The organism is Tardiphaga sp. 866_E4_N1_4 (genome assembly GCF_052076075.1).
GTDB classification, from domain to species: Bacteria; Pseudomonadota; Alphaproteobacteria; order Rhizobiales; family Xanthobacteraceae; genus Tardiphaga; species Tardiphaga robiniae.
This window is the reverse complement of sequence record NZ_CP197242.1, coordinates 1,292,846-1,406,803: the sequence shown is the minus strand read 5'-3', so window position 1 is coordinate 1,406,803 and position 113,958 is coordinate 1,292,846. Positions and strand designations below refer to the sequence as shown.

107 protein-coding genes and 2 pseudogenes (2 of these 109 only partly in view) are annotated in these 113,958 nt (G+C 62.3%); 71 read left to right on the top strand and 38 right to left on the bottom strand.

Annotated features, from left to right (window positions below):
- Both AB8B20_RS07000 and AB8B20_RS06995 read left to right on the top strand, forming a co-directional pair.
- Positions 1-2,278 carry the 3' portion of an efflux RND transporter permease subunit gene (locus tag AB8B20_RS07000; protein WP_439072109.1) on the top strand. Its footprint begins 890 nt before the window's first position, so the window shows 2,278 of its 3,168 coding nt (coding positions 891-3,168); its start codon lies beyond the left edge, outside the window; the stop codon is at positions 2,276-2,278.
- Between the two features lie 51 nt (positions 2,279-2,329).
- Positions 2,330-3,592 (top strand): adenylate/guanylate cyclase domain-containing protein, encoded by a 1,263-nt coding sequence (locus tag AB8B20_RS06995; RefSeq protein WP_439072108.1) that lies wholly within the window; start codon positions 2,330-2,332, stop codon positions 3,590-3,592.
- Here AB8B20_RS06995 and AB8B20_RS06990 read toward each other — a convergent pair.
- The 5 genes from AB8B20_RS06990 to AB8B20_RS06970 all read right to left on the bottom strand — a co-directional run bounded on the left by AB8B20_RS06990 (position 3,589) and on the right by AB8B20_RS06970 (position 10,176).
- Entirely contained in the window at positions 3,589-4,815 is a 1,227-nt protein-coding gene (locus AB8B20_RS06990; protein WP_439072107.1) for a multidrug effflux MFS transporter, read from the bottom strand. The two genes, AB8B20_RS06995 and AB8B20_RS06990, sit on opposite strands and share 4 nt — an antisense overlap.
- A 129-nt stretch (positions 4,816-4,944) precedes the next feature.
- A complete protein-coding gene (locus AB8B20_RS06985) occupies positions 4,945-6,801 on the bottom strand; it encodes a TRAP transporter large permease (protein ID WP_439072106.1) in 1,857 nt (618 codons plus the stop codon).
- Positions 6,798-7,466, bottom strand: coding sequence for a TRAP transporter small permease subunit (locus AB8B20_RS06980; RefSeq protein WP_120292142.1), 669 nt, complete (start codon positions 7,464-7,466; stop codon positions 6,798-6,800). The genes AB8B20_RS06985 and AB8B20_RS06980 overlap by 4 nt, the downstream gene beginning before the upstream one ends.
- Positions 7,467-7,584: 118 nt before the next feature.
- Positions 7,585-8,718: a TRAP transporter substrate-binding protein gene (locus AB8B20_RS06975; protein WP_089263837.1), complete on the bottom strand. Its 1,134-nt coding sequence runs from the start codon at positions 8,716-8,718 to the stop codon at positions 7,585-7,587.
- Positions 8,719-8,916: 198 nt separating this feature from the next.
- Complete coding sequence (locus tag AB8B20_RS06970; RefSeq protein WP_439072105.1) at positions 8,917-10,176, bottom strand: MFS transporter; 1,260 nt, start codon at positions 10,174-10,176, stop codon at positions 8,917-8,919.
- 154 nt (positions 10,177-10,330) lie between these two features.
- Between AB8B20_RS06970 and AB8B20_RS06965 the strand changes: the two genes are divergently transcribed.
- The gene (locus tag AB8B20_RS06965) at positions 10,331-11,725 is read left to right on the top strand and encodes an Nramp family divalent metal transporter (protein ID WP_439072104.1); all 1,395 of its coding nucleotides are present in this window, start codon (positions 10,331-10,333) and stop codon (positions 11,723-11,725) included.
- A gap of 348 nt (positions 11,726-12,073) precedes the next feature.
- On the opposite strand, the gene AB8B20_RS06960 is transcribed toward AB8B20_RS06965, so the two are convergent.
- The gene (locus AB8B20_RS06960) at positions 12,074-12,754 is read right to left on the bottom strand and encodes a peroxiredoxin-like family protein (protein WP_439072103.1); all 681 of its coding nucleotides are present in this window, start codon (positions 12,752-12,754) and stop codon (positions 12,074-12,076) included.
- Between the two features lie 19 nt (positions 12,755-12,773).
- Positions 12,774-16,100: an adenylate/guanylate cyclase domain-containing protein gene (locus AB8B20_RS06955; protein ID WP_439072102.1), complete on the bottom strand. Its 3,327-nt coding sequence runs from the start codon at positions 16,098-16,100 to the stop codon at positions 12,774-12,776.
- A 341-nt stretch (positions 16,101-16,441) separates the two neighbouring features.
- Here AB8B20_RS06955 and AB8B20_RS06950 point away from each other — a divergent pair.
- Positions 16,442-16,930 (top strand): annotated as a pseudogene (locus AB8B20_RS06950) (divalent metal cation transporter); the annotation flags it as partial.
- Positions 16,931-16,989: 59 nt separating this feature from the next.
- Here the strand turns inward: AB8B20_RS06950 and AB8B20_RS06945 are convergent.
- From AB8B20_RS06945 to hemB, 3 genes are all read right to left on the bottom strand, one after another.
- Complete coding sequence (locus tag AB8B20_RS06945) at positions 16,990-17,766, bottom strand: arginyltransferase (RefSeq protein ID WP_089263842.1); 777 nt, start codon at positions 17,764-17,766, stop codon at positions 16,990-16,992.
- 99 nt (positions 17,767-17,865) lie between these two features.
- Positions 17,866-18,447 carry an RDD family protein gene (locus AB8B20_RS06940; RefSeq protein ID WP_439072101.1) on the bottom strand — a complete coding sequence of 194 codons (582 nt, stop codon included), beginning with the start codon at positions 18,445-18,447 and terminating at the stop codon, positions 17,866-17,868.
- A gap of 143 nt (positions 18,448-18,590) precedes the next feature.
- Positions 18,591-19,652 (bottom strand): porphobilinogen synthase, encoded by a 1,062-nt coding sequence (gene hemB, locus AB8B20_RS06935; RefSeq protein ID WP_439072100.1) that lies wholly within the window; start codon positions 19,650-19,652, stop codon positions 18,591-18,593.
- A gap of 230 nt (positions 19,653-19,882) precedes the next feature.
- On the opposite strand from hemB, the gene AB8B20_RS06930 reads away from it, so the two are divergent.
- The 6 genes from AB8B20_RS06930 to AB8B20_RS06905 all read left to right on the top strand — a co-directional run bounded on the left by AB8B20_RS06930 (position 19,883) and on the right by AB8B20_RS06905 (position 24,081).
- Complete coding sequence (locus AB8B20_RS06930) at positions 19,883-20,362, top strand: DUF6163 family protein (protein WP_089263845.1); 480 nt, start codon at positions 19,883-19,885, stop codon at positions 20,360-20,362.
- A 55-nt stretch (positions 20,363-20,417) separates the two neighbouring features.
- On the top strand, positions 20,418-21,983 hold the full coding sequence (locus AB8B20_RS06925) for an AMP-binding protein (RefSeq protein ID WP_439072099.1): 1,566 nt from the start codon (positions 20,418-20,420) through the stop codon (positions 21,981-21,983).
- A gap of 339 nt (positions 21,984-22,322) precedes the next feature.
- Entirely contained in the window at positions 22,323-22,835 is a 513-nt protein-coding gene (gene ldtR, locus AB8B20_RS06920; protein WP_068732529.1) for a transcriptional regulator LdtR, read from the top strand.
- A gap of 201 nt (positions 22,836-23,036) precedes the next feature.
- The gene (locus AB8B20_RS06915) at positions 23,037-23,393 is read left to right on the top strand and encodes a hypothetical protein (RefSeq protein WP_439072098.1); all 357 of its coding nucleotides are present in this window, start codon (positions 23,037-23,039) and stop codon (positions 23,391-23,393) included.
- 200 nt (positions 23,394-23,593) lie between these two features.
- Positions 23,594-23,824 carry a hypothetical protein gene (locus AB8B20_RS06910; protein ID WP_093761448.1) on the top strand — a complete coding sequence of 77 codons (231 nt, stop codon included), beginning with the start codon at positions 23,594-23,596 and terminating at the stop codon, positions 23,822-23,824.
- A gap of 35 nt (positions 23,825-23,859) precedes the next feature.
- Positions 23,860-24,081 (top strand): hypothetical protein, encoded by a 222-nt coding sequence (locus AB8B20_RS06905; RefSeq protein WP_068732570.1) that lies wholly within the window; start codon positions 23,860-23,862, stop codon positions 24,079-24,081.
- Positions 24,082-25,003: 922 nt separating this feature from the next.
- Here the strand turns inward: AB8B20_RS06905 and AB8B20_RS06900 are convergent.
- The gene (locus AB8B20_RS06900; RefSeq protein WP_309945383.1) at positions 25,004-25,372 is read right to left on the bottom strand and encodes a nuclear transport factor 2 family protein; all 369 of its coding nucleotides are present in this window, start codon (positions 25,370-25,372) and stop codon (positions 25,004-25,006) included.
- A 222-nt stretch (positions 25,373-25,594) separates the two neighbouring features.
- Here AB8B20_RS06900 and AB8B20_RS06895 point away from each other — a divergent pair, with 222 nt between their 5' ends.
- The 11 genes from AB8B20_RS06895 (at position 25,595) to AB8B20_RS06845 (ending at position 35,381) form a co-directional block, all read left to right on the top strand.
- Positions 25,595-26,221 carry a glutathione S-transferase family protein gene (locus tag AB8B20_RS06895; RefSeq protein ID WP_439072097.1) on the top strand — a complete coding sequence of 209 codons (627 nt, stop codon included), beginning with the start codon at positions 25,595-25,597 and terminating at the stop codon, positions 26,219-26,221.
- Positions 26,222-26,275: 54 nt separating this feature from the next.
- Positions 26,276-26,536 (top strand): BrnT family toxin, encoded by a 261-nt coding sequence (locus AB8B20_RS06890; protein ID WP_093761454.1) that lies wholly within the window; start codon positions 26,276-26,278, stop codon positions 26,534-26,536.
- Positions 26,526-26,810, top strand: coding sequence for a BrnA antitoxin family protein (locus tag AB8B20_RS06885; RefSeq protein ID WP_120292169.1), 285 nt, complete (start codon positions 26,526-26,528; stop codon positions 26,808-26,810). Before AB8B20_RS06890 ends, AB8B20_RS06885 begins: the two co-directional genes overlap by 11 nt.
- Positions 26,811-27,012: 202 nt before the next feature.
- Entirely contained in the window at positions 27,013-28,314 is a 1,302-nt protein-coding gene (gene glyA / locus AB8B20_RS06880) for a serine hydroxymethyltransferase (RefSeq protein WP_089263852.1), read from the top strand.
- Positions 28,315-28,386: 72 nt separating this feature from the next.
- Positions 28,387-28,869 (top strand): transcriptional regulator NrdR, encoded by a 483-nt coding sequence (gene nrdR, locus AB8B20_RS06875; RefSeq protein ID WP_068732542.1) that lies wholly within the window; start codon positions 28,387-28,389, stop codon positions 28,867-28,869.
- Complete coding sequence (gene ribD / locus AB8B20_RS06870) at positions 28,866-30,020, top strand: bifunctional diaminohydroxyphosphoribosylaminopyrimidine deaminase/5-amino-6-(5-phosphoribosylamino)uracil reductase RibD (RefSeq protein WP_439072096.1); 1,155 nt, start codon at positions 28,866-28,868, stop codon at positions 30,018-30,020. The genes nrdR and ribD overlap by 4 nt, the downstream gene beginning before the upstream one ends.
- Entirely contained in the window at positions 30,020-30,634 is a 615-nt protein-coding gene (locus AB8B20_RS06865; protein WP_231080395.1) for a riboflavin synthase, read from the top strand. Before ribD ends, AB8B20_RS06865 begins: the two co-directional genes overlap by 1 nt.
- A gap of 212 nt (positions 30,635-30,846) precedes the next feature.
- Complete coding sequence (ribH, locus tag AB8B20_RS06860; protein WP_089263855.1) at positions 30,847-31,338, top strand: 6,7-dimethyl-8-ribityllumazine synthase; 492 nt, start codon at positions 30,847-30,849, stop codon at positions 31,336-31,338.
- Positions 31,339-31,341: 3 nt separating this feature from the next.
- Positions 31,342-31,854: a transcription antitermination factor NusB gene (nusB, locus tag AB8B20_RS06855; protein ID WP_089263856.1), complete on the top strand. Its 513-nt coding sequence runs from the start codon at positions 31,342-31,344 to the stop codon at positions 31,852-31,854.
- Positions 31,855-31,856: 2 nt separating this feature from the next.
- Positions 31,857-32,855: a thiamine-phosphate kinase gene (gene thiL, locus AB8B20_RS06850; protein WP_089263857.1), complete on the top strand. Its 999-nt coding sequence runs from the start codon at positions 31,857-31,859 to the stop codon at positions 32,853-32,855.
- Positions 32,856-33,260: 405 nt separating this feature from the next.
- Entirely contained in the window at positions 33,261-35,381 is a 2,121-nt protein-coding gene (locus tag AB8B20_RS06845; RefSeq protein ID WP_089263858.1) for a sodium-translocating pyrophosphatase, read from the top strand.
- Here AB8B20_RS06845 and AB8B20_RS06840 read toward each other — a convergent pair.
- The gene (locus AB8B20_RS06840) at positions 35,378-35,638 is read right to left on the bottom strand and encodes a hypothetical protein (protein WP_244558270.1); all 261 of its coding nucleotides are present in this window, start codon (positions 35,636-35,638) and stop codon (positions 35,378-35,380) included. The genes AB8B20_RS06845 and AB8B20_RS06840 overlap by 4 nt on opposite strands.
- Here AB8B20_RS06840 and AB8B20_RS06835 point away from each other — a divergent pair.
- A complete protein-coding gene (locus AB8B20_RS06835) occupies positions 35,637-35,879 on the top strand; it encodes a hypothetical protein (protein ID WP_244558271.1) in 243 nt (80 codons plus the stop codon). The two genes, AB8B20_RS06840 and AB8B20_RS06835, sit on opposite strands and share 2 nt — an antisense overlap.
- An 85-nt stretch (positions 35,880-35,964) precedes the next feature.
- On the opposite strand, the gene AB8B20_RS06830 is transcribed toward AB8B20_RS06835, so the two are convergent.
- Entirely contained in the window at positions 35,965-38,337 is a 2,373-nt protein-coding gene (locus tag AB8B20_RS06830) for a xanthine dehydrogenase family protein molybdopterin-binding subunit (protein WP_439072095.1), read from the bottom strand.
- Positions 38,338-38,554: 217 nt separating this feature from the next.
- Here AB8B20_RS06830 and AB8B20_RS06825 point away from each other — a divergent pair, with 217 nt between their 5' ends.
- Together AB8B20_RS06825 and AB8B20_RS06820 are read left to right on the top strand one after the other, a co-directional pair.
- Positions 38,555-39,619, top strand: coding sequence for a Ppx/GppA phosphatase family protein (locus AB8B20_RS06825; protein WP_439072094.1), 1,065 nt, complete (start codon positions 38,555-38,557; stop codon positions 39,617-39,619).
- A gap of 90 nt (positions 39,620-39,709) precedes the next feature.
- Complete coding sequence (locus tag AB8B20_RS06820; protein WP_068730972.1) at positions 39,710-40,420, top strand: RlmE family RNA methyltransferase; 711 nt, start codon at positions 39,710-39,712, stop codon at positions 40,418-40,420.
- A gap of 21 nt (positions 40,421-40,441) precedes the next feature.
- Here AB8B20_RS06820 and AB8B20_RS06815 read toward each other — a convergent pair whose 3' ends face one another.
- From AB8B20_RS06815 to AB8B20_RS06800, 4 genes are all read right to left on the bottom strand, one after another.
- Complete coding sequence (locus AB8B20_RS06815) at positions 40,442-41,308, bottom strand: DMT family transporter (protein ID WP_439072093.1); 867 nt, start codon at positions 41,306-41,308, stop codon at positions 40,442-40,444.
- Between the two features lie 66 nt (positions 41,309-41,374).
- Positions 41,375-41,911: a TetR/AcrR family transcriptional regulator gene (locus AB8B20_RS06810; protein WP_439072092.1), complete on the bottom strand. Its 537-nt coding sequence runs from the start codon at positions 41,909-41,911 to the stop codon at positions 41,375-41,377.
- Between the two features lie 201 nt (positions 41,912-42,112).
- Positions 42,113-42,370 carry a hypothetical protein gene (locus AB8B20_RS06805; RefSeq protein ID WP_439072091.1) on the bottom strand — a complete coding sequence of 86 codons (258 nt, stop codon included), beginning with the start codon at positions 42,368-42,370 and terminating at the stop codon, positions 42,113-42,115.
- 3 nt (positions 42,371-42,373) lie between these two features.
- Entirely contained in the window at positions 42,374-43,849 is a 1,476-nt protein-coding gene (locus AB8B20_RS06800) for an MFS transporter (RefSeq protein ID WP_115029190.1), read from the bottom strand.
- A gap of 310 nt (positions 43,850-44,159) precedes the next feature.
- On the opposite strand from AB8B20_RS06800, the gene guaB reads away from it, so the two are divergent.
- From guaB to AB8B20_RS06785, 3 genes are all read left to right on the top strand, one after another.
- A complete protein-coding gene (gene guaB, locus AB8B20_RS06795) occupies positions 44,160-45,647 on the top strand; it encodes an IMP dehydrogenase (RefSeq protein WP_089263865.1) in 1,488 nt (495 codons plus the stop codon).
- A 246-nt stretch (positions 45,648-45,893) separates the two neighbouring features.
- Positions 45,894-46,520: a hypothetical protein gene (locus tag AB8B20_RS06790; RefSeq protein WP_439072090.1), complete on the top strand. Its 627-nt coding sequence runs from the start codon at positions 45,894-45,896 to the stop codon at positions 46,518-46,520.
- 87 nt (positions 46,521-46,607) lie between these two features.
- Positions 46,608-47,630, top strand: coding sequence for an NADP-dependent oxidoreductase (locus AB8B20_RS06785; RefSeq protein ID WP_439072089.1), 1,023 nt, complete (start codon positions 46,608-46,610; stop codon positions 47,628-47,630).
- Positions 47,631-47,654: 24 nt separating this feature from the next.
- Here the strand turns inward: AB8B20_RS06785 and AB8B20_RS06780 are convergent, their stop codons facing one another.
- The gene (locus AB8B20_RS06780) at positions 47,655-48,506 is read right to left on the bottom strand and encodes a metallophosphoesterase family protein (protein WP_439072088.1); all 852 of its coding nucleotides are present in this window, start codon (positions 48,504-48,506) and stop codon (positions 47,655-47,657) included.
- A 70-nt stretch (positions 48,507-48,576) separates the two neighbouring features.
- A complete protein-coding gene (locus AB8B20_RS06775) occupies positions 48,577-49,218 on the bottom strand; it encodes an acriflavin resistance protein (protein WP_286144250.1) in 642 nt (213 codons plus the stop codon).
- Between the two features lie 235 nt (positions 49,219-49,453).
- On the opposite strand from AB8B20_RS06775, the gene AB8B20_RS06770 reads away from it, so the two are divergent.
- The 4 genes from AB8B20_RS06770 to AB8B20_RS06755 all read left to right on the top strand — a co-directional run bounded on the left by AB8B20_RS06770 (position 49,454) and on the right by AB8B20_RS06755 (position 54,186).
- Positions 49,454-49,804 (top strand): hypothetical protein, encoded by a 351-nt coding sequence (locus AB8B20_RS06770; protein ID WP_439072087.1) that lies wholly within the window; start codon positions 49,454-49,456, stop codon positions 49,802-49,804.
- A gap of 40 nt (positions 49,805-49,844) precedes the next feature.
- Positions 49,845-51,152, top strand: a complete 1,308-nt coding sequence (locus AB8B20_RS06765; RefSeq protein WP_439072086.1) for an RsmB/NOP family class I SAM-dependent RNA methyltransferase — start codon at positions 49,845-49,847, stop codon at positions 51,150-51,152.
- Between the two features lie 172 nt (positions 51,153-51,324).
- Positions 51,325-52,932 (top strand): glutamine-hydrolyzing GMP synthase, encoded by a 1,608-nt coding sequence (guaA, locus tag AB8B20_RS06760; protein WP_439072085.1) that lies wholly within the window; start codon positions 51,325-51,327, stop codon positions 52,930-52,932.
- A 117-nt stretch (positions 52,933-53,049) separates the two neighbouring features.
- On the top strand, positions 53,050-54,186 hold the full coding sequence (locus AB8B20_RS06755) for a lipase family protein (RefSeq protein ID WP_439072084.1): 1,137 nt from the start codon (positions 53,050-53,052) through the stop codon (positions 54,184-54,186).
- Between the two features lie 440 nt (positions 54,187-54,626).
- Here the strand turns inward: AB8B20_RS06755 and AB8B20_RS06750 are convergent, their stop codons facing one another.
- Together AB8B20_RS06750 and AB8B20_RS06745 are read right to left on the bottom strand one after the other, a co-directional pair.
- Positions 54,627-55,226 (bottom strand): NADPH-dependent F420 reductase, encoded by a 600-nt coding sequence (locus AB8B20_RS06750; protein ID WP_439072083.1) that lies wholly within the window; start codon positions 55,224-55,226, stop codon positions 54,627-54,629.
- A gap of 108 nt (positions 55,227-55,334) precedes the next feature.
- Complete coding sequence (locus AB8B20_RS06745) at positions 55,335-56,069, bottom strand: SDR family NAD(P)-dependent oxidoreductase (RefSeq protein ID WP_439072082.1); 735 nt, start codon at positions 56,067-56,069, stop codon at positions 55,335-55,337.
- 260 nt (positions 56,070-56,329) lie between these two features.
- On the opposite strand from AB8B20_RS06745, the gene AB8B20_RS06740 reads away from it, so the two are divergent.
- The 5 genes and pseudogenes from AB8B20_RS06740 to AB8B20_RS06720 all read left to right on the top strand — a co-directional run bounded on the left by AB8B20_RS06740 (position 56,330) and on the right by AB8B20_RS06720 (position 70,603).
- The gene (locus AB8B20_RS06740; protein ID WP_439072081.1) at positions 56,330-57,226 is read left to right on the top strand and encodes a LysR family transcriptional regulator; all 897 of its coding nucleotides are present in this window, start codon (positions 56,330-56,332) and stop codon (positions 57,224-57,226) included.
- A gap of 312 nt (positions 57,227-57,538) precedes the next feature.
- On the top strand, positions 57,539-60,325 hold the full coding sequence (locus AB8B20_RS06735; protein ID WP_439072080.1) for a bifunctional aconitate hydratase 2/2-methylisocitrate dehydratase: 2,787 nt from the start codon (positions 57,539-57,541) through the stop codon (positions 60,323-60,325).
- Positions 60,326-60,630: 305 nt separating this feature from the next.
- A complete protein-coding gene (locus AB8B20_RS06730; RefSeq protein ID WP_441253322.1) occupies positions 60,631-61,545 on the top strand; it encodes an OmpA family protein in 915 nt (304 codons plus the stop codon).
- 17 nt (positions 61,546-61,562) lie between these two features.
- Positions 61,563-61,796, top strand: a pseudogene (locus AB8B20_RS06725) (GMP synthase (glutamine-hydrolyzing)); the annotation flags it as partial.
- A 425-nt stretch (positions 61,797-62,221) separates the two neighbouring features.
- A complete protein-coding gene (locus tag AB8B20_RS06720; RefSeq protein ID WP_439072078.1) occupies positions 62,222-70,603 on the top strand; it encodes a DUF4347 domain-containing protein in 8,382 nt (2,793 codons plus the stop codon).
- Between the two features lie 190 nt (positions 70,604-70,793).
- On the opposite strand, the gene AB8B20_RS06715 is transcribed toward AB8B20_RS06720, so the two are convergent.
- The gene (locus AB8B20_RS06715; protein ID WP_439072077.1) at positions 70,794-71,438 is read right to left on the bottom strand and encodes a glutathione S-transferase family protein; all 645 of its coding nucleotides are present in this window, start codon (positions 71,436-71,438) and stop codon (positions 70,794-70,796) included.
- Positions 71,439-71,809: 371 nt separating this feature from the next.
- On the opposite strand from AB8B20_RS06715, the gene AB8B20_RS06710 reads away from it, so the two are divergent.
- The 9 genes from AB8B20_RS06710 to AB8B20_RS06670 all read left to right on the top strand — a co-directional run bounded on the left by AB8B20_RS06710 (position 71,810) and on the right by AB8B20_RS06670 (position 77,971).
- A complete protein-coding gene (locus AB8B20_RS06710) occupies positions 71,810-73,063 on the top strand; it encodes a serine hydrolase domain-containing protein (protein WP_439072076.1) in 1,254 nt (417 codons plus the stop codon).
- A 166-nt stretch (positions 73,064-73,229) separates the two neighbouring features.
- Positions 73,230-73,829 carry a hypothetical protein gene (locus AB8B20_RS06705; RefSeq protein WP_439072075.1) on the top strand — a complete coding sequence of 200 codons (600 nt, stop codon included), beginning with the start codon at positions 73,230-73,232 and terminating at the stop codon, positions 73,827-73,829.
- A 107-nt stretch (positions 73,830-73,936) separates the two neighbouring features.
- On the top strand, positions 73,937-75,094 hold the full coding sequence (locus AB8B20_RS06700; protein ID WP_439072074.1) for a substrate-binding protein: 1,158 nt from the start codon (positions 73,937-73,939) through the stop codon (positions 75,092-75,094).
- Between the two features lie 91 nt (positions 75,095-75,185).
- On the top strand, positions 75,186-75,530 hold the full coding sequence (locus tag AB8B20_RS06695) for a Lin0512 family protein (protein WP_439072073.1): 345 nt from the start codon (positions 75,186-75,188) through the stop codon (positions 75,528-75,530).
- A 130-nt stretch (positions 75,531-75,660) separates the two neighbouring features.
- Positions 75,661-75,984, top strand: coding sequence for an ArsR/SmtB family transcription factor (locus AB8B20_RS06690; RefSeq protein ID WP_093761570.1), 324 nt, complete (start codon positions 75,661-75,663; stop codon positions 75,982-75,984).
- Positions 75,981-76,391 (top strand): SRPBCC family protein, encoded by a 411-nt coding sequence (locus tag AB8B20_RS06685; RefSeq protein ID WP_439072072.1) that lies wholly within the window; start codon positions 75,981-75,983, stop codon positions 76,389-76,391. Before AB8B20_RS06690 ends, AB8B20_RS06685 begins: the two co-directional genes overlap by 4 nt.
- A 56-nt stretch (positions 76,392-76,447) precedes the next feature.
- Entirely contained in the window at positions 76,448-76,675 is a 228-nt protein-coding gene (locus AB8B20_RS06680) for a hypothetical protein (RefSeq protein WP_439072071.1), read from the top strand.
- Positions 76,676-76,687: 12 nt separating this feature from the next.
- Positions 76,688-77,347 (top strand): TenA family protein, encoded by a 660-nt coding sequence (locus AB8B20_RS06675; protein ID WP_439072070.1) that lies wholly within the window; start codon positions 76,688-76,690, stop codon positions 77,345-77,347.
- 27 nt (positions 77,348-77,374) lie between these two features.
- Positions 77,375-77,971: a YdeI/OmpD-associated family protein gene (locus AB8B20_RS06670; protein WP_439072069.1), complete on the top strand. Its 597-nt coding sequence runs from the start codon at positions 77,375-77,377 to the stop codon at positions 77,969-77,971.
- 30 nt (positions 77,972-78,001) lie between these two features.
- On the opposite strand, the gene AB8B20_RS06665 is transcribed toward AB8B20_RS06670, so the two are convergent.
- Together AB8B20_RS06665 and AB8B20_RS06660 are read right to left on the bottom strand one after the other, a co-directional pair.
- A complete protein-coding gene (locus AB8B20_RS06665; protein ID WP_439072068.1) occupies positions 78,002-78,640 on the bottom strand; it encodes a Vgb family protein in 639 nt (212 codons plus the stop codon).
- A 31-nt stretch (positions 78,641-78,671) separates the two neighbouring features.
- The gene (locus AB8B20_RS06660) at positions 78,672-79,892 is read right to left on the bottom strand and encodes a helix-turn-helix domain-containing protein (RefSeq protein ID WP_439072067.1); all 1,221 of its coding nucleotides are present in this window, start codon (positions 79,890-79,892) and stop codon (positions 78,672-78,674) included.
- 122 nt (positions 79,893-80,014) lie between these two features.
- On the opposite strand from AB8B20_RS06660, the gene AB8B20_RS06655 reads away from it, so the two are divergent.
- The gene (locus tag AB8B20_RS06655; protein WP_439072066.1) at positions 80,015-80,764 is read left to right on the top strand and encodes a DUF899 domain-containing protein; all 750 of its coding nucleotides are present in this window, start codon (positions 80,015-80,017) and stop codon (positions 80,762-80,764) included.
- Complete coding sequence (locus AB8B20_RS06650; RefSeq protein ID WP_439072065.1) at positions 80,757-81,047, top strand: hypothetical protein; 291 nt, start codon at positions 80,757-80,759, stop codon at positions 81,045-81,047. Before AB8B20_RS06655 ends, AB8B20_RS06650 begins: the two co-directional genes overlap by 8 nt.
- 15 nt (positions 81,048-81,062) lie before the next feature.
- On the opposite strand, the gene AB8B20_RS06645 is transcribed toward AB8B20_RS06650, so the two are convergent.
- Positions 81,063-81,560 (bottom strand): peptide deformylase, encoded by a 498-nt coding sequence (locus tag AB8B20_RS06645; protein WP_439072064.1) that lies wholly within the window; start codon positions 81,558-81,560, stop codon positions 81,063-81,065.
- Positions 81,557-83,137: a winged helix-turn-helix domain-containing tetratricopeptide repeat protein gene (locus tag AB8B20_RS06640; protein WP_439072063.1), complete on the bottom strand. Its 1,581-nt coding sequence runs from the start codon at positions 83,135-83,137 to the stop codon at positions 81,557-81,559. Before AB8B20_RS06640 ends, AB8B20_RS06645 begins: the two co-directional genes overlap by 4 nt.
- A 192-nt stretch (positions 83,138-83,329) precedes the next feature.
- Between AB8B20_RS06640 and AB8B20_RS06635 the strand changes: the two genes are divergently transcribed.
- Complete coding sequence (locus AB8B20_RS06635) at positions 83,330-84,397, top strand: alpha/beta fold hydrolase (RefSeq protein WP_439072062.1); 1,068 nt, start codon at positions 83,330-83,332, stop codon at positions 84,395-84,397.
- Between the two features lie 12 nt (positions 84,398-84,409).
- Entirely contained in the window at positions 84,410-84,916 is a 507-nt protein-coding gene (locus tag AB8B20_RS06630; RefSeq protein WP_439072061.1) for a cytochrome P460 family protein, read from the top strand.
- Between the two features lie 9 nt (positions 84,917-84,925).
- On the opposite strand, the gene AB8B20_RS06625 is transcribed toward AB8B20_RS06630, so the two are convergent.
- Positions 84,926-85,588, bottom strand: coding sequence for an HD domain-containing protein (locus AB8B20_RS06625; RefSeq protein ID WP_439072060.1), 663 nt, complete (start codon positions 85,586-85,588; stop codon positions 84,926-84,928).
- A 140-nt stretch (positions 85,589-85,728) separates the two neighbouring features.
- Between AB8B20_RS06625 and AB8B20_RS06620 the strand changes: the two genes are divergently transcribed.
- A complete protein-coding gene (locus tag AB8B20_RS06620) occupies positions 85,729-86,643 on the top strand; it encodes a hypothetical protein (protein ID WP_439072059.1) in 915 nt (304 codons plus the stop codon).
- A gap of 54 nt (positions 86,644-86,697) precedes the next feature.
- Here AB8B20_RS06620 and AB8B20_RS06615 read toward each other — a convergent pair whose 3' ends face one another.
- From AB8B20_RS06615 to AB8B20_RS06605, 3 genes are all read right to left on the bottom strand, one after another.
- Entirely contained in the window at positions 86,698-87,246 is a 549-nt protein-coding gene (locus AB8B20_RS06615; RefSeq protein WP_439072058.1) for a disulfide bond formation protein B, read from the bottom strand.
- Positions 87,247-87,253: 7 nt separating this feature from the next.
- A complete protein-coding gene (locus AB8B20_RS06610; RefSeq protein ID WP_439072057.1) occupies positions 87,254-87,412 on the bottom strand; it encodes a DUF5993 family protein in 159 nt (52 codons plus the stop codon).
- A gap of 72 nt (positions 87,413-87,484) precedes the next feature.
- Positions 87,485-87,958: a MarR family winged helix-turn-helix transcriptional regulator gene (locus AB8B20_RS06605; RefSeq protein WP_439072056.1), complete on the bottom strand. Its 474-nt coding sequence runs from the start codon at positions 87,956-87,958 to the stop codon at positions 87,485-87,487.
- Between the two features lie 180 nt (positions 87,959-88,138).
- On the opposite strand from AB8B20_RS06605, the gene AB8B20_RS06600 reads away from it, so the two are divergent.
- Both AB8B20_RS06600 and AB8B20_RS06595 read left to right on the top strand, forming a co-directional pair.
- Positions 88,139-88,714: a DUF308 domain-containing protein gene (locus AB8B20_RS06600; protein ID WP_439072055.1), complete on the top strand. Its 576-nt coding sequence runs from the start codon at positions 88,139-88,141 to the stop codon at positions 88,712-88,714.
- A gap of 143 nt (positions 88,715-88,857) precedes the next feature.
- On the top strand, positions 88,858-89,205 hold the full coding sequence (locus AB8B20_RS06595) for an ArsC family reductase (protein WP_120292243.1): 348 nt from the start codon (positions 88,858-88,860) through the stop codon (positions 89,203-89,205).
- A gap of 3 nt (positions 89,206-89,208) precedes the next feature.
- On the opposite strand, the gene AB8B20_RS06590 is transcribed toward AB8B20_RS06595, so the two are convergent.
- Positions 89,209-89,811, bottom strand: a complete 603-nt coding sequence (locus tag AB8B20_RS06590; RefSeq protein WP_120292245.1) for a hypothetical protein — start codon at positions 89,809-89,811, stop codon at positions 89,209-89,211.
- Between the two features lie 404 nt (positions 89,812-90,215).
- Here AB8B20_RS06590 and AB8B20_RS06585 point away from each other — a divergent pair, with 404 nt between their 5' ends.
- The 8 genes from AB8B20_RS06585 (at position 90,216) to AB8B20_RS06550 (ending at position 98,048) form a co-directional block, all read left to right on the top strand.
- Complete coding sequence (locus tag AB8B20_RS06585) at positions 90,216-90,971, top strand: ABC transporter ATP-binding protein (protein ID WP_089263895.1); 756 nt, start codon at positions 90,216-90,218, stop codon at positions 90,969-90,971.
- The gene (locus AB8B20_RS06580; protein WP_089263896.1) at positions 90,964-91,710 is read left to right on the top strand and encodes an ABC transporter ATP-binding protein; all 747 of its coding nucleotides are present in this window, start codon (positions 90,964-90,966) and stop codon (positions 91,708-91,710) included. Before AB8B20_RS06585 ends, AB8B20_RS06580 begins: the two co-directional genes overlap by 8 nt.
- 69 nt (positions 91,711-91,779) lie before the next feature.
- Complete coding sequence (locus tag AB8B20_RS06575) at positions 91,780-93,003, top strand: ABC transporter substrate-binding protein (RefSeq protein WP_089263897.1); 1,224 nt, start codon at positions 91,780-91,782, stop codon at positions 93,001-93,003.
- Positions 93,004-93,040: 37 nt separating this feature from the next.
- Positions 93,041-94,261 (top strand): ABC transporter substrate-binding protein, encoded by a 1,221-nt coding sequence (locus AB8B20_RS06570; protein ID WP_089263898.1) that lies wholly within the window; start codon positions 93,041-93,043, stop codon positions 94,259-94,261.
- Positions 94,262-94,327: 66 nt separating this feature from the next.
- Positions 94,328-95,203, top strand: coding sequence for a branched-chain amino acid ABC transporter permease (locus tag AB8B20_RS06565; RefSeq protein WP_089263899.1), 876 nt, complete (start codon positions 94,328-94,330; stop codon positions 95,201-95,203).
- Between the two features lies 1 nt (position 95,204).
- A complete protein-coding gene (locus AB8B20_RS06560) occupies positions 95,205-96,173 on the top strand; it encodes a branched-chain amino acid ABC transporter permease (protein ID WP_439072054.1) in 969 nt (322 codons plus the stop codon).
- Between the two features lie 199 nt (positions 96,174-96,372).
- Complete coding sequence (locus AB8B20_RS06555; RefSeq protein ID WP_089264630.1) at positions 96,373-97,017, top strand: DUF47 domain-containing protein; 645 nt, start codon at positions 96,373-96,375, stop codon at positions 97,015-97,017.
- Positions 97,018-97,031: 14 nt separating this feature from the next.
- On the top strand, positions 97,032-98,048 hold the full coding sequence (locus AB8B20_RS06550) for an inorganic phosphate transporter (protein WP_089263901.1): 1,017 nt from the start codon (positions 97,032-97,034) through the stop codon (positions 98,046-98,048).
- Between the two features lie 6 nt (positions 98,049-98,054).
- Here the strand turns inward: AB8B20_RS06550 and sugE are convergent, their stop codons facing one another.
- Entirely contained in the window at positions 98,055-98,369 is a 315-nt protein-coding gene (gene sugE, locus AB8B20_RS06545) for a quaternary ammonium compound efflux SMR transporter SugE (protein WP_439072053.1), read from the bottom strand.
- A gap of 206 nt (positions 98,370-98,575) precedes the next feature.
- Here sugE and AB8B20_RS06540 point away from each other — a divergent pair, with 206 nt between their 5' ends.
- Positions 98,576-100,195: a peptide chain release factor 3 gene (locus AB8B20_RS06540; RefSeq protein ID WP_439072052.1), complete on the top strand. Its 1,620-nt coding sequence runs from the start codon at positions 98,576-98,578 to the stop codon at positions 100,193-100,195.
- 279 nt (positions 100,196-100,474) lie between these two features.
- Here AB8B20_RS06540 and AB8B20_RS06535 read toward each other — a convergent pair whose 3' ends face one another.
- Positions 100,475-100,933, bottom strand: coding sequence for an SRPBCC family protein (locus AB8B20_RS06535; RefSeq protein WP_439072051.1), 459 nt, complete (start codon positions 100,931-100,933; stop codon positions 100,475-100,477).
- A 367-nt stretch (positions 100,934-101,300) separates the two neighbouring features.
- Here AB8B20_RS06535 and AB8B20_RS06530 point away from each other — a divergent pair, with 367 nt between their 5' ends.
- On the top strand, positions 101,301-102,575 hold the full coding sequence (locus AB8B20_RS06530) for a GGDEF domain-containing protein (protein ID WP_439072050.1): 1,275 nt from the start codon (positions 101,301-101,303) through the stop codon (positions 102,573-102,575).
- Between the two features lie 98 nt (positions 102,576-102,673).
- Here AB8B20_RS06530 and AB8B20_RS06525 read toward each other — a convergent pair whose 3' ends face one another.
- Positions 102,674-103,339 carry a VOC family protein gene (locus AB8B20_RS06525; RefSeq protein WP_184517504.1) on the bottom strand — a complete coding sequence of 222 codons (666 nt, stop codon included), beginning with the start codon at positions 103,337-103,339 and terminating at the stop codon, positions 102,674-102,676.
- A 198-nt stretch (positions 103,340-103,537) separates the two neighbouring features.
- Between AB8B20_RS06525 and AB8B20_RS06520 the strand changes: the two genes are divergently transcribed.
- Both AB8B20_RS06520 and AB8B20_RS06515 read left to right on the top strand, forming a co-directional pair.
- Positions 103,538-104,143, top strand: coding sequence for a hypothetical protein (locus AB8B20_RS06520; RefSeq protein WP_439072049.1), 606 nt, complete (start codon positions 103,538-103,540; stop codon positions 104,141-104,143).
- 288 nt (positions 104,144-104,431) lie between these two features.
- Complete coding sequence (locus AB8B20_RS06515) at positions 104,432-104,809, top strand: hypothetical protein (RefSeq protein WP_315842518.1); 378 nt, start codon at positions 104,432-104,434, stop codon at positions 104,807-104,809.
- A 216-nt stretch (positions 104,810-105,025) separates the two neighbouring features.
- Here AB8B20_RS06515 and AB8B20_RS06510 read toward each other — a convergent pair whose 3' ends face one another.
- On the bottom strand, positions 105,026-106,021 hold the full coding sequence (locus tag AB8B20_RS06510) for a Bug family tripartite tricarboxylate transporter substrate binding protein (RefSeq protein WP_439072048.1): 996 nt from the start codon (positions 106,019-106,021) through the stop codon (positions 105,026-105,028).
- Between the two features lie 150 nt (positions 106,022-106,171).
- On the opposite strand from AB8B20_RS06510, the gene AB8B20_RS06505 reads away from it, so the two are divergent.
- The 6 genes from AB8B20_RS06505 to der all read left to right on the top strand — a co-directional run bounded on the left by AB8B20_RS06505 (position 106,172) and on the right by der (position 110,848).
- Complete coding sequence (locus AB8B20_RS06505) at positions 106,172-106,756, top strand: NnrU family protein (RefSeq protein ID WP_439072047.1); 585 nt, start codon at positions 106,172-106,174, stop codon at positions 106,754-106,756.
- 4 nt (positions 106,757-106,760) lie between these two features.
- The gene (gene panB / locus AB8B20_RS06500; RefSeq protein ID WP_184517493.1) at positions 106,761-107,609 is read left to right on the top strand and encodes a 3-methyl-2-oxobutanoate hydroxymethyltransferase; all 849 of its coding nucleotides are present in this window, start codon (positions 106,761-106,763) and stop codon (positions 107,607-107,609) included.
- A 95-nt stretch (positions 107,610-107,704) separates the two neighbouring features.
- Positions 107,705-107,959, top strand: coding sequence for a hypothetical protein (locus AB8B20_RS06495; protein WP_439072046.1), 255 nt, complete (start codon positions 107,705-107,707; stop codon positions 107,957-107,959).
- Positions 107,960-108,131: 172 nt separating this feature from the next.
- Positions 108,132-108,785: a tetratricopeptide repeat protein gene (locus AB8B20_RS06490; protein WP_068731023.1), complete on the top strand. Its 654-nt coding sequence runs from the start codon at positions 108,132-108,134 to the stop codon at positions 108,783-108,785.
- A gap of 72 nt (positions 108,786-108,857) precedes the next feature.
- Positions 108,858-109,409 carry a hypothetical protein gene (locus AB8B20_RS06485; RefSeq protein WP_439072045.1) on the top strand — a complete coding sequence of 184 codons (552 nt, stop codon included), beginning with the start codon at positions 108,858-108,860 and terminating at the stop codon, positions 109,407-109,409.
- Between the two features lie 53 nt (positions 109,410-109,462).
- Entirely contained in the window at positions 109,463-110,848 is a 1,386-nt protein-coding gene (gene der / locus AB8B20_RS06480; RefSeq protein WP_089263911.1) for a ribosome biogenesis GTPase Der, read from the top strand.
- Between the two features lie 61 nt (positions 110,849-110,909).
- Here the strand turns inward: der and mddA are convergent, their stop codons facing one another.
- Complete coding sequence (mddA, locus tag AB8B20_RS06475) at positions 110,910-111,692, bottom strand: methanethiol S-methyltransferase (protein WP_439072044.1); 783 nt, start codon at positions 111,690-111,692, stop codon at positions 110,910-110,912.
- Positions 111,689-112,375: a hypothetical protein gene (locus AB8B20_RS06470; RefSeq protein WP_439072043.1), complete on the bottom strand. Its 687-nt coding sequence runs from the start codon at positions 112,373-112,375 to the stop codon at positions 111,689-111,691. Before AB8B20_RS06470 ends, mddA begins: the two co-directional genes overlap by 4 nt.
- A gap of 84 nt (positions 112,376-112,459) precedes the next feature.
- On the opposite strand from AB8B20_RS06470, the gene AB8B20_RS06465 reads away from it, so the two are divergent.
- Positions 112,460-113,500, top strand: a complete 1,041-nt coding sequence (locus AB8B20_RS06465) for an AraC family transcriptional regulator (RefSeq protein ID WP_439072042.1) — start codon at positions 112,460-112,462, stop codon at positions 113,498-113,500.
- Positions 113,501-113,516: 16 nt separating this feature from the next.
- Here AB8B20_RS06465 and AB8B20_RS06460 read toward each other — a convergent pair whose 3' ends face one another.
- Positions 113,517-113,958 carry the end of an HlyD family type I secretion periplasmic adaptor subunit gene (locus AB8B20_RS06460; protein WP_439072041.1) on the bottom strand. Its footprint extends 869 nt past the window's final position, so only the last 442 of its 1,311 coding nucleotides appear in the window; its start codon lies off the right edge, out of view; it ends in the stop codon at positions 113,517-113,519.

Sequence of the window (113,958 nt, the reverse complement as noted above, 5' to 3'; positions counted from 1 at the left end):
GGGTTCCAACGCGCTGGCGACCGCGAAGAACATCGAAGAGGAGATGAAGAAGCTCAAGGCCGATTTCCCGAAGGGGCTGGACTACAATATCGGCTACAACCCGACCGAATTCATCGCCCAGTCGGTCTCGGAGCTGATCAAGACCATTTATGAAGCCATGGTGCTCGTGGTCATCGTCGTGCTGGTGTTCCTGCAAGGCTGGCGACCGGCGATCATTCCCATCATCGCTATTCCGGTGTCGCTGGTCGGCACATTCGCCGTGATGGCCGCGCTGGGCTTCTCGATCAACAACCTTACTCTGTTCGGGCTTGTGCTCGCGGTCGGCATTGTCGTCGACGACGCCATCGTGGTGGTGGAGAATGTCGAGCGCCATCTCGGCGACGGCATGAGCCGGCGCGACGCGGCGCTGCTGACCATGGACGAGGTCGGCGGCGCGCTGATCTCGATCGCGCTGGTGCTGTGCGCGGTGTTCGTGCCCACGGCATTTCTCGGCGGCATCTCCGGACAGTTCTTCCAGCAATTCGCCATCACGATCGCGGTCGCAACGGCGATCTCATGCTTCTGTTCGCTGACTCTGTCGCCGGCGCTGGCGTCGCTGATCCTGCAGCCGCATCACGAAAAGAAACCGCCGGCGAGCTGGAATTTTCTGGCACGGGGATGGGCGGCGTTCACCGGCGTGTTCAATCGCGGTTTTGACCGCCTGTCGCATGCCTATGGCGGCCTCGCGGGCTTTGTCATCAAGCATTCGGCGCTGATGCTGATCCTGTATGTCGCCCTGATCGGCTCTGCCGGCTGGCTGCTTTATGCCACGCCGCAGGGCTTCATTCCGGCGCAGGACCGTGGCTATGTCATCGTGGTCGCGCAATTGCCCGGTGCCTCGTCGCTGGCGCGCACGACGGCGATCGTCAAGCAGATCGAAGGCATCGTGCTGGATACGCCCGGTGTCGCGCGCATGCCGGCGCTGGCCGGCCTGTCCGGTGCCACCTTCACCCAGGCCGGCAATGCGGCCGCCATGTTCCCCGTGTTCGAGAATCCCGAGGAGCGCGCTAAGAAGGGGCTGAGCGCGGGAGCCATCACGGCTGAATTGCGCAAGCGCCTGTCGGTGATCGAAGGCGCTTTCATCATCGTGCTACCGCCACCCGCGGTGCCGGGCATCGGCACCGGTGGTGGGTTTGCAATGCGGATCGAGGATCGTCAGGGCAGGGGGCCGCAACTGCTGGCCGCGGCGACCGATGAACTCGTCAATGCCGCGCGCCGTGCGCCGGGCCTGACGTCGGTGTTCTCGCCGTTCTCCGCCAACACGCCGCAGGTGTTCGTCGATATCGACCGCCAGAAGGCGCAGATGCTCGGCGTGCCCATGCAGAACGTGACCGAGGCGATCGAGACCTATTTCGGTTCGACCTATGTCAACGACTTCAACATTCTCGGCCGCACCTATCACGTCACCGCGCAGGCGGATTATCCGTTCCGCAAGGAAACGGCGGATTTGGCGCGGCTGCAGACCCGCAACAGCGCGGGCAACATGGTGATGCTGGGCAGTGTCGTGAATTTCAGCGACACAGCAGGTCCGGACCGCGTCGCGCGCTATAATCTCTATCCGTCGTCCGAGTTGCAAGGTGACACGCTGCCGGGCACCAGCTCGGCCACGGCGCTCACGACCATGAAGAAGCTCGCGGACGACACGCTGCCGAGCGGTTTCGCGTTTGAATGGACCGATCTGTCCTATCAGCAGTCCACCGGCGCCAATGCGGGTCTCTATATTTTCCCGATCTGCGTGCTGTTCGTGTTCCTGGTGCTGGCCGCGCAATATGGCAGCTGGACATTGCCGTTCACGATCATCCTGATCGTGCCGATGTGCCTGCTCGCGGCCACCATCGGCGTACGCATCATGGGGCAGGACATCAACATCCTCACCCAGATCGGTTTCGTCGTGCTGGTCGGCTTGGCGGCAAAGAATGCGATCCTGATCGTCGAGTTTGCCCGCGACATCGAGCAGGAAGGCCGCGACCAGCTCGAAGCCGTGATCGAGGCCTGCCGTTTGCGTATCCGCCCGATCCTGATGACGTCTTTCGCCTTCATTCTCGGCGTGCTGCCGCTGGTGATCTCGTCGGGCTCCGGCTCGGAGATGCGTCAGGCCGTCGGTGTTGCGGTGTTCTTCGGCATGATCGGCGTCACGATCTTCGGTCTCGTTTTCACGCCGGTCTTCTACATCCTGATCCGGCGCCTGTTCCCCGGCTCCGTCGAGATCCACGCCAAGGAGCAAGGCGCGCATGGTTAAAGCGCCGCAGGATGGGTTTCGCAAAGGCTCAACCCATCCTACAAGTGTCTCATGGAAACTGCCGCACGCATTGAACTGATGAGCTGGCTGGTCGGCGAGGGTCTGACCGGCCTTCCGGAAAACGACCTGATCCGTGGCTTCTGCGAGCGCTGCCGTGCCGGCGGCATCGATGTATCCCGTGGTCTCGTCTTCATTGACACGCTGCATCCGATCTTCGAGGGCCGTGGCTTTCGCTGGAACGACACGGCCAGCAACGAGAGCGACGTGTTCGAATACGGCTCGACCGAGATCGGCGAGGCCGCCGCGAACTGGCGACGATCGGTGTTCTTCCACATGCTGGAAGAGGGGCACGACGAATTGCGGCTCGATCTGCACGCGCCCGGGATTGCCGACCGCTTCTCGATGGTCAGCAGCTTGCGGGAAGGCGGTCACCGCCATGGCGCCGTGTTCCTGCACAAGTTCGGCGAGGCTGGCTCGATGGGGCAAATGGATTGCCTCTATTCGTACTGGGCCACGCGCCATGAAGACGGGTTCGACGAGCGCCAGATGTCGGCGTTGCGCGAACTGGTGCCGATGCTCGGTCTCGCCATCAAGTCGGGAGCCCAGATGGAGATCGCGCGCACCCTTGGCCGCGTCTATCTCGGCCGCGATGCCGCTGAACAGGTTCTGCGTGGCAAGATCGCGCGAGGCGTCACTGAGCGTATCAATGCGGTGTTGTGGTTTTCCGACCTGCGCAATTCCACGGGGATCAGCGAGGCGATCGGACCGGACGAGATCATCCCGTTCTTGAATGACTATGCCGAAGCCTCGATCGCTGCGATCCATGATGTCGGTGGCGACGTGCTCAAACTTATCGGCGACGGCATTCTGGCGATGTTCACCGGCGACGACATGGTGAAGGCGAAGCGCAACGCCTTGCGCGCCGAACATCAGTTCCGCAAGAATATCGCCAAGCTGAATGCGAAACGACTAGCGGCGAACCGGCCAGTCACGACGGCCTATGTCGGTCTGCATGAGGGCGAAGTATTCTACGGCAATATCGGCAGCGACGAGCGGCTCGATTTCACCGTGGTTGGTCCCTCGGTCAACGAGGTGAGCCGCATCGCTTCCATGTGTTCGTCGGTCGATCGGCCGCTGTTGACCTCGTCCGCGTTTCAGGCCGGGCTCGATGCGGCCGGCCGCAAGTATCTGGTCTCCACGGGCCGCTACGCCTTGCGCGGTATCGGCCGTGCGCAGGATCTCTACACGCTGGATCCCGAGATCGACAGCGACGAGGTCGTGCGCGGCGGCTATGAGCGCTATCTGGCGCGTTAGCTGACCGCAGTGGTTGGCTGGCGCATGGCGTAGAGTACGATAGCGATCAGGCAGGCTGCACCGAGAACGATGCCGAGCGCCAATGCGGCCTGCGGCACGATCGTGGCCGACAGGGATACGCCGATCGCGGCCCCCATCATCTGCCAGAAGCCGAGCAGTGCCGAGGCGGCGCCGGCATGGGTGCCGAACGGCGACAGCGCCTGCGCCGTGCCGAGCGGATTGACCACGCCCATGCCCAGCAGGAACACACAGGTCGCGGCGATGAAGGTGACGACGTTGCCGTGGAAATAGGCGGTCGCGAGCACCGCGATGCTGCCGATGAACGCGATCAGCAATCCATAGCGAATGGCCCGATCCAGCCCGAAGCGGGGAGCGAGGCGGGCGGCCAGCATGCCGGAGCCGAACACAACCAGCACGGTGCCCGCAAAGAACAGCCCGAGCGCAATCGGTGTGAAGCCGTAGCCCTCAATGAGAATGCGAGGTGCTGCGGAGAAGATCGAGAACAGTCCACCCATGATCAGGCCAACTGTGGCGGCTGGGATCAGGAAATGGCGGTTCACCGAGAGCTTGAGATAGGTCGCGCTGACGGCGAGCGGATTGAGCGGGATACGCGTTATGGTGTGGGTTTCGCCGAGCACCAGGACATAGCTGAGCGCCGACAACAACGCGAAAGCGCCAACGAAAACAAATTCTGAACGCCATCCGAAAAAATAATCGAGCCCGCCACCGAGCAGCGGGGAGAAGCCGGGGGCTGCTGCCTGCGCGATCATCACCAAGGTGAGTGCGCGTGCCAGCGCGGCGCCGCTGAACAGGTCGCGGGCGATGGCGCGCGAGAGGACCGAGGTCGAACAGGCACCGGCGGCCTGGATCGCGCGGCCGACCAGTAGCGAAGAAAGATCAGTCGAGACGCCACACCAGATGCTGCCGATGATGAAGACAGCGAAACCGGCCAGCACCGGCATGCGACGCCCGTAACGGTCGGAGATCGGCCCGACCAGCAATTGGCCAAGCGCGAAGACCAGCAAAAACACGGTGATCGATGCCGTAACTGCGGGCGTCGTTACCTGCAACGATACCGCCATCTGTGGCAGCGATGGCAGCAGTATGTTGGTCGCCAGGGTACCCATCGAGGCCAGCCCCGCGAGGACCGCGATCTGCAGTGCGGTGGAGGATGCTTCCTGCGGCGGGGTATCTGCCATGGCGTCTGCCGTGCGGTCGGTCATATGATGGTCCTCATTTTCATAAATGATGTACATCATATAAAGGGGGCTGCAAAGAGCAGGGCAGTCATGCGGTATTCCGGGAGGACGGGTGCCACCGCCGTGTTCCCGGCGGTGATTGGGGCTACTGGATCAGTTGCCGTACAGGTAATTCGGCAGCCACAGCGTCAGGCCGGGCCAGATATACATCAGCACCATGCAGATGATGACGATGAGCATGTAGGGCATCATGCCGGAGAAGATCTGGTTCAGCGTCACATGCGATGGCGCGACGCCTTTCAGATAGAAGGCGGACATCGCGACCGGCGGCGACAGGAAGGCGGCCTGCAGGTTGACGAAGACGAGCACGCCCCACAAGATCGGGTCGATGCCAAAATGCTTCAGCATCGGCAGGAAGATCGGCACGAAGATCACGATGATCTCGGTCCATTCCAGCGGCCAGCCGAGAATGAAGATGATCGCCTGCGACAGGATCATGAACTGCACCGGCGTCAGGTTCAGCGACAGCACCCAGCTCTCCAGCAGCGCCTGTCCGCCGAGAATGGCGAACACCGCGGAGAACAGCGCCGATCCGACGAATAGCCAGCACACCATGGATGTGGTCTTGGCGGTCAGGAACACGGCCTCCTTGGTGCGTTTCCAGTCCAGCGTCCGAGCCTGGAAGGCCAGCAGGAACGCGCCGGCGGCACCGACGGCGGCGGACTCTGTTGCCGTCGTGATGCCGAGCAGGATCACGGCCAATACGATGGCGGTCAGGATGCCGAGCGGCATCACGGACGATGTCAGCAGTCGCAATACCTCGAACTGCGCGGCGCCCATGGTCCAGTAATAATAGAACAGCATCAGTGCGATGATGGCAGCAGTGAAGGCGAAGTAGGTGTAGAATTCCGGCGGTGGTCCGGCATCGACGGGCGCGTTGGTCGGGCTGTTCTGCAGGTCGGCGTTGCCCATCTGCTGCAGAACTTCGGGTTCACTCTCTTTTGCCGAGCCGGACTGGGCGGCGCCGAGCTCCTCCAGCTTTTCTTCTTCGGGTGCGACCGTGCCGCTGGACTGAACCCGCTCGGTGATCGCGGCCGGCGTGGGGGCGTCGGGCTGCGGATGGATGACGACATACCACCACGCGGCCCATAGCGTGGTCAGCGCCAGGACGAGCGGCACCAAAGCAAAGCCGAGATTCTTCAGGATCGTCGCATAGGTGACCCGCGCGCCGTCCATGGTCAGCGCCATGGCGCGCGACGGTGCCACGGCAGCCGTCAGCAGGGCCGGCAGCATCTTGTGCGAATAGGCTTGCTGCAGATCGGCAATCCACGGCCGGATGGGCACGCGCGTTTCGCTCTCGGGCAGCTTCGGCGCGATCTTCGGGTTAATGAGCGCCCAGCCGATGATGTAGACGAGATAGAGGAAGGCCAGAAAGAAGCCCGGAAACATCGCAGCGGCATAGAGCTTCACGACAGACTGTCCGGCGACGGCGGCATAGACGATGATCATCACCGATGGCGGGATCAGGATGCCCAGCGTGCCGCCAGCCGTGATCACGCCGGACGCCAGCTTGACGTCATAGCCGGCCTTCAGCATCGGATTGAAAGCGATCACGCCCATCAGTACGACGACAGCGCCGACGAGGCCTGAGGCAATGCCCCAGAAAGTGCAGACGATCAGCGTCGCCACCGCCAGCGAGGCCGGGACGCGGCGGAAGGCCAACTGGATCGAATAGAACATCTTGTCGACCAGCGCGCCACGTTCCATCACATAGCCCATCAACACGAAGAGCGGGATGGAGATCAGGACGTCGTTGGTCATGGCGCCATAGGTGCGCTGGACCATCAGATCGAAGATGTGGTTGTCGGCCCAGGACTCACCCGCGCGGTAATAGGCGAAGAAGCCGAAGAACATGCCGAGACCCATCAGCGTGAAGGCCGTGGGGAAGCCCAGCATGATCACGACAACGATGAGGCCGAGCATCAGGAGGCCGAGTGCAGGATCGCTCATTTTTGCGTCTCCCCGCCCATGCCGCGCTGGCGTGCGCTCTCCTCGATCTCCTGCGCCTGCGCGATGGCATTCCGGCGCACGTCATCATCGACGTGTTCGCTATGCGCGAGCTGCTCCTCGACGACATCGATTTCGGACACGTCCTTGAGCCGGCTCGGCCACACCCCTGTCTTCAGGCAAATCGCGGCGCGGGTGATTTCAGCCATGCCCTGCAACAACAGCAACGCGCCGGCGAGCGGGATCATCGCCTTGAAATGATAGACGGGCGGCCCGTCCGCCGTGACGTTGGAATGCTCGCGGATGCGCCAGCTGTCGCCCGCATAGTCCCAGCCCGCATAGACCAGCGCGGCGATGCCGGGCAGGAAGAACACGATGTAGAGAACGAGATCGAGCGAGGCCTGCGTGCGCGGCCGCATCGAGCTGTATAGAAAGTCGCCACGGACATGACCGTTCTGCGCCAGCGTATAGGCGCCGCACAGCATGAATAGCGTGCCATAGAGCATGTTCGACGCGTCGAAGATCCACGCCGTCGGCATGTTCAGCATATAGCGCTTGAACACTTCGGCGCAGACGAGGCCCATCAGTCCCAAAATGAGCCAGGCCGCGGCCTTGCCGGCGAATGTACTGATACCGTCGATGGATTGCAGGAAACGCTCAGCGGTCATTTCATGGAGGCCAGTCTACAGGACATGTGGGCAGGTGAAGATCGGCGATATCAGGCAACAACAAAGCATCATCCGGGAGAAAGTCCCGGATGATGCGGGATATGTGCGCCTGATGGCGTCAGGTCTTCTTCTTCGCGTTCGGGCCGAAGTAATGGTTGTAGGCCATGCGGCGATTCACGACCGTGTCCTGCTCCCACTGCGTGGCGCGCTTGGCGAAGGCCTGCTGGGACTCGGAGATTTCCTTGAACAGGGGATTCTCGGCCGATTTCTTGGCGACGACCTCGTCATAGACCTCAAGCTGCTTCTGCAGGATCGAGTCAGGTGTCTTGTAGAACTTGACCTTGTCCTTGCTCTGCATCTCCGCGTAGTCCTGCGAATAGCGGTCGATGGCCTTCCAGGACATTTCCTGACCGGCCGCATCGGCGGCGCCCGCGATGATCGCCCGCAGCTTCTCGGGCAGGGCGTCATATTTGGTTTTGTTGAACAGGATTTCGAACTGTTCGGCATTCTGGTGATAGCTCTGCAGCATGCAGGTCTTGGATACGTCGGGGAATCCAAGGATGCGGTCCGACGAAGCGTTGTTGAACTCGGCCGCATCGAGCAGGCCGCGATCCATCGCCGAGACGATTTCGCCGCCGGGCAATGCGTTCACCGCTGCACCAAGGCCGGTAAACACGTCGATGGAGATGCCGACGGTGCGGAATTTCACACCCTTGAGATCATCGGCCTTGGTCACCGGCTTTTTGAACCAGCCGAGTGGCTGGGTCGGCATCGGCCCGTAGGGAAGTGACACGACATTGGCATTGATCGATGCATAGAGCTTTGCCAGAAGCTCTTTGCCGCCGCCAAATTTGTGCCAGGCCAGCAGCATGTTGGCATCCATCGCATAGGCCGGGCCGGAACCCCACAGAGCCAGCGCAGTCTGCTTGCCATAGTGATAGACCATCACGCCATGGCCGCCGTCGAGCGTGCCTTTGGAGACCGCATCGAGCAGGCCGAAGGCCGGGACTACGGCGCCGGCCGGAAGCACTTCGATCTTGAGGTCGCCGCCCGTCATGTCGTTGACCTTCTTGGCGTAGTCGAGCGCGTATTCGTGGAAGATGTCCTTGGCCGGCCAGGTGCTCTGCCAGCGCATGCTGATCGGGCCCTGCGCCTGGGCGATTGCCGGAGCGACGACGCTTGCAGCGGCACCGGCGGTGGCGACTTTCAGAAAGCGGCGCCGAGACGGAGTCCTGTCCTTGGATGAAGCCATTGTGTTCTCCCCGAATGGTCGTCCTTTTGCGGACTGACCTTGTTGATTGGTAACAAGACAAAGGCTTGCTTGCAGCTTTGGCAAGAAAGTTCGCTTTGCTGCGACGCTTCGACGCGGCGTAACTACATTAACTATCCGTGCTGCGGTGCGGGGAGATCATGAGCGAGTGCGAACTACAGATGAACTACACCAAGCCTGTTAGACTTTCGTCGGAACGCATCCGGTCAAATCGCCGACCATGTCCGGCTGCCGTTCCAGTGTAACCGCCGGAGAGGTCAAGATCACCATGGCCTGCCAGGCGAAACCCGCGACGGCGAGGTAGAGGCACGCCTCCGCGTGATAGAGCCCGCCGACAACGGCCGCGATCCCGGTCCCGATCGGACGGGCGCCGTAACTCAGGATGTTGATCGCGGAGACGCGTCCGAGCAGGCTCGGCGGCGTTACCGACTGTCGCAACGTCGCGGTGGAGATCACCCACAGGATCGGACCGACGCCGAGCAGGAAGAAGCTCAGGCCCGCCAAAGCCGGCGAGGGGATCCATGTGGTCAGTGCCATCACAACGGAGGCAACGAAGCCGGTGACGGGGCCAAGCGCGATCACGGTGCCGAACGGCAACCGTCTCATCACACGTGTTGCCAGCAATGCGCCGATCACCATGCCCACGCCATACATCGCGAGTGTCACGCCGACGCCGGAGGCGGAGAGGCCGAGATGGCGAACCGCGTAAGGCACGAACACTGCCAGCACGATGAAGGACGCGGCGCTGAAGATGAATTGTGTGATGAAGACCGGCCGCAAATACTGATGATAACAGACGAAGGACAGGCCTTCGGCGATATCCTGCACCGGGTTGCGTTGTTGAATGGCTGTGCGCAGGGGCTCGTGGATGCCCGATAGCAACGCGACAGCGATGATCGACAGCGCTGCGGCAAAGCCGAAGGCAGGCGCGGCGCCAGTGAAGCCGACGAGCGCGCCGCCGATGGCAGGACCACTCGCAAAAGCCGCGGTGCGCGCGATTTCGATCCGCGCATTCGCCGCGCCAAGCAATTGCGGCACGACCAGCGATGGCACAAGAGAGGGCGCGGCGACGCTGTAGACCACGGTGCCGCACACCGCGACGAAGCCGAGCAAAGCGAGCAGCGGCATCGTCAGCGCGCCGAACCAGATCAGTGCCAGGATCAGCAACAGCGCGATCGCGCGCAGCGCCTCAGCTCCGGCCATCAGGGCACGGCGCGACATGCGGTCGGCGAGCAGGCCGGCGGGAATGGCGAACAGCACGAAGGGCAAGGTCAGCGCGGTTTGCAGCAATCCGGTCTGGCCTTCGCCGACGCCGAGCAATAGCACCGCGACGATGGGCGCGGCCGCTAGCGCGATCTGCTCGGCCGACTGCGCCGCGAGGTTCGACCAGGCGAGGCGGTTGAAAGTGTCAGGCAGTCGATCAATGGAGGAGTGGGACATGGCGATTCCTGTCTGTGACAGCCACCATGGGGGCCGGACGAGCGCGCAGCCACCCGATTACTGAGCGCACGCCGTGACAGGGAGTGCCCACCAACCGGCTAGATGCAGTTGCAAATGAGTTGCAACAAGGGAGGGATTGCTCTATGCAGCTCTGATGGATGCACTTTCGCCGAAAACCTCGCCCGATTCGTCAACGTCTCCAATCCCTGGCAGCGTTCCAGACGCGGCGGGCTGGCGCTCCGGCCTTGGCGGGGATTTCCGCCGCAGCCTCTCGGAGGTCAATTCGTCGATCCCGGTTCCGATCGGCGGCCACTGGTTTCGGCGGCTGCTGGCATTCGCCGGACCGGGTTACATGGTCTCGGTCGGCTATATGGACCCCGGCAACTGGGCGACCGATCTCGCAGGTGGCTCGAAATTCGGCTACACGCTGCTCTCGGTGATCCTGCTGTCGAACGTGATGGCGATCCTGCTGCAGGCACTGGCCGCGCGTCTGGGCATCGTCACCGACCGCGACCTGGCGCAGGCCTGCCGTGACAGCTTTTCCCGGCCGGTCAACATCATGCTGTGGCTGGCCTGCGAGACGGCGATCATCGCCTGCGATCTGGCGGAAGTGATCGGTACCGCGATTGCGCTGCAGCTGCTGTTCGGCATTCCGCTGATCGGGGGCGCGCTCATCACCGCGCTGGATGCCTTTCTGCTGCTGTTGCTGATGAACAAGGGTTTCCGTTTTCTGGAAGCTTTCGTGATCGCGCTGCTCATCGTCATCGCGGTCTGTTTCACGGTTCAGATTGTCGCTGCGGCGCCGCCCGTGGCTGCAGTGCTGAGCGGCTTCCTGCCGTCCACCGCGATCGTGACCAATCCCGAAATGCTCTACATTGCGATCGGCATCATCGGCGCAACCGTGATGCCGCATAACCTCTATCTGCATTCGTCGATCGTGCAGACCCGTGCCTATCCGCGCACCGATGAGGGCCGCCGCGACGCGATCAAGTGGGCGACGACGGACAGCACCATCGCGCTGATGCTGGCGCTGTTCATCAACGCGGCGATCCTCATCGTCGCCGCCGCGACGTTCCATACGTCAGGTCATGCCGATGTGGCCGAGATCGGTCAGGCTTACGAGTTGTTGTCGCCGTTGCTAGGCCTCGGTATCGCATCGACGCTTTTCGCGATCGCACTGCTGGCATCCGGTCTCAACTCGACGGTGACGGCGACGCTGGCCGGCCAGATCGTGATGGAAGGCTTTCTCCGGCTGCGCCTGCCGAACTGGGCGCGCCGGCTCGTGACCCGTGGCATCGCGATCGTCCCGGTCGTGGTCGTCACCGCGCTCTATGGCGAACGCGGCACCGGACAACTCCTCGTCTTCAGTCAGGTCATCCTGTCGATGCAGCTGCCGTTTGCGGTCATCCCGCTGGTGCGGTTTGTCTCGGATCGGCGAAAAATGGGTGACTTCGTAATTTCGCGGTCGGTCGCCACGGTGGCATGGATCATCGCTGGCATCATCGTGATCCTGAACTGCAAGCTGCTTTACGACACCTTTTTCGGCTGAAGCCTTGAAATTTAAGGCAGCTGCAGATGATGCCACCAGACTTTGGTGAAGGGGACTGGCCTTCGTGGCCATGTGCGACGTAATCCTGCCGCGCTGGATTTCGCGATCTCCCGCGTGAGCTCCATGACGGTCCGGCATGCCAGCGTCAGGCTTCCGTGACGCGACATCGCCTGAGCAATGTGGCGCGTGACGACCGAATCGACCAGTTTCGACGATTGCAGACGGCACATCCTTCGATGCCGCGGCGACTGCATAGGGTCCCAGCAAAGCGTAGATGCTTCCTTCGGCGACAATATGCGTTTGCAGGCTGAGTGAATCGGCCTCCAAGGCGACGTTGAGCGAAATGCCTTAGCCTGCAACCTCGGAAGCCGCCGACATCAGCTCTCGTGGAGTGGGAGCCCCGAACATGCGATTGCCCCCCTCAGGAACTTCGGTAAAGCTCCAACGTACGATGCCCTCCCGGTCAAGCAGGAATTGGCCAAAGAGCTGACCCTGGCCAGTTGTAAGCATGTGCTCGTCGGCTTCGGTTATTTCGTAGCCGTCCTTCATGTTGAGAAGATCGGCCGCCGCCATCGGGTTCATCGGCTCGGGCAGTTCGCCCGGCATGTCCATCCGCATGCTCATGACGGCGTTCATACCCAGCTTGCGCGGCCATTCGGTTTCGCTCTCCGTGAACTCGAGATTGGGCAAGCCAAACGCGCGGTGCGAGACGCGCTCGGGGTCGGACGCGGCGAGCAGATTGGGCAAGGGATGATACCGGAAATAGAGCCGCGCACGGTCGATAGGCGTGTTGACCACCACGAGACTCTCGACGCCTTTCTCGCGCAGGGCCGGGTCAAGTTGCGCCTGGGCCGCGAGATGGCGCCGGCAGAACGGGCAGTGCAGACCTCGAAACAAGCCGACCAGTACTGGGCTGTGGCCGCGAAAGTCATCAAGCGCGATCTTGCCGTCACGTGTGATCGCATCCAGCACAATGTTCGGTGCGCGGTCGCCCGGGTGGAGTAGCCCATCGACATGATGCTCAGACATGGTCAACCTCCTCTACTTGCTAATCAAGAAATGGCAGTACGACCAGCGCTTCGGGATCAAGCCCGTGTCGGGCGCAGACATCGTGCGCCAGAGCAAAATACCGCTCGGCCTCAGGCATGTCGCCTCGATCGAGGTTCAGCGTCGCGAGACCATCATAGCATGGAAAGAGCTGCTGGGGCTCGCCCGTTTCCTGCGCCACCTCAATTGCTTCATTGTAGCAGCGGGCGGCGAGTTCCGGCTGGCCATGGCATTGATGAATTTGCCCGAGCACAATCAATGGCACAGCGAGATGTTCGCGCTGATCAAGCGAGCGGTCGAGTTCGATCGCCTTTTCGGCCGCCGGCACGCCTTCGTCGGCACACCTGTCCGTGAAGGTGCAACAGGCGACAGCGAGATTGACAAGGAGACGCGCCTGAAAACCGAGATCGCCGATCCGGCGGGCGACATCAAGACCGCGCCGGCATACTTCCATGGCTTGCGCCGGATCGACCATCGTGTAGAGCACGCCAAGATTGGTGTAGCCGCGGCAGGCTGCGCTGAGAAGGCCAGCGGCTTCGGCAACTGCGACGCTTCGCTCCACCTCGCGAACGGCCTCCTGGCTTCGGCCCAGCCGCGCCAATGCAACCCCCTTGGTATTGAGCGCCTCCGCGGTGGCGCGAGCCGCTTCTAGTCCGGCTTGCTTGTCTACCTCCGGCGGCACGGATTGAGCGTAGCCAAGCGCATCGTCTGCCCATCTCGCGGCCGCAGCATGATCGCCGATGCGAAACGCGAGGTGGCCGCGCTCCTGTAACAGGTGCGCCCACTCGATCGGCGCGTCCGTTCCTTCGAGCAACGCAGCCGCCTCGGCGTAATGCGCCTCCGCCCCGTTTCGTTTGCCGGCGTCCCACATCAAACGGCCAAGCTTGCGAAGTATCCGCGCTCCGGCGGCGCGGTCCCCGGCCGCGCGGTGGGCCTCCAATACCGTCTGGTAATGTTCGTCGGCCGTGTCACGCCGGCCCGCCGTTCCACACAGGTCGGCAATTCGTTCGTATAGCACAAGCCGTTCCGGTCCTTGATCGCCAGCGGTCAACAAGACGGCGAGGGCCTGCTGATAGAGGCGGATGGCGTCGTCGTTGGCATAGATCGCGCGTGCGCGATCGCCAGCCGCGCTCAGGTAATGTGCACCCTTCGGCTTGCTCGCGCTGAGGCAGAAATGATGTCCCAGTAGAGAGAGGTCTTCGAGCCGCTCCGGATCATCTCCGCACAGCCGCTCCAGGGCAGCACCGATCCGCCCATGCATCTCAATGCGCCGTTGCAGAAGGAGGTTTTGGTAGATCACATCCTGAAGCATGGTTTGCGTGAAACGATAGGATTGCAGCGAAATCGAATTTGCGCCCGCGATCTCCTCGATGATCTCGGCGTCGCACAGCAGTTCAAGCCCTGCCTCTACTTTCGCCGGGTCGGTCGCTGTGGCACCGAGAAGGGCCGCATCAAAGCGCGGCCCGATGACCGCTGCCTCCTGGGCCAACCTGCGCACGCCGTGTGGCAGTCGGTCCACTCGCGCGAGCAGCAACGCCTGAATACTCGCCGGGATGTCAGCAGCCGCTTCATCGGACTTGATCTGCCAATGCGAGCCGTCACGTTCCAAAATGCCAGCTTCGATGAGACCGCGTATGATTTCTTCCACGAACAGTGGATTCCCGCTCGCGCGTTCGAGAATTCGATTGAACAGATTGCCGGATGATCCATTCCAACCGTCACCGAAGAACGCCGCGAGCAGCTTTTGTCCGTCGGCGATGCCAAGGGGTGCCAGCCGCAGTGTTGTATGGCTAATTCGACTTGAGTCGAGCTGGTCCATTTCAAGTGTCGGCCGGTGTGTGAACAATAGCATCAGCCGCCCGCGCTCCAGCCGATCCATCACGAACCGCAGCGCCTCAAGCGATACGGCGTCGGCCCAGTGCAGGTCCTCGACAATGATCAGGAGGGGCGATAGGGCCAGACGCCGTTCGAAGACGGTGCGGATCGCGAAAAAAATCTGCCGTCGAAGCTGTTCCGGTTCAACGTGCTGCAGGGCGTCGTCGGGGTCGCCGAGACCAAGAACATAAAAATAGAGGGGCATCAGCCGCTCGACCTCTTCGGCCGCCATGCCAAGCCCCGACAACGCTTCGGCTAGCTTGGCTTGCGCCTCTGCCGCCGAAGCCTTGTGCGCGATGCCGTAGGCGCTGCGCAGCACTGCGGCAAGAGTACCGTAGGATTGCTCGCCCAGCGGCGAGCAAGCGGCCCGCCGGATCGCCACGCCTGCGAAGCGATCCTCATCGCGAGCGCGGGTAACGAATTCATCCACCAAGCGCGTTTTTCCGATGCCGGCTTCGCCAACCAGCCGCATCAGCTGGGCAGCTCCGCCACACGCCAGATCAAGGCACCCCATCATACGGGCCATCTCCGCGTCGCGCCCGATCAGCGGCGCGCTCAGGCCCAGTATCTCGAGTCCGCGTGCCGCACGCGGTGTCTCGAGCGGCCCCCTCAGACGATGGACCAGGACGCTGCCTGCCTTGCCGCGCAGCGCAACGTCGCCGAGCGATTCATACGAGAATGCATGCCGGGTGAGGCGGTAGGTCAGCGGTCCCACCAGCACGTCGCCCGGGGGGGCCATCGACTGCAAGCGTTGAGCGGTATTCACCGTGTCGCCGGTCACGGAATAGGATTTGGCAACGCCTGCGCCCAATCCACCCGCAACCACGTGCCCGGTGTTGATTCCGACATGAAGCATGAGCGGCAAACCGGCAGATATCTTCGAGCGTTCGCTCAAGCACGCCGTGCGCTTGATCATGTCGAGAGCCGCGCGGAGCGCCCGCTCAGGATCGTCCTCGTGCGCGGCCGGCGCACCAAACAGAGCGAGTAGCGCATCGCCAATGAATTTGTCTACGAAGCCGCCGAAATTTTGCACCGCTGCGGTCAGTTCCTCGAATAGTTCGTTCTGAAACGCCTGCATGACTTCCGGGTCGAGCCGTTCGCTCATCGTGGTGAAGCCGCTGAGGTCCGCAAACAGCACGGTGATGGTGCGGCGGTTGGCTTCGCTGTCGACCTTATGGAGCGTCCGCCGGGGTGTGCGCTCGGGCTCGACAAGCATCAGCGCCGGTGAACGGGCGCCAGTCGTGACCGTCGCCGAAATTGTTGGCGATGACGGCTCCCGCTGGTTGCCGGCCTTGGGGGCGTGATCGACGCGGGCGCCGCATTTCGGGCAATACGCAAAATCCGGTGCGCACGCGTAGCCGCAACTGGGGCATGGGTCCGGCTGCTTCGCGCCGCATTTTGGGCAGAACGCAAAGCCGCTCTGAACCTCGAAACCGCAACGCGAGCAGTTCATGGATCAAGACCTCGCGGAAGCCGCGATGGCACGATCTAATCCTGGACCTCGTCGAACAGGCCCTGGATCCTTGGTAACAATGGGCTTGTGGCGCCGGAAGAGCAAGCCATGGCTGCGGCCCTGCCAGCGCGCATGCGCGACCGGGATCATCGATGCCGCTGATCGGGCCTCGACTACGCGCGGCGTAGTCCTGCCGCGCTGGATTTCGCGATCTCCCGCGTGAGCTCCATGACAGTCCGGCATGCCAGCGTCAGGCTTCCATGACGCGACATCGCCGGAGCAATGTGGCGCGTGACGATCGGATCGACCAGTTTCGACGATTGCGACGGCACTCCTTCGATGCCGCGGCGTCCTTCCATACGTCAGGTCATGCCGATGTGGCCGAGATCGGTCAGGCTTACGAGTTGTTGTCGCCGTTGCTAGGCCTCGGTATCGCATCGACGCTTTTCGCGATCGCACTGCTGGCATCCGGTCTCAACTCGACGGTGACGGCGACGCTGGCCGGCCAGATCGTGATGGAAGGCTTTCTCCGGCTGCGCCTGCCGAACTGGGCGCGCCGGCTCGTGACCCGTGGCATCGCGATCGTCCCGGTCGTGGTCGTCACCGCGCTCTATGGCGAACGCGGCACCGGACAACTCCTCGTCTTCAGTCAGGTCATCCTGTCGATGCAGCTGCCGTTTGCGGTCATCCCGCTGGTGCGGTTTGTCTCGGATCGGCGAAAAATGGGTGACTTCGTAATTTCGCGGTCGGTCGCCACGGTGGCATGGATCATCGCCGGCATCATCGTGATCCTGAACTGCAAGCTGCTTTACGACACCTTTTTCGGCTGAAGACCTGAAATCCAGGACGGTCGCGGATGATGCCGAAGACGGATCGTCAGCCGGACCGGCTAATCCTGCGGCTCGGGCATCGTCTCGCCTGTCGCGTCCACGCGCAGCCATCCTGATGGCGCCAGCCGCTGCTGCGGCAGATAGCGGCCCTTGTAGTCCATCTTCTTAGAGCCTTCGATCCAGTAGCCGAGATAGACGTAAGGCAGGCCGAGCCGCCTCGCGCGGGCGATGTGGTCGAGGATCATGAAGGTGCCGAGCGAGCGGCTTTCCTCGCCGGGCTCGAAGAACGAGTACACCATCGACAGCCCGTCACTGAGTACGTCAGTCAGCGCGACCGCGAGCAGGTCCTCGCCGCGTCCGGTGATTCCTGTATCGGGGCCGCGGCGGCGATATTCGATGATGCGGGTTTCGACGTGGCTGTCTTCCACCATCATCGCGTAATCGAGCACGGTCATGTCGGCCATGCCGCCATGGCGATGGCGCTGGTCGAGATAGGCGCGGAACACCGAATACTGTTCGGAGGTCGGCACCGCGCTGCGCTGCTCGCCGATCACGTCGGCATTGCGTGCCTGGATCTTGCGGAAGTTGCGCGACGGCTTGAATTCATTGGCGATGACCCGGACGGAGACGCAGGCGCGGCACTGGTCGCAGGCCGGGCGATAGGCAATCGACTGGCTACGCCGGAAGCCGCCATGGGTGAGCAGGTCGTTGAGATCGCCGGCCTTGTCGCCGACCAGATGGGTGAAAACTTTCCGTTCGTGCCGGCCCGGCAGGTAGGGGCAGGGCGACGGCGCCGTGAGGTAGAATTGCGGAGTGTCGCGGGAGTGTTGGGTCACGGGTTGCCGTCGGTCTCCGAAGCAGTTTGGCGTAGCATCGCGCCGGCTGGGCAAACGGTCAATCGCTTTGCCCGGCCAAGTTGGCGTCAATCGCGGCTGTTAGTAGGCACGGCCGGGCGGCTGGGCGTAAGCGGCGCGGACGACGGAATTATTCACCACCACGGTTCCCAGCACGAGGTCGTGCAGCAGCTGACGGCGGCCGTTGAGCAGGCCGACCACCAGCACCAGCGGCGTGAGCAGCGACACGGAGGCCCAGAACAGCACCGCGTGTGCGGCGCCAAGCACGAAGTAGCCCGGCGTGCCGCTGAAGGTGCGCATCTGCAGATCCATCATTCGCATGCCGACGGTGGCCGAATGCGGGCCACCCAGCGACATGCCGTAATAGACGACCGGCCAGATCATCGTCGCCGGCGAGATCAGCCAGAACAGCGCCCAGCCAAGGCCGAGGGTGACGACGCCGAATACTGCGATGAAGATAACGGCGAGTACGATCGGAATCGACAGCACCACGAGATCGATCAGGAAGGCGACAACGCGGCGCATCAGCACGCCGCGGAACAAATCCGGCTGCGCATAGGGATCGAAGGCATGGGCTCGGGGCGGGGTACCGGCACTGCGCCAGGTGTCGCCTTGCCAGCTTCCGTTGTTGGGGCCGCCAGCATTCGGGCCGGTATCAGACATGACGCATCCCTCCGTTTGCATCCTCACGATCCATCACATGGATATCACCAGACCGCGCAACAAGTGCGCGGAATCGTTACAGACTGTCCATGACGTAAATCAGGCGTGGATGTAAATCAGGCGAGGCTTGAGCGCGGATGCGCTCAGCGCGCAGCCTTGATGCGTTCCGCGGCATGCGGCGCGAAATAGGTCAGCACACCATCGGCGCCGGCGCGCTTGAAGCCGAGCAGGCTTTCCATGATGGCGCGGTCGCCGTCGATCCAGCCGTTGTTCGCGGCGGCCATGATCATCGCGTATTCGCCCGACACCTGATAGGCGAAGGTCGGAACCGCGAACGTGTCCTTCACGCGGCGCACAATATCCAGATAGGGCATGCCCGGTTTGACCATGACCATGTCGGCGCCTTCGGCCAGATCGAGTTCGACCTCGCGCAGCGCCTCGTCGGAATTGGCGCTGTCCATCTGATAGGTACGCTTGTCGCCGGTCAGCGTCTTGGCCGAGCCGATGGCGTCGCGGAACGGGCCGTAGAAGGCCGAGGCATATTTCGCGGCATAGGCCATAATCTGCACGTCGAGGAATCCGGCGTCATCCAGCGCCTCGCGGATCGCGCCGACACGGCCGTCCATCATGTCCGATGGCGCAATGATATCGCAGCCGGCTTCGGCCTGGACCAGCGCTTGCTGGACCAGCACGGCCACGGTCTCGTCGTTGAGGATCTTGCCGTTCTGGATCAACCCGTCATGGCCGTGGCTGGTGAACGGGTCGAGCGCAACGTCGCAGAGCACGCCGAGATCCGGGAATTCCTTCTTGATGGCGCGCACGGACTGGCAAACCAGATTGTTGGCGTTGCAGGCCTCGGTGCCCATCTCGTCGCGCAGCGACGGGTCGGTATAGGGGAACAGCGCGATGCAGGGGATATCCAGCTTCATGGCGCGCTCGGCATCGCGGACCGCCTGATCGACGCTGAGGCGTTCCACGCCAGGCATCGAGGCGATTGGCGCGCGCTGGTTGTCGCCGTCGATCACGAAAAGCGGCCAGATCAGGTCGTCGGTGGTCAGCACGTTCTCGCGGACCAGCCGGCGGGCCCATTCGGACTTGCGGTTACGGCGGGGGCGGGCGGTCAGGCCGAGGGAGGGGGCATCATAAGTGGCCGGGCGGGGAGCGTGATCGCGCAATTCGATGGGGCGCCCGAACTTGATTGCCATAATACCGTCTCTCCCGCGGGCCTTCGTGAGGTCGAAAGCCCCTTAAATTCGACCTGTTCTAAGTCTAGCACCTTGATGTCCCGGCGTCACCGCGATCATGCACGTCATGCGCGCGTGACGTGACGGGCTGGGTCATTGATTTTGCAGGCCCAAAGGCTCACAAAAAGCCCCCATGAATCGCTCAAACCATCGCCCAAACGTCCAGTTCCCACCCGTGAGATCGCATTCGCATGTCTGAGCAGATGCCGCGCGACCTTGGGTCGAGAGACCCCACGTCGCGGGACCATGCCATGTCGGTTGCGGCGATCTCGTCCGGACGCATCGAATCCGACGAAAACATCTGGACCCGGCGTCTGGTCCTGTTCCTGCGCGTGATGGCCGTCGTCTCGATGATGCAGGGCCTCTATCACTGGGCGCAGGTCACCGGCTTTGTCGGCACCGAGGATGACGCCTTCGAGGTCCAGACCATGGGCTGGCAGACCGCCACGGTCTATTTCGCCGTCATCGAACTGGTCAGCGCCGTCGGTCTCTGGCTCGCGACGCCATGGGGCGCCGTCGTATGGCTGACGACCGTGGTGTCCATGGCGGTCATCGAGCTGATGTTTCCGACCATCTATGGCGGCAATCTCCTGATCGTCGGCGTTCAGGCTGCGTTTCTCGCAGGCTACCTTGCGCTGGCATGGATGGCGGCGCGCGAACGGCCGCCATAGGCTCAGGACGTCAAGCAGAGGCCTCGCAGAAGGCCCTGCATTCAGGGAGGCCATTTTGAACCAGCTTTATTCCGGCGGCACCGCCGGCAGCATCATTGTCAGCGCCATCGCCCGCTATGGCGACCAGCCCGCGCTCGCGGACGGCCATGTCCGCTGGAGCTACCGCGACTTCGGCGACGTGGTCGCGCGTTTCATCAGCCTGTTCCGCAGCCTTGGCCTGAAGAAAGGCGATGCGCTGTCCATCCTGTCCGGCAATCGCGCCGAAAGCTGGGCCGCGATATCAGCCGCCGCCGTGATGGGCCTGCGCTACACGCCGCTGCATCCGATGGCCGCCGAGGACGATCACGCCTTCATTCTCGAGGACGCCGAGATCTCCGCGCTGATCGTGGAAAGCGGCAAGTTCGCCGCGCGCGGCCTCGCGCTGCGCGGCCGCGTGCCGGGCCTGAAACATCTGCTGTCCTTCGGCGCGCTCGATGGCGCGCACGATCTGCTGGCCGAACTGCCCAATGCGACGCCGGCGCCGCTGGTGGACGAGAGCAGTACCGGCGATATCTGCTGGCTGGCTTATACCGGCGGCACCACGGGCCGTTCCAAGGGCGTGATGCTGCCGCATCGCGTGATCGTGGCGATGGCGCTGGCGATCTATGCGGATTGGGACTGGCCGGCCGATATCCGCTATCTCGCCGCGACGCCGATCAGCCACGCCGCCGGCATCACGCTGTTTCCGGTGATGCTGCGCGGCGGCTTCGCGCGGCTGGTGCAGGGCTTCGATGCGGAGACCTATTGCCGCGTGGTGCATGAGGAGAAGATTACCGCGACCTTCCTGGTGCCGACGCTGATCTATGCGCTGATCGACGCGCCGGATTTGCGCGCGAAATACGACATGTCGTCGCTACAGATGATCGTCTATGGCGCGGCGCCGATGTCGCCGGACCGGCTGCGCGAGGGCGTCGGCATCTTCGGCAATGTGTTCGTGCAACTCTACGGCCAGACCGAAGCGCCGCAGATCATCACCACCATGCGCAAGATCGATCACGACGACAGCAAGCCGGGCCGTCTCGGTTCCTGCGGCCGCGCCAATCCGATGGTCGAGGTCAAACTGTTCGATGCCGAGATGCGCGAAGTGGCGACAGGGGAGCCCGGCGAGATCTGCGTACGCGGCTCGCTGGTGATGGATGGTTACTGGAAACGGCCGGATGCCACCGAAGACGCTTTCCGCGGCGGCTGGCTGCACACCGGCGATGTCGCCGTAAAGGACAGCGCCGGCTTCTTCTATATCGTCGACCGCACCAAGGACATGATCATCTCCGGCGGCTTCAACATCTATCCGCGTGAAGTCGAGGATGCCTTGATGGCGCATCATGCGGTGGCGTCCGCCGCGGTCATCGGAATTCCCGATGCGAAGTGGGGCGAGGCGGTGAAAGCCTTCGTGGTGCTGAAAGCCGGCGCGAATAATTCCGCGGAGGAACTTCAGGCGCACGTGAAAGACAAGCGCGGCGCGCCGTGGTCGCCGAAGACCATCGATTTCGTCAGTGAGATCCCCGTGACGGGGCTCGGCAAGATCGATCGCAAGGCATTGCGAGCGCCATATTGGGATGGGCGAACGCGCGGAGTTGCGTAAAATTGTCGAATTAATTTTCGGGGCGTTGGCGGTAAGACTTCGGTCACCCTAACGCCCCGGTTACGAACCTTACGTGAGTGTTTCGAATTTTACGGAAGCTGTTCCGCTATGCGACAGATCGGGCGGACAAAGCTGGAACATGGGCTCTGCAGCGTGAATCAAACCTTGCGAAAACCCCTTGTTTCACCGGCTTAATCTCAGATTCACTGTCTCAAATTCATGATCTCTTTATTGTCTTATTTAAGCGGTTCTTCAAACGCTCCCCCTTAAGTTGGCCCTATCAGACGGGACACAAGTTTCGTCGAATAAGTCGATAAAAACGACAACAGGGGTAGTGTCATGATGAAGACCGTTGCGACGGTGGAAAGCGTCGATCTCGTTCCGGGCCAGGCGCCGGTTCAGCCGCTTTATCTGGAAGCCTTGACGTTGGTGGAGCGTCTGCATCGCCGCCTGCTCGATGTCATCAAGGATGAATTCGATCGCCGCGGCCGCGCTGATATCAATTCGGTTCAGGCACTGCTGCTCTACAATATCGGCGACAAGGAATTGACCGCCGGCGAGCTGCGCACCCGTGGTTACTATCTCGGTTCCAACGTGTCCTATAACCTGAAGAAGCTCGTCGAACTCGGCTTCCTCGATCATCAGCGCTCACGCGTCGATCGTCGCTCGGTTCGCATTCGTCTGACGGCGCAGGGCCAGGAAATCCGCCACATCGTCGACGCGCTGTATCAGAAGCACGTCAAGACGGTCGAGCAGGTCGGCGGCATCTCCAACGAGGAATTCGCGACCCTCAACAAGTCGCTGCACCGCCTCGAGCGCTTCTGGACCGACCAGATCCTGTATCGCCTCTGAGACTTTCGACCTCCAAGTTGCCGAACCACTGCCGACGGATTGCCCTCCGAAAGCACATCGAAATGCGCGCAAGACGCATGCGACACTGAAATTGATCAAGGCGCCCTCGCAGGGCGCCTTTTTCTTTGGCGTTACGCCCATCCCACGCTTGCTGAACGAAAACAGCTCCAAGACAGACACAGAGATATTGGAGATGATTTCATGAAGCGCTTGTTGATCTTTCTGCTCCTCTTTCCTGCCGTTGCGACTGTCGCGTTCTACGCAGTGACGTACATCCTGACCGGCGCAGCGGTGGATAGCGGTACAGGGCCGGTGTTCATGTATCTCGTCTTTATTGTGCCGGGGCTCCTGGTCGCTTTGCTCGACTGGCTGATTGCCAGAACATCCATGCCTGCGGTCATGACGACGACACTTCTTGCCTACGGTCTATCGGTGTTGGTGATGGCCTTGCTTCTCGGCTCCAGCAAGCAACTCGTGGTACTCGGTCTGATCGGCGCAATTCCAGCCGCCGTGTGTTCGTGGCAGTCAAATAAGCCAGAGGAAATCGTAAATGCGTGAGCGATGCATCGCTCGTGCCAGGCCTTGATGGGTTTTGCGGAGTTTATCATCGGGCGCGCTTCGCGCGACGCCTTGGCTCTTGCCGTCCTGCGCTTCCTTGGAGGAGAGCGCTCTGTTCTGCCGCTCGCGAAATTTCCTTCGTCTCTCGTGGAACCAGTTCCATTCTCGCGGCTTATCGCTTCGTCAGAAGGGATCAAGTCATGCTGGTCGAACGCGGTCTGAAAGTGATGAATGTCGAGGCGGTGGGCGACGCCTATGCCATCGCCGCGAACTACCTGCGCAAGTCCGGTGCGATCCCCGATACTTATCTCACCAACGATCGGCTGCTCGAAATCATCGTCCGGATGTTTCATCGCGGCGAAGACAACAAGCTTCGCCTTGCGAACAAAGCGATCGCGCAATTCCAGGCTGCACGGGCTGAAGCCGCGTAGCCGGTTTTCTGATGTCCAACGGGGAAAATGACGACATGCAGATTGCCATCGACCGCATCATGCACACCTATGACCTGATGATGAGCCGCACGCAGGCGGCATCGGACGAAGCCCGCACCAAGGTTACCGATTATGTGCAGTCGCTGTTCGACGGCGGCGAGAAGGATCCGCACCGGCTGACGGTGTTCGGCTTGACCTATTTGCGTGAGCTCGATGGCAGCAACGATCCGGTGAAGGCCGGGTTTACCGGCCTTTGAGGGAGTAGGGCGCAATAGCGCTGCGTTTAAGCGCTGGCGCCCTGTCCAGGGCTTCATCAGATTCAACTGTCAAACAGCCACAGCCCTTCAGACATGCGTCATCGCCCCCATTGTTTGCGGCGCGGGGGCGCCGTCGTCTCTTGCATTCCCGCCCCCCTGTGAGAGGGCGTGCGGAACGCCGGGTGCCCGTTGCACCCTTGGGCCTGATGCGATGCGGTCTTCCGCAATTGAGTGTGCATCAGGACTTTCGGAGGCGCCGAGCAAGTGCCCGGCGTTCCGCCTGCGGTGTTTTTTCGGTTGCTTGCACATCTGCCATGGCGAACGGTCCCATCACCAAAATTAGTGTCCCAGGGCGGAGGGACAGGGTAGCCGCAAAGCACTTGGCCGAACGCGTTTCGATTTGGTCGTCCGTCACACTGTCCGGGGCTCTTTCCATCTCAAGGTCGGCCGTGTCCTTGCCAGTGGCAGTGCTGGCGCAGATCCGTCCTGCCCGAAGACAGACGTCACCCGTGAACCGCGTGACGCCGCATCTCCGGCGTCCACCGCATCCCACCCCGCGAACGTGACGATCGCGATCGCCCCTCTCGGTGGGGCAGGACGAAGGGGAATATAAACCTGACGGGGATATTGTCAACGAAGGATAGGAAAAAATGTTTGGGCGCTGTCTTGCCGCCTCACACTGTCATTCCGGGGCGGCTGCGCGCCTTCGCGCAGGCGAACCCGGAATCCCGACATGTTTTGCGCTGAACATTCCGGGATTCCGGGTTCGCGCTCTGCCGGCTTCGCCGGCGACGCACGCCCCGGAATGACGGGTGTGGCGTCCGGCAAGCGCTAGTCGCGCGCCGGAATGACGAGCGGGACGCGATGCGCTCATCGCATATGTGCTCATCGAAGCACTGTCGTCGCGGTTCTGCTACTCGAACTATCGCTCGACAAGATGCGCGCGCGAGACTGCAGGTTCAAACCGATCGGCGAAATACTGCGTTTCGTTGGCCACCCGTCCGTCGCGGAACTCCATGATGCTCACCGCGTAGGATGGTACACCGTCATAGGTCAGGATGAATTCGGTGACCCATAATTCGCCGTTGCCGATAATCCGCCGAACCGTAAAACGTTTCTCATTTGGCTGGACAAGTCGGCTCATCTGAATGTTGTGCCGACCGCGGATGCGTTCCCCCGATTGGGGATAATAAAGCATCGCATCCTCATGGTAGATGTCATGTTCGATATCGAAATCGTTCGCGTCCGATGCAGTCCAATGACGCTCCAGGGCGGCCCGTACATCGTCCATCTCAACCTCCTGCGATAGGCCTCAGGTTGGCGGCTTGGCTTGGTGCAGAGGGGAAGGAGAGCCGAACCTCTCCACAACGACAGACAGTCGCCTTACCGGCAAACTAGCATGGAAAAGCTCGCGAAGATTTTCTTGTTCGCTGTTTTCGCGCGATAATCCTCGAAGACTTCTCTCACGCCGACGGTCTACAGATCGGTCCGGGGACAACACAAGGACACGCCCATGCTCACGCTTCATCATCTCAACGACTCCCGCTCGCAGCGGATCATCTGGCTGCTGGAAGAACTCGGCGCGCCCTATGATCTGACAACCTATCAGCGCGATGCGCAGACGCGGCTGGCGCCGCCGGAATTGGAGGCTGTGCATCCGCTCGGCAAGTCGCCGGTCATCGTCGACGGCGATGTGACCATCGCGGAATCCGCAGCCGTCGTCGACTACGTCATCCGCCGCTACGGCAAGGGCGCGATGCGGCCGGCGGAAGGCACTCCGGAGCATGAGGCCTATCTCGAATGGCTGCATTATGCCGAGGGCTCGGCGATGTTGCCGCTGATGCTCAATCTCTACGTGTCCCGCCTGAAGGAGGCCGGCGCGCCGCTGCAGCCGCGGATCGACAGCGAGATAGCCCGGCATCTCGGTCATGCCGACCGCGCGCTGCAGGGCCGCGCATTCTTCGTTGGCGACAGCCTGACCGGCGCGGATATCCAGATGAGTTTCGTCGCCGAGGTTGCCGGCAGCTTCGACCGGCTCAAGGCCTATCCCGATCTGGCCGCCTGGATCGCCCGGATGCATGCCCGCCCGGCGTTCCAGCGCAGCGTGGAGAAGGGCGGGGTATACCGGCTGGCGAAATAGGGACGGAGCGCTTCGGACGTTGACCGATGATTATAATGTAGCTACATTATAGTCATGAAAATCCTCTGGGACGAGCCGAAGCGTCTCGCCAACCTGGACAAGCACGGGTTGGATTTCGCGGATCTCGATGAGGCCTTTTTCGAAAGCGCTCTGGTTCTGCCGTCACAGGTGAAAGCGAAACGTTGGATTGGCATCGGCCGGAATATCCGCGGCGTCATTGTGGTGGTGTTCGTGGTTCTCGGAAAGGAGGCCTTGAGCGTGATTAGCATGCGTCCCGCCAGTAAGAATGAGAGGAGGCTCTACAATGACCGTTAAAAAGCGGGGTTATAGCGCCAAAGATATGCGAGAGGTCAGCGACACCCCGGAATTGACGAAGGACGACTTTGCCAAGGCTAAGCCCTTTGCTGAAGCCTTGCCGGATCTGGCCAAATCGATCCGCAAGGGGCGTGGTCCCAACAAGGCGCCCACCAAAACGCTCGTGTCGCTGCGGCTCAGTCCGGACGTCCTGACCCATTTCAAGTCTAAGGGGCCGGGCTGGCAATCGAAGATCGACGAGGTTCTGCGCAAGGCGGCGGGCGTCAAGCGATAGGGGCGGTATCGCCGTTTACTTCGGGCGGTAGGCAATCGGCATGTGCAATCGCCGCATTTACGCCACTGCCTAAATATCGCGCCCTGAGGCGCAAAACCTTGGCCCCGCCAGCCAGATATGGTATTCGGGGCACCGTTTCCTGATCGCCACTCGTGACCGTCCGCACGCCGAAAGAAGGCCGCGGCGGTGGAGATATTGCCCTATGACCACTTCGGCCAAAACCGGCTCCGCGCCCGACTCGTTCTTCTCCGCCACGCTTGCTCAGGCCGATCCCGAGATTGCCGAGGCGATCAAGGGTGAACTCGGTCGCCAGCGTCACGAGATCGAGCTGATCGCGTCGGAAAACATCGTCAGCCGCGCCGTGATGGAGGCGCAGGGCTCGGTGATGACCAACAAATATGCCGAGGGTTATCCGGGCGCGCGCTATTATGGCGGCTGCGAATTCGTCGATATCGCCGAGAACCTCGCCATCGAACGCGCCAAGAAGCTGTTTGGCGCCCAGTTCGCCAATGTGCAGCCGAATTCCGGCAGCCAGATGAACCAGGCCGTGTTCCTGGCGCTGCTGCAGCCGGGCGATACCTTCATGGGTCTCGACCTCGCAGCCGGCGGCCATCTCACCCACGGCTCGCCTGTCAACATGTCCGGCAAATGGTTCAAGCCGGTGCACTACACCGTGCGCAAGGACGACCAGATCCTCGACATGGATGCGATCGCCAAGCAGGCGGAAGAGGTGAAGCCGAAGCTGATCATCGCCGGCGGCTCGGCCTATTCGCGCTCGTGGGACTTCAAGCGCTTCCGCGAGATCGCCGACAGCGTTGGCGCGTATCTGCTGGTCGACATGGCCCACTTTGCTGGCCTCGTTGCCGGTGGCGTCCATGCCTCGCCGGTGCCGTATGCCCATGTCACCACGACGACGACGCACAAGTCGCTGCGCGGCCCGCGCGGCGGGTTGATCCTCACCAATGACGAGGCGCTGCACAAGAAGCTGAACTCGGCGATCTTCCCGGGTCTGCAGGGCGGCCCGCTGATGCATGTCATCGCGGCGAAAGCCGTGGCCTTCAAGGAAGCGCTGCAGCCGGACTTCAAGGTCTATGCCAAGAACGTTGTCGAGAATGCCAAGGCGCTGGCCGAAACGCTTCGTGCGCAGGGCTACGACATTGTCTCGGGCGGCACCGATAACCACCTGATGCTCGTCGACCTCAGGCCGAAGGGCCTGAAGGGCAACGTCTCGGAGAAGGCACTGGTTCGCGCCGGCATCACCTGCAACAAGAACGGCGTGCCGTTCGATCCGGAAAAGCCGTGGATCACCTCGGGCATCCGTCTCGGCACGCCCGCCGCCACCACGCGCGGTTTCGGCATTGCCGAATTCAAGGCAACCGGCGAGATGATTGCCGAAGTGCTGAGCGCGGTGGCGCAGTCCGGCGACGGCAGTGCGCCGCTGGTCGAAGCGGCCGTGAAGGAGAAGGTCAAGGCGCTGACGGATCGTTTCCCGATCTATCAGTAAGGCCTGCTACGAGGCGGAGACCTGCGCGGTCAGAAGGTCGCGCAGGAACGAGTGTCTGGAAGGTTCTCTGGAATGCGCTGTCCGAACTGCAATAGCCTCGATACGCAGGTGAAGGACTCGCGTCCCGCGGAAGATTCCGCCGTGATCCGCAGGCGGCGCGTCTGCGTCACCTGCAACTTCCGCTTCACTACCTTCGAGCGCGTGCAACTGCGCGAACTCACGGTGATCAAGCGCAATGGCCGCCGCGTGCCGTTCGACCGCGACAAGCTGGTCCGCTCGCTGTCGATCAGCCTGCGCAAGCGCCCGGTCGATCCGGAGCGCGTCGAGACCATGGTCTCGGCCATCGTACGCGAACTCGAAAGCGGCGGCGAGGCGGAGATTTCGTCGGAGACCATCGGCGAGATCGTGATGGAGCATCTGCGCGGGCTCGACGATGTCGCTTACGTGCGCTTTGCCTCGGTCTATCGCAATTTTCGGGAGGCCAAGGACTTCGAGGCCGTGCTCGGCGAATTGCATGCCGACGACGACGGCCGGCCGGTGGTCGTCCGAAAATGATCTTCCGGATCCTGGAAGATCAATACGCTCAAAAATCTGCCGACGCGAAAGCCACTGACCTGCGCTTCATGCAGCTGGCGCTGACGCTTGGCCGGCGCGGGCAGGGCCGGACATGGCCCAATCCCGCGGTCGGCGCGGTCATCGTGAAGGACGGTGTCATCCTCGGCCGTGGCTGGACCCAGCCCGGCGGCCGTCCCCATGCCGAGCCTGTCGCTCTGGCGCAGGCCGGCGAAGCCGCACGCGGTGCCACGCTCTATGTGACGCTGGAGCCATGCTCACATTTCGGCAAGTCGCCGCCTTGCGCGGATGCGATCGTCGCTGCTGGCGTCGCGCGCGTGGTGGCTGCCATCGAGGATCCCAATCCGGAAGTCGCTGGGCAGGGCCATGCGCGGTTGCGCGACGCCGGCATCAGGGTCGATGTCGGGCTCTGTGCAGAGCAAGCCGCGCGCGATCACGCCGGACATTTCCGCCGCGTGCGCGACAAGCGCCCGCATGTCGTGTTGAAGCTCGCGGTGTCGCCGGATGACAAGATCGCGGCAGCCGGTCACAAGCCTGTCGCCGTCACCGGCGAGATGGTGCGGTCGCGCGTGCATCTCTTGCGGGCGCAATGCGACGCCGTGCTGGTCGGCATGGGCACCGTCATCGCGGACGATCCCGAACTGACCTGTCGCTTGCCGGGCATGATGAAGCGCTCGCCGGTGCGCGTGGTGCTCGACCGTGCGCTGCGCATGTCCGGTAACAGCAGACTGGTGCATTCGGCGCGCACGACGCCGCTCTGGGTGATGACCTCCAGCCTGTCGGAAGCGCCCGCCGCAATGGCGCTGGGCGCGGCCGGCACGCAGGTGCTGCGCGTGCCGACCACGACCGCGCCGCCGCCGGGGCTGGATTTGCTGGCCGTGCTGCATAGCTTGTCGGAGAAGGGCATTACGAAGCTGCTGGTGGAAGGCGGATCGAAAGTCGCGTCGTCTTTCGTGGCGGCGGGACTGGTCGACGAGGTCTGGCTGTTTCGCGGGCGGAAGGAGATCGGCGAGGGTGGGATCGCCGCGCTGGATGCATTGCCGCTATCGGCGATCACCGGGTCGCCGGGCTTCGTGCAGCGTGCTAGCGAGACGATCGAAAACGACACTCTGACCATCTACGAAAGAAGCTAATGTTCACCGGCATTGTGACCGACATCGGCGAGATCGAGAGCCTTACGCAAGTGGCGCAGGGCCAGCTCCACCGGCTGCGCATTCTCTGCGGCTACGACCAGACCACCATCGCCGACGGCGCCTCGATCGCCTGCAACGGCGTCTGCCTCACAGTGGTCGGCTCCGGCGTGGCCAACGGCAAGACCTGGTTTGACGTCGATGCCGCAGCCGAGACGCTGGGCATGACCACGGCGAAGCACTGGAAGCTGGGCACCCGCCTCAATCTCGAACGCGCGCTGAAGATCGGCGACGAGCTCGGCGGCCATATCGTCGCCGGCCATGCCGATGGCATCGCTACCATCGTGTCGCGCGAGAACCTGCCGGACATGGCGCGGATCACCTTCCGCACCACGCGCGAACTGGCGCGTTTCATCGCCACCAAGGGCTCGATCACGCTCGATGGCGTGTCGCTGACGGTGAATACCGTCGATGACGTGCAATTCGCCGTGCTGATCATTCCGCACACGCTGAGCGTCACCACGCTGGGCAAGGCGTGGGAAGCAGGCGCCGAGGTCAATATCGAGGTCGACCTGATGGCCCGCTATGCGGCGCGGCTGAGCGAAATGCCGGTTTAAGGCTCCGACCTCTCGGCCGTCATGGCCGGGCTTGTCCCGGCCATCCACGTCTTCGTGCCCGGCCAAGACGTGGATACCCGGCATGCGCCGGGCATGACGGCGCTAAATTGCCGAGTATTGCCCTTGGCTTCGCAGCCGCACACGACTAAAACCGCGCGATTGTTGACATACACCGTAAGCGGATGTTGTCAGCGTTTTGAACGGATTGAGAAATGGCAGACGCGCGACGCGCTCATTTGCAGGACCAGACCGACATCACGGGCGCGCGCGTCCTGATCGTCGAGGCGCGGTTCTATGACGACATTCAGGATGCACTGCTGGAAGGCGCGATCGTCGAGCTGAAGGCAGCCGGCGTCACCCATGACGTGTTGACGGTGCCCGGCGCGCTGGAAATTCCTTCGACCATCGCGATTGCGGTCGATGCTGCCGCGAAAAGCGGCAAGCCGTATGAAGCGGCAATTGCGCTGGGTTGTGTCGTACGTGGCGAGACGTTCCATTTCGAGATCGTCTCGATGGAGTCGTCGCGCGGGCTGATGGATTTGTCCGTCGATCTGCGGCTGCCCCTCGGCAACGGGATCATCACGGTGGATACCGACGAGCAGGCCTGGGCGCGCGCGCGCGCCGGTGAATTGAACAAGGGCGGCGATGCGGCCCGTGCGGCACTGTCCGTGCTGCGCATCAAGCGCCGTCTGGCGAAGGCTTGAGTGATGGCTGACAAGAAAGCCGACTTCAAGAAGCCCGTGCCGAAAGGCGACCGCAAGGCCAACCGCCGCGGTGCTGCGCGTCTCGCCGCGGTGCAGGCGCTGTATCAGATGGATATCGGCGGGGCGGGCATCAACGACGTCTTCGCCGAGTTCGAGAGCTTCTGGCTCGGCAGCGAGATCGAGGGCGACCAGTATCTCCCCGCCGAAGAGGCGTTCTTCCGCGACATCGTGTCCGGCGTGGTGCGCGACCAGAACAAGCTCGATCCGTTGATCGACGACGCGCTCTCCAGGGGCTGGCCGCTGCAGCGGATCGAGGCGATCCTGCGCGCGGTGATGCGCGCCGGCGCCTATGAGCTGGAACATCGCAAGGACATTCCCGGCCGTGTCGTGGTGTCGGAATATGTCGACGTCGCGCATGCCTTCGTCGAAGGCGACGAGACCGGCATGGTCAATGCGGTGCTTGACCAGATCGCCCGGCAGTTTCGCGCGGAAGAGTTTTCGCGCGCAGGACACTGATCATGTCAGCCGGGTCCAACGCATCCGGCGAAGACACCCTGATCGCGCGCTACTTCAAGCCGCTCGCGACTGATCCCGGCGCGTTTGGGCTCACCGATGACGCCGCGGTGCTCAAGGCTGACGGCGAGGATATCGTCGTCAACACCGACGCCATCGTCGAGGGCGTGCACTTTCTCGCCGACGATCCCCCGGACACCATTGCGCGCAAGGCGCTGCGGGTGAACCTGTCAGACCTCGCCGCCAAGGGCGCAGTGCCGGCCGGCTTTGTGCTGACGCTGGCGCTGCGGACACATGATGAGACGTGGCTGACGGAATTCGCGCGCGGTCTCGGCGAAGACATCGCAACATTCGGCTGCGCATTGCTCGGTGGCGATACGGTCTCGACGCCGGGACCGCTGATGGTCTCAGTCACCGCCTTCGGTCGCGTTCCGGTGGGCAAGATGGTCCGCCGTCACGGCGCGGCGGTGGGGGACCGCGTGGTCGTGAGTGGCACGATCGGTGATGCCGCGCTTGGCCTTGCGGCGCTGAAGGGCGGCGCGGTCGCGACGGCGCTGGCTGGTGACAGTAACGCACATGACGCGCTCGTGGCGCGCTATCGCGTGCCACAGCCACGCAACGCGCTCGCATTGGCGGTGCGCGATTTCGCGACGGCGTCGATGGATGTCTCTGACGGATTGGCCGGCGATCTCGCCAAGCTCTGTGCGGTGTCGGGCGTCTCTGCCGTCATCGATGCATCGGCTATTCCGCTGTCGGATCCGGCGGCAGCACTGCTGGACCGCGGTGTGATCGGTCTCGAAACGGTCGTTGCCGGCGGCGACGATTACGAAGTCCTCTGCACCATCCCAGAGAATCGCACGACCGGTTTCGTGCAGGCCGCGCATCAGGCGGGCGTGCGGGTCGCGGTCATCGGGACGATTGTTGCAGGTGCGTCATCGCCCCGCTTCGTCGACCAGGCGGGCAGGGACATCGCGTTGAAGCGCCTGTCCTACAGCCACTTCTGACTAGCCTCATCGTTCCCGCAAGCGCGGAACTAACCTCTCCCCGCATCTTGCGCGGGGAGAGGTCGCCGCGTCTTCGCGGCGGGTGAGGGGCGGGGCACGCGGTTTGACCAAGTAATGCTGTTGCTGGTTCGGAACGATCTGAAGCTGCCGACCAGGGGAGGGCCATTGCCATGCCCCTCACCCGAAACCCGCGCTTTGCGCGGCTTTCGACCTCTCCCCGCGCAAGATGCGGGGAGAGGTTAAGAGCCCCTCCAAAAATCCTGCATTAGCCCATTGGCAGCGTTGCACGGCGATACCGATTTTGCCATGCTCATCAAACGAGAGGCCGTCCTCACGTGCTGGGCAGGCCTCCTTTTTATGCGCCAACTAACAAGGCGCCGGGCAGGAAGGACTGAGGCAGATTCCATGACAGCATTGTGGGTGATCGTGCTCTGCGGGGCACTGTCGATCGTTTACGCGATCTGGGCGACGAGTTCTGTGTTGAAGGCCGATGCGGGTAACGCACGGATGCAGGAAATAGCAGAGGCTGTGCGGGAGGGCGCACAGGCCTATCTGAAGCGACAATATCTCACCATCGGCATCGTCGGCGTCGTGATCTTCGCGCTGCTGGCTTACTTCCTCGGCATGCTCGTTGCCTTCGGCTTCTTGATCGGTGCCGTGTTGTCGGGCGCAGCCGGCTTCATCGGCATGAACGTCTCGGTGCGTGCCAATGTCCGCACCGCGCAGGCGGCGACGATCTCGCTGGCCGGCGGCCTCGAACTCGCCTTCAAGGCGGGGGCCATCACCGGCATGCTGGTGGCGGGTCTGGCACTGCTCGGCGTCACCATCTACTTTGCCTATCTCACGCACGCCCTCGGCCTCGCTGCCAACAGCCGCACTGTCATCGATGCGCTAGTGGCGCTCGGCTTCGGCGCGTCGCTGATTTCGATCTTCGCGCGTCTCGGTGGCGGCATCTTCACCAAGGGCGCTGACGTTGGCGGCGATCTCGTCGGCAAGGTCGAAGCCGGCATTCCCGAAGACGATCCGCGCAATCCGGCAACGATCGCCGACAATGTGGGCGACAACGTCGGTGACTGCGCCGGCATGGCCGCCGACCTGTTCGAGACCTATGCGGTGACCGCGGTCGCCACCATGGTTCTGGCCGCGATCTTCTTCGCGAGTTCGCCATTGCTGGTCAACATGATGACGCTGCCGCTCGCCATTGGCGGCATCTGCATCCTGACCTCGATTGCCGGCACGTTCTTCGTCAAGCTCGGTGCCAGCCAGTCGATCATGGGCGCGCTGTATAAGGGCCTGATCGCCACCGGCGTGTTGTCGCTGTTCGGCGTTGCCGCCGTGATCTACTGGCTGATCGGTTTCGGTCCGCTGGCCGGCGTGAAGTATACGGGTCTGGCGCTGTTCCAATGCGGCGTCGCCGGCCTCGTCGTCACGGCGCTGATCATCGTGATCACCGAATACTACACCGGCACCGACTATCGGCCGGTGAAGTCCATCGCGCAGTCGTCGGTCACCGGCCACGGCACCAATGTGATCCAGGGTCTGGCGATCTCGATGGAGTCGACGGCGGGTCCGGCGATCGTCATCATCGCCGGCATTCTCGTCACCTACAGCCTCGCGGGCCTGTTCGGTATCGCGATTGCCACCACGACGATGCTGGCGCTGGCCGGCATGATCGTGGCGCTCGACGCCTTCGGTCCTGTCACCGACAATGCCGGCGGCATTGCCGAAATGGCCGGATTGCCGAAGGAGGTCCGCAAGGCCACCGACGCGCTCGACGCGGTGGGCAACACCACCAAGGCGGTCACCAAGGGCTATGCCATCGGCTCGGCCGGCCTCGGCGCACTGGTGCTGTTCGCGGCTTACAATGAAGACCTCAAATTCTTCATCGCCAATGCCGCGAAGTATCCGTACTTCAAGGATGTGCTGCCGGACTTCTCGCTGACCAATCCCTATGTGGTGGTCGGCCTGCTGTTCGGCGGTCTGCTGCCATACCTGTTCGGTGCGATGGGCATGACGGCCGTGGGCCGTGCGGCCAGCGCCATCGTCGAGGAAGTGCGTCGTCAGTTCCGCGAGAAGCCGGGCATCATGCAGGGCACCGACAAGCCGGATTACGGCCGCGCGGTGGATCTGCTGACCAAGGCCGCGATCAAGGAAATGATCATCCCGTCGCTGCTTCCGGTGCTGTCGCCCATCGTGGTGTACTTCATCATCTACGCCATTGCGGGGGGCGGCGCAGTCGGCAAGTCGGCGGCATTCTCGGCGGTCGGCGCCATGCTGCTCGGCGTGATCGTCACGGGTCTTTTTGTGGCGATCTCGATGACCTCGGGCGGCGGTGCCTGGGACAACGCCAAGAAGTACATCGAAGACGGTCACTTCGGCGGCAAGGGCTCCGACGCCCACAAGGCTGCGGTGACCGGCGACACCGTCGGCGATCCCTACAAGGACACGGCGGGCCCCGCGGTGAACCCCATGATCAAGATCACCAACATCGTGGCGCTCCTGTTGTTGGCGATTCTCGCGCACTAGACGGCGGCAACGGCCAATGTAAAAGTCTCGCGGTGAAAGCCGCGGGACTTTCTTTTTTGGTCATTTTGAAAGACGAAAACGATGCGTGGAATTGGCGTTGCTTTATTCGCGGTGTTTGCTTTTTCAACGCCTGTTCTCGCCGCCGCAGAAAAATGCCCCATCAGTGATGCAGCCGAAGCGAAGGCCGGCGGCCTCCACCAGGCCATTGAGGCCGCGATGAAGGCCGAGTTCAGCTGCGAAGGCGCATATCGGATCATGGAACTCTGCCAGCTCGGTTCGTCCGGCGATAATGCGTTCTCGACCATTGTGCTGTCGAAATGCGAACCACGGTTCTTGCCGAAGGCGCTGCCCGCGACCAAGGCGGCCTATCAGAAGGCGCGTGCGAAATGCAACAAGATCGCGGAGAAGAACGAGGGCTCGATGTATCAGAGCCAGGCCGCGGTCTGCATTGCGCGATCCGGGCGGGATTTTGCGCGGAAGTACGGGACGAAGAGCTAGGCCGCTGTCGGCTTTGGGTTTCTGCTCATCTATAGCAAAAAGCCCCGCGATCCGATCGCGGGGCTTTTTGTTGAGTTGGTCGGGCTTACGCCGCCTTGCTCTGCTTGCCGTCCTGGATGGCGCGCCAGATGCGCTCGGAGGTCAACGGCATGTCGATATGCGTGACGCCGTAATCGCTGAGTGCATCGACCACCGCATTGACGATGGTGCAGAGCGAGCCGGCGCAGCCGGCTTCGCCGCAGCCTTTGGTGCCCAGCGGGTTGGTGGTTGCAGGCGAGGGATGATCGCCGACCAGCATCAGCGGAATGTCGCCGGCGCGGGGCATCGCATAGTCCATGAACGAGCCGGTGATCGGCTGGCCCGACGCGTCATAGCTGACTTTCTCCATCAGCGCCTGGCCGATGCCCTGAGCGACGCCGCCATGCAACTGGCCGGCGACGATCATCGGATTGACGATGGTGCCGAAGTCGTTGACCGCCGCGTAATTGACGATGGTCAGCACACCGGTGTCGGGATCGATCTCGACTTCGGCAACATGACAGCCGTTCGGGAATGTCGAGGGCACGTCCGATGAGGTGTGATCGACGTCGAGCGAGGAGGGCACGCCGTCCGGCATCTTGCCCTCGCGCACACGCTGCGACAGTTCCATGATGTCGATGGAGCGGTCGGTGCCGGCAATCGTAAAGCGGCCGGCCTTGAACTCGATATCGGCTTCGGATGCTTCCATCAGATGCGCGGCCGCGGCCTTGCCCTTGGCAATGACAAGGTCCGAGGCTTCGACGATGGCTTGGCCCGATGCAGTGATCGAACGCGAGCCGCCGGTGCCGTTGCCCATGCGCACGAGGTCGCTGTCGTTCTGCTCGAGGCGGATGGCATCGAACGGCACGCCGAGTTGAGCCGACAGCACCTGTGCGAAAGGCGTAGCGTGGCCTTGACCGTAATCCAGCGTGCCGGTGGTCAGCGTCACGGTGCCGTCCTCGCCGAAAGTCAGTTTGCCGAGTTCGCCCGATGGCGGTGCGGTGACTTCGAGATAGGAGCCCACCGCAATGCCGCGGAGCTTGCCGTTTTTGCGGCTGTCCTTCTTGCGTTTGGCGAAGCCGGCGTGATCGGAAATTGCGAGGGCCTTCTCGAATACGCCCTGGAAATCGCCGCTGTCATAGGTGACGCCTGACGCGGCCGCAAAAGGCAGCTGCGACGGCTTGATGAAGTTGCGCTTGCGTAGTGTGAAACGGTCGATGCCCATCTCGTCGGCAGCGCGGTCGATCAGCCGCTCCATGAAGTAGTTTGCTTCGGGGCGCCCGGCGCCGCGATAGGCGCCCATCAGCGTGGTGTTGGTGAGCACGCATTTGATGTCGACAGACAGCAGCGGCGTCTTGTAGACGCTGGCGAGGTTCTTGCCGGTGTTGAGCGACAACGGGCTCGGCGATACGCCGGTGATGTAAGCGCCGAGATTGCCGTAGCCTTTCAGGCGCACCGCGAGAAACTTGCCGTCCTTGTCGAGGGCGAGTTCGGCATGGATATCCTGGGCGCGGCCCTGGCTGTCGGACAGGAAGCTGGAGGAGCGCTCGTCGAGCCATTTCACCGGCTTGCCTAATTCCTTCGCCGCATGCAGCAGGCAAATATATTCGGGATAGCTGATGTTCTTCATGCCGAACGATCCGCCGACATTGCCGGTGAGGATGCGGACCTTGTCGGGCGCGACGTTGAGCTGCTTGGCCAGCGTATTGCGATTGCCGGCGACGCCCTGGGTCGGCACCTGGATCACATAGCGGCCGCCGGATTTCTCGTATGCCGCGAGGGCGCAGCGTGGCTCCATGGACACCACGGCGACGCGGGTGTTCTCGATGTCGAGTTTGGTGACATGGGCGGCAGAGGCGAATGCGGCCTCGACGGCGGCGGTGTCGCCATAGTGATAGTCGAGTGCGACATTGTTCGGGATGTGGTCGTAGAGAACAGGCGCGCCGGGCTTCGTTGCGGCCTCGCAATCGGTGACGGCGGGCAGGGCGTCGATGTCGAGGACGACAGCTTCGGCGGCATCGCGGGCCTGCGCGACTGTTTCAGCCACCACGAGGGCAACGGGGTCGCCGACATAGCGCACCTTGTCGGTCATCAATGCATGGCGGTTGGTCTGGAACAGCGGGGTGCCGTCCTGGCTCTTGAGCGGCAGGCCGCAGGTGAAGGGGCCGTAATTGGCGGCTTCGAGATCCCGTCCGGTCCAGACGCCGCGCACGCCGGGCATGGCCTTGGCAGCCTCGGTATCGATGCCGCGGATCACGCCATGGGCATGGGGACTGCGGACGATCCAGGCATAGAGCTGGCCGGGCAGGTTGATGTCGTCGGTATATTTGCCCTTGCCGCGGACGAGGGTGTCGTCCTCCTTGCGGCGGACAGGCTGGCCGACCCCGTATTTCTGCATGGCGATGGCGTTATCGACGGGCGAGCCGGTAAAATCTTGCATGATGAATCCATCAAATGTGGATGATTCCAGGATTTGGCGCGGGGGCGCGCCCCTGTAAGTCCCTGAGATAAGGCAGCGTGACCTGTACGACAACGGACGATTGGGCATGGGGGTGCGCCAAGGTTGCGCTGATCCTGTGCCCTGCTAAACTTTCCGTGAAACATATTTCCAAGAAGGTTTCCACGCCGGCCGGAACGGTCGCGGAAAGACAGATTGAATGGATGATGACACGCGGCTTCGCGGCGGCCATGGGCCGGGCGAGGGTGTGCAGGGATTGGTTGCGGCATTGGCCGACGGCGGGCGCGAAGCCGCATGCGCCAACACCTATGCCGCGCTCGATCTCGGAACCAATAATTGCCGTCTCCTGATCGCCTGTCCTACGGGCGACAGTTTTCGCGTGGTCGATTCGTTTTCACGGATCATCCGGCTGGGCGAGGGCGTCTCGACATCCGGCGTGATCAGCGACGCCGCGATTGCCCGCGCGATCTCGGCGCTCAGCATCTGCCGTGACAAGATCCGCGCGCGGGACGCACAGCGGCTGCGGCTGATCGCAACCGAGGCCTGCCGCGCGGCCTCGAATTCGGACGCGTTTCTCGACCAGGTGGCGCGCGAAACCGGCATCACGCTGGAGATCATCGATCGCGAGACCGAAGCGGCGCTGGCTGTGATTGGCTGCTCGCCGCTGATCGATCCGCAGGGCCGCGGTGCCATCCTGTTCGATATCGGCGGCGGCTCGTCGGAACTGGTGCGCATCGAGCGTGATCCCACGGATCCCAAGGGCAAACCGCTGATCAAGGCGTGGATGTCGATCCCGCTCGGCGTGGTGACGCTGGCCGAGAAATTCGGCGGCAAGCACGTGACCCGGGACAGCTACACGCAGATGATTGCGGAGGTCGCCCGGCACGTGGCGCCGTTCGCCACCGAACATGCCGGCGATCTCGACGGCATGCACATGCTGGGCACCTCGGGCACAGTGACCACGCTGGCCGGCGTCTATCAGGGGCTGGCGCGCTACGACCGCCGTCGCATCGACGGCATCTGGCTCAGCAATGCCGAGCTCGACGAGACCATCGCCAGGTTGCTCGACATGACCTACGCGGAACGCGCGGCCAATCAGTGTATCGGCCCCGACCGTGCCGATCTGGTGCTGTGTGGCTGTGCCATTCTGGACGCCATCCGCAACGCGTTCCCGCTGCCGCGGCTGCGCGTGGCCGATCGGGGGCTGCGCGAGGGCATGTTGGTGGAAATGATGCGCGAGGATGGCGCGATCCGCGCCTCCTGAGCCTGATTTTCCCGATTCAGGGCGAATATTCGGGTTTCCCGCCATGCCGTGCTAAGGGAAACGCGAATAGCTGAAAGCAAGCACGAGACCATGGCCAAAGACACCACCGGACGCCTGCGGATCCAGGTCAAGAGCGCCGGCAGAATGAAACTGTCGTCGAAGCTCTGGCTCGACCGCCAGCTCAATGACCCCTATGTGCAGCAGGCCAAGAAGGACGGCCTGCGGTCGCGCGCGGCCTACAAGATCATCGAAATCGACGATAAGTACCGCTTCTTGAAGCCCGGCCTGTCCGTGGTCGATCTCGGCGCTGCGCCTGGCGGCTGGAGCCAGATCGCGGCGCGGCGCGTCGGCTCGGCCGAGGGCAAGGGGCAGGTGGTGGCCATCGATCTCCTGGAAATGCCTGAGATCGTCGGCGTGACCTTCGCCCAGATGGACTTTCTCGACAATGATGCGCCCGACAGATTGAAGGCGATGATGGGCGGTCTCGCCGATGTGGTGATGTCCGACATGGCGGCCAACACCACCGGTCACCGCAAGACCGATCAGCTCCGCATCGTCGGCCTCGTCGAGGATGCTGCGGCCTTCGCCGCTGACGTGCTCAAGCCCGGCGGCACCTTCGTCGCCAAGGTGTTCCAGAGTGGCGCCGACGCCACGCTGATGACCCAGCTGAAGCGTGATTTCGCGACGGTGAAACATGTGAAGCCGGCGGCGAGCCGCAAGGACTCCTCGGAGCGCTACGTGCTGGCGATGGGTTTTCGCGGCGTGGCAGGCGATCACCGGCTCGGTGAGCACGACAACTAGGTCGTGAGCGCATACGCGACTCTAAGTTCGATTTGGTAGAGCGCTCGATCTCACTTGTGTGATGGCAACACCGGAGATGGCGAGCAGCGCCCCGACTATCAACGTTGGAGTGATATGCTCGTCAAGGAACAGCACGCTTGAAATCAGGGCAAAGACCGGAAGAAGCAAACCGAATGGCGCCACGCGGCCCATGGTGCAGCGAGCGATGAGCCAGAACCAAAGGCTAAATCCAACAATTCCGCCGATGAAAACAGTGTAGGCAAGCGCGAGCCAACCACGTTCATCCGCCGTGACGAGGGACGTCAATTGTCCATCTTCAAGAACAAACGACATCAGCATCACCTGTGGCACCGTGAAGAGAGAGGACCACCCCGTCAACATCAGGGGGTCAAAGGGTCCGTGCCGCTTCGTTAAGACGTTGGCGACCGCGAAGGCGAGTGCTGCCCCGACCACCAGCAGAATCGGGATAGCGTTTGCAGACAGACCAGGCCCCGCTGCAAGCACGACCACGCCGAGAAATGCCAGCAACACCCCACTAGACGTTATGAGAGACGGTCTCTCCGCGAGCAGCGGCCAAGCCAACAGGATGGTGAAGGGCGTGGCGAGTTGATATGCGACGGCCGAAATACTTCCAGAGCCGAGCCCGAGGCCGACATAGAAGAGGCCGAAGTTCAGACCACCAAGAAAGATCGAGATCGCGGCGACAGGGCTGAGCTCCTGACGTGCAGGCTTTTTGACGAACGGAACGAGCAGCAATGCCATAGCCAGAAAGCGCAGGCCAAGGAAGAAGAGCGGCGGAAATTCCACGATGCCCACCTTGATGACCACGAACTGATAACCCCAAAGCAAGGGCACCATCACCGCGCAGGCAATCTGGATGAGCGACATGACATTTTCCATTCAAGACTGTTCAGTCCAGATATAGGTGCGTTCAACCAGCAGCGCCTTGACGCGTTACCTGCTGAAGCGTTCGAGAAGAGCGTCAACAGTGGCTTGCGATGTGCTTCGTGTCGGACGCGTTTTACCTACGACACGCAGCCCCTCGACCAAGCAGATCAGCAGTCGCGCCGCGCTTGCAGGCTCGACACCATGAGCCAACTCGCCTGCGGCCTTCGCGCGTAACAGCGCATTGGCTACTTTGGTCTCCATAGTTTTGAAAAAGCTGCCGATGCGGCGATCGACTTCCGGGTCGCGGCCACCCAACTCCATGGCTGTCGCGACCAGCAGGCATCCGCGACGACCATTGGCGCCACTCGTCCGATCGACGTAACCAGCAAGGTAGGCTCGCAGGCCAGCGACTGGCGCGCGGCGTGGGTCGAGTTCGATGTCCATCCGTAGCAGGGCGTCGGCAATGTAGCGATCGAGCGCACGCAGGAAGAGTCCGCGCTTGTCACCGAAGGCGGCGTAGAGACTGCCACGCGAGAGGTTCGTCGCTTGAAGAAGGTCCGGAAGCGCCGTGGCATGATAGCCGCGCGACCAGAACACGTTCATGGCGCGCTCGATGGCAGCTTCCGTGTCGAAACCTCGGGGGCGGCCGCGCGGCAACCGCACAGGGGAATGATGTTCCATTAGCGATATATGGACCGATTGGTCGTGAATTGCAAATGACAGCTTAAGGTGATGGGCGGGGGGAGTTTATGACAGGGCGCTTTGGGCGATCTGTCGGCTCTCGTCATCTTACGGTCGGATGATTTACTTCGCGCTCTCGCATTTCGGCGACAGCATCGGCACGTTCGGCCATGACCAGTTTCGCCACGATCCATCACGCTCGACACAGGCCGGCGGTGTTTTAGCGGCATCCGGATCGGTCTGCTCTTTGGCATCCTGCGCCGTCACCTGCTCAACGGGCGTCGGCGGAAATCGCCTGTTCACATAATCAAACGAAATGACGCCCGCGATGATCGTGAGGACGATCGTCGCGATGCCGATGGCCCATTGCGAGCGCGTCACAACTCACCCCAGCTTCTGATCCCTTGCATCTGCGGTGCCTTCGCTGGCCGCCTTGACGGCGGCTTTTGCCTCGCCCTTGCGGCTGGCGATATCGATCACCTTGCGGCCGGAGATTTCGTGGCCGGCGTCGTCCGGCATCTGCCAGAAGAACCAGGCCGAGGCGGCCGAGATCACGGACACCACGAGGAAGGCCGGTGCAAAATCGGCGGCCGACAATTCGGTCATGCCGCGCATCAGCATGGTGGATTCCACAGAGAATGCACCGATCGCGACGCCGGCGGAGATCGACAGCTGCTGATTGACGCTGACCAGCGTGGTGGCGCGGCTCATCTGCGCCGTCTCCACCTCGGCATAGGCGACCGTATTGATCGCGGTGAATTCGAGCGAGCGGAAGAAGCCGCCGACCACCAGGATAATCAGGATCAGCATCAGCGGCGTGGTCACCGTGAACAGCGCACAGGCGGCGAGGAATACCGAACTCACCACGGCGTTGACGGTCATCACATTGCGAAAGCCGAAGGCGCGGATGATGCGCGCCGCCAATGTCTTCATCCCCATGGCGCCCACCGCCGAGCCGAAGGTCACCATGCCCGACTGGAACGGCGACAGGCCGAAGCCGACCTGCATCAATAGCGGCAGCAGGAACGGCAATGCGCCGATGCCGAGCCGGAACAGAAAGCCGCCGATGATGGCGGCGCGCAAGGTCACCAGCCGCATCAGCGAGAAGTCCAGCACGGGAGACGCCGTGCGCCGGGCGTGGATCACGTAGAGGGTCATGGACACCGTGCCGATGCCGACCAGTGCGGCGACGATCGGCCATGGCAGCAGATTGAGGCCCGCGACCGAGAGGCCGAAGGCAATGCCGGCGAGCCCGACGCCGGCCAGCACCAGACCCAGCAGATCGAAGCGCTCCGGATCCTCCGAGCGGATCGGATCGATGAAGCGCAACGCAAGATAGATGCCGAGGCAGCCGATCGGGATATTGATCAGGAAGATCCAGTGCCACGAGAAGTAGGTGGTGATGAAACCGCCCAGCGGCGGTCCGATCACCGGGCCGATCAGCGCCGGCACCGTCATCCACGCCATGGCACTGACGAGCGCGCTTTTGTCGATGGAGCGCAGCAGCACGAGGCGTCCCACCGGCGTCATCATGGCGCCGCCGAGGCCCTGGATGATACGGGCGATGACGAAATGCGTGACCGATTGCGACAGCGCGCAGCCGATCGAGCCGATCATGAACACGCCAATGGCGATGGAGAACACGGCGCGTGCGCCGAACCGGTCGGCGGTCCAGCCGGATGCCGGAATGAATACCGCGAGCGAGAGCAGGTAGGACGTGATCGCCAGCTTCAGGGTGAGCGGACTGGTGCCGATATCGGCGGCAATCGCCGGCAGCGAGGTCGCGATCACCGTGGAGTCCATGTTTTCCATGAACAAAGCGGAGGCGACGATGAGCGGGATCAGGCGTTCTTTATTCATGAAATTATTGATGATTCTTACGAGTGCCCAAGCTGCGGGCGCTTTAACATCCTGCCGGGGCGTGGGCTATTGCGAGAGGCCGAATACCTCCTAAATCATCCGTGACTGCGCCCGCCCGGCTGAAGGCCGAAAACGCCAAATATCCCTGTGCATGGCTGCCAAACGCTTTGATTTCGCGCAGCAGCATGCTATCGACCACCGCCAATCCTACTTATGGGTTCAGATTCGACGACGGTGTCCTGCGCCGCCGTCGAATTGGTGTATCCAGAGGTTTCTACCGCGATCCCGAGGTCGCCGCATGGAGTTGGCAATGGCAGTCGTTCAGAAGATCCGCGAAGCTTACACGTTCGATGACGTTCTGCTGAAGCCCGGCCTGTCGGACATCCTGCCTTCCGACGCCGATATCCGCTCCCACGCCACCCGTGCCATTCCGCTCAATATTCCGATCATCGCCTCAGCGATGGATACCGTCACCGAGGCCCGCATGGCGATTGCCATGGCGCAGGCCGGCGGTCTCGGCGTGATCCACCGCAACTTCGATCCGGAAGGCCAGGCTGCCCAGGTGCGCCAAGTCAAGAAGTACGAGTCCGGCATGGTGGTAAATCCGCTCACCATCGGTCCCGACGCCAAGCTGGCCGAAGCGCTGGCGCTGATGAGCGAGCACGGCTTCTCCGGCATTCCCGTCGTCACCGGTGCGAGCAAGGACGTCCCCGGCAAGCTGGTCGGCATTCTCACCAATCGCGACGTGCGCTTCGCCAGCAATCCGAACCAGAAAATTTCCGAACTGATGACGCACGAGAATCTCGTCACCGTGCGTGAAGGCGTCAGCCAGGATGAAGCCAAGCGCATGCTGCACAAGCATCGCATCGAGAAGCTGCTCGTCGTCGACGATCAGTATCGCTGCGTTGGCCTAATCACCGTGAAGGACATGGACAAGGCCGTCGCGCATCCCCTTGCCAGCAAGGACGCGCAGGGACGTCTGCGCGTCGCCGCTGCGACCACCGTGGGCGAGGGTGGTTTCGAGCGCACCGAACGTCTGATTGATGCGGGCGTCGATGTCGTTGTTGTCGACACCGCACATGGTCATTCCATGCGCGTGCTGGAAGCCGTGACGCGCATCAAGAAGATTTCGAACTCCGTGCAGGTGATCGCCGGCAATATCGCCACCACCGAAGGCGCGCAGGCGCTGATCGATGCGGGCGCCGATGCGATCAAGGTCGGTATCGGCCCGGGCTCGATCTGCACCACGCGCATCGTCGCCGGCGTCGGCGTGCCGCAGCTCACCGCGATCATGGATGCGGTGGAAGCCGCGAAGAAGCACAACATTCCGATCATTGCCGACGGCGGCATTAAATTCTCGGGCGATCTCGCCAAGGCGCTCGCTGCCGGCGCTGACATCGCCATGGTCGGCTCGCTGCTTGCGGGCACCGACGAGACCCCCGGCGAAGTGTTCCTGTGGCAGGGCCGTTCCTACAAGGCCTATCGCGGCATGGGTTCGGTGGGCGCCATGGCCCGCGGCTCGGCGGATCGCTACTTCCAGCAGGACATCAAGGACACGCTCAAACTCGTGCCGGAAGGCATCGAGGGCCAGGTGCCCTATAAAGGCCCGGTGGCCAATGTGATGCATCAGCTCGCCGGTGGCCTGCGCGCCGCCATGGGCTATGTGGGCGCCAAGACGCTGACCGAATTCCACGACAAGGCAGAATTCGTCCGCATCACCAGCGCCGGACTGCGCGAAAGTCACGTGCATGACGTGACGATTACCCGCGAAAGCCCGAACTATCCGGGCGGAGCTTAACTATACCGGGCACTATTGCGGTGCCGCATAGGCATCGCTGCCTAAATTGAGCCCCACAGATCGGCGAAAACGCGCTATTGTTCGCGCGTCACGTGCGCTGTCGGCTATGGATGTCCCGATATGGATTTCCAGGGCCGGACGAACCCGGCCGCGGAGCTTGGCTCCGTGTCGCGTTGTGATGCTCATTTTCGACAATGACCTCGTCACGCGTCGAAGTAACACCCGCAGAAAAGAACGTTGGATACTATGGCCATTGAATGGACGGACGAACGCATTGCGGCTCTCGACACCGCGCAACTGAAAAACCTGCGTGAGAACGCCACACGCCGCGAGGTCACGGCGCTGGTCGAGCTTTGCACCACCGAGCTCGCCAAGCGTAATGCCGACAAGCCGCGCAGGATCGGCCAGCCGCGCAGCGAGGCCAAGCAGTTCGAGCATGACATGTCGGCGGAGCTCGCCACGGTCGGCAAGGCGATGGCCGAGAAATACGATCTCTCCGAAGCGACCGCCAAGGCGAGGTCCGAAGGCGTGAAGGGCTTCAAGGCGCACAAGCTGCTCGGCTCCGATGGCCATGCCAAGCTCGGCGGCATGCAGCGCGACGGCTCGGTCGCCGTCGATCGCTACATCTCCTATCGTCGCGGCACCGATATCGCGTCGCTCAGCGTGTTCCTGCTCAAGGACCAGCCGATCGAGGCGCATGAGTTTCAGGTGATCGCACCGCTGACGATGCTCGACGGTGGCAAGCCGGTGGCTGAAATCCGCCCGACGGCAACGGCGGCGCAGAAGCAGTCAGCCGACGGCGGTCTGTCCTTCAAGGATCTCGACAGCGCAGCTGCAGCATTCGACAAGGTGCTGGCGAAGATCACGGCCTGATATTTGCCGGTTTACGTTTTGGATGCGGCGCGCGATCATCGCGCGCCGCATTTTTTTGCGATCAAGAAAGAGAAACGGAGAAGTCCCATGTCAGCAGCCAAACGCGTCGTTCTCGCATCGCGCCCGCACGGTGAGCCCGGCCCATCGAATTTCCGCCTCGAGGATTATGCGGTGCCGACGCCGGGTGAGGGCGAAGTGCTGCTGCGCACGATCTGGCTGTCGCTCGATCCCTATATGCGTGGGCGCATGAATGACGGCCCGTCCTATGCCGCGCCGGTGCCGGTGGATGGCGTGATGGAAGGCGGCACGGTGTGCGAGGTGATCGCCTCGAACAATCCGGGTTTTGCCAAGGGCGATATCGTGCTGGCCCATGCCGGCTGGCAGACCCATGCGATCTCCGACGGCAAGGGCCTGCGCAAGCTCGACCCGACGCTGGCACCGATCTCGACCGCGGTCGGCATTCTTGGGATGCCGGGCATGACCGCCTATACCGGCCTGCTGGCGATTGGAAATCCGCAGGCCGGCGAGACCGTGGTCGTTGCCGCAGCCTCCGGCGCGGTCGGCTCTGCGGTCGGCCAGATTGCGAAGATCAAGGGCGCTCGTGCCATCGGTATCGCGGGCGGTGCCGACAAGTGCCGTTATGTGAAGGAAGAACTCGGCTTCGACGAATGCCTCGATCATCGCGATCCGGATTTTCCGGCGAAGCTGAAGGCCGCGTGCCCGGGCGGCATCGATGTGTATTTCGAGAATGTCGGCGGCGCGGTGTTCGAGGCAGTGTTTCCGCTGCTGAACTTCTTCGCACGCATTCCGGTGTGCGGGCTCATCGCGCAGTATAACGATACGACGTCGGAAGCACCGAAATGGGCCGGCGCGATGATGCGCAACGTGCTCACCAAGCGCCTCAACTTCCGCGGATTCATCGTGCGTGACTTTGCGTCGATGCATGGCGACTTCCTGCGCGACATGTCGCAATGGGTGCGCGAGGGCAAGGTGAAGTACAAGGAGCACGTCACCGAAGGTCTCGACAATGCGCCGACAGCCTTCATGGGGCTGCTGAAGGGCGCGAATTTCGGCAAGCAGCTGGTGCGCGTCGGCGCCGACAAAGCGTAAGGCGAATACGCCTTCAGGCTGTCATCACTGCGGGCGCACCGTGCCGTCCGCATTGATGACGGTGAACAGATCGATGTCGGTCTGGCCCGGCGCGCGGCGGTGACGCACTTCAAAGCCGTCAGGCTGGAAACTGTATTCCACGAGCCCGACTTCCTTGACGCCGATCGTCTCCTGCCTGTCCTCCGGGCCAATGATGAAACTACTTGAGGGCGCCCAGATGTGCCTGACGCCGCGCCATATGTAGTCGCGCCGCTGGTGCACATGACCACAGGCGACGAGCCGCAGATCGACAGGGTCAAGCAGATCGATGAGACGCCGGCGCGCCGGCATCGGGACGTAGCGGATCGACGTTGCGGCCAGTTCCGGATCGTCCGGTGCATTCAGAAATAGCGGCTTGTGGATGAACAGCGCCAGCGGCCGTCCGTTCAGGCCCGCCAGTTGTGAGGCGAGCCAGTCGAACTGCTCCTCTTCACAGGCGAGCCCGCTATTCATGATCAACGAATTCAGGCCGATGAAACACCAGCCGGCCGCGTTGAAGCGCCAGTGATCGTGTCCAAAGACCGACACGAATGCCTGCCGGTTCTGCTCGGAAATCAGCTGGCTTGGCGGCGGGGCGACCAGAGTCGGGTTGTCGCCGATGTCGTGATTGCCCGGCAGATAGCGGCAGGCGACGGGAAGGGCGTCATGCTGTGACCTGGCGAAGGCGAGGTCATCGGGATGGCCCGGGCCATCGAAGGCAAGGTCGCCACTATTGATGACGAGGTCAGGCTTTGCCGCGTCGATGAACGCGCAGACGCGTTGGAAATTTGCGACGAATTGCGGAAAGCCCGCGCTAAGATGCGTATCGGTGATTTGGATCAGGCGGAATTCGGACATGGCTGGAACTCCTCTGGCGGGGAGTGTAGCCATCTCGGATGTCAGTCAGATGGCTCGGGCGACCGAAAGGTTAGATCACGCGATATCTGATCGCATAGCCGTCGTTGGCGCGGGCCGTCTTGCCTGCACGGGCTGAGGCGCTCACTTGATCGACCAGATGCCACGGGCTGAATTCGGTGGAGTGGCTCGGGCTTGCGGCCAGACGCAGTTTGAAGATCAGCGGTGCTTCGCCGGGCACATTCACGATCATCACACGCTGCGCGGTGCGAAATTTCAGTGGCACCGTACCCCTGAGAATGCTCTCGCCCTTGTTCGTGAAAGTCGGGCCTTCGCTGATGGCGGCGAGGGCCTGGTTGCGGTCGGTATGCAATTCGATCTGCGTGGCTTCCGCGATGATCTTCGCCGCGACCGCGTCGGGCAGGCGGATTTCGAATTCGACGGCGGGTCTGGTCGGATTGATGCCGAGATAGCCCAGTGCCGTGTGGCGCATGTCGGTGGCGGCGAAGGCCAGCAGGCCCAGCACGGCCAGCGCCGCGACGCCGTGGTGGACCACGTCATGGACCGAGCGATACCGGGCTCGGAAATAGAGATTCAGCAGGATGGCCACCGCGAGCGCTGCGGCGGCGCCAGCCAGGGTGGACATCATGAGGCCGGCCCAGCTGTCCGGGTCGCCGGGCGTCAGCATCGCAAAGAGGGCATCGAGATAGGCCATGGCAGGCTCACGGGCAGAACTCTTGAGGCTGGCGCGCCGCCGGGCAGCGCCTGCAAATGGGTGTCGAGGGCGGCCCAGCCGGTTCAATGGAACCCGTGATGGAGCCGGCATGGAACTCATATGGAACTCTTGGGCCGGTTAATCGTCATGTTCCAAGGGGCGGGTCTGTAGCGCGAGCGGGGTGCCGTGCGGCTCTGAATTCCGGCCCTGAATTCCCATGGCTGAGGAAATTTCAATGTCGATTCAATGGGTTTTGTTGCCGGTCTTCGTGCTGGTGGCGATTACGCTGGGCATGTTCTTCTGGACCGGCCGGCGCGGCGGCCTGCTGAGCCGCAACGACGCCGGCGATCTGCCGAATACCGCTCCGCAGCTCGACCTGCTGTTCTATGCGCTGATCGCCATCGGCCTGCCGCTACGCAAGATCGATCTAGTGCTGGTCTGCCTGTCCTGGGTGTTCGTGATCGCCCGCTTCGTGGGCGCCGGATTCATTGCCAATAGCCGGGGATCGCAAGCCTGGCTCGCCAGCGCGCTTGTGTTGTTGGCGATGTGGTTCTACTTCGCGCTACGGATGCTTCTCCTGATCTGATCGGGAGCGGCGTCGCGCCTCTCTCCGTCGAAAGATTGCCATGACTCCCGCCGCACGCCTCTCCGCCGCGATCGAAGTGATCGAGGCCATCGACACCCAGCGTGTCCCCGCCGCCAAGGCGCTGAAGGAATGGGGCACCGCGCACCGCTTCGCCGGCTCCGGCGACCGGGCCGGGATTTCCGGGTTGGTCTGGGATGTGCTGCGGCGGCGCGCCTCCAGCGCCTGGATCATGGACGACGATACGTCGCGGGCGCGGCTGCTCGGCATGCTCAAGGCCGAGCGCAGGATGGATGTCGATACGATTGCCGCGCTCTGTGACGGCAGCGGTTTTGCGCCGGCGCCGCTGTCTGACGCGGAGCGCTCGGCGCTGGCGTCGCGCACGGTGGCGGATGCACCGGCGCATATCGCCGGCGATTATCCGGAATGGCTCGATGGCCAGCTGGCCGATGTATTTGGCGATGATCGCGTGGCGGAAGCCACCGCCATGGCCAGCCGCGCGCCGCTGGACCTGCGCGTCAACACGCTGAAGGCCAAGCGCGAGAAGGTGCTGGGCTCGCTGCGCCATCTCGGGGCCACCGAGACGCCGTGGTCACCGCTGGGGCTGCGGATCGATCTCGGCGCCGATGCGCGTAATCCCGGCATCCATGCCGAGGAGGATTTCATCAAGGGCGGCATCGAAGTGCAGGACGAGGGCTCGCAGCTCGCGGCGCTGCTGTCCGGCGCCAAGCCGGGCGAGCAGGTGATCGACCTCTGCGCGGGCGCCGGCGGCAAGACGCTGGCACTGGCGGCGATGATGCAGGGCAAGGGCCGGCTGATCGCCACCGATGCCGACAAGCGCCAGCTCGCGCCTATCCACGAGCGGCTGTCGCGTGCCGGTATCCACAATGCCGATATCCGCACCCCGAAGGGCCCGGACGACACGCTCAGCGACATCCACAACTCCGCGGACCTCGTGCTGATCGACGCGCCATGCACCGGCACCGGCACCTGGCGTCGCAATCCCGACGCCAAATGGCGGATGCGGCCGGGCGCCCTCGAAGTCCGGATCAAGGACCAGGCCGAGGTCCTGGACCGCGCCGTCGCGCTAGTGAAGCCGGGCGGCCGGATCGCCTATGTGACCTGTTCGGTACTCCCGCAGGAAAACCGCGACCAGATCCGCGCCTTTACCGCGCGCCAGCCGGAGTTTTCGGTGGTCCCGCCGGCGCAGGTGATGTCGGTGCTGTGGGACAAGGCCGAGGATTTCGCCGCCGCGACGTATCAGAGCCCGGAAGGCCTGCTGATGACCCCGCGCCGGACCGGAACGGACGGATTTTTCGTGTCGGTGATGAAGCGCCAGCCGGTAGGCTGAGACCCCTCCGCCGTCATTGCGAGCGCAGCGAAGCAATCCAGAAGGCCACAAGCGAAGACTGGATTGCTTCGTCGCAAGGGCTCCTCGCAATGACGGGGATAGGCCGATGCAGGGCTGCCATGACAGCCTTTTCAGCCTTGCGACCCCGCCGTGAGTCGCGTAATTCCTCGCTATGACAGCCCCCAGCAAAGCCTCCGTTTCGCCCGCCGATCCGTCACCCCATGTGGCCGCGGCGCATGACAAGATTCTGATCGTCGATTTCGGCTCTCAGGTGACGCAGCTGATTGCGCGGCGTGTCCGCGAGGAGGGCGTCTATTCCGAAATCGTGCCGTTCAACAAGGCGGAGGCTGCCTTCGCCGAAATGAAGCCGAAGGCCGTGATCCTGTCCGGCGGTCCTGCCTCGGTGCTCGACGACAACGCGCCGTCCGCGCCACTGTCGATCCTCACCGCAGGCGTCCCGGTGCTGGGCATCTGCTACGGCGAACAGACCATGGCGCAGCAGCTCGGCGGCACCGTCGAAGCAGGTCATCACCGCGAATTCGGCCGCGCCGCCATCGAGATCACCGACAGCTGCGCGCTGTTCGACGGTGTGTGGGAAGTGGGTGGCAAATACGACGTCTGGATGAGCCATGGCGACCGCGTCACCAAGATGCCCGACGGCTTTCGCGCCGTGGCGAAAGCGCCGGGCTCGCCGATCTCGATCATCGCCGATGATGTCCGCAAGTTCTACGCGATGCAGTTTCATCCGGAAGTGGCGCATACGCCCGACGGCGCGAAGCTGATCCGCAACTTCGTGCGCAACATCGCCGGCTTCACCGGCGACTGGACCATGCGTGCGTTCCGCGAGGAAGCGATCGAGAAGATCCGCGCGCAGGTCGGCAAGGGTAAGGTGATCTGCGGCCTGTCCGGCGGCGTCGATAGCGCCGTCGCGGCCGTGCTGATCCATGAGGCGATCGGCGATCAGCTCACTTGCGTGTTCGTCGATCACGGCATGCTGCGCAAGGACGAGGCCAAGACCGTCGTCGACCTGTTCCGGCACCACTACAATATCCCGCTGGTGCATGTGGATGCATCGAAGACGTTCCTCGGCGAACTCGAAGGCGTCACCGATCCCGAAGTGAAGCGCAAGACCATCGGCCGTCTGTTCATCGACGTGTTCGACCAGGAAGCCAAGAAGATCGGCGGCGCGGATTTCCTGGCACAGGGCACGCTGTATCCCGACGTGATCGAGAGCGTGTCCTTCACCGGCGGTCCGTCAGTGACCATCAAGTCGCATCACAATGTCGGCGGCTTGCCCGCACGCATGAACATGAAGCTGGTCGAGCCTTTGCGCGAACTGTTCAAGGACGAGGTGCGCGATCTCGGCCGCGAACTCGGCCTGCCGGACATTTTCGTCGGCCGCCATCCGTTCCCGGGTCCGGGCCTCGCGATCCGCTGCCCTGGCGAGATCACGCGCGAGAAGCTCGACATCCTCCGCGAAGCCGACGCCGTCTATATCGACCAGATCCGCAAGGCCGATCTCTACGACACCATCTGGCAGGCCTTCGCCGTGCTGCTGCCGGTGAAGACCGTGGGCGTGATGGGCGACGGCCGCACTTATGAATACGTCGTCGGCCTGCGCGCCGTGACCTCCACCGACGGCATGACCGCCGACTTCTACGCCTTCGACATGAAATTCCTCGGCGAGACCGCAACGCGGATCATCAACGAGGTGAAGGGCGTGAACCGGGTGGTGTATGATATCACGAGCAAGCCGCCGGGGACGATTGAGTGGGAGTGAAGCTCTCTTCAGCACAAAAGTTCAGAAGCTTATTCGCAACAACCTAAATGCCACGGAGACGAAGTAATAAATAGGCGGCAAATCTAAGCCTTCTCTCTGAAGTTAAGAGGAAAAGCCATGTCACGCCTCGCTGAACTCAACAGGCTTGTGGAGGTGTTTCTTTCGGCGGGTGACGATGAGAACCGGCACGCTTTCTATCAAGAACTACTGCGTCAGACTCGGCCGACATCCGATGAATTCGATTATGTAAATCGAGAGGTGAAGATCCGGAGAGCCCAACATGCAAGGGGCAAAGCGACGGGCGGCACGCAAGCGACCTATCTGCCGCTGGCAGATATAATCGCCGCGTTTCGAGATGCTACGCCAATGTCTCGCTTCTATGCCAATATTAAGCGGGCGGGCATTAATTGGCAGGAAAATGATCAGGATCTCACTAAAGCTTATGTTATGGCCTGCTTTAGCGAGTTGGCATATTTACATCTGACTGAGATTGAGCTTGCGGAACGTGACCGCTACAAAATATTTGACCCAAGTCTAGCACACAGGGACTTTGCACGACGGAGACTTAGATTCGATCTGATCGAAGTTATGCGGGCGGTTGCTGATATTGAGATTAGGATCATCGAAACTTCTCAGTTCGTGTATGTTATTGGATTCGTACAGGCTTTTGTGGTCGTCGCCGTCAGGGGAACAGTAACGCTCCGCGATTGGGCGATGGATTTTGAAGCACTCAAGAATCACGCAAGAAACGGGTTTTACCATCGCGGCTTCAGTGATGAAGCAGAGTTGGCTATGCCGCTTCTTCGCGATGCCGTAGGCACACGCGACCCGCTCTATATTACGGGGCACTCATTGGGGGCCGCGGTCGCGTCTATCCTTACTCAGACTTGGCCTGACCAGAGTGTTGCTCGTACACCCTACTTGTTCGCTTCGCCACGCTTCGGTACTCGAGCAGCAGCAAGTCGATTGCCGCGTTATAGCTATCTTCGACCATTAGATGTTGTTCCACATACGCCTCCACGATTCTTCGGATATTCGGATTCAGGAGCGATCACGACCGTTCTGCCACTTGGCGCTAAGCAGGGTGGCGGATGGGGCAATGCGTGGTATGCAGCCTCGCGGCTCACTGTCCAGCAACACTATATGGACGGAATTCGAGCGCTGGTCGGCGACGCCGTTGGAGAGAAATTCCCGGAACGGGTTTATATAGATGCCCTGATTGCTAAGCTAAAAGATGCGTATGTCGCAAAGTAGTTACTTCGTCTATTTTGCGGAATCGGTGTGCAAAAATTCCCCGCTTGCTGAACGAGAAATGTCTCACTTCTCTATTCACACGGCTTCTTTCGATTCAACCGATGCGCGGGATGTTGTCAGGGACGTAGAGCGGAATAGCGTAGCGTATTCCGCCGCCTCACCGATAGGTGGCGCAATGTGCTTGGCTATTGCGCCCTACGTCTCACACCAGCAGTTTCGTCGACACACCCAGCACCGGCCCGGAGCTCAAGCGTGTGCTGATCGACAAATTTCGCTGCCGTCCGGAAATGTGAGCCAGTCACAGGCTACACCGTAAAATTGTCGACGATCAGTCTGTTGACCATGGAACAGCACCAGATGGCCGAGGACACCAGGGCGCATCCTCGGCTATGGACAGCGGTCGACCAATTCTCGGGCCAAATCACACGGTCGTCATTCGACTACTGCTCCTTCTTGAACAAATCCTGGAAGATAAGCTGGCCCCAGGTGCGGCCGCGTGCGTGCACCAGCGCGCCACCTTCGTTGAGCTTTCCCAGCTTGACGGGTGCGAAGCCGAGTTGCTTGGCCAGGGCCGCCACCGGAGCGATCGCGTCCTCGTCGTCAGCAGACAGAAAGACGACCCGATGCCCGCCCGCGACGATCGGATCGGTAGCCAGAGTGGCTGCGCCCAGGTGATTGAAGCCTTTCACGAACCTGGCGCCGGTGAATGCCTTCGCGACGACGGCGGAGCCCGGGAGACCGTCCGGCTCGTCGGGGCCCGGAAACAGGTTCATCGCGTCGATGACCGTCTTGCCGTCCCAGCTCGGCAGGATCTTCGCAACCTCGCGATGCTCGCCGAAAGGGACCGCCAGGATGATGGTGTCGGCCTCGAGCGCATCCCGCAGCGACCTGGCGACGACCGTGGGTCCGATCGCCCGGGCCTGTGGCGCCAGTGCCTCGGGCGGCCGGCGGCTCGCGACGGTCACGTCGATATTTTTGCGGGCGAAGGCGTAAGCGAGGGCCTGGCCTATCTTGCCGAATCCTATAATTGCGTAGCTCATAATCTTCTCCGATTTGTTTTGATATTGATTCACGGCCTTCGAGGGCGCCGGGTTATTCGGTCCGCGGTGGCGCCCGCGTAGAGGTCCTGCGGTGAACGAGGTGCGATTTCAGATGGCCGAGAAGCCGCCGTCGACAGACAACTCCAGCCCATTCACGAAGCTTGAATCGTCTGACGCAAGAAACAGTGCGACCGCCGCAATTTCCTCAGGGCGACCCATCGTTCCCCGCGGGATCAGGGATTCGAACATCTGCTTCGCCTCCGGGGTGAGAACCTGGTCCTGCATCGGTGTGGCGATCGGTCCCGGGTGCAGCACGTTCACCCGGATATTCCTGTTCTTGAGTTCGTTGAGCCATCCGCGTGCGAATGCGTGCAGCGTCGCCTTGCTCGCCGCATACACGCTGTAACCGGGAAAACCTTTGAGCGAAGCAACTGACCCGGTCATGAAGATCGATCCGCCATCGTTGAACAGCGGCAGAGCCTTCTGAACAGTAAAGAGCGTGCCGCGCGCGTTCAGGCCGAAGGTGGCATCGAAATGCTGCTCGGTAATTTCGCCCAGTGGGACGGCTTCGCCCGTGCCGGCGCTCGCGTACAGGATGTCGATCTTGCCCTTTTCCCGCTTGACCGTATCGAACAGGCGGCCGAGGTCGTCGAGATCGGCCGCGTCGCCGCGCACGCCGGTCACATTCCGGCCAATCAGCTTGATGGCCTCGTCGAGCGCCTCCTGCCTCCGGCCCGTGATGAACACATAGGCGCCTTCTTCGACGAACCGCTTGGCGCTCGCCAGCGCCATGCCGCTCGATCCACCCGTGATGACTGCAACCTTACCGTCTAGCTTTCCCATAACTTCTCCTGTCGTGGTGTCGGGACTGTCCCCGAGAACCTGGAGATGGGTCTGCCGGCGTCAGGCGTTGAGTGCGCAAGCGCGCACATCGGTGGTGCGAAATCGATCCGGATGGACGACTAACGCCAGCCGCGGCGATCGGTGTCCGCCGGTCGGAATTGGACCGCGCTCGTCGCCATAGGCTACGATGACAGCCCGTATTGTTGCACCATGTCTGGATACGGGCTTGGAAGGCGCGCCGCACGGTGCGAGATTGCACCATGATCGACTGGGATGACGTTCGCTATTTTCTTGCCGTCGCGCGCGGAGGCTCGGTGCGGGCTGCCGCCGAGCGCCTCGGTGTGAACCACGCGACCGTGTTGCGACGTATCGCCCAACTCGAGGCACGCCTCGGGGTGCAAATGTTCGAAAAGCTGCCTTCGGGCTACCGCCTGACGGCTGCGGGCGAGGAGATTCTCGAGTTCGCGGATCAGATGGAAGCCTCGTCGCATTTGCTGGAGACGCGCATCTTCGGTCGCGACCAGAGCGCGCGCGGGCTTTTGCGGGTGACGCTTCCACCGTTCCTCGCGACACACCTGCTCATGCCGGATCTCGCCGATTTCGCGCGTCTGCATCCGGACATCGAGATGGAAATCATGTCGACCGGCGAGGTGGCAAATCTGACCAACCGAGAGGCCGACGTGGCGATTCGCATTGTCGCCAACCGCAAGACTCTGCCGCTCAATCTTCACGGCCTGAAGGGACCTGAGCTGTTCAGCGGTGTCTACATGTCTCGCGATCGACTAGCCGCGTGGCGTGCGGGCACGCCTGATCCCATCCGGTGGATCGTCATAGACAATCATGGACTCCCGGCCTGGGCGCGCGAGGGAGAGGTTCACACCACGGGAGTTCCGTTCAGGACACCGGACGCCGAGACGCAGATCGTTGCTGTACGGCAAGGGATCGGGATGACAAAACTGCCGTGCTTCGTCGGAGATGCTGACGCTCTATTGGTGAGGGTGCCGGGCACCGACCTGCCCATGCATGGGACGCTCTGGCTTCTCACGCAGGGGGAAACACGCAAGACGAAGCGCGTGCGGCTCTTTACCGAGTTCGTATCCGGAAGGCTCGCCGCGTACGCGCCGCTGCTCGCGGGGCTGTCCGTATCGCGCGACTGACGCGCGGCGGGTCGCCGACCACCAATTTGCTGACGGTGGCGGGGCAGACCGACGTTTTGGACGTGTCTTCGGGGAGTTTCTTTGCGACAGGTCGGGTGAGAGCCAGCATTTCAGCCCGGCAAGCATGCCTGCCGTCATGTTTTGACCGTTGAACGCTGAATTTAAAGGGCTATTTTTACTGCAATGCAGTATCTTGTCAGTCGGTCGCGATTGACGTACTCGAAGCCGAATTCGCCTTTAGACCGGTTTTAACAATAACGGTTGGTGGCGCTGCGTTTCCAGCGTCAACCACCTCATGACGTTGGGATGACGATGAGCCTCTATTCAGATTACCTCGCTGAAATCGAAAGCAGAAAAGCTCAAGGCCTCGCTCCCAAACCGATCGACGACGGCGCGCTCACCGGCGAAATCATCGCCCTGATCAAGGACAACGGCAGCGAATACCGCGCCGACGCCCTGAAATTCTTCATCTACAACACCCTGCCGGGCACCACGAGCGCCGCAGGCGTCAAGGCCGCCTTCCTGAAGGAGATTATCCTCGGTGAGGCGATCGTCCCGGAAATCACGCCGACCTTCGCGCTGGAACTGCTGTCGCACATGAAGGGCGGCCCCTCGATCGGCGTGTTGCTCGACGTCACGCTCGGCAGTGATGCCGGGCTGGCGAAGCAGGCCGGTGAAGTTCTGAAGACCCAGTTCTTCCTCTACGACGCCGACATGTTCCGGCTGCGCGATGCCTTCAAGGCGGGCAATGCCGTCGCCAAGGGCGTGCTCGAGAGCTATGCCAAGGCCGAGTTCTTCACCGAGCTCCCGGACGTCGCGGACGAGATCAAGGTCGTGACCTACGTCGCCGCCGAAGGCGATATCTCGACCGACCTGCTGTCGCCGGGCAACCAGGCGCATTCGCGTTCGGACCGTGAGCTGCACGGCCAGTGCATGATGACGCCGCAGGCGCAGCAGGAAATCGTGGCGCTGCAGAAGCAGCATCCCGATAAGCGCGTGATGATGATCGCCGAAAAGGGCACGATGGGCGTGGGCTCGTCGCGCATGTCGGGCGTGAACAACGTGGCGCTGTGGACCGGCAAGCCGGCCAGCCCCTATGTGCCCTTCGTCAACTTTGCCCCGGTCGTCGCCGGCACCAACGGCATCTCGCCGATCTTCGCGACGACGGTGGACGTGACCGGCGGCATCGGCGTCAATCTCAAGAACTGGGTCAAGAAACTCGACGCGGACGGCAAGCCGATCCTGAACAACGACGGCAACCCGGTCCTCGAGCAGAAATTTGCGGTCGATACCGGCACCGTCCTGACGCTCGATGCGAAGGGCAAGAAGCTGCGCGACGAAAACGGCAAGGAACTGGTCGACGTCGCTGCCGCCTTCACGCCGCAGAAGATGGAGTTCATGAAGGCCGGCAGCTCCTATGCCATCGTGTTTGGCAAGAAGCTGCAGACCTTTGCCGCCGAAACGCTCGGCGTCGAGCCGACCCCGGTTTTCGCTCCGAACAAAGAGATCTCGGTCGAAGGCCAGGGCCTGACCGCGGTCGAGAAGATCTTCAACCGCAACGCCGTGGGCGTGCTCGGCGGCAAGGTGCTGCATGCGGGCTCGGACGTGCGCGTCAAGGTCAACATCGTCGGCTCGCAGGACACCACCGGCCTGATGACCGCGCAGGAGCTGGAAGCGATGGCGGCCACCGTCATCTCGCCGATCGTCGACGGCGCCTATCAGTCGGGCTGCCACACGGCATCGGTGTGGGACAAGAAGGCGCAGGTCAACATTCCGAAGCTGATGAGCTTCATGAACAATTTCGGCGTGATCACCGCGCGCGATCCCAAGGGCAGCTATCATGCGATGACCGATGTCATCCACAAGGTGCTGAACGACATCACCGTGGATGACTGGGCGATCATCATCGGCGGCGACAGCCACACCCGCATGTCCAAGGGCGTGGCCTTCGGTGCCGATTCCGGCACCGTGGCGCTGGCGCTGGCGACGGGCGAGGCGACGATGCCGATCCCGCAATCGGTCAAGGTGACGTTCAAGGGCGCGATGCAGCCGCATATGGACTTCCGCGACGTGGTCCATGCGACCCAGGCGCAGATGCTCAAGCAATGCGGCGACAATGTTTTCCAGGGCCGGATCATCGAGGTCCATCTCGGCACGCTGCTTGCCGACCAGGCCTTCACCTTCACCGACTGGACGGCCGAGATGAAGGCTAAGGCGTCGATCTGCATTTCGCAGGACGACACGCTGATCGAGTCGCTGGAGATCGCCAAGTCGCGGATCCAGATCATGATCGACAAGGGCATGGACAATGCCGCGGGCACGCTGAAGGGCCTGATCGCCAAGGCCGATGCGCGCATCGCCGAGATTCGTTCGGGCGAGAAGCCCGCGCTGACGCCGGACGCCAATGCGAAATACTTCGCCGAAGTCGTCGTCGATCTTGATATCATCGACGAGCCGATGATCGCCGATCCCGACGTGAACAACGCCGATGTGTCCAGGCGCTACACCCACGACACGATCCGTCCGATTTCTTATTACGGCGGCACCAAGAAGGTCGACCTCGGCTTCGTGGGCTCGTGCATGGTGCACAAGGGCGACATGAAGATCGTCGCCCAGATGCTCAAGAACATCGAGAAGGCCGAAGGCAAGGTCGCGTTCAACGCGCCGCTGGTCGTCGCGGCTCCGACCTACAACATCATCGACGAGCTGAAGGCCGAAGGGGATTGGGAAATCCTGCAGAAGTATTCCGGCTTCGAATTCGACGATGTGAAGCCGAAGACCGCGAACCGGACCACCTACGAGAACATCCTCTATCTCGAGCGTCCGGGCTGCAACCTGTGCATGGGCAACCAGGAAAAGGCGGAGAAGGGCGATACCGTTCTGGCGACCTCAACCCGTCTGTTCCAGGGCCGCGTCGTGGAAGACACCACCGAGAAGAAGGGTGAATCGCTGCTGGCCTCGACCCCGGTCGTGGTGCTGTCGGCGATCCTCGGTCGCACGCCGAGTGCGGAAGAATACAAGGCCGCCGTCGAAGGCATCGACCTGACCAAGTTCGCACCGCCCAAGATCGGTGCGATGGGCGCTTCCGTCCACTACTAGGGTGGAGAGCGAGAGCTGTTCAAAGATCGGCGTTGGCAGGTGAAGGCCTGCCGCGCCGCGGGGCTGGTACGCGAGCGGGCATCAATTGCGTGGTGTATGACATGACGAGCAAGCCGGCCGGGACGATCGAGTGGGAGTGACGGCGCAAACGGCTGTTCCGAAAATGGCGTCTCTGACATAACTCCGCAGCAATCTGCATTCCGCTAACATTCTGGCCTGAGAGGGTCCCGATGCGCGCCTGCCTTGTCCGTCTGCTGTCTGTTCTTGGTCTCCTCGCTTCAGCTTCCCTTGCCATGGCGCAGAGCATGCCTGCCGACGCGCCGAATGCGCGCGATCATGCCGTGCTCAGCCGTTATGCCGGATCGTGGCTCGTCACCCAGGATGCGAAGACCTTCGATCAGGCCAGCATTCCCTCCGGAGACACTGATGTCGTCAAGCTTGAGGGACGGGTGACGCGGCTGTTCTATCTCGCGCCCGCCGGCAAGTCGGTGCTCGAAGTGCAGCGCAACTATGAGCAGGCGCTTGAGCGCGCCGGTGCATCGAAGCTGGATGCGTGCGCCGACAACTGCGGTCGGCGGAATTTCAAACCGCTCCGCGACCTGCCTGCCAATCCGCAGCTGGCCAAGGTGTCGCTGGAAGGCTGGACTCCGATCACGCTGTTGCAACAATGGCAGGAGACTGGCAGCGAGCGCTATTGGTACGGAACGTTGAACGCATCCGGCACTACGCTGCATGTGGCGGTCCTATCAGCGAAGCCAGGCACCATCGCGCTTGCCAACAAATACGTCGCGACAGTTGTGGAGATCGTCGAACCGAAGGCGATGGATAGCGGCAAGGTGACTGTGGATGCGGCGGCGCTCGCGAAGGGCCTGCAGGCGGAGGGGAAGGTGGCGCTCTACGGGCTGTTCTTCGACACCGGCAAGGCGACCATCAAGCCCGAGTCCAAACCGCAACTCGACGAAATGGCACGCGTGCTGCAAGCCAATGCCGGTGCGAACGTGTTCATCGTCGGCCACACCGACAATCAGGGCACGCTGGATGCGAACCTCGCGCTGTCGAAGGCGCGCGCGCAGGCGGTGATCGATGACTTGACCCGCAGCTACAAGATCGATGGCAAGCGCTTGTTTGCATCCGGCGTGGCGAACTACGCGCCGCTTGCCAGCAATGCCAATGAAAATGGCCGCGCCCGCAACCGCCGCGTCGAGATGGTGTTGCAATAGGTCTGTGAAAGCGCCGGCCGGACGTGTTCGTTGGGCGGTACCCATTCGCCGGACCAGCCTGGCGATACGTTGCCCCCAGTGAGATCATACGTGGAAAACCCGACATCCGGCGCAAGGCGGATGCGGTCTATATCCATCAGATCCGTAAAGCAGGCTTGTACGACACCATCTGGCAGGCCTTCGTCGTGCTGCTGCCGGTGAAGACCGTCAGTGTGACGGGCGGCGGTCGCAGCTATGGAATACGCCGTGTGCTCGTCTCGTTATCGAATGCGTCCTTAAGCGGTCGAAGCTGTGTTGTTCGCGCTCACGAGTTTGCGGGCCCTGCTCAGATCATCGCGCTGCGCCAGCGTTGTGCGGATCACGTCGAGTGATCTCGCTGTTGTTCCGTATATCAGCGCACTGCTGATCGAGCAGAACGCGACGCGGGGAATATGCCCGGCCGCCGGAATATCCGGGCGGGCGTATGGTGTGGTGCGCATACACGCGCTGCTTTTTACAAAAATCGTCGGGATAGCAATAACGCGCTTGTCACCATGACAGATCGTGACTTGCGCGAAGCTGACGCGTGCGCGTCGGTGCTCTTGAGAGCAAACACGGGGTCGATAGTATCACGTTACCGTACTGACATAGTAGCGGGTTACCGTGATTGACCACTTGCGCAACGTGTGAGGCTCCCATGATCAAATCCCAGGTTCTGCTTGCTGATGCTTCGCTTTCCGATCTGTCGATCCTGCTGCGCGCCGTTCGCGCCGGCACCACGATTGTGACCGTCGATCCCGCTGCGGACGGCGTCGAGATGCTGGCAGCCGTATTGCGAGAAGGGCCGGACGTGATCCACGTGCTCGCGCATGGCGAACCCGGACGTGTTCTGCTAGGGCGTCAGGCACTGGACCGTGAGACGCTCGCGGCCTTGCCGATTGGCACGAGCGACATTGCCTTCCATGCCTGCGATGTCGCCGCGACGGATGCCGGACACGCTTTCATCGATGCGGTCGCGACCAGAACGTCGGGTAGTGTCAGCGCTGCCTCCGGCAAGGTCGGCGACGCAGCGCAAGGCGGCTCGTGGGGGCTCGATGTGTCGACGCGCGCGAAGGGCGATCTTGCGCTGTTCGATGACTTGCGTGGGGCCTGGCCGCATCTGCTGGCCGTTATTAACGGCACCAGCAATGGCGAGACCCTGACGGGCACCTCGTCTAACGACATCATCCATGGCAATGGCGGCAATGACACCATCATCGGCCTCGGATCGGGCAGTGGCGTTCGGGACCAGCTCTATGGCGACGCTGGCGACGATTTCATCGATGCCAGGGCGTCGGGATCGGCCGGTACGCTCGGTTCCATTATTTATGGCGGCACCGGTATGGACACGATCTACGGTTCGTCGGTTAGCGGCGACTATATTTCCGGGGGCGGCGACGACGACACGATCTATGGGGGCGGATCGCTCACTCTGAATGCGCCCGACCAGATTTTTGGCGATGGCGGCAACGATACGATCTATGGCGGCCTTGGCTATGAGGTCATTCATGGCGGTACAGGTAACGACACCATCTCGTCGGGCATGCTGACCAGCCAGCTCTACGGCGACGAGGGTAACGATACGTTTCGCAGTGTGGCCAGCGCGGGCACCGGCGGCTTCGACATCTATGACGGCGGCGCGGATATCGACAAGCTGATCGCCACATCGTCGGCTGCGATGGGAATCCAGAGCATCACCAATGTCGAAGAGGTCAGTGCCAGCGGCTTTGCAGGCGCCTATATCCTGACCGACACGGTCGATTCCTATCTCGATCTCCAGAACACCAAACTCGATCCGCTGCTCGGAAATATCGTCGGACAGCAGGGTAACGATACGATACTACTGCGAGGTGCGGCCGCGACCGTGGCGCCGGGATCGACCGGCACCGACGACAACTGGAACAACATCGTTCGCGCAGGCGGCGGCAACGACATCGTCTATGCCGGCTATGGCAATGATCGACTGTATGGCGAGGCGGGCAACGATCTGCTGGCCGGTGGCTACGGCAACGACATTATCGATGGCGGCGCCGATTTCGATACCGCCAAACTCGATGGCGACGCCAGCGAATGGACGATCGTTCAATCGTCAAGCGATCCGTTCACCTGGACTGCCACCCGCAGCAATCCATCGTCCGGCAATCCGGTCGAGACCGATGTGCTCACCAATATCGAAAAGATCCAGTTCTCCACCGGCTCGGACATCCTGTTGAATCCGCCGCCGAGCGAGCCGGTCGATAACGACGGCAGCCCGAATGTGGTGTCGGAGAATGCCGTGAATGGCACCGTTGTCGGCATCACGGCGTCGTCTTTCGATTCTGACCCCACGCAGACTGTCACCTACAGCCTGTTGAGCAGCGCCAACGGCCGTTTCGCCATTGATGCGTCCACAGGCGTGGTCACCGTCGCCAATGCGTCCTTGCTGGACTACGAGACAGCGACCAGTCACACGATCATCGTCCAGGCGTCGGATGGCAGCGGAACCACCACGACGTCATTCGTCATCTCCGTGATCGATGGCAATGATGCGCCCGGTGCACCAACCGACAGTAATACGGCGCCGAACACCGTCGCCGAAGGCGCGGCAACCGGCACGCTGATCGGCTTGACCGCGGCGGCGACCGATCCCAATCCGGGCGATACGCTGACCTATAGTCTTGTCAATGATGCGGGCGGGCGTTTTGCGATCGATCCGGCGACCGGCGTGGTCTCAGTCGCTAACGGTGCATTGATCGACTATGAGACGGCTACCTCGCATCAGATCACCGTGCAGGTGAGCGACGGCGAATTCACGCGCGAGCAGGTCTTCACGATTGCGGTCACCAATGTGTCCGACACGCCGCCTTATGTCGGCACCGAGGGGAACGATGTCTATGTCTCGACGACCACGGACAATGTGATCGTCTCGGGCATGGGGGGCAATGACCAGCTCACCACCGGTTCTGGAAACGACACCATCGATGGCGGCGCCGGCAATGACACGATGGCCGGCGGCACTGGCAACGATATCTATATCGTCGATGCGACCGGCGATGTCGTCACCGAGGCGGGAAGTGCCGGGACAGACGAAATCCGCACCGTCCTCACCAGCTATACGCTGGGCAGCAATGTTGAGAATCTCACTTATACGGGCAGTTCGGACTTCACCGGCACCGGCAATACGCTGGCCAATGTGATCACTGGTGGATCCGGCAGCGATACGCTCAATGGCGGAGCGGGCAGCGACACGCTGATCGGCGGCGCCGGCAATGACGTCTACATCGTCGATGTGGCCACCGATGTTGTGATCGAGGTTGCGGGCGAAGGCATCGACGAGGTGCAGACAGCACTCGCCAGTTACACGCTCGCCGACAATGTCGAGAAGCTAACGCGGACAGGAACGACGGCTTTCACCGCCACCGGCAATGCGCTCGATAACGTCATTACCGGCAATATCGGCAATGACACGCTCGACGGCGGAGCCGGCAACGATACGCTGATCGGCGGAGCGGGCAACGACACCTATGTAGTTGACTCCACCGGAGATGTGATCGTCGAACTCGCCTCGCAGGGAGCAGATACCGTCCAGACCACACTATCCAGCTATACACTCGGTGCCCAGATCGAGAACCTCACCTATATCGGAACGTCGTCTTTCACCGGTATCGGCAACGACCTTGCCAATATCATCACCGGCGGCGCGGGCAACGATATACTGGATGGCGGTCTCGGTAACGATACGCTGATGGGGGGCGTCGGTGACGACGTCTATATCGTCGAGGCTAGCGATGCGATCGGAGAGATCGCGAATGCCGGCATCGATGAGGTGCGCACCGCTCTGGCCAGCTATACGCTGACGACCAATGTCGAGAATCTGACCTATACGGGAAGCGCGGCTTTCGCCGGCACTGGCAACGCACTGGCCAATGTTATCACCGGCGGGACTGGCAACGACACGCTCAACGGGGGCGCCGGCGCCGACCTGCTGATCGGCGGAGCCGGTGACGATATCTATCTCGTCGACGATGCAGGCGACGTGGCGCTGGAAAATGCCGGAAAGGGTGTCGATCTCGTCCGGACCAACCTGGCCAGCTACTTGCTGGGCAACGATATCGAGAACCTGACCTATACCGGGACGGCGAGCTTTTCCGGTACCGGCAACGCCGCAGACAATGTGATCACCGGTAACAGCCTTAGCGATACGCTCGACGGTGGTGCTGGTAACGATACCCTCATCGGCGGATCCGGCAACGATATCTATATCGTCGATTCCATTGGTGACGCTGTCGTTGAAACACCAAATAACGGTACCGACGAAGTTCGCACGGCTCTGGCGAGCTATACGCTCGGCGCGAACCTGGAAAACCTGACCTATACGGGGAGCAGCACGATCAATGGCGTCGGCAATACCCTGGCCAACACGTTGGCTGGCGGTACCGGCAACGACACGCTTAGCGGCGGAGCCGGCGACGACGTCCTCGATGGCGGTACTGGTGACGATACGCTGATCGGCGGTATCGGCAACGATACATATGTCGTGGACTCCCTCGGCGACACAATCGTGGAAGCTTCCGGAGAGGGAACAGACACGATCCGAACCACGCTGGCCAGCTATACGCTGAGTACCGAGATCGAGAACCTGACCTATATCGGTACATCGTCCTTCACGGGTACGGGCAATGCGACGAACAATACATTGAATGGCGGTGCCGGCAACGACACGTTGTTTGGCGGTGCCGGCAACGACACACTGAACGGCGGGGCTGGCGACGACGTCCTCGACGGCGGTCTCGGCAATGACGCGATGTTCGGCGGTCTTGGCAACGACGTCTATATCATCGATTCCGCGAGCGACATCGTGTCGGAGAGTGCAAGTGCCGGCCTCGATGAGGTGCGCACGGCGCTGGCGAGCTATTCCCTGAGCGCCAATGTCGAAAACCTGAGATACACGGGCAGCGCGGCGTTTACCGGTACCGGGAACGGGCTCGACAACACGATAATCGGCGGGGCGGGTAACGACACGCTCACCGGCAATGGCGGCATCGATACGCTGATCGGCGGAGCCGGCAACGATATCTACACTGTCGACTCGGTCGGCGGTGCGGTGATCGAACTGGCCGGCGAGGGCATCGACACGGTGCGGACCTCGATGGCCAGCTACACGCTCGACGCCAATGTCGAAAACCTCACGGGCGTTGGCAGTGCGGTCTTCATCGGCATTGGCAACGACCTCGCGAATGTTATCACTGGTGCTGGAGGCAATGACACGCTCGATGGCGGTGCCGGCGCCGACACGCTAATCGGCGGAGCCGGCAACGATATCTACATCGTCGATGCCAGCGATACGGTCATCGAGGCCGCCAATGCCGGTATCGATACCATCCGCACGGCGGTGGCGAGCTACACGCTTGGCAGCAATATCGAGAACCTTACATTTGTCGGCTCCGGAGCTTTCGCTGGTACCGGCAACGAGCTCGCGAATGTGCTCATCGGAAATGCCGGCAATGACACGCTTGTCGGCAATGCCGGCGACGATACGCTCGACGGCGGGGCCGGCACCGATACGTTGATCGGGGGCATCGGTAACGACGTCTATATCGTCGACACCCTGGCCGATGTCGTTATCGAGAACGCAGGCGAAGGGACCGATACCGTTCAGACGGCGCTCGCGAGCTATGCGCTGGGCAGTGAAGTGGACAACCTGACTTATACCGGCGCGGTGGCATTCGCCGGCACCGGCAATGCCCTGGCAAACGTCCTCACCAGCGGTTCGGGCGACGATACGCTCGATGGCGGCGCCGGCAACGACACGCTGGATGGTGGTGCGGGCAACGATACGCTCTATGGAGCTCAGGGCGACGACACGCTCAATGGCGGCGTGGGTACGGATACGCTGATCGGCGGCACCGGCAATGACATCTATCTCGTCGATGTGGCCGTTGACGTGGCTGTCGAGGACGCGGGCGAGGGTATCGACGAGGTCCGCGCCTCGGGCGCAAGCTATACGCTGGGTGCCAATATCGAGAACCTGACGCGTGTCGGATCCGCCAGCTTTACGGGGACGGGCAACGATCTCGACAACATCATCATCGGGGGTAGCAGCGCCGACATACTCAGTGGCGGTGCAGGCAACGATACGCTGAATGGTGGCCAGGGCGTCGACACGCTCATCGGCGGAACCGGCAACGATGTCTACATCGTCGATATCAGTACCGATATTGTCACCGAGCTGGCCGGCGAGGGTATTGACGAGGTGCAAGTCACCGGTACGGCCAACTATACGCTGGGCGCCAATGTCGAGAACCTCACCCGCATCGGGTCGGCGGCATTTACGGGCACCGGAAATGCTCTCGATAACATCATCACCGGCAATGCAGGCGGCGATACGCTGGATGGCGGGGGCGGCAACGATACGCTGATCGGCGGCCTGGGCAACGACACCTATTACATCGACTCGGTTGGCGATGTGATCGTGGAAAATGCTGGAGAGGGAACGGACATTGTCCGGACCACCCTGACAAATTACACACTGGCCGCGGAACTGGAGTCGCTGGTTTATGAGGGCACATTATCCTTCACCGGTATCGGCAACGCTGCCAACAACACCCTGAGTGGCGGTGCAGGCAACGACACGCTGTTGGGCGGCGCCGGTACCGACTCGCTGAACGGTGGAGCCGGTGAGGACTTCCTCGACGGCGGTCTCGGTAGCGACACCATGACGGGCGGTCTCGGCAACGACATCTATATCGTCGATTCCGCGGGCGATACCGTGGCTGAGGGCTCGAGCGCCGGGATCGACGAGGTTCGCACGGCGCTGGCAAGCTACACCATGTCGGCCAATGTCGAGATACTGACCTATACCGGTAGCACGGCCTTCGCGGGGACCGGCAATGGGGTCGACAATACGATCACGGGTGGCTTGGGTAGCGACACGCTGAACGGTGGGTCTGGCAATGACACGCTGATCGGCGGGCTCGGCGACGATACCTATGTCGTCGATGCAACGGGTGACGTGATTGTTGAGCTGGTCGGTGAGGGCGTCGACACGGCCCGTGTGACGGCGGCGAGCTATACGCTCGGCAGCAATATCGAGAACCTCACTTATCTCGGGGGCTCGGCATTTGTCGGCACGGGCAACGAACTCGACAATGTCATGACCGGGGCGGCCACCGCCGATACGCTCGACGGTGGTGCCGGCGCGGACACGCTGATCGGCGGCGCCGGCAATGATATCTACATTGTCGATACGCTGAGTGACATCGTCACGGAAGGAGCCAATGCCGGCATCGATACCGTGCGCACCACGACATCAACCTATACGCTCGGCAGCAATGTCGAGAACCTCGCCTTTATCGGCTCCGGAGCTTTTACGGGTACGGGCAACGAGCTTGCGAATTTGCTGACCGGCAATACCGGCAATGACACGCTGGTCGGCAATGCCGGCGACGATACGCTGGATGGCGGGGCCGGCGTCGATACGCTGATCGGTGGCATCGGCAACGACGTCTACATCGTCGACTCCGTGGCCGACGTTATCGTCGAGAATGCGGGTGAAGGAACCGACGCCATCCAGACGGCGCTTGCCAGCTACACGCTCGGCAGTAACGAAGTGGAGAACCTGACCTATCTCGGAGCCGCAACATTTGCCGGCACCGGCAATGCGCTGGCGAACCTCCTCACCGGCGGCGTGGGCAATGATACGCTCGATGGTGGTGCGGGCAACGACACGCTCGATGGCGGCCTGGGTGCCGATACGCTGATCGGCGGTATCGGCAATGACATCTACCTTGTGGATGTGGCAGGCGATGTGACTGTGGAGGCGGCAGGCGAGGGCTTCGATGAGGTTAGAGCCACCGGCACGAACTACACGCTGGGCGCCAATATCGAAAACCTCACGCGCGTTGGAACGGCGGTCTTCACGGGCACGGGCAACGAGCTCGACAACGTCATCATCGGCGGCATCAGTGCCGACACGCTCAACGGCGGTGCCGGCAACGATACGCTCAATGGCGGTCAGGGCATCGACACGCTCGTCGGCGGAACGGGCAACGATATCTACATCGTCGATGTCGCCGGCGATATCGCCGTGGAACTGACCGGCGAGGGAATTGACGAGGTGCGGGTTACCGGTACGGCGAACTACACACTTGGTAGCAATATCGAGAATCTCACCCGGGTCGGCACTGCAGCTTTTCAGGCCACCGGCAATGCCCTCGACAATATCATCACCGGCAATGCGGGCGACGACACGCTGGACGGCGGCGCCGGCAATGACACCTTGATCGGGGGACTCGGTGCCGACACATACATCGTCGACTCCGTCGGTGATGTCGTTATCGAGGATGCCAGCGTGGGTACCGATAGCGTGCGGACGACCCTGACGAGCTACACTCTGGGCGATAATCTCGAATATCTCACTTACACAGGCACATTCAATTTTACGGGAATCGGTAACGCACTCAACAACGTGATCACAGGAGGCTCCGGCAACGATACGCTGTACGGCGGCCTCGGTGACGATGTGATGGTTGGAGGCGCCGGAAACGACATCTATATTGTCGATTCCGCGAACGATGTCGTGAGCGAAGGGACAAATGCTGGGATCGATGAAGTCCGGACGTCTGTGGCGAGCTACAGCCTGGCCAACCGCAATGTGGAGAAGCTGACCTATACCGGCACTGGATCGTTTACCGGCACCGGCAGTTCGACGGCGGACACAATCACCGGCGGTGTGGGCAACGACACGCTGAACGGCGGGCAAGGTGCCGACATGCTGATCGGCAGCGCGGGCAATGATACGCTGGTCGGTGGAACGCAGAGCGACACCTTCGTCTTCGCCGCCAATTTCGGACGTGACGTGATATCGGACTTCGTGGCGGGCGCAGGCTCGGACGACGTGATGCAGTTCGATCAGGCGCTGTTCACCGACTTCAACGCCGTGCTCGCCGCGGCAACCCAGGACGGCGCCAATACCGTGATCACTTACGATGCCAACAACACCGTTACACTTACGAACGTGGCGGTCACTAGCCTGCATGCCAACGACTTTATCTTCGTCTAGGTCGCTGGCGTTCGCCGGATCAGGCTCTTTGTGAAGGGCTCCCGACTGTCGCGGAGTGCGGAAGTCCCGTTTCCGCGACAGCTTACCAGTCATGTGGATGTGCTCTAACAAGCGTCGCATCAATCTATCCCCGCTCAAACGCGCGACGTACGCAATCACCTCCGAAGTTATGATTGGCGCATCTAGCCTGTCACCTGCAACCGCCGGTGAAGACCGCCAGTTGATCGGCGAAGGCGCGCTTGTAGGCGGGCCGCGCTTCGCCGCGGGCGATGTAGGCGCAGAGGTTCGGATAGTCCTCCAGTAGTCCTGATCCGTTCAATCTGCGCAGCACCGTCACCATCAGCAGGTCGCCGGCGCTGAACCTGCCGTCGAGCCAGTCGGCGTCGCCAAGGCGGATGGACAGGTCTGCCAGTCGGGCGCGAACGCGATCGTCGAGGATCGGCTGGCGCGTCGCGTACCAGGTCTTGTCGCGCTCCGTGAGCGTGGCGGCTCCGCGTTCCACGATCGGCGGCTCTACGGTGCTGAGCGCGGCGAACATCCAGGCGATCGCGCGCGCCCGGGCATTCGCATCGTCTGGCAGCAGGCCCGGATGGCGTTCCGCGATATGGAAGACGATCGCCCCCGACTCGAACAGCATGAGATCGCCGTCTTCGTAGGTCGGGATCTGTCCGAAGGGATGAAGCCTGCGATGCGCGGGGTCCTTCATCTCAGCGAACGACAGCAGACGGACGTCGTAAGGCTGGCCCACTTCTTCGAGCGCCCAGCGAACGCCCATGTCACGCGCCAATCCCCTTCCGCGATCGGGAGATCGTTCAAACGCGCTAATCGTGGGCATTGTTTCTCTCCACCTGGGTGTTTCGCATCCCCAGGACGAACGAGCAGCGCCTCTCCCGACAACCGATTTTGATTTTTGGCCGCGGAATTTCGCGGGCCGAACCTGTCATCGGACCCCGCCGGACCACGGATATTCTGCGAAACCGAGAGCATTGACCATTGAGCGGGCTGCTAACTTAGAGATGAAATTACGGAGCGTCACACGCTCGATTCAGAATGATCAAAGATAAGGTGGCTGTTCGAGTGAAGGACGGTCGCCTGCAGCAGCCGCCAGACGACATGCGACTGATCAATGCACCCCCGCTCAAACGCGGGATGTGCGTCATTCTCCGCGATGTTACGACTGGCTCATCATCCTCCCGGAGCCCCTTCATGTCTGACGCGCCTGTACCGAACCACGTCCCCACCGCCGCCGAGACCGATCCCGAGACGTTCGGCTGGATGAAGGGCTTTCCGCCTGCGCAGGACAAGACCATCCAATTTCACGACGGCTCGTTCCGCAACTTTCCCGAGCTGCGCTGGGCCTGGAGCAATGTCCGCCAGCTGGTGCCGACGGTGAATGTCTGGCGCGGCGCGGGGCCAGCGTCAGTGCTGCCGCGCGCGGAGCGCGATATCGGCGGCATCGCGTCGACCACCATGGATGGCCGGCCGATGACCTTCGCACGGATGTTTGACGAGACCTATGCCGACGGCATTGCCGTGCTGCACAAGGGCAAACTCGTTTACGAGCGCTATGCCGGTGCGCTGAAGCCGCACAAGCCGCATATCGCGATGTCGGTGACCAAGTCGTTTACCGGCACGCTGGCCGGCATTCTCATCGCGGAAGGTAAGATCGATCCGCAGGCGCCGGTGACCGATTATGTGCCGGAGTTGAAGGCTACTGCCTTCGGCGATGCTGATGTGCATGAGGTCATGGATATGACCACGGGGCTCAAATACACCGAGGTCTATACCGACAAGAATTCCGATGTGTGGGGGCTGCGGCGCGCCAATGGCATGGCGCCGATCCCTCCGGATTACGAAGGCGCGAGCGACATCTTCGCCTTTCTCTGCACGCAGCAGAAGCAGGGCGAGCATGGCAAGGCCTTCGCCTACAAGACCGTCAACACCGACGTGCTGGCCTGGATCGTCCGCCGTGCCAGCGGCATGACGCTGTCCGATCTTCTGTCGGAACGCATCTGGGCGCCGATGGGAGCGGAGGAGGACGCGCATTATCACGTCGACCGCATCGGCACCGAGAGCGGTGGCGGCGGGCTGTCGACGACGCTGCGCGATCTCGCGCGGTTCGGCGAGGTGATGCGCAATCACGGGCGCTTCAATGGCCGCCAGATCGTGCCTAGCGCGGTGGTCGAGGATATCGAACGCGGCGCCGATCCCGCCCAGTTCAAGCCGGCCGGCTACACCACGCTGCCTGGCGCGTCCTATCGCAACCAGTGGTGGGTGACCCATAATGAACACGGCGCCTATATGGCACGCGGCGTCTACGGGCAGGGGCTCTATATCGATCCGAAGGCCGAGATGGTGATCGCGCGCTACGCGTCGCATCCGGTCGCCGGCAATGCCGCCAACGATCCGGTGACGCTGCCGGCCTATATGGCGCTGGCGAAGGAACTGATGGCGGGCTGACCATCAGGGTTCGTGGAACCCGAGGGAACCCGGTCGGGAACCTTGGGGCAGGTTGGGCGTATGCTTGGCTGCCGACATCTTCCGTCGGCGCCAGGCGGACCCCTCCAGAATGATCAAGCCCTTGTCCATCGCTTCGTGGCTGCGCTGCTGGTGTGCGGCGTTACTGATGTCATGCACCGTCGTCGTAACGACGCCGCTGCATGCGCAGGAGCGGGCGTCTGGTGCTCGGACTGGCCGCAGCAATCCGGCTGTCGCCACTGACGGCGCGACGCTGATTCATGGCAATTACTGCGGTGCCGGCAACCGGCCGGGCAAACCGCCCATCGATGCCCTCGATCTCGCCTGCATGAATCACGATGCCTGCACACCGGCGAGCGGCATTCCTAACTGCGACTGCAACGCCAGGCTTCGCGACGAAGCGGCCGCCGTGGCAGGGGACCCCCGACAAGCGCCGGAGCTCCAGAGTCTGGCGGCATTGACCTCAGCGGCTGCGGCCGTGATGCTGTGCAAGCCGATGATCGATGCCGCAGTGCCTCCGGTGGTTGCTCCTGTCCCTGTGGCTCGGGACGCTCCTGCAGCAGGTGCGCCAGTGGCAATCACGCCGGCTCCCGTTGCTGGAGCACCTGTGTCGATTGTCCCTGATAGTGTCGCGCCCGTGGCTGCCGCTCCCGTAACGGACGTAACTGAAACCCCGCTGCCTGTCGCGCCAGTCACTGACGCTCCCGCGCCTGCTGTACCCGTGCCCAGGTCGACCGCGTTGCCCTGAGCAGGCAGAGTCTTGATCGCCTCTTGCGCGCTGCGATCTTTCCGGGGCAATCATGACCGCGAGTCCAGATGCGGCGACAGCGCAGCTCATGGCAGAGGGAAGCGCGCATGAAATTACTTGTCGCACGAGTCATGACGCTCGCATTCCTGCTAGGGCCTTTGGCGCTTGGCTCCGCAGCGCTGGCGGCGGATCCCATCCGTGTCGGCGCGGTGCTGCCGTTTTCCGGCGGTGTCGAACTTTATGGTGAGCAAGCAAAACTCGGGCTCGATCTCGCTGCCAGGGAGATCAACGCGGCGGGCGGCATTCTCGGCAGGCCGCTCGAGGTCATCTATGTCGATGACAAGACCCGGCCGGCCTCCGCCGAAAGCGCGATGCGGTCGGTGATCGACAGCGGCGTCGTGGCGGTTGTCGGCCCTGTCACCTCGGCCAACTTCAATGCGATCAGGCCGCTCGCCGAGAGCACGAAGACGCCGCTGCTTTACGCGACCAATTTCGAAGGCGGTACATGCAGCCGCTACATCTTCTCGTTCAGCACGGTGCCGAACCAGGATCTCGGCCAGTTGCTGCCCTATGTGAACGAGGCTGTCGGCAACACCTACTTCCTGCTCGGCGCCGATCGCGTCTGGCCGCACCAGATGTTCGATATCGCCAGGCCGCTGATCGAGAAGCTCGGCGGCACCATCGTCGGCACGCAATATACGCAGGGGACCGAGACGGACTTCACGCCGCTGATCAAGCAGGTGGCGGCGGCCAAACCGAAGGTGCTGCTGTTCGCGCTGAAGGGTGACGGTATCGATTTCATCCGGCAGGCCGATGATCAGGGCTTGTTCAAGGAGACCACGGTTGCATTCCTGGGATTGTCCGAGATCGATCTCGGCATTTTCAAGGGCAAGGGTCAGAACATGATCACCGTGGTGCCGTCGCTGGCGACCAGCGACGCGCCGGAGATGAAGGCGTTCGTCGCCAGGGTGCGGGCCTCAGCCGGCAATGACGTGCTGGTGTCGAACTATGTCATGACGCACTACAACACGCTGATCGCGCTCAAGGCTGCGATCGAGAAAGCGGGCCGTGTCGACAAGGAAGCGATCGTGGATGCGCTGGCAGGGCTCACCATCCCGTCGCCGACTGGGCCGGTCACCATCGATGCGAACCACTATGCGACCATGAGCATGTTCATCGCCAAGACGCAGGGCAGTGAATTGGTCACCATGCGTGCGCTCGGTGAAATTTCGCCGCAGCCGGGTTGCACATTGGCTGGTCGCTGATCGCAACTGACGAGCAGACGACTGGTGTAAGTCGCGCGAGATTGCTTAAGTCGGTACCGACATAATTCTGGATGAGCGAAAAGGACACCGGATGGCACGTGTGCGCTGTATCACCGAGATGGGCATGGGCGTCGACGTCCACGGCCGCGACGCTACAAAGGCTGCGAAGCGCGCGGTGTCGGATGCGATCCGCCATTCCAGCGTCGGGTTCTTCCGGATGGTCGGCAAGACGCCGCATGACATGTTTGTCGATGTCACCATCGCGGTGCCGAATCCGGACGACGTCGACACGGCGGCGGTCGCGAAGGAATTGCCTTACGGCACCGTGACCGTGACCGCGGTCAAAGGCGGCCTCGACATTCCGGCCGAGAGCGGCGGCGACGGCATTCTCATTGCCAATGCGGCGGTGCTGGTGAGCCTCGACGACGGCAAATAGAGTCAACTTGCCTCAGACGACGATCGTGCTTCCGCGATCTTGAAAACTCCCTCCCGTCCTTTTCACGCTTGACTAATCCATAACTCACTGGTTATTGATCTGATCGATAACTGACGGGTTATGGATGGCGATGCCGAACACCTTCGATGTGCTCTTCAAGACGCTCGCCGATCCGACCCGGCGCGCGATCTTCGAGCGACTTTGTCGTGAGGGGGAGCAGACTGTCGCGGCACTGACCGCGCAAGCCGGCGTCTCGCAGCCGGCGGTCTCCAAACATCTCGGCGTGCTGAAGCAGGCGGGGCTGGTGCTCGATCGTCAGAGCGGCCGTCAGACACATTATCGATCGCAGCCGGCGGCCCTGGCGCCGCTGCTCGACTGGACCAGCCAGATGGCCGGCTTCTGGGAGAGCCGGTTCGACGATCTCGAACAACTGCTGAAGAGGATGGACAATTGACCAATACTGCAGCCGAAACACGTTCTGTCGTCGTCGAGCGGGAATTTGGCCATGCGCCGGAAAAGCTCTGGCGAGCGCTGACCCAGCCGCATCTGATCGCCGAGTGGCTGATGAAAAACGATTTCCAGCCCGTCCTCGGGCATCGTTTTGATCTGAGCGCAAACTGGGGCGTGGTCGCTTGCCGGGTCACGGAAGTCGAGCCGAACCAAAAGCTCGCTTACACGTGGGAGGCCCTGGGTCTCGAGAGTGTCGTAACCTGGACGCTCACGCCTTCGAACAACGGGACGCTGCTGCGGATGGAGCAGATCGGCTTCCGACTGGATCAGGAGCAGGCCTATCAGGGCGCCAAGTTCGGATGGCCGCGCTTCCTGGCGTCGATGGAGCAGCTTCTGGCGCGACTGGACTGAATTCGGCCGACACAGAATCTCACGCAACTTCCGCATTGCACTGAGGGTTACTCAACATGAACCTATGGATCAGATACGCACACCGCTGGCTGTCGCTGGCCTTTACCGGGACGGTCATCGCCAATTTCGCTGTCCGCGGATTTGGCGAGCCGCCAGCCTGGGTGACCTTCTCGCCGCTGCCCCCACTGTTTCTGTTGATGTTCAGCGGTCTCTATATGTTCGTGCTGCCCTATGCCGCAAAGTGGCGTAGAGCAACGCCGGGCGGTGGACGGATAAACGCGTGAATTGGATTGCGCATGGATATTTTTGATCGTCTCAAATCAGCTGCGGCCGATGACTGGTCCAGCTATGTCGATCATAGTTTCGTCCGGCAGCTCGGGGCCGGCACGCTGCCAGAACCCGCGTTCCGCACCTATCTGGTGCAAGACTATCTGTTCTTGATCCAGTTCGCGCGCGCCTATGCGCTGGCGACGTACAAGAGCCGCTCGCTTGACGATATGAAGGCGGCGCAAGGCGGACTTGCGTCCATCCTTGGCGAGATGGAGCTTCACGTAAAACTGTGCGGGAGGTGGGGATTGTCGCCGACCGATATCGAGGCCGCGCCCGAGCTTCAGGCAACGGTGGCCTATACGCGCTTCGTGCTGGATTGCGGCGCCGCCGGCGATCTGCTCGACCTGCATGTGGCGCTGGCGCCCTGCGTGATCGGTTATGCCGAGATCGGCAAGAAGCTTGCGCCGGGTGGTGCCGACGCGTTCGGCGATCATCCGTATCGCGAATGGATCGGCGAATATGCCGGCGACGCATATCAGGATATCGCGGTGAAAGCGCGCCGCCATCTCGACGATCTCGCCGCGCGTGCGATGACCGAGCGGCGCTTTACGGAACTCGCCAAACTGTTCGGCCAAGCGTCGCGGCTGGAAGCTGACTTCTGGCAGATGGGGCTGGACGCGCGCTAGTGCGACGCGCAGCGGTCAGGACAGAGCATGGCACCCGTCAAAGTCGATCCCGCGAATGTGCGCGAGTTCAAGAACGCTGACGCCTTCTATAAATGGCTCGGCAAGAACCACGACAAGGCCGACGAGGTCTGGATCAGGATTCACAAACTGAAATCCGGCCTTCCATCGATCACGCCGAAGGAGGCGATCGATGTCGTGCTGTGCTGGGGCTGGATCGACGGCATCCGCAAGGGGCTGGACGAGACGAGCTTCCTGCAACGCTATTCACCGCGCGGGAAGAAGAGCGTGTGGAGCAAGATCAACGTCGACAATGTTGCGCGCCTCGTCGCAGAGGAGCGCATGACCGAGCACGGCCTTGTCCATGTCGAGGCTGCGAAAGCCGACGGCCGTTGGGACCGCGCCTATCGCGTCAAGGCGTCGGAGCTTCCTGCTGACCTGCAGGCGGCGATCGACGCCGAGCCAAAAGCGAAAGTGATGCTGGCGAAACTCAGCGCGCAGAACCGCTTCGCTTTGGCGTTCCGGGTGAACAACCTGAAGACTGAGGCCGGCCGCAAGAAGAGGATCGCGTCCTTCGTGGACATGCTCAGGAGGGGCGAGACGATCCATCCGCAGGGGAAGAAGTAGGGCGGTGCGGCAAGCAGCCGGTGTCGCCTGTCACTTCCGCTTCGGCCGCCTGATCGCGCGTACCTTGCCGCTGGCTCCGCCGCCGGCGAAGAACTGATCGGCGCCATCTGACTCGAGGCCGGAGACGCCACTGCCTGCCGGCAGTGCGAGCTTCTCCAGCGCTTCGCCGGTTTGCGGATCGATGCGCCTGATGTCGCTCTCGTCGTTTTCCCAGGTGCCGTGCCAGAGTTCGCCGTCCACCCAGGTGACGCCGGTAACGAAGCGGTTGCTCTCGATGGTGCGCAGAATCTTTCCAGTGTCGGGATCGATCTGGTGAATCTTGCGCTCGCGATATTGTCCCACCCACAGCGTGCCTTCGGCCCAGGCCATGCCGGAGTCGGCACCGCCGCCGGGCGCAGGGATGGTATTCAGCACGCGGCCGGTCGCCGGATCGATCTTCTGGATACGGTCCTCGGCGATCTGGAACAGATGCTTGCCGTCGAAGGCGGTGCCAGCGTGGGCGGCAACGTCGATGGCACGCACCGTCTTGCCGCTTGCGGGATCGAGTGCGTGGAGTTTGTTTCCGGATGCGAACCAGACTTGCGTGCCGTCATAGGTGACGCCATGCACGCCGTCGACGCCCTCGAAGGGGCCATATTCACGGAAGATTTCTGCTGCGGATGTTTTCATGAGTGTTTCCCTCGTGACGATGGCGACGACCCTAATGATCCGGTAGCGGCGGCGGGAGTAACAACATCGTCGCGAGTCCCGGCAGGGATGGCGACGTCCAGCGGCGCGCCCGTCCGCGACCGAGCGGCTGCACCTTATTCTCCACCGCCAGTTCGTCGAGTGCCCGCTGAACGCTGCGCTGGCTGGTATCGAGCGCGAGCGCCAGTGCAGAGCTCGACCAGGCTTCTCCGTCGGCGAGAAGTGCGAGCACTGCGGCGTGTTCTTCCTCGACCGGCCGCGCCAACACGACGACGTCGCGGGCGCGGCGCAGTACCAGCGCAAAACCGGGCTTGGTCGCGTTCACCTCGGCCAGCGGCGCAAGCAGTTTGCGCAGCCGTCCCATCTCGACGCGGAGCCGCGCGCGATGCGAGTCATCGGCATGTCTGGCGCGGAATGCGCGTACCAGCAGCGTCTCGCGCGAAACATCCGCAGGCCATGCTTCGCCAAGTGCGCGGGCGAGGGCGAACAGGACGGGCCGGGTCGCGAGCGACAGCTCCGTCTTCTGACAGCGGATGACATGCCGGCACGCATCGATGACGATGGCTTTCGAATTCTGCAGCGCCTCGACATCGTCGAGCAGCAACACGCGTTCGCCGCCGCGTGCGATCAGACGCGCCGCGGGAGCATCGAGAAGTCGGGACGCCGCGCCCACTTCGGCCATTAGCGCCGGAATGCGGGCAAGCCTGGCGGCACGCTGCGCGTCGGCAAGGGCGGCGCGTGACTTTTTCGCCTGCAGGCGGCGCATCGCGATGCCGGCGACGACCAGCGCATGAGCTGTACGCAAGGCGGGCGGCAGAGGCGCGGGGTCGAGCGCGCCGAGCTTGCGCTCGGCTTCGTCGAGACGTCCGATGAGCAGAAGGCGCCTGACGTCGAGATAGCCGCCATAGGCCGCATTCACATGATCGCCGTGGGCGTCGAGTGTCAGCCGTGCGGCGTCGAGCGCCTTGCTGGGCCAGTTCAGATCGCGCGAGACGAGGGCGATCTCGGCCTCCGCGACGATGCACCGCGCACGCGCCACGGGTTCCTTCGCACCGAAGGCGCGCGCGGCCCGTTTCACGAGATCCTTCGCGCGTGCAAAATCGCCGAGCTGCGCCATTGCGATGCCGCGCAGCGCAAGCGCCGGCGCGTCATCACGCAATGCAACACGCTTCAGGGCACCGAGCGGATCACCCGCCGCGAGCGCGTGACCTGCGGCGGTGATCAGGGAGTCCATTCAAATCCCGCCACACTTGTCACTCCCACCCGTCCATAGCCGGATCCTAATCTACCTCACGACGATCAACCGGCAAGTCGTGCCGGCAACGCATGACGATGGACGAAAGTGGAGAGAAGACCATGACGGAACCGATGAAAACACCACCGATTGTATCACCGCAGGCATGGGAGGCAGCGCGAACGGACATGCTCTCGAAGGAGAAGGCTGTGATGCGCGCGCGCGACGCGCTCGCTGCCGAGCGCCGGCGGATGCCGTGGATGGAAGTGGATAAGGCCTATGCGTTCGAGGGGCCGGGCGGCACAGCCAGCTTGCTCGACCTGTTCGACGGCCGCCGCCAGTTGATCGTCTACCGCGCCTTCTTCGAACCCGGCGTGTTCGGCTGGCCCGATCACGCCTGCCGCGGCTGTTCCCTGGGGGCCGACCAGGTCGCCCACCTCGCGCATCTGAATGCCCGCGATACTACGCTCGTCTATGCCTCGCGGGCGCCGCAGGCGGACATCGCACGCCTGAAGGCGCGGATGGATTGGGAGATGCCGTGGGTCACAATCACAGACAGTTTCGACGCCGACTTCGGTGTCGACGAGTGGCACGGCCACAACGTATTCTTCCGCGACGGCGATCGCGTGTTCCGCACCTATTTCATCAACAGCCGCGGCGACGAGGCGATGGGGACCACCTGGAGCTATCTCGACGCGACGCCGCTCGGCCGCCAGGAGGTCTGGGAGGACTCGCCCGAAGGCTATCCGCAGACTCCGACCTACAAATGGTGGAACTGGCACGACAACTATGTCGCCGGCGCTGCACCCGACAAGAAATGGGTCGAGGTCTCGGCCGCCGGAGAGGCGACGTTCCGGAAGACCGATGAGTAGCGCTATCGATGACGTCGATCGCGCGAAGGCCTATCGCTGGAAAATGGGTAGCCTTGCGCCGGCCGCCGACTGGCTATGCCTTGCGGCCGCACCGGCCTTCGCACTGATGGCGCTGCTGACGGGTGTGCTCGATAGCAGTTCGCCGGACCTGCTCTGTTCAACCTCGCATTCATCGCCGTGGAGTGGAATGGTGGTGATGTATGCCCTGATGAGTTTGTTCCATACCGTGCCCTGGCTCAGGCTGATATCCGGCCGATGCCGCCAATCGCAGCGGCGGACGTGACGGCTGTCGCGCGCTTCAGGCGCGCGACAACTTCTCGAACCGCTTGATCAGCCGCTCGCGCTTGAGGCGCGACAGGCGCTGGATCCAGAACATGCCGTTCAGCTGGTCGATCTCGTGCTGGTGGCAAACCGCACGCAGGCCGTCGGACTCTTCGAGCTGCGTATTGCCGTCGAGATCCTGATAGCTGATCCGTACGCGGGCGTGGCGCTGGATGTCGTCATTCACACCGGGCATCGAGACACTGCCTTCCTGATGCATGATCAGTTCGGGCGAGGCCCATGCGATCTCCGGATTGACGTAGGTGTGGGCGCCATTGACGGGATCGAGATCGAGCACGACCACGCGCAGCAGCACGCCGATATGCGGCGCGGTGATGCCGATGCCGGGGGCGGCATGCATGGTGTCGCGCAGATCGTCAGCGAGCGCGCGCAGCACATCGTCGAACACGGTGACATCAGCGGCCGGCTGCGTGAGGCGCAGGTCGGGATAGCGGACGATAGGGCGGATGGTCATTCCGGCAGCCCCGCGGCCTTCAGCGCATCCGCATAGGTCTTCGCCATGGATTCGACGGGGACCGGGATGCGCGCAAAGAAGGCGGAGACTGTCAGCTCCGGTTCGATGGTGAGCAGTTCCTCGACCACCTGTGCGGCGCGTTCGTGCGCGCCGGTTTTCACGAGCGCCACGGCGAGCGCGCGGAGTGCGACGGCGAAACGCCGATTCTGCAGCAGCGCCTTGTCGGCCCAGTTGATCGCTTCGGGATAGTTCTCGTCGATGATCGCGGCGATGGCCAGCGCACCGGAGACGAACCAGCCGTGCGGATCCAGCGGGTTCAAACGTCGTGCGCGATCGAGCAGAGCGCGGCCGGCCTGCTGCTGTCCGCGCATGGTCTCGATCCATCCGGCCAGTGCAAGTGCAGTGGCGGAGTTTGGATTGATCGCGAGGGAGCGGCTGAACAGCTCAATGGCCGCGTCCTTGGCGGTCTGCGTCTCTGCCAGATTCCAGATCGCAAACGCAGCCATCCAGAGGATCTGCGGATCGTTCGGCATCCGCTCAATGGCGCGCTGTGCGAGTGCCAGGCCTTCGCCGCGATGGGTATCGCCCGGGGTGATCCAGCCCTGGAAGTGTCGCTGCGCATGGCAATAGGCCGCTGCTGCCATCGCGGGCGCGTAAGTCGGATCGATGGCCAGAGCCTGACGTAGGCAATCCAGCGCCGCGGTCATGCTTTCGGGCGTGAAATCGTGTTGGTAGCCGGAGGCGCGCAGCAGCAGGTCGTAGGCATCGGGCTTGTTCGGACGGCTGTGCCTGCGCCGTTCGATTTCAGCGATGCGTAGCGTCGGCTCGATGGCGGCGACGGCTTGTTCGGTGATGCGGTCCTGCAGGTCGAATACATCGCTGCGATCGCCGTCGAATTTGTCGGCCCATAGATGCGCACCGGAACGGGCGTCGATCAATTGCGCGATGATGCGCAGCCGCTCGCCGGCACGGCGGACGCTGCCTTCGAGCACGTAGTTGACGCCAAGCGTGCGGCCGACCTCGCGGATGTCGACCGGCTTGGACTTGTAGGTGAAGGACGAGTTGCGCGCGATCACGAACAGCCCGCTGCAGCGCGACAGCGCCGTGATGATCTCCTCGGCGATACCATCGCCGAAATAATCCTGCTCGGGGTCGACGCTCATATTGGTGAAGGGCAGCACCGCGATCGACAGACCTGCGGGATCGGCGGTAGCGGGCAGGAGTGCAGTTGCGGGCGTTGTCACCACGGGCGGAGAGGGGCTGTCGGTCTGTTCGATGACCTCGCCGACGAAGCGAAACCCCTTCCGCGGTAAAGTGCGGATCAGCCGCTGCTGCTCGCCATTGTCGCCGATGGCCGTGCGGGCCGCGTTGACCCGGCTGCTGAGCGTCGCCTCGGACACGATGCGGCCATGCCAGACTTCGGCCAGCAGATCGTCACGGCTGACGACCTTGTCCCGCGCGCGGATCAGGAATTCCAGCACATCGAACACCTGCGGCTCCGCCGCCACCGTGTCCGTGCCCCGCCGTAGCTCCCGCCGGTCAGTGTCGAGGACGAATTCGCCGAACCGGAACAGCAAGATAGGGGATCCAATACCTGTTGTCGCGCCAAGGCCTTGTGCGCAGGAGCGTCCCCTAGCACACCCCGTCTCAACGATAAATCATGGCCTTCTCAAGAGAAAATCGGAGAAATCTTCAAGCGAGGATGCCGGTACCGCGGCATGGTCCGCACATCGACGGCCTCAACCGTCATTGCTCGGAGGATCTGCACCATGACGAATGACAAGCGCGACATCAGCCACTTCAACCGCCGCAGTCTGCTGGGCGCGGCGCTCATGGGCATCGCCGCGGCTCAGTTCGGCGGCATCGGCTCCGCCGCGGCGCAGGCCGCCAAGGCCGGCAAGCAGCTCCCGGCCATCAAGCGCGGTACGCACACCTCGTTCAAGCCGCTGAAGCAGATCAATGCCGGCGACCTCAGCGTCGCCTATGCCGAGGACGGCCCGGCCAACGGCCCCGTTGTGCTGCTGCTGCACGGCTGGCCCTATGACATCTACAGCTATGTGGATGTCGCGCCGCTGCTGGCCTCGGCCGGCTATCGCGTCATCATCCCGTATCTGCGCGGGTATGGCGGCACGCGCTTCCTCTCCGACACGACGGTGCGCAATGGCCAGCCGGCGGCGCTGGCGACCGACATCGTCGCGTTCATGGACGCATTGAAGATCGAGAAGGCGGTTGTCGGCGGCTACGACTGGGGTGGCCGCACGGCCGACATTCTCGCTGCGATCTGGCCGGAGCGCGTCAAGGCGCTGGTCGCCGTCAGCGGCTACCTGATCGGCAGCCAAGAGGGCAACCGCATGCCGCTGCCGCCGAAGGCGGAACTGGAATGGTGGTACCAGTTCTACTTCACCACGGAGCGTGGCCGGCTGGGCTATGACAAGTACCGGCACGACTTCGCCAAGCTGATCTGGAAGCTGGCCTCGCCGAAGTGGAATTTCGACGACGCCACCTATGACCGCTCGGCCAAGGCATTCGAGAATCCCGATCACGTCGCCATCACCATCCATAACTATCGCTGGCGGCTCGAACTCGCCCAGGGCGAGGCGAAATATGACGAGCTGGAGAAGCGGCTGGCGCAGGGGCCGGTGATTTCGGTGCCGACCATCACCATGGAAGGCGACGCCAATGGCGCGCCGCATCCCGATCCCAAGGCCTATGCGAAGAAGTTCACTGGCAAATACGAGCATCGCACGGTGAATGGCGGCATCGGTCACAACCTGCCGCAGGAAGCACCGCGTGAATTCGCCCAGGCCATCATCGACGCCGACGCGATGGCACGCTGAGGGAGATCCGCGATGCGATGGATTCTTGCAGCGAGCCTCGCGGCAGGTGTGGTGTCATCCGGGGTGGTGGCGGCCCTTGCCGCCAATACCGCCAATCCGGAAAACTTGTCGCCGATCTATGGCGTCGCGCTTCCGGATGACTACCGCAAATGGGAGCTGATCGCGCCGGCGCAGGAGGCCGAGCCTCTGAATGAGCTGCGCGCGGTGGTCGGCAACGACATCGCGGTCAAGGCCTATCGGGATGGCAAGCTGCCGTTCCCCGATGGCACGGTGCTGGTGAAACTCGCCTGGAAGCACACCCAATCGCCTGAATTCGAATCTGCCTCGATCCCCGGCGCCGCGACCACGGTTCAGGTCATGGTGAAGGATTCGAAGAAATACCCCGCGTCAGGCGGCTGGGGCTTCGGCCGCTTCATCGACGGCAAGCCGGTGGATCAGGCGCAGCACGAAACCTGCTTTGCGTGTCACGAGGCACGCGTGAAGGAGCGGGACTACGTGTTCACGAAGTGGGCGCCGTAAGCGCCCATTTCACGAAACGCCGACTTCGGCCAGAAACGCCGTCAGGAAAGCCTCGGTCCGCGCGTGGCGTTCCTGCGCCATGCGTCGGCCGGTGGCGGTGTTGAAGCCGTCCGCGAGCGTCAGCAGTTTCGCCGGCAGATGGTCGATCGCAAAATTGCGGTCGTCGAGGGCGCGATGGCGGGCGGCAGGGTCTTCGGCATCATATAGGAAGGATTGCATCCGCCCGGCGGTGTAGAAACAGCGCGCGATGCCGATGGCACCGATGGCGTCCAGCCGATCCGCATCCTGCAGGATCTGCGCCTCGATCGTCTCGGGCGTGATCTTGGCCGAGAAACTATGCGCCGCGATGGCATGGGCGACGCGGTCCAGCCGGTCGGTCGTCCAGCCGAACGGGGCGAGCAGCGTCACCGCGTGTTCGGCAGCGAGGCGCGAGGCACTGGCGCGGAGCGGTGAGCTCTTCTCGACGGCGACGCAGTCGTGCAGCAGCGTCGCTGCCGCCAGGATTTCGGCATCTCCGCCCTCGACGTCCTGGATGGTGCGGACGTTGGACCAGACACGCGCCAGATGCGCGACGTCATGCGACCCGTCATCGGTCTTGACGTGATGTAGAAGCGACGACGCCAGCGTTTCGAACGGAGCGAAGGCGGCAGTGATACCGGTGATCTCAGTCATGGCGTCGTTGTTAGATTGGCCGCCGGGCGTTGCCAAGCGTGTTTTGATGTCATTAGATTCGGATTGCGAACGGGTAGAACTCAGGCGGCAAGGCTGAGTGTGTATGCCGTTTTATCGCCGAAGCAGCATCATGAGGAATTGTGGCCAATAACCCCGTCAACAGCCTTAGCGCCTTGCTTGAGCAGAGCAGCGATAATTTGGCTCTGATCATCGGAAACGGCATCCACCGATACGTAGAATCGAAACGTGTAAATTCCTGGGATCAGCTGCTCGTCGAGATTGCTCAAGAGTGCTCGCCCGGGCTTGTTGAGGTGCCACCTGGCACGACGCTTACAGAATTTTATGATGTGCTGGAGCTCTTGTCTGGGAGTAAGATCGGTGCTCTGCAGGAGCAATTTTGTGCGCTCCTGGACGGTTGGGATGTACTCCCACATCACCGGAAGATCATGAACTGGGCAGTACGACACTGCACTCCAGTGCTCACGACGAACTTCGATCAAGTGTTGAGCGATGCCGTCAATGCACAGTTCTGGCGTCCGCAAAATCCGAAATTTACGAGCTACTACCCGTGGGAGTGTCACTTTAGCCAAACAGCTATCACTGATCCGTGCGCTTCTTTCGGCGTTTGGCACATTAACGGAATGGTAAAATACAAGCGAAGCATTCGCTTGGGACTTAGCCACTATATGGGGTCGGTTCAGCGAGCCCGGACTTGGCTTCATCGCAGCGGCGCCACCCCTCTCTTCGGAGCAAAGGATCGTCGCATTTGGGCAGGTGCGAATACCTGGATTCATGTTGTATTCAATAAGCCCTTGCTCATCTTTGGTTTGGCTCTTGAAGAAAACGAAGTCTTTCTGCGCTGGCTTCTGATTGAGCGTGCCAAGTACTTCAAGAAGTTTCGCGAGCGCTTTCATCCAGCTTGGTATGTTTACAAAAACGATCTGTCTGACGACAGGCAGGCCGGAAAGCTCTTTTTCTTGGAGTCGATGGGAGTCAACTGTATCGCGGTTCAGACGTTCGGAGAGATTTACGACAATGCGGGTTGGTCGTCCTGACGTGCCAGCTCAACGCATTTGTAAGGTCGCTCGCACCCGCGGGGAACGACGCCGCTATCGCTTCAGCAGCTCATACACTACCGGATCATCCGCGCAGGCCTTGAAGCCGCATTCGAGCAAGGTCGAGGCGACGTTCGCAGCCGTCAGGCCGATCACGAGCCAGACGGCAACATGCGCGATGACACTGGGCGCCGAGTGAGCAGCGGGGGTCTTCTCGAATTGCCGGTCGAACAGCAGCACTAGCGACAACAGAATGATGGCTGCGATGAAGCCGATCAGTGCCCAGGTGTAGTAGTGATAGCCGAACAGCGCGGTGCCGAAGCCGGGATCGCCGGGCATGATGTGCAGCAGCACCTGCCGCGTCGAGACGATGGCGCCGACCACGGCGGCGAGCAGTGATAGCGCATAGTGGCTGGGGCGCGGGCCGAAGCGAATGTTGAGGATCGGGCCGATGGCGAGCAGCGCGAACATGATCCGCTGCAGCAGGCATAGCGGACAGGGCAGTTCGCCCAAAATGAACTGCGCGGCAGAGGCGGCCGCCAGCAGCGCGGCGAGGGCGTAGAGTGCGAGGACGTTGAGGGCGATAGCGCGCTGCGAGGTCATGATGGCCTCAGAACGACAGTTTCAGCGCGTCGGTGGCGTGGTGCAGGAAGGTCGCGACGCAGGCGATCAGCACAACGGCGAACAGAGAGAATGCGAGGCTGCGGCTGCCATACCATGCAACGAGCATTGTGATGACGATCGCCAGGAAAAGTGCGGTGAATTCCATGGTCGCTCCGGCGCTGAATGGGTCCGGTATCTTACGACAGATTCGCTGGCGCCCTGTCGCGTGTCATCTGCGTCAGTCGGCAGTCTCCGCCACGGTCGCACCTGTCTTGCCGGTGTAGTTGGCCACGGCATCGCGAAAGGCATGGACCTCGCTGTTCAGGGCGATCAACCGTTCTGGCGTCATGCCGGCTGCGGCGAACAACGTCTCGCCAAGGCAGCGTGCCTTCTCGCGCAGCGCCGTGCCTTTGGCCGTGAGGCTGACAACGACCTGCCGCTCATCGTCCGGATTGCGCTTGCGCGCGACGAAGCCGGCCTGCTCGAGCCGCTTCACCAGCGGCGTGACCGTGCTCGATTCCAGCGCCAGCCGGTCGGCGATGCCGCCGACGCTCTGCGCGCCGCCCTCCCACAATGTGCTCAGCACGAGATATTGCGGGTAAGTGATCTCGAGCGCGTCGAGCAGCGGCTTGTAGGCGCGGCCGATGGCCATGCTGGCGCTGTAGAGCGAAAAACAGAGCTGGTGATCCAGCGGAATGTCGGCGGGCACCACGGCAATTCTCCTCACGTCAATATCACAATAACGTATATCGCGATAAATAAATCTGGACAAGGCGAAGATATCCCGTCAATAAACATATCGCGATATTAGTTATCGCAATATGCAATATGACAGAGGTTCTTCCGCCAGCCCGGTGGAGAGCGCCCGGCCCAAGCTTCGATGGAGACCAGCATGACCGCCCCACACGGAACCGCCAGCCTGCCGGCCGTAGCGAGCGGAGACCTCGCACGTTATTACCTCGTTCGCGGTATCGTCGCGGCAGCTTGGGTGGCAGCCGCCTTCACCGTTGGCGTCTCGTCGCCCGGGGCCGCCGCCATCCTGCTGGTCAGTTACCCCGCCTGGGATGCACTTGCGAACTGGTTCGATGCCCAGGGCAGCGGCGGCTTGCTGGCCAATCCCTCGCAGGCGCTGAATGTGGGGGTGAGCCTCATTGCCGCACTGGCCGTGGCCATCGCCTTGCGCACGGGGATGAATGCCGTACTCGCGGTGTTCGGCGTCTGGGCGGCATTGGCGGGCCTCGCGCAACTCGTGACCGGCGTTCGACGCTGGCGCGCATTCGGTGCGCAGTGGGCGATGATCCTGAGCGGCGCGCAGTCGACCGCGGCCGGCCTGTTCTTTGTCAAGCAGGCGGGCGGCGCCACAGTGCCGACAATCGTGGACGTCGCACCCTATGCCGGTTTCGGCGCCTTCTATTTCCTGGTGTCGGCGCTGTGGTTGATCTTCGCGAACCGCGGGCGTACGGCCTGAGATCTGAGGATAAACCGATGATGCCGGCCCCAGCATCATCGGCCGCCTCTGTGGATGATCGCGGATTTGCTGTCAGCCGCTGCTGCCTGATCTGCTAGTCAGGTCAGAACGACGATCACTCCTGGCAGGCACGGCGACATCTCATGGCCATCACCATCTACGGTATCAAGAATTGCGATACGATGAAGAAAGCGCGCGTCTGGCTCGACAGCCATGGCGTCGCCTACAGCTTCCATGACTACAAGGCCGAAGGCATCGACAAGGCGCGGCTGCAGCGCTGGGCCAAGGAGGTCGGCTGGGAGACGCTGCTCAATCGCGCCGGCACCACGTTTCGCAAGCTGGATGACGCTGCCAAGGAAGGTCTGAACGAGAGCAAGGCAATCGCGCTGATGCTCGAGCAGCCCTCGATGATCAAGCGGCCTGTGCTCGATCTTGGCGGCAAGCTTGTGGTTGGCTTCAAGCCGGAGATTTACGCAAAAGACGTAAAATAGCGATCAGTCGATCTCGACGACGTCGCCGGCCGCGAGCCGGTGCGGTGCACGATAGGACAGGCTGCGATCGATCACCGCGCGGAGTTTCGGCACCGGCACGCTGTGATGGCCGCGCATCAGATTTTTGATTTCGAATCCACCGTCCTCGCTGATCGTCTTGAGCGACGCGATGATATGGGTGACGCCATTGCCTGATGAGAACGGCATCAGCATCCGCTCATAGGCGACAACACGACCGTTGACATCGTCGATCATCGAGACGGTGTAAGTCGGCAACTCGCGTGCGATACATTCATGATAGGCCGGCAGCACGACAGGACCGAGGATCGGACCGAGATAGTCGTCGAGATAGCGGCCCTTGCCGGTGGTACCATAGGCGCTCGCCATGCGGGTGCCGTTGCTGTCGATGATGAGCCGCGGCGGTGCCGTGCTGTGATTAACAATGTAGTCGACGAGATCAGGACGTTCGTCGTCCATCCGATCCGGGCGATAGTTGGCGATATCGGGCAGGGCCTGTTGCGGCGCATAGAGCCGTAGCCAGCAGTTCAGCAGATCGCGCTGCCGAATGGACTTCACCACGGACGCGTCGGCGCTCTGGAAGTCCACGGCAACGATCCCCCTGATATCGATCGAGGGTAGTATGAGTACAGCAAGCAAATAATCAATGAACGCGGGAAGTCGCCTCGCAATACAATTAACGAGCGATTTTCAAAGCTCCTTGCGGCGCAAACAGATGGTGCGTTCTGCACGGTGGACCGGTCGCAGGCGGACTCTGCTTTCTGCATGCGCAGGGGGCTAACTGCCTACGACTAAGGGCGAAGTCGGTGCGACAGGCAGTCCACCCAATTCTGCCGCATTGCACCTTGCGTTCGCCGTCGCGTTGACGGCATATTCGCGCCACTCGATGTGGCCGCGCGGGGATGACTTTCAGTTTTCCCCGAAATGCGGCTGCGCAAAAAGTTGGCCACTGGCGGAGACACACGCCGGGAAGGTCGATGGGGGAAATTTGCTTGACCGATGAGTTCATTCTCGAAACCAACGGATTGACCAAGGAATTTGCGGGCTTTTTCGCAGTCCGCGATGTCAGTCTCAAAGTTCGCCGCGGCACCATTCACGCATTGATCGGCCCTAACGGCGCCGGCAAGACGACGTGTTTCAATCTGCTGACCAAGTTCATGCAGCCGTCCGCCGGCCAGATTTTCTACAAGGGCAAGGATATCACCGCGACGGCGCCTGCCGACGTGGCGCGCCTTGGCCTGGTACGTTCGTTTCAGATCTCCGCGGTGTTTCCGCATCTGACGGCGCTGGAAAATGTCCGTGTTGCACTGCAGCGTCAGCATGGATCGTCGTTTGACTTCTGGCGGTCCAAGAGCGTGCTGGATCAATACAATCAACGCGCCGCCGAACTGCTCGACGATGTCGGCCTCAGCGAATTCGCAAATACGCCCGCGGTGGAAATGCCTTATGGCCGCAAGCGGGCATTGGAGATCGCCACCACGCTGGCGCTCGATCCCGAGATGATGCTGCTCGACGAGCCGATGGCCGGCATGGGCCATGAGGACATCGACAAGATCGCAGCGCTGATCAAGCGCATCTCGGCGAAGTACACCATCCTGATGGTCGAACATAACCTCAGTGTCGTGTCGAACCTATCGGACATCATTACCGTTCTGACTCGCGGAAAGGTTCTTGCGGAAGGCAGCTATGCCGATCTGACCAAGGACGAGCGCGTCAAGGAAGCTTATCTGGGAGCCGGGCATGGCTGAGATCACAATGGCCGCACCGGCAACGACTGCAGCAACTGGCAATCCAATTCTCAGCATCGAGAATCTCGAAGCCTGGTATGGCGAGTCGCACATTCTTCACGGCATCAATTTCAACGTGAAGCCGGGCGAAGTCGTCACGCTGCTCGGTCGCAACGGCGCCGGCAAGACCACGACGCTGAAATCCATCATGGGCATCATCGGCAAGCGCACCGGCTCGATAAAGTTCGAAGGCAACGAGATCATCAAGACCTCGTCCGACAAGATCGCGAAGCAGGGCATCGCATTCTGTCCGGAAGAACGCGGCATCTTCTCCAGCCTCGACGTGAAAGAGAATCTGATGCTGCCGCCGACGATCCGGCCGGGCGGGTTGTCTTTGGATCAGATCTTCGAGCTGTTTCCAAACCTGAAAGAGCGTCTCAACAGCCAGGGGACAAAACTCTCCGGCGGTGAGCAGCAGATGCTGGCGATCGGGCGCATTCTGCGCACCGGCGCGCGCTTCCTGATGCTGGACGAGCCGACCGAAGGTCTCGCACCTGTCATCATCCAGCAGATCGGCCACACCATTGCGCGGCTGAAGTCGGAGGGCTTCACCATCCTGCTGGTCGAGCAGAACTTCCGTTTCGCTGCCACGGTGGCGGATCGCTACTACATCGTCGAGCACGGCAAGATCATCGATGGCTTCGCCAATTCCGAGCTCTCGGCGAATATGGACAAGCTGCATACGTATCTCGGCGTCTAACATCGAATAACGGACCGAGCCAACGGTCCGACGATAGACACAACCATCAATACGGGTAGGGAGCACAGAATGAAAAAAGTCGTTTCGACGTCGCTGCTGGGTTTTGCGCTGATGATGAGCGCAAGCTCGCTTGCGTTCGCCCAGGACAAGACCGCCAAGATCGGCGTGCTGAACGACCAGTCGGGCCTTTATGCCGATATCACCGGGCAGGGCTCGGTGCTTGCCGCGCAGATGGCGGTCGAGGACTCCGGTCTGGTCGCCAAGGGCTGGAAGATCGACGTGCTGGTCGGAGATCACCAGAACAAGCCCGATATCGGCGTCAACATCGTGCGTCAGTGGTACGATCGCGACAAGCTCGACGTCGTCGTCGACGTGCCGACCTCGTCGGTGGGTCTCGCCGTCAACAACGTGGTCAAGGAAAAGAACGGCGTCTACCTGAATTCGGGTTCGGGAACGTCGGACCTGTCCAATGCACAGTGCTCGCCCAACACCATTCACTGGGCCTATGACACATATCAGCTCGCCAACGGCACCGGCACGGCGCTGACCAAGTCCGGCGGCGATACCTGGTTCTTCCTGACCGCGGACTACGCCTTCGGGACGGCGCTCGAGCGCGACACCACCAACGCCGTCAACGCTGTCGGCGGCAAGGTGCTCGGCAGCGTCCGTCCGCCGCTCAACACCGCCGACTTCTCGTCGTTCCTGCTGCAGGCACAGACATCCAAGGCCAAGGTCATTGGCCTCGCCAATGCCGGCGGCGACACCATCAATTCGATCAAGCAGGCGTCAGAATTCGGCATCGTCAAGGGTGGCCAGAAGCTGGCCGGCCTTCTGATGTTCATCACCGACGTCCATTCGCTCGGTCTGCCGGTTGCCAACGGCCTGAACCTGACCGAGACCTTCTATTGGGATCTCAACGACGGTACCCGTGCATTCTCCAAGCGGTTCCAGGACCGCGCGAAGAACAAGGCCATGCCGACCACGGTGCAGGCTGGCGTCTACTCATCGTTGATCCACTACTTCAAGACCCTCGACGCGATGGGCGGCAACTCCCATGACGGATTGAAGATCGTCGACAAGATGAAGGCGACCCCGACCGACGACATCATCTTCGGCAAGGGCACGATTCAGCCGAACGGCCGCAAGCTGCACCCGGCCTATCTGTTCGAGGTCAAGAAGCCTGAGGAGTCGAAGGGACCCTGGGATTACTACAAGCTGGTGGCGACGATCCCTGCCGATCAGGCCTTCACGCCGCTCGACAAGAGTGCTTGTCCGCTTTTGAAGAAGACCTGATTTAGAAGCCCGTCGTCCAAATTATTGAGAGGAAGTCATGAAAAACAAGATTTCAACCGCACTTCTCGGCACGGCGCTTTCGCTGGCCATGGCGGGCGTCGTCATGGCCCAGGACAAGACTGTCAAGATCGGCGCACTCAGCGATCAGTCCGGTCTCTACGCCGATCTCGGCGGCCCGGGCTCGACCCTGGCTGCGCAGATGGCGGCGGAGGATTCCGGTCTGATGGCCAAGGGCTGGAAGATCGACATCATCTCCGGCGATCACCAGAACAAGCCGGATATCGGCTCCAACATCGCGCGGCAGTGGTTCGACGTCGACAAGGTCGACACCATCGTCGACGTGCCGAATTCCGGCGTGGCACTGGCGGTGAACAACATCGTCAAGGAGAAGAACGGCGTCTACATCAATTCAGGCGCCGCGACGTCGGATCTCACCAATGCGCAGTGTTCGCCGAACACCGTGCACTGGACCTACGACACCTACATGCTCGCGCATTCGACCGGGCAGGCGATGGTCAAGGCCGGCGGTGACAGCTGGTTCTTCCTCACCGCCGACTACGCCTTCGGTGCCGCACTGGAGCGCGATACCTCGGAAGTCGTCAAATCCTCGGGCGGCAAGGTGGTCGGCGGCGTCAAGCATCCGCTCAACACCGCGGACTTCTCCTCCTTCCTGCTGCAGGCGCAGTCGTCGAAGGCCAAGGTCATCGGTCTGGCCAATGCCGGCGGCGACACCACCAACTCGATCAAGCAGGCGGCTGAATTCGGCATCGCCAAGGGCGGTCAGAAGCTCGCGGCGTTGCTGCTGTTCATCACCGACGTCAAGGCGATCGGTCTTGAAACCGCACAGGGCCTCAGCTTCACCGAGACTTTCTACTGGGACCTGAACGACAAGACCCGCGACTTCTCCAAGAAGTTCGCAGCGCGCATGAAGAACGGCGCTCCGCCGTCGATGGTGCAGGCGGGCGTGTATGCCGGCTTGATCCACTACTTCAAGGCGCTGGAAGCGCTCGGCAGCAATCCGCATGATGGCGCGAAGATCGTTGCCAAGATGAAGGAATTGCCGACCGACGATCCGCTGTTCGGGCAGGGCAAGATCGAAGCCAATGGCCGCAAGATTCACCCGGGCTATCTGTTCGAGGTGAAGAAGCCGTCGGAATCGAAGGCGCCGTGGGATTTCTACAAGCTTGCCGGTACAGTGCCAGCCGATCAGGCCTTTACACCGATCGAGAAGAGCACTTGTGCGCTGCTGAAGAAATAAGATCGTTGGCCCGGCGGCGTCACTCTGCCGGGCCAAGACTTTCCTGCGATAAAAGTTGAGAACAACATGTCGATCAATCTACAGGCCCTGTCTGCGCAATTGCTGGTCGGACTCATCAACGGCTCGTTCTATGCGCTGTTAAGTCTCGGTCTCGCCGTGATCTTCGGCATGCTGAACATCATCAATTTCGCCCATGGCGCCGTCTATATGATGGGCGCGTTTGCGGCATACTTCCTGCTCAATCTGGCTGGCATCGGCTACTGGCCGGCGCTGATCCTGGCGCCGCTGGCGGTCGGCCTGTTCGGCATGGTGATGGAACGCACCATGCTGAAATGGATCGCCAATCTCGACCATCTCTATGGCCTGCTGCTGACATTCGGTCTGGCGCTGATCATCCAGGGCGTGTTCCAGAATTATTTCGGCTCGTCGGGTCTGCCTTACGCGATCCCGGATGCGCTCAAGGGCGGTATGAATCTCGGCTTCATGTTCCTGCCGATCTATCGCGGCTGGGTCGTTATCTTCTCGCTGGTGGTGTGTATCGCGACCTGGTTCCTGATCGAGCGTACGCGGCTCGGCGCTTACCTGCGCGCTGCCACCGAAAACCCCACGCTGGTCCGCGCCTTCGGCATCAATGTGCCGCTGATGATCACGCTGACCTACGGGCTCGGCGTCGGTCTGGCGGCACTCGCGGGCGTGCTGTCGGCGCCGATCAACCAGGTTCGCCCGCTGATGGGTGCGGACCTGATCATTGTCGTGTTCGCGGTCGTCGTGATCGGCGGCATGGGCTCGATCATGGGCTCCATCATCACCGGTTTCGCCCTCGGCATCATCGAGGGTCTGACCAAGTATTTTTACCCCGAGGCCTCCAACACTGTCGTCTTCGTGCTGATGGTGCTGGTGCTCCTTGTGAAACCTTCCGGACTGACGGGACGGGCTGCCTGATATGACAACGATCACTGAAAACGCCATTCCGTCACCCCGCCGCACCGTCAAAGACGAGATGGTCGCCTTTGCGATCATGACCGCACTGTTGCTGGTCGTGCCGCTCACTGGCGTCTATCCGTTCTTCGTGATGCAGGCGCTCTGCTTCGCGCTACTCGCCTGTGCGTTCAACCTCCTGATCGGCTATGGCGGTCTGCTGTCCTTCGGCCACGCGATGTTCCTCGGCACCGCAGGCTACTGCACGGCGCATGCGCTGAAGGTCTGGGGCCTGACGCCCGAGTTGGGCATTGTCGTTGGTGTCGTCGCCGCCGCTGCGCTCAGCGTCGTCACCGGCCTGATCGCCATTCGTCGTCAGGGCATCTACTTCGCCATGATCACGCTGGCGCTGTCGCAGCTCCTGTACTTCGTTTATCTGCAGACGCCGTTCACTCATGGTGAAGACGGTATCCAGGGCATTCCGCAGGGCACGCTGTTCGGCCTGTTCAATCTCTCGAAGCCGATCACCCTGTATTACGTGGTCCTGGCCGGCTTCACGCTGGGCTTCCTGATCATCTACCGCGCCATCAACTCGCCATTCGGCGAGGTGCTCAAGGCGATCCGTGAGAACGAGCCGCGTGCGGTGTCGCTGGGCTACAAGACCGATCAATACAAGCTGCTGGCCTATATCCTGTCCGGCACGCTGGCCGGTTTCGCCGGCGCGCTGAAGGTGTTTGTGGCGCAGAACGCTTCGCTCACCGACGTGCACTGGAGCATGTCCGGCGAAATCGTGCTGATCACGCTGGTCGGCGGCCTCGGCACGCTGTTCGGGCCGGTGGTGGGCGCCTTCGTGATCATTGCCATGCAGCAATATCTAGCCGGCTTCGGCCAGTGGGTGACGGTGATCCAGGGCGTGATCTTTGTGGTCTGCGTGCTGACCTTCCGCCGCGGCGTCATCGGTGAAATCGCGCATTACTTCAAGCGGTCGCTCTAAATCCAGGCACTGCCTCAGGAAAAGCAGGCTGTCATAAAGCGGTGGATGATCGGGCCTAAAAGGTGCGCGATTGCCCGTCTTGGCCGGAAATGCTTTATGACATCCGTGTGACACAGGGCCGCCCGGCGGCGGCCCCGCGGGACCATGTCCGCCATCTGGCGGTCCGGTCGCTGCGTTTTCCTGACAGTTGGATGAGATGATGCTGCGTTGGTTCCGGTCCTTTCTGCCCCGGGAGGAAAGGTTTTTCGACCTGTTCGCCCGCCATTCAGTGACCGTGGTCGAGGGCTCCAAGGCGCTTGCGGGGATGCTGGAAGGCGGCGACGAGACGCCAGTCTACTGTCAGCGCGTCAACCAGTTCGAGAACGACGCCGACGCCATCACCCGCGAGGTGCTGACCGCCGTTCGCCGCACTTTCATCACGCCGTTCGATCGCGTCGACATCAAGAACCTCATCACGGCGATGGATGATTCCATCGACCAGATGCAGCAGACGGCGAAAGCGGTGATGCTGTTCGAGGTACGCCAGTTCGAGCCGCCGATGCGCGAAATCGGCACGCTGCTGGTGGAGTGTGCCAACCTTGTCGGTCGCGCCGTGCCGCTGATGAGCGCCATCGGCGACAATGTCGGCCTGCTCACCGCGATCACCGAGGAGGTCGGCAAGCTCGAAGGCCGCGTCGACGATCTGCACGACATCGGGCTCAAGGAGCTTTTTCTCAAGCATCGTGACGCCAACACCATGGATTTCGTGGTCGGCGCCGAGATCTACAAGCACCTTGAAAAGGTGGCCGACCGCTTCGACGACGTCGCGAACGAGATCAACAGCATCGTCATCGAACAAGTATAAGGCAGGGCCATCAGGTGGACGCCACGCTCGCCTTTCCGGTGCTGATCGGCCTCATCGCCATCGCATTGCTGTTCGACTTTCTCAACGGTTTGCATGACGCTGCCAATTCGATCGCGACGATCGTCTCGACGCGCGTGCTGCGGCCGCAATATGCGGTGCTGTGGGCGGCGTTCTTCAACTTCATCGCCTTCCTGGTGTTCGGTCTGCATGTCGCCAACACCATCGGCACCGGGATCATCGAGCCCAGCGTCATCGATCCCGCGGTGATCTTCGCCGCGCTGATGGGCGCCATCGTCTGGAACGTGATCACCTGGGGCCTCGGCATTCCCTCGAGCTCGTCGCATGCGCTGATCGGTGGTTTGCTCGGGGCAGGTGTCGCCAAGGCAGGTCTCTCTGCGGCCTTGTGGACCGGACTGTCCAAGGCGCTGCTGGCGATCGTGCTGTCGCCGCTGGTGGGCTTCCTGCTGGCGCTGGTGCTGGTGGCTATCGTGTCGTGGGCCTCAGTGCGCTCGACGCCCTTCGCCGTGGACCGCGCCTTCCGCATTCTGCAATTCGTCTCGGCATCGTTGTATTCGCTCGGCCATGGCGGCAACGACGCGCAGAAGACCATGGGCATCATCGCTGTGCTGCTGTACTCGCAGGGCCATCTCGGCACCGAGTTTTCCGTGCCGTTCTGGGTCGTGCTGTCATGTCAGGCGGCGATGGCGCTGGGCACGCTGATGGGCGGCTGGCGCATCGTCCGCACCATGGGCCTGCGCATCACCAAGCTCACGCCGATGCAGGGGTTCTGCGCCGAGACCGGCGGTGCGGCGACGCTATTCGCGGCGACGTTCCTCGGCGTTCCCGTCTCGACCACGCATACCATCACCGGCGCGATCGTCGGCGTCGGTGCGGCGCGGCGTGTGTCGGCGGTGCGCTGGAACGTGGCAAGTTCGATCGTCTATGCCTGGGTGATCACGATCCCGGCCGCGGCAATCGTCGCCGCCGCGACCTGGTGGATCGTGAAGCTGCTGCATCTGAGCTTTATCTGACGCAGGTCACGACACCAGCTTCAGCCCGGCGATGCCCGCCACGATCAGCCCGATACAGGTGATCCGCGCGACGGTGGCCGGGTCGTCGAACAGGTACATGCCCAGCGCTGCGGTGCCGACGGCGCCGATGCCGGTCCATACCGCATAGGCGGTTCCCATCGGTAGTTCCTTGAGGGCGAGGGCGAGCATGCCAACTGATGCGGTCATGCTGATGAGGGTGAGGACGGAGGGGACGAGGCGGGTGAAGCCTTCGGTATATTTGAGCCCGACGGCCCAGCCGACTTCAAGCAAACCCGCGATTAACAGCAACAACCAAGCCATGGAACGGCCTCCTGGTGAAATTACAGGGCCGTCCCTGCAAGCAAAGGTCTCCCTTTGCCGGATGATGATGATTTGGAGGTCGTCCTCGCAGGGGTTATATGGAGGCGACGCAGCCGGATCGCAACGCGGCCGATGGTCGCCACTTCGGCCAGTTTCCCGCCCAAAATCCCTTGATTGCGCCCGTTTTCCCTGCCACAGGCACGTTTATGTCCGATATCGCCCTTTCCGCCGACTCAGCCGCGCGTTCCCCGCTTGCCGCCGAGGTCGCCCGCCGCCGCACTTTCGCGATCATCTCGCATCCTGACGCCGGCAAGACCACGCTGACCGAAAAGCTGCTGCTGTTCGGCGGCGCCATCAATCTGGCCGGGCAGGTCAAGGCCAAGGGCGAGCGCCGCAACACGCGTTCTGACTGGATGAAGATCGAGCGCGACCGCGGCATCTCCGTCGTCACCTCGGTGATGACCTTCGAATTCCAGGGCCACGTCTTCAACCTGCTCGACACGCCGGGCCATGAAGACTTCTCGGAAGACACCTATCGCACGCTCACCGCGGTCGACTCGGCTGTCATGGTGATCGACGCCGCCAAGGGTATCGAGGCGCGCACGCTGAAGCTGATTGAGGTCTGTCGCCTCCGCGACATCCCGATCATCACCTTCGTCAACAAGATGGACCGCGAGAGCCGCGACGTGTTCGATCTGCTGGACGAGATCGAGAAGACGCTGGCGCTCGACACCACGCCGATCAACTGGCCGGTTGGCCGCGGCCGCGATTTCATGGGCACTTATGACATCGAGACTGGCGGCATCCGCCTGTTAGAGGGCGGCGGCGCCAAGACGGGTGCCGCCGAGAAGATCAAGATTGCCGATCTGGCCGGTCGCAATCCGAATCTCGATGCCAGCGAGGTCGCCGACGAACTCGAACTGGTGAAGGAAGCCTCCAAGCCGTTCGACCTGCAGTCGTTCCGCGAAGGCCATATGACGCCGGTCTATTTCGGCAGCGCGTTGCGCAATTTCGGCGTTGGCGATCTCTTGGAAGGCCTCGGCCGTTTCGCGCCGTCGCCGCGCGCGCAGGAGAGCAACCTGCGCAAGGTCGAGGCTGACGAGCCCCGGATGTCGGCCTTCGTGTTCAAGATCCAGGCCAACATGGACCCCAACCACCGCGACCGTATCGCCTTTGCGCGGCTGTGCTCAGGCAAGCTGACAAGGGGCATGAAGGCCAAGCTGGTGCGCACCGGCAAGAACATGTCGTTGTCGTCGCCGCAATTCTTCTTCGCGCAGGACCGCGCTATTGCGGACGAAGCCTATGCCGGCGACGTGGTCGGTATTCCCAATCACGGCACGCTGCGGATCGGCGACACGCTGACCGATGGCGAGGACATCACCTTCATCGGCGTGCCGTCCTTCGCGCCTGAAATCGTGAGACGTGTGCGTCTCGGCGATGCGATGAAGGCGAAGAAGCTGAAGGAAGCCTTGCAGCAGATGTCGGAAGAGGGCGTCGTCCAGGTGTTCCGCCCGCGCGACGGCGCGCCAGCTTTGGTCGGCGTCGTCGGCCCGCTGCAGCTCGACGTGCTGAAAGCACGGCTCGACGCTGAATATCAGTTGCCGGTGAGTTTCGAAGTCTCAGAATTCTCGCTGGCGCGCTGGATCTCGTCCGAGGACAAGAAGAAGCTCGAGGCCTTCATGTCCAACAACAATTCCGGCGTCGCCGACGACGTCGACGGCGATCCGGTGTTCCTGGCGAAGAACGACTTTTATCTGAACTATACGAAGGAACGCGCCGAGGGGATCGTGTTCTCGGATATCAAGGACGTGAAGAAGCAGGGGTGAGGGACGACGCGTTGGACCTCGGCCTTTCGTAGGCCGACGCAGCTGCCTCCCGACAGAGTCAGGACGATCCGCCGGGTCGCTCCGGCGGATCTAGACCTGCTAGCGGTACGCGATACATGAACCGCTTGAGAAAACCGTATCGCTGAACTCTTAAAGAAAGATTCCTGCGCGCTAGGCGTGTCAGAAAATCTTGTGGGATGAAGCAACGCAATCGGTCGCTGCCCCCAATATAGTTGTCGCGGACTGGATACGAAATTCGTACGACCTTGAGGCACAGCCTCAGGTGCCGGATTCCACAATCCTTTTGATGTTCCCTAATCCCAACTCCGCTTCCTCACCGATCCGCGCAATCATCTCCGGCGTTGGCGCCTTCGGCCGCGCGGGGTTGCGCACGGTGCGCGTGAACTTCGTCCCGCCATCGACGACGTCGCAGACATATTGCACGACGATGGGGCCGGTGACGCTCATATGCGTCAGTCCGATCCAGAGCCGCGGGCGTTCGCAGGCGATCACCAGCCAGTCCAGCGCGACCGGGCCCGACCGCGTCGACCAGTGTTCATGAAACGTGTCGCCGAAGCGCATCGGTCGGTCCTCGCAGTCGATGTCGTGCGAGGAGGGCAGCCATTGCGGCCATGATTTTGGGTTGGTGACGTAATCGAACACGGCCTCGGGCGCAGCCGCGATCACGATGGAGTGGCTGCGCTCGAACGGATGCGTCGGTGTCTTGGGTGTGGTCATGGCTGGCAGTTCCTCCGCGGTCTGTTCGCGCAGTTGTGAACGGTCTGGTTCTTGATGAGTGCGCAACGGCGCTGCGTATTGTGTGGAGGCTTTGTCGGGGAAGATGGGTACGCGGGTCAAGCCCGTGTATGACGTATGAGTTGGGCGGTAGACTCTCCCCACGTCTTGGCTGTGCAAAGCGCGAAGCGCGGCTTCGCGAGATGACCCGGCCATCCATCTTCCCTTGTGAGCCGGGCGGCTGACGATGTATTCGCGGCCTTTGACGTCGGGCGTGACGAACCCGGTTCCCGTCAATCGACTCGCATTTGAGGCATTTCCGATCAAATTTGATAGTGTTCTCTGACTACGAGGTACCGGTGCCCAAGCCGTGCGTCACGACGACCTGGGCCTATTGGAAAGTTTGAGCGAGATGAATGGGGTCATCGTCAGAACTACGCTCCAACTGATCACGCCCGGAATATTGTTTGTCTTCGGAGCTGCCTTCGTCTGCGCGTGGCTCGTCGAGAAGAAGCGGAACTACCTGCTTTTGCTGGCCGGCGCGTGCGTTCTGTTTGCCCTCGGCGCGACGTCGCAGATCTTGGGCTTGCCGCCCGGCGCGGGGCCCAATGCCATCGTGTCGGGCGCGCTCTACACGTCGGCGGTTATCGCCGCCGTGGAGGGCATCCTGGTGCGTTCGGGGAAGGGGCTCGGTCCGGTCATCGATATGGCGATCCTTGCCGGCTTCGTTCTTCTGCTTGCCTATTTCTTTTATATCGATCGCAGTCTCATCGCCCGGGTCTACATCCAGAATTTCGGCTACGGCCTCCTGATGCTGATCGCAGCGGGGCGGCTCACCGCATTGGCGCGCGGGCCCTATGTCGATCGGGTCCTGTTCTGGGTGCTGTTGCTGTTTGGTTTGCATTTTTTTCCGCGAACCCTGCTCACGGTCGGATTTTCCGCGCCGGTCGACAGAACCGCGTTCAGCAATTCAACGTTCTGGCAGGCACTCCAGCTTTCGCTCGCCGTGCTCGGCGCCGGCCTGGCGCTGGCCATCCTCGCCGCGGCGGTGTCCGACATGATCCACGATCTTCGTCGCGAACGCGATCTCGATCTGTTGACCGGCATCCTGAACCGGCGCGGCTTTCAAGAACGGGTATCCGCCCATCTGCGCAAACACGGACCGAGCCGTGCTGCGCTCGCCTTGTGCGACATCGACAACTTCAAGAGCATCAACGACACCCTCGGCCATGACGTCGGGGACGATATCCTTGGGGAGGTGGGGCGCATGCTGCGCAACGCGTCGCGCAAACGCGACATCGTCGGGCGGCTGGGCGGCGAGGAATTTGCGGTGTTCCTTCCGGATACGGACGAACAGGAAGCGGTTGATTATGCCGAACGGTTGAGGATCGCGATCGAGCAGAACAGCTTTGCCGTCCCGGGTGGAGCGAGGCAGGTCACTGCGAGCTTCGGCGTAGGGACGTTGCAGCCGGGAGATAGCTGGCCGAGCCTGTACAAGCGGGTCGATGGGCGACTTTACGAAGCGAAGCGGACCGGCCGCAACCGCACAATTTCCCGCACGCTAAGCGCCTCTGCCGACGCGCCAGTCGCTGGATCCGGATACGCGCTTCCGCAGCTGCAGAGCCAGGACGGCGCCCGGCTCTGACGTCGAATTCGGTTTCGCAAAGATGGGTGCGCGAGTCATCCAGCTTTGCGTCAGACGATTCAGTTGCAACGTATTCCATGTGCAGCGCGATGGCGTCACTATGTCGGTAACGGCTCGCCGGTCTGCTCACGCACCAGGTAATCGGCATACCAGTCCGGCCAGTTCTCGTCATGCTGGCCGCCAGTGCGCTTCTCGTGCTCGCCATGGGCGATCGCCGCCCGCCGCAATGCGGCTGCGAGGTCAGCAGAAGAGTTAAACGTCGTGGCACTGCTATCTACACGCCCGGGCAATCGCGCGGTGATCTCCTGAAACAGCCAGCCGTTGCCGTCCGGGTCGCTGAATGATGCGAAGGAGCGATAGCTGGCGCGCGCGGGATCGAGGCCGTTCACCCGAAGCCGTCCGAACAAATAGGGCTCGTCCGGTCCGACATTGACATCTCCGGCGTGGAAGGCGTCGCTCACCTTGACACCGCGGCCGAGCAGGTCCGCACGGGCCGCGTCGATGTCGGAGACGATCAGATACAGACCCTGCGCCGAGCCCGGCGTCGCGGCGGTGACGTTCTTGCCGAAGATGACCGAGCAATCCGAACCCGGCGGCGTGAACTGGATCACGCGATAGTCGTCGCCGACCACGAAGTCGGCGTCGAGCCTCCAGCCGAGATTTGCGTAAAAACTCTTGGCCGTGTCGACATTCGACACGGGAATGACGACGATTTCGAGCTTCATGGTGACGGAAGTATCACGATGCACCTGGGGACTGCTCATGTCGGTCTCCTGAGGTCGGGGTGTGATGATGACGACGTGTGGTGCCGGGCTGTGCGCAGGCGCAACAATGTCTGCAATCGGTCGTTCGGCCGGCGTTCCGTTTGTTGGTCTGCTCGTGCAGTTGTGACCCATCCCGATCTTGATGACGCCACACGCCCATATCATTTCAGGTGAGGGCGCATTTGCAAGGGTGTCCGAATGACACGGAACCTCACGTTACTGTTGATCGTCAGCGTACTGGTGGCATTCGCTGGCCAGGCGGAGGCGCGGCGGCTGCGCGCGGGCGATGCAGTACCTTTCTCGCACAGGCCGTGCAGCGTGCTTGATGGCGAGCCGTGCACGCCGTCCACCTGCAGCGTGTTCGATCACGGGCCGTGCATTCCCGAGATCGATTATCCGATCGGGCAAAACCTGCAGGTCACCGTGCTAAGCGTGCCGCCGGGTGATCAGCAGGCTCTCTACCGCCGGCCTGATCATGATCTCGATACGATTGGCGACCTGTTCGCCACCTTGCGGTCGTGCTGGTCGCCGCCCGCGACGGACGATGCGCGTGCAGGCATGCAGATGTCGGTGATGTTTTCGTTCAACACGGCCGGCACGCCCATCGCGCCGCCGCGCGTAACATTCGCGAGCAAGGACGCGCCGCAGGACACACGCGACACCTATCTCAAGGCCATCAACGCCTCGCTCGACGGCTGCCTGCCGCTGAAACTCACCAAGGGTCTCGGTGGTGCGGTCGCCGGGCGGCCGATCATGATCCGCTATGTCGATAACCGGGAGTTGGAGAAGCAGTCCGGGAAGTAAGCTGCTTCCTAACCTCGCCCCGCATTTGCGGGGAGAGGTCGGAGTCGGCGCGTAGCGACGGCTCCGGGTGAGGGGCCTTGAATGGCGGGGGGAGGACGCGGAATCTCGGGTCTGCAGTATCGAGATCCGAGGGTGCTTCTTCGTGGCTGGCTTTGTGCCATGCCCCTCACCCGAAACACGCGCTGCGCACGCGTTTCGACCTCTCCCCGCGCAGAGCGGGGAGAGGTTAAGAGAGTGAACCGCTGCGCCACCCGCCGCGACGAAGGGGAAATCACCCCGGAGGCGGCGATGTTTGGACGCAGGTTCGTGTTGATTGCGACGATTGTTGGCGCTGTCGGTGCGCTCACCGGCGGCAGCGCTTTGTTGTTCTGGCCCGAGCCCGACAACTGGACCGAGGAAGCCAAGGCCTGCGTCGGCGACAAGTATGTCGGGTTCTGGCAGGACAACGGCAAGTATTCGTTCAAGATGGATTTCGAGAACAATTGCGCCCGCAAGATTGCCTGCGGCATCGACGTCACGGTAACTAACGCCAAGGGCTCGGTGAAGGACCACGGCACGGTGATCATCCCCGCACGCGGCCAGACGCCGAGCGAGGCGAGCTACAGCATTCCGACTTCGTCGTCGTCCGGCATGGCGCAAACTGCGCGAAACTGCCGGTTCGTGTGACGGTGCTTCTTACCTCGCCCCGCATTTGCGGGGAGAGGTCGCGCGCATCTCAGCGCGCGGGTGAGGGGCCTTGTACGGTGTTAAGGCAAGCGTGGACTCGCGGGTCGGTCAGCGGAACCTGAGGGAGCGTGTTTGTGGCAGGCCTCGTGCCATGCCCCTCACCCGCCGCGAAGACGCGGCGACCTCTCCCCGTAAAGAACGGGGAGAGGTTAGACCTCAATCGATCCTGATCTTCGCCGCCTTGATCACCTCGGCCCACAGCGCTTTCTCATCGGCCATGCGCTTGCGGAGCTGATCGGGCGTGGTCGGCGAGGGCGTGATGAGCTGCAGCTTCAGCTTCTCGATCACGGCAGGCTCGGCGAGCGTCTGCGTCACTTCGGCATTGATCGTCGCCACCACATCCTTCGAGAGCCCGCCCGGGCCGACCAGCGCATTCCAGGCGTCGGACTGCACGTCGATGCCGCTCTCGGTGAGCGTCGGCACGTCCGGCAGGAACGGCGAGCGCTTCGCGGTGGTGACTGCGAGGATCTTCACGGCTCCGGTGGCGAGTTGTGGCGTCACGCCGATGGCGGGCAGGCACGCGACCTGCACGTCGCCGCGGATCAGCGCGGTGGTTGCAGCGGGCGAGGACGGGTAGGGGATGTGCACCATGTTGGCGCCGGCCTTCTGCGCGATTGCTTCCATGCAAAGCTGCGACAGCGTGCCGACGCCGATCGAGCCGTAGCCGAGGCCTTTCGGATCGGCTTTGGCCTTGGCGAGGAATTCCGCGACGGTGTTGACGCCGAGGCTGGTCGGCACCGCGAGCACGCTCGGGAGCTGGGTCAGCAAAGTGATCGGCGCGATGTCGGTGTCGGGATTGTAGGGCAGCTTGGCAAACAGCAGCGTGTTGATGGCGAGCGGGCCGCCGAGCGAGATGCCGATGGTCGAACCATCCGGCGTGGATTTGGCGATGGCGTCGGTGCCGATATTGCCGGAGGCGCCGGGCTTATTCTCCACGACGAAATTGGTGCCGGGATGCCGCGTCTGCAGACTGTCGGCGAGCACGCGGCCGACGATGTCCGGGCTCGCGCCGGCGCCGAACGGCACGATAATGCGCACAAGCTTGGGTGGCCAGGCGGGTGTCTGCGCGTGCGCTGCGAAGGGCAGCGTCGCGAACAACAGCGCTGCGAGCGCAAGGTGAAGGCGGGTAGGTGTCGTGTCGTTTCGCAGCATTGCGTGCGTCCCCTGAAAAGTGATACCCGGAAACCCTCTGACCGGCGCCAAAGGCGGCTAAAATCCGCTGGCCGGGCGGGACCATAGTGGGAATTTCAGGGCGGGCAACCCATCCGGCACGCAACCGCCCGGGCGAGAGGACTGAACATCATGGGACTGATCGTGATGATCCTCGGCCTCGTGCTGTTTCTCGGCATTCACCTGTTCATCATCAGGCGTGAGGCGCGCGCGCAGTTGATCGCCCGTCTGGGCGAGAGCGTCTACAAGCTCGGCTTCGCACTGATCTCCGCTATCGGCCTCGCGCTGATCATCTGGGGCTTCGCGCAATATCGCGCGACCGGTTGGATCAATGTCTGGACGCCGCCGTTGGCGATGAAGCACATCACCGTCGCCCTGATGCTGCCGGCAGTGATCATGGTCACTGCGTCCTATATCCGCGGCCGCATCTACACCACGCTGAAACATCCGATGCTTGCCGGCATCAAATTGTGGGCCGCCGCGCATCTGCTCGCCAATGGCGATCTCGGCTCGATCATCCTGTTCGGATCATTCCTGGCCTGGGCGGTGATCGATCGCATCTCGATGAAACATCGCGCTGATGCCGGCAGTCCGCCGATCCCGGTGGGCGGTCCGATGAATGATGCGATTGCGGTCGCGGTCGGCGTCGTCGCCTATATCGCTTTGGGTTTCGCCTTCCATCCGGTGGTGATCGGCGTTCCCGTGTTCGGAGCTTAAGTTCATGTCAGTTCAGTCGGCCATCAGGCGCAAGACCGCACCGGATATTCTCGCGCGCAAGAACGGCGAGCCGATCGTGATGCTCACCTCGTATCATGCGCATACGGCCTCATTGGTCGATCGCTATTGCGACGTGATCCTCGTCGGCGACTCGCTCGGCAATGTGATGCACGGCTTCGAGACCACAATCCCCGTGACGCTGGAGATGATGATCCTGCAGGGACACGCGGTGATGCGCGGCTCCAAGCAGTCGCTGGTCGTCGTCGACATGCCGTTCGGCTCCTATGAAGCCTCGAAAGAGCAGGCGTTTCATTCTGCCGCGCGCATCCTGAAAGAGACCCATTGCGGCGCCGTGAAGCTGGAAGGCGGCGCGCGCATGGCCGAGACCATCGCGTTCCTCACTGAGCGCAGCATCCCCGTGATGGCGCATATCGGCCTGACGCCGCAGTCGATCGCAGCGCTCGGTTCGTTCCGCTCGCAGGGCAAGGAAGAGGCCGAAGCGATTGCGCGCGGTGAGAACGTACCGGGTCCGATCCAGAACGATGCGATTGCTGTCGCGCAGGCCGGCGCGTTCTCTGTCGTCATCGAAGCAGTGGCTGAACCGCTCGCGCGAAAGATCACCGAGACGATTCCGATCCCGACGATCGGTATCGGCGCGAGTCCGGCTTGCGACGGTCAGGTATTGGTGCTCGAAGACATGCTCGGCTTGTCGGCGCGGGTGCCTAAATTCGTCAAGCGTTATGGCAATCTCGGACCGATGATCGAGGCCGCCATCGAGGGCTACGCCACCGACGTGCGCTCGCGCGCGTTTCCGGGGCCGGAACATGTCTATGGCGGCAAGCCGAAGGGCTGACGCAGGTTTGACGCAAGACGGTCGCGGGATTTTCGCAGGAATTTTGCGGCCCGGCCGGGGTTGAAAGAGCAGGGGCAATGCGAAGGATGTTGATGATGAAGGCCTTGAAGTTCCTGAGCTTTGTCGCCGTTTTGGCGCCGCTTCCCGCGGTTTCGCACGCGGAGCCAGCCAAAAAGGAGCGGAAGCCCCATTATCGCGTCGAGGAGCCGCGCCCGGTCGTAGGCCCGCTCAACGATACCCGCGGCAATGCGGCGCTGGGCGGCAACAATGCCAACTCGGCCTTCGGCGACAACAGCGCCGGATCCAATGCCAATGGCCGCACCAGCGGCGGTGCCGGTGGCATGAACTGACGGGCCTAAAAGGCATCGGTTCGAAATTAAGCATTTCGGGATAACGCTTTGATCGCGCTGGCTTTGCCTTGCCAGCGCCATAACGCTAGGGTATCGCCGCCGCCATGCCGGAGCGTATATGCCCGGCGCCGCTCGGGGTGAGCGCGGCCCATCGGGGACAGGATACCTTTAAGTGTCTGAATTATTTAATGAAGTCGACGAAGACCTGCGTCGCGAGCAGCTCAAGAAGATCTGGGAGAAGTATTCGCTCCTGATCATCGCAGTCGCGATTCTGATCGTGGTCGGCGTCGGCGGCTGGCGCGGCTACAGCTATCTCGAGGCCAAGAAGGCCGCTGTGGCCGGTGCGGCGTTCGACCGTGCGGTCGAGCTTGCCGAGCAGAACAAGCATGCCGAGGCGGAAGCCGCCTTCACCAAGCTCGCTGCCGAGGCGCCGTCCGGCTATCGCACGCTGGCCCGTTTGCGCGCCGCTGCTGAGGCTGCTTCGCGCGACCCACAGGCCGCCGTGAAGCTCTATGACGACATTATCGCTGACCGGACCGTTCCCGCGCCGGAGCAAGATTTGGCGCGCATCCGCGCCGGCAGCCTGTTGCTTGAGACCACCCCATATGAGGCGATGCAGACCCGTCTGGAGCCGGCGACGACCAATACCAGCACCTATCGTCATTCAGCGCGCGAGCTGCTGGCGCTGTCGGCATGGAAGGCCAACAACGCCGTGGCGACGCGGCAATGGCTGGACATGATGTCCAACGACGCGGAGACGCCGGCGAGCCTGCGCACCCGCGCCGAAGCGTTGCAGGCGCTGCTGCCGCCCGCCGCGAAAAGCTGAGCAAGACAAGAGCCGAATTAAAGCTGACCTGAAGCCGATCGTTCAGATCACGAGTTGAGTGAGAAGTCGTCCATGCGCCCGATGCAACGCCTCGTTTCCGCCGCCGTCCTGATCGCGCTGTCCAGCGCGCTCGCAGGCTGCGGCAGCATGACCGGCTGGGACCCGTCCGACATGCTCGACTTCCTGGACACCAAGAAGAAGCTGCCCGGCGACCGCAAGCCGGTATTCCCCGACGGCGTCCCCGGTCTTGAGCAGGGCGTGCCGCGCGATCTTTACAAGGAGAATGTTGAGCGCCAGCGCGCGCAGGAGGCTGCGCCCGTCGCGGCCGCCCCACTGCAGCCGCCGCCGGGCGCGCCGGAGCCGAAGGGCCGCAAGGCGAAGAGCCGTGGCTCTGTTCAGGTCGGCACCGTCCGTCAGGACAGCGCAGCTCCCGCCGATCCGGATGCCGCGCCGACAGAGGAAGGCAGCACGGCTGCCGCACCGCCTCCGCCGCAAGGCAAGAAGGTCGCCCGCCGCCGCAGCACCACCGCGCCGCCGCCGGACGAGCCGGCAGCAGCCGCGCCGGCCCAGCAGGCCACCACACCATTCCCGGCACCAGTGCCGTCGGGTAGTTTCTCGCGCTGAGTTCGCGCGCCCTCTCATTGACAGGCTGTCCGTAAAGGGCGCACGGATCACCTATGTCCTATACCATTGCCATCATCGGCCGACCCAATGTCGGCAAGTCCACGCTGTTCAACCGTCTGGTCGGGCAGAAGCTTGCGCTGGTCGATGACACCCCCGGTGTCACCCGCGACCGCCGCGAGGGCGAGGGCAAGCTTGGCGATCTCGAATTCACTTTGGTGGACACCGCCGGTCTCGATGAAGGCCCGAAGGGCTCGCTGACCGCACGCATGCAGGAACAGACCGAGACGGCGATTGCGCTGGCCGATGCGCTGTTCTTCGTCATCGATGCGCGCATGGGCCTGACGCCGAACGACCGCGCCTTTGCGGATTTCGCGCGCCGCGCCAACAAGCCGGTGCTGTTGCTCGCCAACAAGAGCGAGGGCAAGCACGGCGAAGTCGGCGCGATGGAATCCTATGCGCTGGGCCTCGGTGATCCCATCCAGGTCTCCGCCGAACACGGCGAAGGCCTCGGCGAGCTCTATGACGCGCTGCGCGTGCTGATGCCGGAGCCGGTCGAAGAGCCGGAAGAATTCGACGACGACGACGTCATCATTCCCGAAGAAGAGATCGAGACGCGGCCGATCCGCGTCGCTATCGTCGGCCGCCCCAATGCCGGCAAGTCGACGACCATCAACTATCTGCTCGGCGAAGAGCGCCTGCTGACCTCGCCGGAAGCCGGCACCACACGCGACAGCATTTCGGTCGAGCTCAACTACAAGGGCCGCGACTTCCGCATCTTCGATACCGCCGGCCTGCGTCGCCGTTCGCGTATCGAGGAGAAGCTGGAGAAGCTCTCCGTTGCCGATACACTGCGAGCCGTGCGCTTCGCTGAAGTTGTCGTGCTGATGATGGACTCGCAGAACAAGTTCGAGGAGCAGGATCTGCGCATCGCCGATCTGGTCGAGCGTGAGGGACGCGCGCTGGTGCTTGCGGTCAACAAATGGGATCTGGTCGAGAAGCAGGGCGGCCAGATTGGCGCGCTGCGCACCGATGCCGATCACTTGTTGCCGCAGATCAGGGGGGTGCCGGTCGTAGCGATCTCCGGCCTGATGGGAGAGGGTGTAGAACGGCTGATGAAGGCGATACAGGATGCCTACGCGGTCTGGAATCGCCGCATTCCCACCGCCGGCCTCAATCGCTGGTTCGAGGACGCAATCGACAAAAATCCGCCGCCGTCGGTATCGGGTCGCCGACTGAAACTGAACTACGTCACCCAGAACAAGGCACGGCCGCCAAGCTTCGTGGTGTTCTGCTCGCGCGCCGATGCGGTGCCGACGAGCTATCTGCGCTATCTGACCAATACGCTGCGCGAGGCGTTCGACCTGCCGGGCACGCCAATCCGCATCACGCTGCGTGAAAAGGCTAATCCCTTCGCGCATAAGCGCAAGCGGCCGAATTGATCAGCCAGCAAAAAAAACGCCGGATCGCGGTGCACGCGATCCGGCGTTTTTATTTTGTGCCCTATCGCTCGCCGGTGAGCCCGAACGGATTGGCGTGCCTCTGCGTCGGCGGACGCTGTGATTTGCGCCACGGCAGGATCATCGACACCCGATCGCGGTAGCGGCGATAGTCATCGCCGAACAGCTCGACCAGATCGCGCTCTTCCAGAAAGATCCCGACGAAGATGTAGGCGGTGGTGACGGCCGCAAACAACAAATGTCCGACCGTCATGAGCGGCGTCGCCCAGAAGGCGATGACGAAGCCGAGATAGATCGGGTGGCGCACAAGCTTGTAGTAGAGCGGCGTGCGAAACACCGGCGCAGACGGTTTCTGGTCAGACAGATTCTGCACCACCTGCTGCACGCCGAACAACTCGAAATGGTTGATCAGGAACGTGCTGGTGAAGACGAGGACCCATCCGAACAGGGAAAGCCCTGTCATGGCCATGGCCAGTTGTGGATTGTCGATCTGCCAGACGATCGCCGGCATCGGGCGCCACTGCCAGAATAGTAGCAACAAGCTCAGGCTCGCGAACAGCACATAGGTGCTGCGCTCGACCGAAGCCGGGACATATTGCGTCCACCACTGCTTGAACGACTTCCGCGCCATGACGCTGTGCTGGATTGCAAACAGCGACATAAGAGCGAGATTGACGAGCACAGCTTCCAGCCACGGAACCTGCGTTCCGGCGTTGATGTCTTTTGGTACCATCATTCCGTCGACGAAACCGATGGCGTAAAGGATCGTGATGAAGAAGATCGCGTAGGACGCGAGCCCGTAGATGAGTGCAATGAAGCGGGTCATGGAACTATCCTTTGCTGGTTGTCTTGTCGATTTGAAACAAGCGTTTCCTTAGCCGGCCCGTCCGGGAGGACCCGCGCGCGCTTCGGGTTGCCTGCTGCGCGGCTGGCTGGGGAGAGAGATGCCTCGGCCACGCGCTCGCCCGACGGCATGATCGGCGATAGATGAATGAGATTCGGCCGCAACTGACAGCGCGCGGGCTGATCACGGCGGATTTGTGCCGCATTGTGATCGGGCAGGCTGCCAGAGCAGGCACTCAGGGCGCCGACGGCGACGAGCACACCAGCCGTCAGGATTTGCATGCGGAAGCTCACCATTTGTCGGATCTCATGCATGATGGTTCCCCGGTGAAGCGTATCGGTCTGCGCGCGATGGTTGTCGAAAACGATCGAGTCATCTGGCGGAAGATGAAACGGGTCCGGTTGGGCCAGCGACACTTGAATCGACTCGCGTGCGGTATCGCTGTCTTGCAGACCGCGCTGCGCATGCTTGCGGCTGAAGAAGCGGTGCGGGTCGGTTCGAAGCGGACTCTCGAGGAACTCGGCCACCGCGGTGCGTGATAATCCTGCCTTGGATAGCGATCTGTCGTCGATGCGGATCAGCCGCGCAATGGCGCGCCGCATCAACATTGCTGCAATCAAGCGGAAGCTACGATCGGCGGCCTTGGACAGCCGTTTCTTGATCATCATCGTCTCCATCGGATACAATGCGACGCCACATGCCGCGCATGGTTGGGGCAGCGGACGATGGTCGGAGGTTCAGGACCTCGCATGATCGAGACACCGCCATCATTTGCAGCGACGCCGGATATTGATCGCGGTGGGGATTTGCTCGCAGATATGCTGCGGTCGATCCGGCTCAGCGGATCGGTATTTCTGAACGCCAGCCTGACCGAGCCATTCGGCCTCATCAGTCCGAAACATTTCGACGAGCGCACTCCGATGGCGCATTTGCGCCATGTCAGCATTTTTCATTTGATCGCGGCTGGCGAATGCACCGTCGAACTCGCCAGTGGCGAGCGAGGCACCATTGCCGCGGGCGACATTCTGCTGATGCCGTTCGCCGACACGCACAGGTTCTATAGCGATGACGGCGCGGAGTTGTGTTCCGCGATGGAACTGGTGCGTGCCGGTCCACTATCCGGCATGTGGACGATCGAGCATGGCGGCGGAGGGCGGGAGACCCGCATGGTCTGCGGCTTCATCGAATCGTCGGAGCTACTGCATTCTCCGGTCTTTCGGACCTTGCCGCCGATGCTGATCGATCGCGCCGGTGACGACAAGGTGAGTGCGGTTCTCGCCACGACGGTGCGCGAAATTCTCTCACTGACCGAAGATGCGACGCCCGGCAGTGAGATCATGCTCGGCCGGCTGATGGAGCTGCTGTTCGTCGAGGTGCTGCGTCGCTACGCTGCGGGATTGCCGCCAAGCGCCCATGGCTGGTTCGCGGCGCTGAATGATCCCGTGCTCGGGCGTGCGATGTGGCATGTCCACGGAAATCCCGGTCACCGCTGGACGGTTGACGATCTGGCCCGCGAATGTGGCACGTCGCGCACGGTGCTCGCCGAGCGCTTCAACGAGGTGTTGGGCCAGGCTCCGATCGAATATGTGACCAGCTGGCGAATGCAATTGGCAGCGGAGCGCATGCGAACGGGCGCCGACAGCCTTGCCGTCATCGCCAGCGATGTCGGCTACGATTCCGAGGCGGCCTTCAATCGCGCGTTCAAGCGCGTGACCGGAATAGCGCCGGGTCGCTGGCGCGACGGTGCGAAGTCGGCGAAGCCGTATCCGAGCCCCATGCGCAGAGGCTGACCTCGACTTGAACCGGCTATTCCTCGCGAAATGATCGTGCGATCTGGTCACCGATCGGCTTGATCAGAAAAGACAGGACTGTGCGCTCGCCGGTCTGAATGAAGGCTTCCGCAGGCATTCCGGGAACGAGGGCGAGTTTGCCGAGGCGCGCCAGTTGCTGCGGCGGGATGGTGATCCGCACGATGTAATGGGAAAGCCCGGACTTCTGATCCAGCGTCAGGTCGGCGGCGATGCGGCTGACGCTGCCGTTCAGTTCGGGAGTGGTGCGCTGGTTGAAGGCCGACATGCGCAGCACGGCCGGCTGTCCGAGCCGTATCTGGTCGATGTCCTGCGGGTTGATTTGTACTTCGAGCGCCAGCCTGTCGCTGTCGGGCACGATCAGCATGACGGTATCGGCCGGCGAAATCACGCCGCCAACGGTGTGCACCGCGAGCTCGTGGACCAGTCCGCTTTGCGGA

Coding starts and splice junctions, on each gene's coding strand:
- AB8B20_RS06995 (WP_439072108.1), top strand. CDS start 2,330: ATGGAAACTGCCGCACGCATTGAACTGATGAGCTGGCTGGTCGGCGAG.
- AB8B20_RS06990 (WP_439072107.1), bottom strand. CDS start 4,815: ATGACCGACCGCACGGCAGACGCCATGGCAGATACCCCGCCGCAGGAA.
- AB8B20_RS06985 (WP_439072106.1), bottom strand. CDS start 6,801: ATGAGCGATCCTGCACTCGGCCTCCTGATGCTCGGCCTCATCGTTGTC.
- AB8B20_RS06980 (WP_120292142.1), bottom strand. CDS start 7,466: ATGACCGCTGAGCGTTTCCTGCAATCCATCGACGGTATCAGTACATTC.
- AB8B20_RS06975 (WP_089263837.1), bottom strand. CDS start 8,718: ATGGCTTCATCCAAGGACAGGACTCCGTCTCGGCGCCGCTTTCTGAAA.
- AB8B20_RS06970 (WP_439072105.1), bottom strand. CDS start 10,176: ATGTCCCACTCCTCCATTGATCGACTGCCTGACACTTTCAACCGCCTC.
- AB8B20_RS06965 (WP_439072104.1), top strand. CDS start 10,331: ATGGATGCACTTTCGCCGAAAACCTCGCCCGATTCGTCAACGTCTCCA.
- AB8B20_RS06960 (WP_439072103.1), bottom strand. CDS start 12,754: ATGTCTGAGCATCATGTCGATGGGCTACTCCACCCGGGCGACCGCGCA.
- AB8B20_RS06955 (WP_439072102.1), bottom strand. CDS start 16,100: ATGAACTGCTCGCGTTGCGGTTTCGAGGTTCAGAGCGGCTTTGCGTTC.
- AB8B20_RS06940 (WP_439072101.1), bottom strand. CDS start 18,447: ATGTCTGATACCGGCCCGAATGCTGGCGGCCCCAACAACGGAAGCTGG.
- hemB (WP_439072100.1), bottom strand. CDS start 19,652: ATGGCAATCAAGTTCGGGCGCCCCATCGAATTGCGCGATCACGCTCCC.
- AB8B20_RS06930 (WP_089263845.1), top strand. CDS start 19,883: ATGTCTGAGCAGATGCCGCGCGACCTTGGGTCGAGAGACCCCACGTCG.
- ldtR (WP_068732529.1), top strand. CDS start 22,323: ATGATGAAGACCGTTGCGACGGTGGAAAGCGTCGATCTCGTTCCGGGC.
- AB8B20_RS06915 (WP_439072098.1), top strand. CDS start 23,037: ATGAAGCGCTTGTTGATCTTTCTGCTCCTCTTTCCTGCCGTTGCGACT.
- AB8B20_RS06910 (WP_093761448.1), top strand. CDS start 23,594: ATGCTGGTCGAACGCGGTCTGAAAGTGATGAATGTCGAGGCGGTGGGC.
- AB8B20_RS06905 (WP_068732570.1), top strand. CDS start 23,860: ATGCAGATTGCCATCGACCGCATCATGCACACCTATGACCTGATGATG.
- AB8B20_RS06900 (WP_309945383.1), bottom strand. CDS start 25,372: ATGGACGATGTACGGGCCGCCCTGGAGCGTCATTGGACTGCATCGGAC.
- AB8B20_RS06895 (WP_439072097.1), top strand. CDS start 25,595: ATGCTCACGCTTCATCATCTCAACGACTCCCGCTCGCAGCGGATCATC.
- AB8B20_RS06890 (WP_093761454.1), top strand. CDS start 26,276: ATGAAAATCCTCTGGGACGAGCCGAAGCGTCTCGCCAACCTGGACAAG.
- AB8B20_RS06885 (WP_120292169.1), top strand. CDS start 26,526: ATGACCGTTAAAAAGCGGGGTTATAGCGCCAAAGATATGCGAGAGGTC.
- glyA (WP_089263852.1), top strand. CDS start 27,013: ATGACCACTTCGGCCAAAACCGGCTCCGCGCCCGACTCGTTCTTCTCC.
- nrdR (WP_068732542.1), top strand. CDS start 28,387: ATGCGCTGTCCGAACTGCAATAGCCTCGATACGCAGGTGAAGGACTCG.
- ribD (WP_439072096.1), top strand. CDS start 28,866: ATGATCTTCCGGATCCTGGAAGATCAATACGCTCAAAAATCTGCCGAC.
- AB8B20_RS06865 (WP_231080395.1), top strand. CDS start 30,020: ATGTTCACCGGCATTGTGACCGACATCGGCGAGATCGAGAGCCTTACG.
- ribH (WP_089263855.1), top strand. CDS start 30,847: ATGGCAGACGCGCGACGCGCTCATTTGCAGGACCAGACCGACATCACG.
- nusB (WP_089263856.1), top strand. CDS start 31,342: ATGGCTGACAAGAAAGCCGACTTCAAGAAGCCCGTGCCGAAAGGCGAC.
- thiL (WP_089263857.1), top strand. CDS start 31,857: ATGTCAGCCGGGTCCAACGCATCCGGCGAAGACACCCTGATCGCGCGC.
- AB8B20_RS06845 (WP_089263858.1), top strand. CDS start 33,261: ATGACAGCATTGTGGGTGATCGTGCTCTGCGGGGCACTGTCGATCGTT.
- AB8B20_RS06835 (WP_244558271.1), top strand. CDS start 35,637: ATGGAACTCTGCCAGCTCGGTTCGTCCGGCGATAATGCGTTCTCGACC.
- AB8B20_RS06840 (WP_244558270.1), bottom strand. CDS start 35,638: ATGATCCGATATGCGCCTTCGCAGCTGAACTCGGCCTTCATCGCGGCC.
- AB8B20_RS06830 (WP_439072095.1), bottom strand. CDS start 38,337: ATGCAAGATTTTACCGGCTCGCCCGTCGATAACGCCATCGCCATGCAG.
- AB8B20_RS06825 (WP_439072094.1), top strand. CDS start 38,555: ATGGATGATGACACGCGGCTTCGCGGCGGCCATGGGCCGGGCGAGGGT.
- AB8B20_RS06820 (WP_068730972.1), top strand. CDS start 39,710: ATGGCCAAAGACACCACCGGACGCCTGCGGATCCAGGTCAAGAGCGCC.
- AB8B20_RS06815 (WP_439072093.1), bottom strand. CDS start 41,308: ATGTCGCTCATCCAGATTGCCTGCGCGGTGATGGTGCCCTTGCTTTGG.
- AB8B20_RS06810 (WP_439072092.1), bottom strand. CDS start 41,911: ATGAACGTGTTCTGGTCGCGCGGCTATCATGCCACGGCGCTTCCGGAC.
- AB8B20_RS06800 (WP_115029190.1), bottom strand. CDS start 43,849: ATGAATAAAGAACGCCTGATCCCGCTCATCGTCGCCTCCGCTTTGTTC.
- guaB (WP_089263865.1), top strand. CDS start 44,160: ATGGCAGTCGTTCAGAAGATCCGCGAAGCTTACACGTTCGATGACGTT.
- AB8B20_RS06790 (WP_439072090.1), top strand. CDS start 45,894: ATGGCCATTGAATGGACGGACGAACGCATTGCGGCTCTCGACACCGCG.
- AB8B20_RS06785 (WP_439072089.1), top strand. CDS start 46,608: ATGTCAGCAGCCAAACGCGTCGTTCTCGCATCGCGCCCGCACGGTGAG.
- AB8B20_RS06780 (WP_439072088.1), bottom strand. CDS start 48,506: ATGTCCGAATTCCGCCTGATCCAAATCACCGATACGCATCTTAGCGCG.
- AB8B20_RS06775 (WP_286144250.1), bottom strand. CDS start 49,218: ATGGCCTATCTCGATGCCCTCTTTGCGATGCTGACGCCCGGCGACCCG.
- AB8B20_RS06770 (WP_439072087.1), top strand. CDS start 49,454: ATGTCGATTCAATGGGTTTTGTTGCCGGTCTTCGTGCTGGTGGCGATT.
- AB8B20_RS06765 (WP_439072086.1), top strand. CDS start 49,845: ATGACTCCCGCCGCACGCCTCTCCGCCGCGATCGAAGTGATCGAGGCC.
- guaA (WP_439072085.1), top strand. CDS start 51,325: ATGACAGCCCCCAGCAAAGCCTCCGTTTCGCCCGCCGATCCGTCACCC.
- AB8B20_RS06755 (WP_439072084.1), top strand. CDS start 53,050: ATGTCACGCCTCGCTGAACTCAACAGGCTTGTGGAGGTGTTTCTTTCG.
- AB8B20_RS06750 (WP_439072083.1), bottom strand. CDS start 55,226: ATGAGCTACGCAATTATAGGATTCGGCAAGATAGGCCAGGCCCTCGCT.
- AB8B20_RS06745 (WP_439072082.1), bottom strand. CDS start 56,069: ATGGGAAAGCTAGACGGTAAGGTTGCAGTCATCACGGGTGGATCGAGC.
- AB8B20_RS06740 (WP_439072081.1), top strand. CDS start 56,330: ATGATCGACTGGGATGACGTTCGCTATTTTCTTGCCGTCGCGCGCGGA.
- AB8B20_RS06735 (WP_439072080.1), top strand. CDS start 57,539: ATGAGCCTCTATTCAGATTACCTCGCTGAAATCGAAAGCAGAAAAGCT.
- AB8B20_RS06730 (WP_441253322.1), top strand. CDS start 60,631: ATGCCTGCCGACGCGCCGAATGCGCGCGATCATGCCGTGCTCAGCCGT.
- AB8B20_RS06720 (WP_439072078.1), top strand. CDS start 62,222: ATGATCAAATCCCAGGTTCTGCTTGCTGATGCTTCGCTTTCCGATCTG.
- AB8B20_RS06715 (WP_439072077.1), bottom strand. CDS start 71,438: ATGCCCACGATTAGCGCGTTTGAACGATCTCCCGATCGCGGAAGGGGA.
- AB8B20_RS06710 (WP_439072076.1), top strand. CDS start 71,810: ATGTCTGACGCGCCTGTACCGAACCACGTCCCCACCGCCGCCGAGACC.
- AB8B20_RS06705 (WP_439072075.1), top strand. CDS start 73,230: ATGTCATGCACCGTCGTCGTAACGACGCCGCTGCATGCGCAGGAGCGG.
- AB8B20_RS06700 (WP_439072074.1), top strand. CDS start 73,937: ATGAAATTACTTGTCGCACGAGTCATGACGCTCGCATTCCTGCTAGGG.
- AB8B20_RS06695 (WP_439072073.1), top strand. CDS start 75,186: ATGGCACGTGTGCGCTGTATCACCGAGATGGGCATGGGCGTCGACGTC.
- AB8B20_RS06690 (WP_093761570.1), top strand. CDS start 75,661: ATGCCGAACACCTTCGATGTGCTCTTCAAGACGCTCGCCGATCCGACC.
- AB8B20_RS06680 (WP_439072071.1), top strand. CDS start 76,448: ATGAACCTATGGATCAGATACGCACACCGCTGGCTGTCGCTGGCCTTT.
- AB8B20_RS06675 (WP_439072070.1), top strand. CDS start 76,688: ATGGATATTTTTGATCGTCTCAAATCAGCTGCGGCCGATGACTGGTCC.
- AB8B20_RS06670 (WP_439072069.1), top strand. CDS start 77,375: ATGGCACCCGTCAAAGTCGATCCCGCGAATGTGCGCGAGTTCAAGAAC.
- AB8B20_RS06665 (WP_439072068.1), bottom strand. CDS start 78,640: ATGAAAACATCCGCAGCAGAAATCTTCCGTGAATATGGCCCCTTCGAG.
- AB8B20_RS06660 (WP_439072067.1), bottom strand. CDS start 79,892: ATGGACTCCCTGATCACCGCCGCAGGTCACGCGCTCGCGGCGGGTGAT.
- AB8B20_RS06655 (WP_439072066.1), top strand. CDS start 80,015: ATGACGGAACCGATGAAAACACCACCGATTGTATCACCGCAGGCATGG.
- AB8B20_RS06650 (WP_439072065.1), top strand. CDS start 80,757: ATGAGTAGCGCTATCGATGACGTCGATCGCGCGAAGGCCTATCGCTGG.
- AB8B20_RS06645 (WP_439072064.1), bottom strand. CDS start 81,560: ATGACCATCCGCCCTATCGTCCGCTATCCCGACCTGCGCCTCACGCAG.
- AB8B20_RS06635 (WP_439072062.1), top strand. CDS start 83,330: ATGACGAATGACAAGCGCGACATCAGCCACTTCAACCGCCGCAGTCTG.
- AB8B20_RS06630 (WP_439072061.1), top strand. CDS start 84,410: ATGCGATGGATTCTTGCAGCGAGCCTCGCGGCAGGTGTGGTGTCATCC.
- AB8B20_RS06625 (WP_439072060.1), bottom strand. CDS start 85,588: ATGACTGAGATCACCGGTATCACTGCCGCCTTCGCTCCGTTCGAAACG.
- AB8B20_RS06615 (WP_439072058.1), bottom strand. CDS start 87,246: ATGACCTCGCAGCGCGCTATCGCCCTCAACGTCCTCGCACTCTACGCC.
- AB8B20_RS06610 (WP_439072057.1), bottom strand. CDS start 87,412: ATGGAATTCACCGCACTTTTCCTGGCGATCGTCATCACAATGCTCGTT.
- AB8B20_RS06600 (WP_439072055.1), top strand. CDS start 88,139: ATGACCGCCCCACACGGAACCGCCAGCCTGCCGGCCGTAGCGAGCGGA.
- AB8B20_RS06595 (WP_120292243.1), top strand. CDS start 88,858: ATGGCCATCACCATCTACGGTATCAAGAATTGCGATACGATGAAGAAA.
- AB8B20_RS06580 (WP_089263896.1), top strand. CDS start 90,964: ATGGCTGAGATCACAATGGCCGCACCGGCAACGACTGCAGCAACTGGC.
- AB8B20_RS06575 (WP_089263897.1), top strand. CDS start 91,780: ATGAAAAAAGTCGTTTCGACGTCGCTGCTGGGTTTTGCGCTGATGATG.
- AB8B20_RS06570 (WP_089263898.1), top strand. CDS start 93,041: ATGAAAAACAAGATTTCAACCGCACTTCTCGGCACGGCGCTTTCGCTG.
- AB8B20_RS06565 (WP_089263899.1), top strand. CDS start 94,328: ATGTCGATCAATCTACAGGCCCTGTCTGCGCAATTGCTGGTCGGACTC.
- AB8B20_RS06560 (WP_439072054.1), top strand. CDS start 95,205: ATGACAACGATCACTGAAAACGCCATTCCGTCACCCCGCCGCACCGTC.
- AB8B20_RS06555 (WP_089264630.1), top strand. CDS start 96,373: ATGCTGCGTTGGTTCCGGTCCTTTCTGCCCCGGGAGGAAAGGTTTTTC.
- sugE (WP_439072053.1), bottom strand. CDS start 98,369: ATGGCTTGGTTGTTGCTGTTAATCGCGGGTTTGCTTGAAGTCGGCTGG.
- AB8B20_RS06540 (WP_439072052.1), top strand. CDS start 98,576: ATGTCCGATATCGCCCTTTCCGCCGACTCAGCCGCGCGTTCCCCGCTT.
- AB8B20_RS06535 (WP_439072051.1), bottom strand. CDS start 100,933: ATGACCACACCCAAGACACCGACGCATCCGTTCGAGCGCAGCCACTCC.
- AB8B20_RS06525 (WP_184517504.1), bottom strand. CDS start 103,339: ATGAGCAGTCCCCAGGTGCATCGTGATACTTCCGTCACCATGAAGCTC.
- AB8B20_RS06520 (WP_439072049.1), top strand. CDS start 103,538: ATGACACGGAACCTCACGTTACTGTTGATCGTCAGCGTACTGGTGGCA.
- AB8B20_RS06515 (WP_315842518.1), top strand. CDS start 104,432: ATGTTTGGACGCAGGTTCGTGTTGATTGCGACGATTGTTGGCGCTGTC.
- AB8B20_RS06510 (WP_439072048.1), bottom strand. CDS start 106,021: ATGCTGCGAAACGACACGACACCTACCCGCCTTCACCTTGCGCTCGCA.
- AB8B20_RS06505 (WP_439072047.1), top strand. CDS start 106,172: ATGGGACTGATCGTGATGATCCTCGGCCTCGTGCTGTTTCTCGGCATT.
- panB (WP_184517493.1), top strand. CDS start 106,761: ATGTCAGTTCAGTCGGCCATCAGGCGCAAGACCGCACCGGATATTCTC.
- AB8B20_RS06495 (WP_439072046.1), top strand. CDS start 107,705: ATGAAGGCCTTGAAGTTCCTGAGCTTTGTCGCCGTTTTGGCGCCGCTT.
- AB8B20_RS06485 (WP_439072045.1), top strand. CDS start 108,858: ATGCGCCCGATGCAACGCCTCGTTTCCGCCGCCGTCCTGATCGCGCTG.
- der (WP_089263911.1), top strand. CDS start 109,463: ATGTCCTATACCATTGCCATCATCGGCCGACCCAATGTCGGCAAGTCC.
- mddA (WP_439072044.1), bottom strand. CDS start 111,692: ATGACCCGCTTCATTGCACTCATCTACGGGCTCGCGTCCTACGCGATC.
- AB8B20_RS06470 (WP_439072043.1), bottom strand. CDS start 112,375: ATGATCAAGAAACGGCTGTCCAAGGCCGCCGATCGTAGCTTCCGCTTG.
- AB8B20_RS06465 (WP_439072042.1), top strand. CDS start 112,460: ATGATCGAGACACCGCCATCATTTGCAGCGACGCCGGATATTGATCGC.